78 protein-coding genes and 1 pseudogene (1 of these 79 running past the window's edge) are annotated in these 100,801 nt (G+C 65.2%); 39 read left to right on the forward strand and 40 right to left on the reverse strand.

Annotated elements, in window-relative coordinates; translation table 11 throughout:
- The 3 genes from NFR41_RS05480 to NFR41_RS05490 all read right to left on the reverse strand — a co-directional run.
- Positions 1-60, reverse strand: partial view of a type IV toxin-antitoxin system AbiEi family antitoxin domain-containing protein gene (locus tag NFR41_RS05480; protein WP_251231019.1) — the start only. 540 nt of this gene lie to the left of the window's left edge; 60 of the gene's 600 nt are visible here — the first part of the coding sequence; the start codon lies at positions 58-60; the stop codon falls past the left edge of the window.
- Positions 61-110: 50 nt separating this feature from the next.
- The gene (guaA, locus tag NFR41_RS05485) at positions 111-1,091 is read right to left on the reverse strand and encodes a glutamine-hydrolyzing GMP synthase (RefSeq protein ID WP_251231020.1); all 981 of its coding nucleotides are present in this window, start codon (positions 1,089-1,091) and stop codon (positions 111-113) included.
- A gap of 124 nt (positions 1,092-1,215) precedes the next feature.
- Positions 1,216-2,112, reverse strand: coding sequence for a LysR family transcriptional regulator (locus NFR41_RS05490; RefSeq protein ID WP_160214109.1), 897 nt, complete (start codon positions 2,110-2,112; stop codon positions 1,216-1,218).
- 215 nt (positions 2,113-2,327) lie between these two features.
- On the opposite strand from NFR41_RS05490, the gene NFR41_RS05495 reads away from it, so the two are divergent.
- Complete coding sequence (locus NFR41_RS05495) at positions 2,328-3,305, forward strand: TDT family transporter (protein ID WP_251231021.1); 978 nt, start codon at positions 2,328-2,330, stop codon at positions 3,303-3,305.
- 238 nt (positions 3,306-3,543) lie between these two features.
- Here NFR41_RS05495 and NFR41_RS05500 read toward each other — a convergent pair whose 3' ends face one another.
- From NFR41_RS05500 to NFR41_RS05520, 5 genes are all read right to left on the reverse strand, one after another.
- Entirely contained in the window at positions 3,544-4,503 is a 960-nt protein-coding gene (locus tag NFR41_RS05500) for a DMT family transporter (protein WP_251231022.1), read from the reverse strand.
- Between the two features lie 112 nt (positions 4,504-4,615).
- Complete coding sequence (locus NFR41_RS05505) at positions 4,616-4,954, reverse strand: hypothetical protein (RefSeq protein ID WP_251231023.1); 339 nt, start codon at positions 4,952-4,954, stop codon at positions 4,616-4,618.
- Positions 4,955-5,111: 157 nt separating this feature from the next.
- Positions 5,112-5,879, reverse strand: coding sequence for an energy-coupling factor transporter transmembrane component T family protein (locus NFR41_RS05510; RefSeq protein ID WP_160214105.1), 768 nt, complete (start codon positions 5,877-5,879; stop codon positions 5,112-5,114).
- Positions 5,872-6,645, reverse strand: a complete 774-nt coding sequence (locus NFR41_RS05515; RefSeq protein WP_251231024.1) for an energy-coupling factor ABC transporter ATP-binding protein — start codon at positions 6,643-6,645, stop codon at positions 5,872-5,874. The genes NFR41_RS05510 and NFR41_RS05515 overlap by 8 nt, the downstream gene beginning before the upstream one ends.
- A complete protein-coding gene (locus NFR41_RS05520) occupies positions 6,623-7,222 on the reverse strand; it encodes a biotin transporter BioY (protein ID WP_251231025.1) in 600 nt (199 codons plus the stop codon). The genes NFR41_RS05515 and NFR41_RS05520 overlap by 23 nt, the downstream gene beginning before the upstream one ends.
- A gap of 256 nt (positions 7,223-7,478) precedes the next feature.
- On the opposite strand from NFR41_RS05520, the gene NFR41_RS05525 reads away from it, so the two are divergent.
- Together NFR41_RS05525 and NFR41_RS05530 are read left to right on the forward strand one after the other, a co-directional pair.
- Positions 7,479-8,462: a helix-turn-helix transcriptional regulator gene (locus tag NFR41_RS05525; protein ID WP_251231026.1), complete on the forward strand. Its 984-nt coding sequence runs from the start codon at positions 7,479-7,481 to the stop codon at positions 8,460-8,462.
- Positions 8,463-8,593: 131 nt separating this feature from the next.
- Positions 8,594-10,147 (forward strand): putative ABC transporter permease, encoded by a 1,554-nt coding sequence (locus tag NFR41_RS05530; RefSeq protein WP_251231027.1) that lies wholly within the window; start codon positions 8,594-8,596, stop codon positions 10,145-10,147.
- Here NFR41_RS05530 and NFR41_RS05535 read toward each other — a convergent pair.
- Both NFR41_RS05535 and NFR41_RS05540 read right to left on the reverse strand, forming a co-directional pair.
- The gene (locus NFR41_RS05535; RefSeq protein WP_251231028.1) at positions 10,144-11,214 is read right to left on the reverse strand and encodes a helix-turn-helix transcriptional regulator; all 1,071 of its coding nucleotides are present in this window, start codon (positions 11,212-11,214) and stop codon (positions 10,144-10,146) included. The genes NFR41_RS05530 and NFR41_RS05535 overlap by 4 nt on opposite strands.
- A 253-nt stretch (positions 11,215-11,467) precedes the next feature.
- Positions 11,468-12,607, reverse strand: coding sequence for a DUF5692 family protein (locus tag NFR41_RS05540; protein WP_251231029.1), 1,140 nt, complete (start codon positions 12,605-12,607; stop codon positions 11,468-11,470).
- Positions 12,608-13,029: 422 nt separating this feature from the next.
- Here NFR41_RS05540 and NFR41_RS05545 point away from each other — a divergent pair, with 422 nt between their 5' ends.
- From NFR41_RS05545 to NFR41_RS05560, 4 genes are read left to right on the forward strand one after another with little or no spacing between them, the layout of a single operon-like run.
- Positions 13,030-13,623: a cytochrome c3 family protein gene (locus NFR41_RS05545; RefSeq protein ID WP_251231030.1), complete on the forward strand. Its 594-nt coding sequence runs from the start codon at positions 13,030-13,032 to the stop codon at positions 13,621-13,623.
- Positions 13,624-13,632: 9 nt separating this feature from the next.
- Entirely contained in the window at positions 13,633-14,139 is a 507-nt protein-coding gene (locus NFR41_RS05550) for an FMN-binding protein (protein ID WP_251231031.1), read from the forward strand.
- Positions 14,132-15,976 carry an FAD-binding protein gene (locus NFR41_RS05555; RefSeq protein WP_251231032.1) on the forward strand — a complete coding sequence of 615 codons (1,845 nt, stop codon included), beginning with the start codon at positions 14,132-14,134 and terminating at the stop codon, positions 15,974-15,976. The genes NFR41_RS05550 and NFR41_RS05555 overlap by 8 nt, the downstream gene beginning before the upstream one ends.
- On the forward strand, positions 15,973-16,740 hold the full coding sequence (locus NFR41_RS05560; RefSeq protein WP_251231033.1) for a hypothetical protein: 768 nt from the start codon (positions 15,973-15,975) through the stop codon (positions 16,738-16,740). Before NFR41_RS05555 ends, NFR41_RS05560 begins: the two co-directional genes overlap by 4 nt.
- 92 nt (positions 16,741-16,832) lie before the next feature.
- On the opposite strand, the gene NFR41_RS05565 is transcribed toward NFR41_RS05560, so the two are convergent.
- The 5 genes from NFR41_RS05565 to NFR41_RS05585 form a co-directional block, all read right to left on the reverse strand.
- Entirely contained in the window at positions 16,833-17,777 is a 945-nt protein-coding gene (locus NFR41_RS05565) for a MarR family transcriptional regulator (RefSeq protein ID WP_251231034.1), read from the reverse strand.
- Between the two features lie 180 nt (positions 17,778-17,957).
- Positions 17,958-19,016, reverse strand: a complete 1,059-nt coding sequence (locus tag NFR41_RS05570; protein ID WP_251231035.1) for an FAD:protein FMN transferase — start codon at positions 19,014-19,016, stop codon at positions 17,958-17,960.
- A 273-nt stretch (positions 19,017-19,289) separates the two neighbouring features.
- Positions 19,290-20,144, reverse strand: coding sequence for a deoxyribonuclease IV (locus tag NFR41_RS05575; RefSeq protein ID WP_251231036.1), 855 nt, complete (start codon positions 20,142-20,144; stop codon positions 19,290-19,292).
- Between the two features lie 129 nt (positions 20,145-20,273).
- Positions 20,274-21,074, reverse strand: coding sequence for an SDR family NAD(P)-dependent oxidoreductase (locus tag NFR41_RS05580; protein ID WP_251231037.1), 801 nt, complete (start codon positions 21,072-21,074; stop codon positions 20,274-20,276).
- Positions 21,075-21,259: 185 nt separating this feature from the next.
- On the reverse strand, positions 21,260-23,182 hold the full coding sequence (locus NFR41_RS05585) for an oleate hydratase (RefSeq protein WP_251231038.1): 1,923 nt from the start codon (positions 23,180-23,182) through the stop codon (positions 21,260-21,262).
- Between the two features lie 517 nt (positions 23,183-23,699).
- Between NFR41_RS05585 and NFR41_RS05590 the strand changes: the two genes are divergently transcribed.
- Positions 23,700-24,530, forward strand: a complete 831-nt coding sequence (locus tag NFR41_RS05590) for a putative ABC transporter permease (protein ID WP_160305489.1) — start codon at positions 23,700-23,702, stop codon at positions 24,528-24,530.
- 99 nt (positions 24,531-24,629) lie between these two features.
- Positions 24,630-25,865, forward strand: coding sequence for an ornithine cyclodeaminase, nickel-pincer nucleotide-dependent (locus NFR41_RS05595; protein WP_251231039.1), 1,236 nt, complete (start codon positions 24,630-24,632; stop codon positions 25,863-25,865).
- Here NFR41_RS05595 and NFR41_RS05600 read toward each other — a convergent pair.
- The 5 genes from NFR41_RS05600 to NFR41_RS05620 all read right to left on the reverse strand — a co-directional run bounded on the left by NFR41_RS05600 (position 25,862) and on the right by NFR41_RS05620 (position 32,781).
- Positions 25,862-26,467 carry a carbonic anhydrase gene (locus NFR41_RS05600; RefSeq protein WP_251231040.1) on the reverse strand — a complete coding sequence of 202 codons (606 nt, stop codon included), beginning with the start codon at positions 26,465-26,467 and terminating at the stop codon, positions 25,862-25,864. The two genes, NFR41_RS05595 and NFR41_RS05600, sit on opposite strands and share 4 nt — an antisense overlap.
- 2 nt (positions 26,468-26,469) lie before the next feature.
- On the reverse strand, positions 26,470-27,663 hold the full coding sequence (locus tag NFR41_RS05605) for an aminotransferase-like domain-containing protein (protein WP_251231041.1): 1,194 nt from the start codon (positions 27,661-27,663) through the stop codon (positions 26,470-26,472).
- A gap of 332 nt (positions 27,664-27,995) precedes the next feature.
- Positions 27,996-29,879 carry an ABC transporter ATP-binding protein gene (locus NFR41_RS05610; protein ID WP_251231042.1) on the reverse strand — a complete coding sequence of 628 codons (1,884 nt, stop codon included), beginning with the start codon at positions 29,877-29,879 and terminating at the stop codon, positions 27,996-27,998.
- Positions 29,876-32,203, reverse strand: a complete 2,328-nt coding sequence (locus NFR41_RS05615) for an ABC transporter ATP-binding protein (protein ID WP_251231043.1) — start codon at positions 32,201-32,203, stop codon at positions 29,876-29,878. Before NFR41_RS05615 ends, NFR41_RS05610 begins: the two co-directional genes overlap by 4 nt.
- The gene (locus NFR41_RS05620; protein ID WP_251231044.1) at positions 32,200-32,781 is read right to left on the reverse strand and encodes a MarR family winged helix-turn-helix transcriptional regulator; all 582 of its coding nucleotides are present in this window, start codon (positions 32,779-32,781) and stop codon (positions 32,200-32,202) included. Before NFR41_RS05620 ends, NFR41_RS05615 begins: the two co-directional genes overlap by 4 nt.
- 237 nt (positions 32,782-33,018) lie before the next feature.
- On the opposite strand from NFR41_RS05620, the gene NFR41_RS05625 reads away from it, so the two are divergent.
- The gene (locus NFR41_RS05625; RefSeq protein ID WP_251231045.1) at positions 33,019-33,819 is read left to right on the forward strand and encodes a MerR family transcriptional regulator; all 801 of its coding nucleotides are present in this window, start codon (positions 33,019-33,021) and stop codon (positions 33,817-33,819) included.
- An 80-nt stretch (positions 33,820-33,899) separates the two neighbouring features.
- A complete protein-coding gene (locus NFR41_RS05630; RefSeq protein WP_251231046.1) occupies positions 33,900-35,225 on the forward strand; it encodes an MFS transporter in 1,326 nt (441 codons plus the stop codon).
- Here the strand turns inward: NFR41_RS05630 and NFR41_RS05635 are convergent.
- A complete protein-coding gene (locus NFR41_RS05635; protein ID WP_251231047.1) occupies positions 35,222-37,006 on the reverse strand; it encodes a DUF6320 domain-containing protein in 1,785 nt (594 codons plus the stop codon). The genes NFR41_RS05630 and NFR41_RS05635 overlap by 4 nt on opposite strands.
- On the reverse strand, positions 36,979-37,989 hold the full coding sequence (locus NFR41_RS05640; RefSeq protein WP_251231048.1) for an alpha/beta hydrolase: 1,011 nt from the start codon (positions 37,987-37,989) through the stop codon (positions 36,979-36,981). Before NFR41_RS05640 ends, NFR41_RS05635 begins: the two co-directional genes overlap by 28 nt.
- A gap of 287 nt (positions 37,990-38,276) precedes the next feature.
- Between NFR41_RS05640 and NFR41_RS05645 the strand changes: the two genes are divergently transcribed.
- From NFR41_RS05645 to NFR41_RS05680, 8 genes are all read left to right on the forward strand, one after another.
- Positions 38,277-40,109, forward strand: a complete 1,833-nt coding sequence (locus NFR41_RS05645) for an NAD(P)-binding protein (protein ID WP_251231049.1) — start codon at positions 38,277-38,279, stop codon at positions 40,107-40,109.
- Positions 40,103-41,881, forward strand: a complete 1,779-nt coding sequence (locus NFR41_RS05650) for a [FeFe] hydrogenase, group A (RefSeq protein WP_251231050.1) — start codon at positions 40,103-40,105, stop codon at positions 41,879-41,881. Before NFR41_RS05645 ends, NFR41_RS05650 begins: the two co-directional genes overlap by 7 nt.
- A gap of 36 nt (positions 41,882-41,917) precedes the next feature.
- Positions 41,918-42,949 carry an ABC transporter substrate-binding protein gene (locus NFR41_RS05655; RefSeq protein ID WP_251231051.1) on the forward strand — a complete coding sequence of 344 codons (1,032 nt, stop codon included), beginning with the start codon at positions 41,918-41,920 and terminating at the stop codon, positions 42,947-42,949.
- A gap of 30 nt (positions 42,950-42,979) precedes the next feature.
- A complete protein-coding gene (locus NFR41_RS05660; RefSeq protein ID WP_251231052.1) occupies positions 42,980-44,422 on the forward strand; it encodes an ATP-binding cassette domain-containing protein in 1,443 nt (480 codons plus the stop codon).
- A gap of 100 nt (positions 44,423-44,522) precedes the next feature.
- Positions 44,523-44,957 carry a potassium channel family protein gene (locus tag NFR41_RS05665; protein WP_251231053.1) on the forward strand — a complete coding sequence of 145 codons (435 nt, stop codon included), beginning with the start codon at positions 44,523-44,525 and terminating at the stop codon, positions 44,955-44,957.
- Entirely contained in the window at positions 44,954-45,472 is a 519-nt protein-coding gene (locus NFR41_RS05670) for an NAD-binding protein (protein ID WP_251231054.1), read from the forward strand. The genes NFR41_RS05665 and NFR41_RS05670 overlap by 4 nt, the downstream gene beginning before the upstream one ends.
- The gene (locus tag NFR41_RS05675) at positions 45,472-47,010 is read left to right on the forward strand and encodes a TrkH family potassium uptake protein (protein ID WP_251231087.1); all 1,539 of its coding nucleotides are present in this window, start codon (positions 45,472-45,474) and stop codon (positions 47,008-47,010) included. Before NFR41_RS05670 ends, NFR41_RS05675 begins: the two co-directional genes overlap by 1 nt.
- Positions 47,000-47,848: a DUF4118 domain-containing protein gene (locus NFR41_RS05680; protein ID WP_251231055.1), complete on the forward strand. Its 849-nt coding sequence runs from the start codon at positions 47,000-47,002 to the stop codon at positions 47,846-47,848. Before NFR41_RS05675 ends, NFR41_RS05680 begins: the two co-directional genes overlap by 11 nt.
- Positions 47,849-47,879: 31 nt before the next feature.
- Here NFR41_RS05680 and NFR41_RS05685 read toward each other — a convergent pair whose 3' ends face one another.
- Positions 47,880-49,580, reverse strand: a complete 1,701-nt coding sequence (locus tag NFR41_RS05685; RefSeq protein WP_251231056.1) for a SulP family inorganic anion transporter — start codon at positions 49,578-49,580, stop codon at positions 47,880-47,882.
- A 289-nt stretch (positions 49,581-49,869) separates the two neighbouring features.
- The gene (locus NFR41_RS05690; RefSeq protein ID WP_251231057.1) at positions 49,870-51,621 is read right to left on the reverse strand and encodes an FAD-dependent oxidoreductase; all 1,752 of its coding nucleotides are present in this window, start codon (positions 51,619-51,621) and stop codon (positions 49,870-49,872) included.
- A 272-nt stretch (positions 51,622-51,893) separates the two neighbouring features.
- Here NFR41_RS05690 and NFR41_RS05695 point away from each other — a divergent pair, with 272 nt between their 5' ends.
- Positions 51,894-53,384 (forward strand): helix-turn-helix transcriptional regulator, encoded by a 1,491-nt coding sequence (locus NFR41_RS05695; RefSeq protein WP_251231058.1) that lies wholly within the window; start codon positions 51,894-51,896, stop codon positions 53,382-53,384.
- A gap of 24 nt (positions 53,385-53,408) precedes the next feature.
- Here the strand turns inward: NFR41_RS05695 and NFR41_RS05700 are convergent, their stop codons facing one another.
- Positions 53,409-54,320, reverse strand: coding sequence for an alpha/beta fold hydrolase (locus NFR41_RS05700; protein ID WP_251231059.1), 912 nt, complete (start codon positions 54,318-54,320; stop codon positions 53,409-53,411).
- A 664-nt stretch (positions 54,321-54,984) separates the two neighbouring features.
- On the opposite strand from NFR41_RS05700, the gene NFR41_RS05705 reads away from it, so the two are divergent.
- Positions 54,985-55,344 (forward strand): hypothetical protein, encoded by a 360-nt coding sequence (locus NFR41_RS05705; protein ID WP_251231060.1) that lies wholly within the window; start codon positions 54,985-54,987, stop codon positions 55,342-55,344.
- Positions 55,345-55,364: 20 nt separating this feature from the next.
- Positions 55,365-55,787 (forward strand): hypothetical protein, encoded by a 423-nt coding sequence (locus NFR41_RS05710; RefSeq protein ID WP_251231061.1) that lies wholly within the window; start codon positions 55,365-55,367, stop codon positions 55,785-55,787.
- Positions 55,788-56,813: 1,026 nt separating this feature from the next.
- On the opposite strand, the pseudogene NFR41_RS05715 reads toward NFR41_RS05710, so the two are convergent.
- The 5 genes and pseudogenes from NFR41_RS05715 to guaA (NFR41_RS05735) form a co-directional block, all read right to left on the reverse strand.
- Positions 56,814-57,973: pseudogene (locus NFR41_RS05715) on the reverse strand (IS256 family transposase).
- A 165-nt stretch (positions 57,974-58,138) separates the two neighbouring features.
- On the reverse strand, positions 58,139-58,990 hold the full coding sequence (locus tag NFR41_RS05720) for a DNA adenine methylase (RefSeq protein WP_251231062.1): 852 nt from the start codon (positions 58,988-58,990) through the stop codon (positions 58,139-58,141).
- A 38-nt stretch (positions 58,991-59,028) separates the two neighbouring features.
- Positions 59,029-60,654, reverse strand: a complete 1,626-nt coding sequence (locus NFR41_RS05725; RefSeq protein ID WP_251231063.1) for an ATP-dependent nuclease — start codon at positions 60,652-60,654, stop codon at positions 59,029-59,031.
- A gap of 31 nt (positions 60,655-60,685) precedes the next feature.
- Positions 60,686-62,116 carry a hypothetical protein gene (locus NFR41_RS05730; protein ID WP_251231064.1) on the reverse strand — a complete coding sequence of 477 codons (1,431 nt, stop codon included), beginning with the start codon at positions 62,114-62,116 and terminating at the stop codon, positions 60,686-60,688.
- A 147-nt stretch (positions 62,117-62,263) separates the two neighbouring features.
- On the reverse strand, positions 62,264-63,922 hold the full coding sequence (gene guaA / locus NFR41_RS05735; RefSeq protein ID WP_251231065.1) for a glutamine-hydrolyzing GMP synthase: 1,659 nt from the start codon (positions 63,920-63,922) through the stop codon (positions 62,264-62,266).
- 322 nt (positions 63,923-64,244) lie between these two features.
- Here guaA (NFR41_RS05735) and NFR41_RS05740 point away from each other — a divergent pair, with 322 nt between their 5' ends.
- The 3 genes from NFR41_RS05740 (at position 64,245) to aroF (ending at position 66,258) form a co-directional block, all read left to right on the forward strand.
- Positions 64,245-65,033 (forward strand): HAD family hydrolase, encoded by a 789-nt coding sequence (locus tag NFR41_RS05740; RefSeq protein WP_251231066.1) that lies wholly within the window; start codon positions 64,245-64,247, stop codon positions 65,031-65,033.
- A 146-nt stretch (positions 65,034-65,179) separates the two neighbouring features.
- Entirely contained in the window at positions 65,180-65,461 is a 282-nt protein-coding gene (locus NFR41_RS05745) for a chorismate mutase (protein WP_160214324.1), read from the forward strand.
- Complete coding sequence (aroF, locus tag NFR41_RS05750; RefSeq protein WP_251231067.1) at positions 65,458-66,258, forward strand: 3-deoxy-7-phosphoheptulonate synthase; 801 nt, start codon at positions 65,458-65,460, stop codon at positions 66,256-66,258. Before NFR41_RS05745 ends, aroF begins: the two co-directional genes overlap by 4 nt.
- Positions 66,259-66,396: 138 nt before the next feature.
- On the opposite strand, the gene NFR41_RS05755 is transcribed toward aroF, so the two are convergent.
- A complete protein-coding gene (locus tag NFR41_RS05755; RefSeq protein WP_251231088.1) occupies positions 66,397-68,478 on the reverse strand; it encodes an elongation factor G in 2,082 nt (693 codons plus the stop codon).
- Positions 68,479-68,550: 72 nt separating this feature from the next.
- Positions 68,551-72,633, reverse strand: coding sequence for an InlB B-repeat-containing protein (locus NFR41_RS05760; RefSeq protein WP_251231068.1), 4,083 nt, complete (start codon positions 72,631-72,633; stop codon positions 68,551-68,553).
- Between the two features lie 393 nt (positions 72,634-73,026).
- Here NFR41_RS05760 and glmS point away from each other — a divergent pair, with 393 nt between their 5' ends.
- The 10 genes from glmS (at position 73,027) to moaC (ending at position 84,739) form a co-directional block, all read left to right on the forward strand.
- Positions 73,027-74,871 (forward strand): glutamine--fructose-6-phosphate transaminase (isomerizing), encoded by a 1,845-nt coding sequence (gene glmS, locus NFR41_RS05765; protein WP_251231069.1) that lies wholly within the window; start codon positions 73,027-73,029, stop codon positions 74,869-74,871.
- A gap of 49 nt (positions 74,872-74,920) precedes the next feature.
- Positions 74,921-75,454, forward strand: coding sequence for a holo-ACP synthase (gene acpS, locus NFR41_RS05770; RefSeq protein ID WP_251231070.1), 534 nt, complete (start codon positions 74,921-74,923; stop codon positions 75,452-75,454).
- 2 nt (positions 75,455-75,456) lie between these two features.
- Positions 75,457-76,323, forward strand: coding sequence for an NAD(P)H-hydrate dehydratase (locus tag NFR41_RS05775; RefSeq protein ID WP_160214320.1), 867 nt, complete (start codon positions 75,457-75,459; stop codon positions 76,321-76,323).
- A gap of 254 nt (positions 76,324-76,577) precedes the next feature.
- Positions 76,578-77,129 (forward strand): HdeD family acid-resistance protein, encoded by a 552-nt coding sequence (locus NFR41_RS05780; protein ID WP_160214319.1) that lies wholly within the window; start codon positions 76,578-76,580, stop codon positions 77,127-77,129.
- A 105-nt stretch (positions 77,130-77,234) separates the two neighbouring features.
- Complete coding sequence (ligA, locus tag NFR41_RS05785; RefSeq protein ID WP_251231071.1) at positions 77,235-79,349, forward strand: NAD-dependent DNA ligase LigA; 2,115 nt, start codon at positions 77,235-77,237, stop codon at positions 79,347-79,349.
- Between the two features lie 166 nt (positions 79,350-79,515).
- Complete coding sequence (locus tag NFR41_RS05790) at positions 79,516-80,418, forward strand: molybdate ABC transporter substrate-binding protein (RefSeq protein ID WP_251231072.1); 903 nt, start codon at positions 79,516-79,518, stop codon at positions 80,416-80,418.
- Positions 80,419-80,579: 161 nt separating this feature from the next.
- Positions 80,580-81,971 (forward strand): molybdate ABC transporter permease subunit, encoded by a 1,392-nt coding sequence (gene modB, locus NFR41_RS05795; RefSeq protein ID WP_432762694.1) that lies wholly within the window; start codon positions 80,580-80,582, stop codon positions 81,969-81,971.
- Entirely contained in the window at positions 81,968-83,092 is a 1,125-nt protein-coding gene (locus NFR41_RS05800) for a sulfate/molybdate ABC transporter ATP-binding protein (protein WP_251231074.1), read from the forward strand. Before modB ends, NFR41_RS05800 begins: the two co-directional genes overlap by 4 nt.
- A 98-nt stretch (positions 83,093-83,190) precedes the next feature.
- Positions 83,191-84,192 (forward strand): GTP 3',8-cyclase MoaA, encoded by a 1,002-nt coding sequence (gene moaA / locus NFR41_RS05805; protein ID WP_251231075.1) that lies wholly within the window; start codon positions 83,191-83,193, stop codon positions 84,190-84,192.
- A gap of 46 nt (positions 84,193-84,238) precedes the next feature.
- Positions 84,239-84,739 carry a cyclic pyranopterin monophosphate synthase MoaC gene (gene moaC / locus NFR41_RS05810; RefSeq protein WP_251231076.1) on the forward strand — a complete coding sequence of 167 codons (501 nt, stop codon included), beginning with the start codon at positions 84,239-84,241 and terminating at the stop codon, positions 84,737-84,739.
- A gap of 180 nt (positions 84,740-84,919) precedes the next feature.
- On the opposite strand, the gene NFR41_RS05815 is transcribed toward moaC, so the two are convergent.
- Positions 84,920-86,095 carry a 3-phosphoglycerate dehydrogenase family protein gene (locus NFR41_RS05815; protein ID WP_251231077.1) on the reverse strand — a complete coding sequence of 392 codons (1,176 nt, stop codon included), beginning with the start codon at positions 86,093-86,095 and terminating at the stop codon, positions 84,920-84,922.
- Positions 86,096-86,254: 159 nt separating this feature from the next.
- On the opposite strand from NFR41_RS05815, the gene NFR41_RS05820 reads away from it, so the two are divergent.
- Both NFR41_RS05820 and NFR41_RS05825 read left to right on the forward strand, forming a co-directional pair.
- Positions 86,255-87,733: a DUF1846 domain-containing protein gene (locus NFR41_RS05820; protein ID WP_160214312.1), complete on the forward strand. Its 1,479-nt coding sequence runs from the start codon at positions 86,255-86,257 to the stop codon at positions 87,731-87,733.
- Positions 87,734-87,748: 15 nt separating this feature from the next.
- Positions 87,749-88,972: an LL-diaminopimelate aminotransferase gene (locus NFR41_RS05825; protein ID WP_251231078.1), complete on the forward strand. Its 1,224-nt coding sequence runs from the start codon at positions 87,749-87,751 to the stop codon at positions 88,970-88,972.
- 16 nt (positions 88,973-88,988) lie between these two features.
- On the opposite strand, the gene NFR41_RS05830 is transcribed toward NFR41_RS05825, so the two are convergent.
- Complete coding sequence (locus tag NFR41_RS05830; protein ID WP_251231079.1) at positions 88,989-89,912, reverse strand: diacylglycerol/lipid kinase family protein; 924 nt, start codon at positions 89,910-89,912, stop codon at positions 88,989-88,991.
- A gap of 249 nt (positions 89,913-90,161) precedes the next feature.
- Here NFR41_RS05830 and pyrG point away from each other — a divergent pair, with 249 nt between their 5' ends.
- Both pyrG and xerD read left to right on the forward strand, forming a co-directional pair.
- Positions 90,162-91,847, forward strand: coding sequence for a CTP synthase (gene pyrG / locus NFR41_RS05835; protein WP_251231080.1), 1,686 nt, complete (start codon positions 90,162-90,164; stop codon positions 91,845-91,847).
- Between the two features lie 47 nt (positions 91,848-91,894).
- The gene (xerD, locus tag NFR41_RS05840; protein WP_285833855.1) at positions 91,895-92,821 is read left to right on the forward strand and encodes a site-specific tyrosine recombinase XerD; all 927 of its coding nucleotides are present in this window, start codon (positions 91,895-91,897) and stop codon (positions 92,819-92,821) included.
- 22 nt (positions 92,822-92,843) lie between these two features.
- Here xerD and NFR41_RS05845 read toward each other — a convergent pair whose 3' ends face one another.
- The 6 genes from NFR41_RS05845 to NFR41_RS05870 are packed head-to-tail and all read right to left on the reverse strand — an operon-like array spanning position 92,844 to position 100,674.
- On the reverse strand, positions 92,844-94,295 hold the full coding sequence (locus NFR41_RS05845) for an NDP-hexose 2,3-dehydratase family protein (RefSeq protein WP_251231082.1): 1,452 nt from the start codon (positions 94,293-94,295) through the stop codon (positions 92,844-92,846).
- A 10-nt stretch (positions 94,296-94,305) separates the two neighbouring features.
- Entirely contained in the window at positions 94,306-95,433 is a 1,128-nt protein-coding gene (gene rffA, locus NFR41_RS05850) for a dTDP-4-amino-4,6-dideoxygalactose transaminase (protein WP_251231083.1), read from the reverse strand.
- The gene (locus NFR41_RS05855) at positions 95,430-96,428 is read right to left on the reverse strand and encodes a glycosyltransferase (protein WP_160214307.1); all 999 of its coding nucleotides are present in this window, start codon (positions 96,426-96,428) and stop codon (positions 95,430-95,432) included. Before NFR41_RS05855 ends, rffA begins: the two co-directional genes overlap by 4 nt.
- Position 96,429: 1 nt before the next feature.
- The gene (locus NFR41_RS05860; RefSeq protein WP_160214306.1) at positions 96,430-97,572 is read right to left on the reverse strand and encodes an ATP-grasp domain-containing protein; all 1,143 of its coding nucleotides are present in this window, start codon (positions 97,570-97,572) and stop codon (positions 96,430-96,432) included.
- Positions 97,569-99,500, reverse strand: coding sequence for a hypothetical protein (locus NFR41_RS05865; RefSeq protein WP_251231084.1), 1,932 nt, complete (start codon positions 99,498-99,500; stop codon positions 97,569-97,571). Before NFR41_RS05865 ends, NFR41_RS05860 begins: the two co-directional genes overlap by 4 nt.
- A gap of 1 nt (position 99,501) precedes the next feature.
- Positions 99,502-100,674 (reverse strand): ATP-grasp domain-containing protein, encoded by a 1,173-nt coding sequence (locus tag NFR41_RS05870; RefSeq protein ID WP_251231085.1) that lies wholly within the window; start codon positions 100,672-100,674, stop codon positions 99,502-99,504.
- Positions 100,675-100,801: the final 127 nt, after the last annotated feature.

The following is a 100,801-nucleotide window of genomic DNA, read 5'->3' on the forward strand; positions in this document are numbered from 1 at the left end:
GATGATCCCCGCGTTGCTTTCGAGGATGGCGTCGAGTGTCTTGTCGCATCTGGTAATCATTTTACAATCACGCTGTTTTTTTTTTACAAGTAATTCAGCGTGATTGCACCCTATTCCCACTCCACGGTACCCACGGGCTTGGGGGTGAGGTCGTAGGCGACGCGGCAGATGCCGGGGACCTCGTGGGTGATGCGGTCGGTCATGCGCCTGAGCAGCGCCCAGTCCAGCTCGGGCACCTCGGCGGTCATGACGTCCACGGTGTTGATGGCGCGGATGATGGCCGGCCACTCGTAGGCGCGCACGCCGTCGCGCACGCCCGTGGCGCGCATGTCGGGAACCACGGCGAAGTACTGCCAAGCCCCCACGCCCGCCGCCTCCATCTCCTCGCGCACGATGGCGTCGGCCTCGCGCAGCGCCTCCAGGCGGTCGGCCGTGATGGCTCCCAGGCAGCGCACCCCCAGGCCCGGGCCGGGGAAGGGCTGGCGCTCGACCATGGACTCGGGCAGCCCGAGAGCGCGACCTACCTCGCGGACCTCGTCCTTGTACAGCAGCTTCACGGGCTCGACTAGCTTAAACTGCAGGTCGTCGGGCAGGCCTCCCACATTGTGGTGCGCCTTCACGCCGTCCTTGGACTCCAGGATGTCGGGGTAGATGGTGCCCTGGGCCAGGAAGTCCACCTCGTCGCCTACCTTGCGGGCCTCTTCCTCGAACACGCGGATGAACTCGCCGCCGATGATCTTGCGCTTGGCTTCGGGCTCGTCTACGCCGGCCAGCAGGTTCAGGAAGCGGTCGGTGGCGTCCACGTAGATCAGGTTCGCGTCCATCTGGTTTTCGAACACGTCGATGACTTGCTCGGACTCGCCCTTGCGCATGAGTCCGTGGTTCACGTGCACGCATACCAGGTTCTTGCCGATGGCCTTGATGAGCAGGGCCGCCACCACGCTGGAGTCCACGCCGCCGGAAAGCGCCAGCAGCACCTTGCCGTCGCCGACCTGCTCGCGGATGGCCGCAACCTGCTCTTCGATGAACGCGGTTGCCAGCTCGGGGGTGTTGATGCGCTGCATGTCGTCGGGACGGACGTTGGGATCCATGGGGCCTCCTCGGATGCGGGTTTGCTCTGCTTCGGCGATTATAGCGAAAGGGGAGTGGCCGTTCGCGAAGTCCACGGCATCGCCGCAGGCGGGCGGTGGCAGGGCAGGGCGGGCCCCCGGGCACTTAGGCGCTTAGTCGCTGCCTGCTCACGGCACGGAACAGCTCGTTCATCTCCTTCTCGTGAAGCGACCCCTTCAAGCGCACGAAGCACACGTCGTGACTCATGGGGGTGTCGGGCAGCTCGACGACGCGCAGCGAGCCGTCGATGCACTCCTGCTCCACGGCCGCCTCGTAGACGAAGGAGATGCCCAGGTCCTCGGCGACGAATATCTTGATGATGTCCAGGCTCTCCACGGTGCAGGTGCCGGCGAAGGCGTCGGTGGAGAGGTTGCGCGCGGCCAGGGCGTGGACGAGCACCTCCCGGCTGCCGCTTCCCGCCTCGCGCAGGATGAGCGTCTCGCCCAGCAGGTCTTCCAGCCGTCTTGGCTCCCGGGCGAAGCGGTGGTTGCCGGCGCAGACGGCCACGAAGCGCTCGGTGCAGAGGTTCTGCCACAGATATGACGATTTGTCGAAGAAGCCTTCGGTGAAGGCGCAGTCGATCTCGTTGGCGTCGAGCATGTCCAGCACGGCCCGGGTGCCCCCCGAGCGCACGGTGACGGAGATTTCCGGATGCTCGCGCAGGTAGCGTCCCAGCGGCGCGGCAACCAGGTACTCGCCGGCGGTGAGCGTCATGCCGATGCGCAGCGGGATGGCCGAGCCGCTAGTGGAGGCGCTCATCTTGTGGCGCAGCAGCTCCTCGTCGTGGGCGATGGCGGAAAGCCCCTGGTAGGCGATGCGTCCCGCAGCCGTGAGCGAGAGCTTGCGATGGCGGTAGCTGAACAGCTTGACGCCGTAGCTGCGCTCGAGGTTGGCGATCTGCTGGGTGACGGCGGGCTGGGTCAGCGACAGCTCCTCGGCCGCGCGCGTGTAGTTCAGCGTGCGGCATACGGTCAGAAACGTCTTCACGCGGAAGTCGAGCACGGGCGGTCCTCCTTACCATAACACGAGTCGGATAACCATAACACATGCTTATGCATTTCCAAGAAATGATAAGTTCACACTTCGCCAACCTTGCGGCATACTTTCGACCCGTTGCTCCTGCGGGACGCTGCGACCACTCCGGCGTCCCGCGGTCGAAGCAGCGAGAGGGACGTTGCGGGCAGCCGCAATCTGAGACGAGAGACGAGAGGAATCCCATGGACTCGATCATCAAGAAGCTTCCGATTCCCGCAGCCGGCGTGGCGTTGGGGCTTGCGGCGCTGGGCAACCTGCTGGCGCCCTACGGCGAGGTGGTGCGCATCCTGTGCGGCGCCCTGTCCTTGAGCCTGGTGGGGCTGCTTGCGGCCAAGCTGGTGCTGTACCCGTCGTTGATTCGCAAGGACATGGAGAACTCCATCTTCGCGAGCGTGTCGGCCACCTTCTTCATGGCTCTCATGCAGCTGGCCGGCTACCTGGCCCCTGCCGCGCAGGTTCCGGCCTTCGCGCTGTGGTGCGCCGCTGTGGTGGGCCATCTTGCGCTCATGACCTGGTTCAGCGTTCGCTTCATCGGGCGGTTCAAGCTGGCCGAGGTGTTCCCAACTTACTTCATCTGCTACGTGGGCATCATCGTGGCGTCGGTCACCTCGCCGGTCTTCGGCATGCAGGATTTGGGCCGCGTGCTGTTCTGGTTCGGGTTCGCCTGCTACGCAGTGCTCTTCGCCGTGATCACGCTGCGCTACGTCAAGCACAGCATCCCCGAGCCGGCGCGTCCGCTGTTCTGCATCTACGCGGCGCCCATGAGCCTGTCCATCGCCGGCTACCTGTCGGTCACGGCCGACCCCAACCTGGTGTTCCTGACGGTGTTGGCGGTGCTGGCCCAGGTGCTGTTCGCCGTGGTGCTCACCCAGCTGCCCAAGTTCGTCGCGGGCGGGTTCTACCCCAGCTTCGCCGCCATGACCTTCCCCTTCGTCATCACCGCGACGGCCTTGGGAATGGTACTGGACGCCATGGCCGCGGCCGGGGTGGCGCTTCCCTTGGTCGAGGCGCTGCGGGTGCTGGCGGGCGCGGAGACCCTGTTCGCCGCCGCCATGGTGTTCTTCGTGTTCGGGCATTACGTGCGCTTCCTGGCCTCGGCCCTGAAGCCCGCCCCGGCGCCTGCCGCCGAGCCCGCCATCGAGGTGCTTCCCGCCGAGTAGCACGCGAACGGCGCGCGGCAGCCGAGCCCCTCCCGAAGCGAAGTGACAGCATGCGGTCGCCTGCATCGGGCGGCCGCATTTCTTTTTAAGGGGCGGAGAAGTAGCGTGGGGGTGTTTCCCCGCCTGGTCTCGGCAGAAGCGGCCGCGATGCCTTCCGGAAGCAGGTGGCGCGGGGGCGCTTGCGCGCCTGGCCTTAACAGAAACGGCCGCATTGCTTTCCGGGGGGGCGGGGAGGGGCCTAGGCCGAAGCGGTGTCGGCCTCGTCGTCGAGGGCGGCCGCCGCGTCGGGGTTGCGGCGTCGGCTCAGCTTGGCGGCGATCTGCGGGCCGAGCTCGCTCAGCACCACGGCGCAGAAGATGAGCGCGAAGCCGAACACCATGCGCGCCGTCAGCAGCTCGCCCTGCAGCAGCACCGAGGCCACCACTCCGAACACCGACTCCAGGCACAGCAGAAGCGATCCCTGGGCCGGGGGCACGTGGGCCAGGCCGACGTTTTGGAGCACGTAGCACAAAGCCGAGGCGAACACCACCAGGTAGGCCAGGTTCAGCAGGAAGTCGGGGCTGGTCACGGCCGAGAGCGCGGGTGCGGGTTCGGTGGCGAAGCCCAGCGCCAGCCCCATGAGGCCGCCGAAGAGGAACTGGTAGACGGTGAGGGCCAGCACGTCGTGGCGCTTCGAATAGCGCGAGATGGCGATGATCTGCGCCGCGAAGAAGAAGGCGCACAGCAGCGTCATGGCGTCGCCGAAGCCAACGGAAAGCGTCTCGGCGGAAAGGGAGACGCAGCCGATGCCGACGACGCACAGCACGGCGGCGCCCAGGTTGGCCGCGGTGGGGCGGTTCTGCCCGAGCGCCCACATCATGAACGGCACGATGACGCAGTAGGTGGCGGTGAGGAAGGCGTTCTTGCCGGCCGAGGTGTCGGTAAGCCCGACGGTCTGCACCCAGAACGCCAGGAAGGTGACAAGCGCCAGCACGAAGCCGGCCTTCAGGCACTCCTTGTTGAAGGCGCCCTCGAGATGCTTGTGGAACACTGCGGCCATGAGCAGGGCGGTGAGCGTGAAGCGCACGCCGATGAGCTGGGCCGGTGCCAGCACGTCCACGGAATCCTTCATCACCACGAAGGCGAACCCCCAGATGATGGTGGCTGCCAGCAGCATGAGCTTGTAGACGAAAGGCGGTATGTTTCGGCCGGTTTTCATAAGCGCGTATTATAGGGCAGCCGCTCGGTCGCCTGTCAACCGACGCGAAGCGGCCCGGCTGCCAGTGGTAGCCGGGCCGCGGTTCACGCACCTGCCTGCAGGTGGGAGGGGCCTACTTGTCGGTCTTGCGCTCCACCTTCTCGGCCACATCGTGCACGGCGCCGAGGAATCCTTCCTTCAGATGCTCGAGGCCCTCCTTGGCCTTGCCGGCCACCTCGTCGACGGTCACCTTGCCGTCGCCGTCGGTATCGAGCGACTTCTTGGCGGCGTCGACGGCGCCCTGGGCCATGTCCTTGGCCTTGGCGGCTGCGTCGGTGGCGGCCTGCTTCACCTGCTCGGCAGCGTCCCCTGCGGCGTCCTTGGCGGAAGCGGCTGCGGACTGGGCTGCGGCTTTTGCGCTCTCTGCGGCCTTGGCGGCCTCGGCCTTCGCCTGATCGGTTTCGGTAGTCATAGTGTCCTCCTGAGTCCGGGTTGCAGGGGCGGCACACGCTTGCGCACCCATGCTGTTGGACCAATCATATCCGTGCCACGGGCTCGACGATGAGCGTCCCGCCATTGTTTTCCGAGTCGTTCGGGCCCCGTTGTCGTTCCGTTAGCGTTTTCGCGCCCTAGGGAAGGCAGCACGCGGCCAGCAGCGTCGCCGCAGTTAGAAGCGCTATCTTGTCGAAGGCGGCCGTAGCGAACGCCGGAGCTGTCCGCACGTCGGAATAGCAGCGCGACTCCATGGCGTAGACGATGTCGTCGGCCCGGCGCAGGGTGGTCTCGAGCAGCGTCCGCAGCAGCCCGAGCATGCGGGGCAGCGGGTTTCGCCGCACCTGGGCGCAGCGGGCGGCTTGGGCATCGGCGATCTCGCGGTAGCTGTCGAACAGCAGCGGCAGCATGGTGAAGGTCAGCTCAACGGCGGTGGCCACGCGGGCTTCGGCGACGAAGGGCACCGGGCGCAGCAGCCATTCTATGGCCTGCTTGAGGGAGAGCAGGGTGGTGGTGGCCATCATGAGCGTGCACAGCGCCAGCACGAGCAGCATCCTCAGCGCGAAGGCACCGCCGTCCAAGGCCCCCTCCACCGTGGCCCCCAGCGCTCCCGCGACGGGAAGAGGGGTGCCCGGCGTGACGAAGAGCTTCGTGGCGAAAACCACGGCGACGAGCACGGCGAAGGGCGCCGACCGCGCCAGCAGCGCGCCTGACGGGATGCTGGCAAGGGCGAAGGCCCCTGCCGTTGCGGCCAGAAGCAGCGCGAACTGCCACCAGGTGCTTGCCAGGGCTGCGGCGACGCCGAGGCAGGCAAGGCATCCCACCTTGAGGCGCGGATCCATGGCGTGCACCGGGGAGTCGCTCGGAAGGTAGTGGAAGAGGGCGGGGGCCGCCGTTCTAGCCATGGCGGCTGTCCTCCCCGCAGCAGAGCCAGCTGAGCTGCTCGAGCCGCAGCCCGCCGGACAGGGGGTTGCGCACGTCGTAGCGCTCCAGGCACGGTGCGACGTCCTGCGGGCTCCCGTCGGCTACCACGGCGCCCCGGTGGAACAGGACGAGCCTGTCGGCGTGGGCGAGCAGCTTGTCCAGCTGATGGGATATGACGATGACCGTAGTGCCGCGTTCCCGCATCCGCACCAGCTGCTCGAGCACCTGGCGAACGCCGCTGTAGTCGAGCCCCGAGAACGGCTCGTCGAACAGGACGACCCGCGGGTTCATGGCCAGCACCCCCGCTATGGCCGCCCGGCGGCGCTGGCCTCCGGAGAGGGAGTGGGGCGGCGTGTCGCGGCGCTCCCACAGGCCCACCGTGCGCAGCGACTCCTCGACCCGTCGGGCCACCTCGGCGGCGGGAAGGTTCAGGTTCTCGGGCCCGAAGGCCGTGTCCTGGGCCACGGTCTGGCCGACGAACTGGCTCTCGGCGTTCTGGAACACCAGCCCCACGGCTTGGCGCGCCGCGGAAAGGTCGTCGAAGATGGACCGGCCGTCCAGCAGCACCTCGCCCTCCGTGGGACGGTAGAGCCCGTTGAGATGCCGGGCGAACACCGTCTTGCCCGACCCGTTGGCGCCCGCCAGCACCGTGAAGCTGCCGGGCTCGAAGGCAATGGTGACCCCGCGCAGCGCCTCGGTGCCGTCGGGGAACCGGTGGCGCAGGTTACGCGTTTCCAGCCGGCACATCGGCGTCATCCTTCCGGAGTGCGGGGGCAACGCGGGAGACAAGGGGGGCGGCCAGCGCGGTCGCCAGCGCTATCTTCACCACGATTCCGGGGACGAAGGGGGTGAGCCCGCCCGCCAGGGCGGCGGTCCAGTCGATGCCCATCTGGAACTTCAGCCAGGGCACCCCGAAGGCGTAGAGGGCCGCGTTGCCGACGACCAGGGCGAGCAGCATGGCCAGTGGCCTGCGCCCTGCCTTGACCGCGATGGCTCCGGCGATCAGGGCCATGAGCAGGTAGCCCACCAGGAAGCCGCCCGTGGGGCCCGCTAGCACCGCCAGCCCTGCTTTTCCGCCGGCGAACACCGGAAGCCCCAGGGCGCCCAGGGCGATGTAGAGCGCCACGGAGGCCAGGGCGCGCTTCGGGCCCAGGAACAGGGCGGCCATCATGACGAAGAAGTCGGCGAAGGCGATGGGTACGGGCCCGATGGGTATGCTGATGTAGCCGCCCACGATGATGAGGGCGGTGAACAGGGCGCAGTATACCGTGCCCTTCAAGCTCTCGTGGGTGGGCGCGGAGGTGCGTGCGGGGGTTTCGTTCATGGGGCGCTCCTTGTCTTCGTGCTGGCTTGCGGGGCGTCTGCGGACGGCTCGAGCCGCGTTGTGTGCGGCGTCGGGCTGCAAACCTTAAAGGAGTCCCCGGATAATGTAAACCAAATTCATCATTGAAGGTTGACAATCCCTGAGCCGTCTTTACCAAGCGCCGAGCGCGGGTACAATTCGTACCCATGGGGAAGCTGTCCGCCGGGGTTTCGGCGGGCGCCTTCGACGTTGGGAGCGCATGCGGACGAGGAGGGTCATGGCCTACAACAACAAGGCGAAGCTGAAGACGCTGTACCTGCAGCGCATCCTGGAGGAGGAGACCGACGCCGAGCACGGGCTTTCCATGCGCCAGCTCATCGAGCGGCTGGACGGCTACGGCATCAAGGCCGAGCGCAAGAGCGTGTACCGCGACCTGGACGCCCTGCGCGAGGCCGGGGCCGACATTCGCACCTACCAGCGCAACCCGGTGGAGTACGCCCTGGTGAAACGCGCGCTCAACTTCGACGACATCATGCTTCTGGTGGACGCCGTGCAATCGTGCCGCTCGCTCACCGAGCGCCAGGCGCGACTTCTGACCACCAACCTGAAGCTGTTCGCGAGCGACCACCAGCGCGCGCTGCTGGACCGCAGCATCCACGTGAGCGGGCGGGCGCGCACGGCCAAGGAGAGCGTCTTCGGCAGCATCCATCTCGTCCACGAGGCGCTGCGCACGGGGCGGAAGCTGTCGTTTGTGTACTACCGGCGGGGGACCGACGGCGTGCGGCGCCCCACGCGCGATGGGGCGGCCCGCGTCGTCTCGCCGGTGCAGGTGTCCTTCTCCGAAGGCTTCTACTATCTAGCGGCCGTCGAGGAGGCGTCGGGGCCGGTCCGCCAGTACCGTATCGACCGCATGGGCAAGGTGGCGGTTGCCGACGAGGCTGCGGCGGTAGACCGCGAGGTGGTCCGCAGCTGGGAGCAGCTTGGCGACTACGAGCGGTTCGGCCAGTTCGCAGGCCCGGCGGCCGGGGTGACGCTGGCGGTGCGCTCGGACAAGGTTGAGCTTGTGACCGACCGGTTCGGGGAGGCGGCCGCCTTCTCGCCGCTGGACGACGGGCATGCGCGGGCGCTCGTGCACGTGCGCGTGAGCCCCCAGTTCTTCGGCTGGGTGGCCGGCATGGAGGGCCTGGTGCGGATCGTGGGCCCGGAAAGCGTCCTTCGCGAGTACAAGGACTACCTGCAGGGTCTGCTCGACCAGCTGTAGAAGGCCGGCCTAGTCAACCGCTTCGTGACGGCGCCTTTCCAGGTTGGTAGACGTTGTGCCTGATGGTCAACGAAAAGCCGCGGCTCTTCCTATACTCTTCCCAAAGGAAAGGCGACGGTGGAGGAGCAGCTATGGAAGGCGGGAAGCGCTCGGCGGAAAAGCTTGCCGAGGAAGCGGCAGCGAAGGCCGGTGAGATGTTGCACGAGGCGCAGGCCTTCGAGCGGGCGGACCTTCAGGAGACCGAGCGCGAATGGCATGACCAGCTGGCCAACGATGCGCGGGAGCTCAAAGTCGACGTCGCCCGCGACGCGGCCCGGGCCCGCCAGGCGGTAGAGGACGTTCGCCATCCCAGCCATCTGGCGAAAGCCGCGCAGGAGCATCTCCGCGAAGCAGGGGAGGGCCTGGAGCATGCCGCCAAGGTGGCAGCGGACCCCGCCGAGCTCGTGGCCGACGCCAAGGAAGCCGCCTTGCGTCGCAAGGAGCGCTTCGCCGAGACTTCGGCCGAGATAGCCTCTGAGCTTACGAGCCCCTCCGATGCGAAGCGGCTGCCCGTGGTGCTGAAGGTGCTCGGAGGCCTGCTCATCGCCGGCTGCGTGTACCTGCTGCCGTTCATCGGGCGCGCCATCTGGGACAGCGCCGCCATGCTGCGAAGCGGCGCCATGAGCCAGGACGGCATTTCCACCATCGTGGTGACGTTTCTGCACCTTGCCGCGATGCTCTTGCTGGCGGTCACCTTCATCGTGTTCGGCGCGCGCCTTATCCGCAACCAGAGGCGCTGGGCCGCGGTTCTGTCCTACGGGCTCTACGTGCTCATCGTGCTGGGCGCCCTGTGCTCCATCATGCTGCGCGGCATCGATCTGCACCTGGTGTTCTACCTGATGGCGCTCGTGGTGGTGATCGCGCTGCAGTCCTACTTGGACCCGACCCTTCTGGAAGAGCGGCGCCGATATCGCAAGCGGCGCCAGCTGGAGGAGCGCAAGGAGGGCGAGGAGGGCGTGCTCGGGCGCGACCTCACCGGCAAGGGGTATATCGCCCTGAACTTCTTCAACCTGTTCTGGATCTTCGTGGTGGCCTCCATGGTGGGGCTTCTGGTGGAGGAGCTGTTCCACTACTTCGTGGTGGTGCCGGGGCAGTGGCAGGACCGCGCGGGGCTGCTGTTCGGGCCGTTCTCGCCCATCTACGGCTGCGGCGCGGTGCTGATGACCGTGCTCCTGAACCGCTTCCACAAGAGCAACCCCATCGTCATCTTCTTCGTTGCGGCGGTCATCGGCGGGGCCTTCGAGTACTTCACCAGCCTGTTCATGCAGTATGCGTTCGGCGCCGTGGCCTGGAACTACACGGGCATGTGGCTTTCCATCGGAGGGCGCACCTGCGGGCTGTTCATGGCCATGTGGGGTCTTTTGGGGCTCGTGTGGATCAGGCTGCTGCTGCCCTTCGTGCTGCACGTGGTGAACCTGATCCCCTGGAATTGGCGCTACGGCATCACCACCGTGGCCGCGGCGCTCATGCTGGTGGACGCGGTGATGTCTCTGCAGGCCCTGGACTGCTGGTATATGCGCCTGTCCCACGACCCGGTGCAGACGCCCATCCAGCAGTTCTACGCCGAGCACTTCGACGATGCCTTCATGGCCGACCGCTTCCAGAGCATGACCATCGACCCGGGCAGCGCCGTGCGCAACGGCTAGAATCGGATTTGCGATGACCCAGCTTCCGGCACCGGGGCATGCTCGTCTAGGAGAACGCTCGTGAGCAGGCCGACAATGCCGCAGATTAGCCCTCCGATAGGCCAGGGGAGCCAGAAGTAGGGCAGCACGTGGTCAGAGACGTTCTTGAAGTCGGCTTGGGCCATGGGCACGAACAGCAGGCACAGCGCGATGGCGGTGGCCAGCAGCATGATGGCGCCGCAGAGCGAACCTGTGATGCGGCTCTTGCGCTGCAGCGCGCTGGCGCGGGCCCGCTGCTCGTCGGTGAGGTCGGCGCGGGCTAGCTCGGAGGGGGTGATCTCCTCGGCGGTGGCCTCGTTGTAGCCCTGGATGTTCACACGCCCCAGGCTCATGGAGCCGTGGATGATGAACCATACCCCTACGGCTACGGTTCCAAGGATGATGGTAGGGGCGAAGATCTCGACCGCGGGATAGGGATCGAGCGCGATGGCTGCACCTATACCCATGGCGAGAACGATGATGCCCACGAGCAGCTGCCAGGTGAACTCACTTCTAGCCTCCTGCTTGTCCTGCTCGGTGTAGAAGTCCTCCAGGTAGGGGTGTGCCCTGCAGAAGGCCGAATAGGTGAGGCCGGCCGGAACCAGGAAGGAAAGCCCGGCAGCGACGCCGAGTATGATGAGCAGAAAGCCCAGAGCGCACGCGATGTTCTCGGGGATGTAGAGGCTGTTCTCCCCGAGGGCGAACAGAAGGCAGCCGGCGCTGACGCCCGAGCAGATGGCGGCGACGCCCGTGGGGATCTTGCGGCCCAGGGAGCGCATGGTCTCGTCGTAGCCGAACAGGTCCACCGGGGCTTGTGCCGTTTCGAAGACGGTGCGCGGCGCCTGGTCGGTCATGTCGCCGGTCACCAGGTCGTCCAAGGTGCACTCGAACAGCTGGCAAAGCGCTATGAGCTTGTCCATCTCCGGATAGGTGGTGCCCGACTCCCATTTCGCCACCGATTGGCGGCTCACCCCTAGCCTCATGGCTAGCTGCTCCTGGGTGAGCTTGTGGGCGGCGCGAAGGTGCAGCAGGTTCTCTCTGAAGGCCATGGTCTCCTCGTTTCTTGCGAACGTCTTTTTACCGGTCGTCACAAACCATAGGCAAGGCAGCGGTTGCCCGCCACCAACCAGCAGGTGCTAAAAAGGGGATTCTAGCGCACCCGGCGGTTGCATCCCCTGGTCAAGCTGCAACAAGCGGACTATCTGCCGACTAGGTGACCGGGGCGGCGATGCGCAAAAAAAGAAGGGGCCCTCAAGCCCCTTCCCGATGGATCGATCGAAATCGCTCAGCGGTCTTCGCGCGCTATTCGCGCTTGTTGGTCTCAACTTCCACCACGGTGCCCTCGGCGTCCTTGGCCACGTACACGTAGCCCACGGTGCCTTCCACGGGGATGGCGTTGTAAGCAACCATCTCGGCGATCTCGGCGGGAGTGGCGCTCTTGGGCTCGGTCTCAAGCAGGTAGGCGGTGTCGGCGCGACGGGCCATGGCCTCCTTGAAGTCCTTGGTGCCAACGAACACCTCCTGCTTGTAGGGGTTCACGCCCAGCTTCTTGCTGCGGTAGACGATGTAGGCCAGCGCGGCGATGTTGGCCACAAGGGCCACCAGCGACACGGCCAGGTTCACGTTGGGGTTGTTCACGGAGTTCGCAGCGAAGATGGAGTCGTTGGCGAACATGGGGACCATCTGGCAGAACATGCACCACATGGCCAGGGTGAACGCGCGGTTCTGGATCCAGCCGCCCTTGTTCCACAGAAGACCGGCGATGGTGGGGGCGAGCAGCAGCGCGATGCCGCAGTACCAGGAGTGGGTGGGCAGGCAGTTGTAGGTGTAGCAGAAGTTCCACAGGTCGTAGGCGATGATGAACACCCAGGTCATATCGGCCCAGATCATGTCCTGGCGCTTCTTGGAGATGTAGATGCCGAACCAGCCGGTCATGCACAGGATGTTCAGGATGCCGGCGATGCCGTTGAACACGTTGTGCCAGCCGCCGTAGAGGGTGACGCCCTCGGAGGAGACCCAGGTGGTTCCGAAGGCGCGGAAGGCGCTCTCGAAGTCGCTGACCACGGCGATCAAGATGTTGATGGCCACGATGACGAAGGGGAAGGCCTTGAACCAGTGGGAGCGGCCGATCTTGCCCCAGGAGTACTTGAGAGCCATGAAGCCGATGCAGCCGGCAAGGGCCGCGTAGACCTTGGCGTAGTGGAACCAGCTGTTCATGTCGGTGTGGGTGGGGTTGGTAAGCGCCCATTCGGCGCCCATGCCCGCGCCCACGGCGATGGCGATGCAGTATACGGTCATGACGCCGGCCACGCCGAAGAACATGATCATGCCGCCGGCCTTGGTGCGGCGGGCGAACTCGTTGAGCAGGATGAGCGCGACGAGCACCATGGCCAAGCCAAGCCACTGGTACAGCGCGTTCGGGCCGTATACGTCGAATAACATGACTCCTCCTTTAACTGACCGGCTGCAAGCTCGCAACGATTGGACCACTGCCCCGTCCGCTTTCCGGCTCCGCATCCGATCGGTGCAGGCTCTTCGCGGCGCTGTTGGTCGGTGCCCCAAGCGCTCCGGCTCGCCTGATTGCCCTCTGCAATCAACATCGGCAACCATACAGGTAATTGAATTCACAGTCAATACATAATAATCAACAGATTGATAGCAAAGCATGAAAGCGAAACTCATAGAAAAAAGTCCTTGATATTCGGGATAAACGTTGATACGATGCGCAAATAGAAAGTTCACTGAAGTAAATAAAACTAAACATGGAAAAAGAAACGTAACGATGACAGGGGCGCAAGAATAGCCGAACGGGCGTGCCGAACATCGAAGCGAACGACGGAAACCGAAGCGAGCAAGGAGGGAAGATGGACGAGACGGGAAACGGAAAGGCGTCCAGCGAGAGGCGGCAGCGGCGCCGGTGGCCAGTGGTGGTGGCCGCGGTGGCCGTGGTGCTTGTGGCCGCGGGCGCGGGGTTCTGGGTGTGGCATGAGCAGCCGTCGTTCTGCAACGCGGTCTGCCACGAGCCCATGGACGCCTACGTGGAGGGCTACTACGGCGATGCTGGCCAGATGGCCTACGCCCACCAAGCGGCAGGCACCAGCTGCCTTCAGTGTCATGAGGCCAAGGTCGATGAGCAGATCCACGAGGCGGCGGTGTGGCTTGCCGGCGACTTCGACACCGACGAAGAGGGGCATCTGACCCGCGTGGGCGTGCGCTCCGACGCGGCCATGTGTGCCACAGCCGGTTGCCACGACATGGAGCAGGTGGCGGCGGCCACCGCGGACTGGGGCGGTCAGGCGGGCGCGAACCCCCACGACTCGCACCAGGGCTACGCGCTGGATTGCAGCAGCTGCCATACGGCCCACGGCCAGTCGGTTATGTACTGCAACACCTGCCACGATTTCGCGGTGCCGCAGGGGTGGGCCGAGCCACGCTCCAGCGAGCCGGCAACCAGATAGGGGGAGACCATGAGGAAGGAAAAGCGGGCGGCGGCTCTGAGCGTGCTCGCCGCGGCTGCCCTGGGCCTGACCGGATGCGGCGCATCCTTCGAGGGATCCGGATCGAAGGACGCGGCGTCGGCTGAGCAGCTGGCGCTGCATGCCGATGACCCCTGGGCCGTCGAGGTAGTTGCCGATTCGCAGGCCAAAGCCGAGGGCAACCTGCGCGACGGCGTGTACACCGGCACGGGCCGGGGCATGGAGGGGCTCATCACCGTGACGCTGCTGGTGGACGACGGGCGCATCACGTGCCTGGAGACCGCTCAGGAGGGCGAGAGCCAGAGCCGCGGCGGCTTCGAGGCCATCCGCGACGGAAAGTACGCGCAGATGATCGAGGCGGCCCAGGGCTCGGACTTCGACGCCATAGCGGGGGCCACCATCACTACGGCGGGCGTGCGCCAGGCGGTGGACGACGCCTTGGCCCAGGCCGAAGCGGCGTCGGGCAGCGCCGCGAAGGAGGGAGCGAGCCATGAGTAGCAAAACCGAGCGAACCGGCGGCCTGAGTCGCCGCGACTTCCTGGCGGGCGGCGTGCTGGCGGCAGCCGGCGCCGCCGCAGCCACGGTGCTGGGACCTGCGACGGCAACGGCTGCCGAGGGGCGGCTGGGCGACTGGTCAAGCGTCGGCGGCGAAGTGTCTGTGCCCGCAAGCGAGGCCACCAACGCCAGCGCTTCCGACGGTACCTACCGCGAACACAACGCCGAGGCGTTCCCCGCCGACGACGCAACGCCCATCCCTCCGCGCAAGGTACCGGCGAACTGGGACTACGAGTGCGACATCTGCGTGGTGGGCGCCGGCGGGGGCGGCCTTAACGCTGCGGCTCGCGCTGCCGAGCTAGGGGCGGACGTCATCTGCGTGGAGGCCCTGGGCCTGCATGGCGGCAATGCCCAGGAAGCGGGCATGTGCGGTATCCTGGGCGGGTACTCGGGGCAGAACGCCAAGCAGTTCGCGTTCCCCAGCTACCCCTTCGACCCGAAGGCCCTCACGGACTGGGCCATGGACGAGTACCACTACGCGGCCGACCCCAAGCTCATCTACAAGATTGCCTGCGAGGGCGGAAAATCCCTGGACTGGATGGCCGACTGCGGCGTGCAGTGGCGCCTGGGCGAGGTGCCGGTGTACGTGGCGCCGAAGAACTCCACCTTGGACCACCATGTGCTGAAGATGAAGGACGCCACCGACGCCATGTTCGCCTACGGGCAGCGCCACGGCGTGGACTACAAGTTCCAAAGCCCGGCCGTGGCCCTGGTGCAGGACGACGGCGGGCGCGTGGTGGGCGTGGTGGTCAACGAGGACTTCGCCGACGAGCGCTACATCCACGCGAAGAACGCGGTCATTCTCACGGCCGGCGGCTTCTGCAACAACAAGGCCCTGCTTGACAAGTACATCCCCACGGCGGCCATGGGCTGCGCGTCGAGCTACCTGACCGCCAGCGAGACCGGCGAGTGCTTCCGCATGGGGCTGGGCGTGGGTGCGGACGTATCCGGCTTCAACAGCTCGGCCTCCTTCGACGGGGGCGTCGACTGGCAGGCCGAAGGCGGCACCTGGGCGCGCTTCCTCTACGACGGCATGACCCAGCTCTCGCGCCAGCCGTGGCTGACCATCGACCGCTGCGGCAACCGCCTGCGCTACATGGACTCGCGCGTGGGCGAGGACGGGGCTAACGCCATCTACGCGCTGGGGGATCTGGCCACCATCCAGATGACGCCTCCGGGGCACCGCTCCTACATCGTCTTCGACGCGAACTACGAGGACCATCTGGCCGGGTTCGCCCAGGAGCACTGCCGCAAGCTCATCACGCCCGACCTGGAGCAGATCGACAAGGTGCCGCCCCATTACCGCGATTGGCACCACGGCGTGCAGGACGCCATAGACGCCGACGTGCTGAAGCGCCGCGACACCCTGGAGGAGCTCGAGGCCGACCTGGGCCTTGCCAAAGGCGTGCTCACCGAGGCCGTGGCGAAGTGGAACGAGGTCTGCGAGCGCGGCGAGGACGACTTTCTGTACCCCATGCCGCCGGAGTGGCTGCACGCCATCACCACGCCGCCCTTCTACGGCTGCCGCATAGGAGGCAACCTCTACGGCACCAAGGCCGGCCTGCTCATCAACGACCAGATGCAGGTGGTGGGCGTGAACGGGCGCGTCATCCCGGGCCTGTACGCCGGGTGGCACACGGCCGGCGGCGCGTGCGGCGAGAACAGCTACATCGGCGACCCCATCCTGGGCTCGCTCATGGGCGACGTGGGCCTGGCGTTCTGCGGAGGCTACCTCTGCGGAACGAGCGCGGTCGATAACGAGATGGGAGGCGTGGCATGAACGGCATAGAAAAGATTGCGCGGCCCTTCGGGTACCTGTTCGGCTTGGCGCTGGTGGTGGCCCTGCTCGGACGCATCGGCCTGGGGGTGGCGGCCGCCACGGGCGTGCTGGCCTTCGACTACATCTCCGCCTCCGGCGTGGCCATCTTGGACGTCGTCTGCTCCATCCTCACCGGCTCGGCTTTCGTGGCCTTCCTGTTTGCGGCAGGGCTGGCGCTGGTGGTTTCCACGGCGGGGCCTGTGCTCTACGGGGCGCTCTACGCCCGCGGCGACGCGCCTGCCAAGGCTTCGACGGCCTTCCTGTGGGGCTGGGCCACAGCGCTTGCGGCGCTGGCGTGCCTGGTGATCCTGGCGCTGGGCATCCTCTCGCCGGTGCAGGTGGGGTCCATGAGCTCCAAGCTGCCGGGGACGGCGGTCATCGTGCTGGGGGCCGTGGTCTTCGCGGCGTTTCTAGGGACCCTTCTGGGTGCTGCGTCCATGGTGCTGTGCGCCTGCATCGAGCGCTCTCGCGCCCGGGGCGGTTTGGGTAGGCGCCTGCTCGTCGCCTGCGCCGGCTGCGGTGCCGTGGTGATGGTACTCACGCTGGGAACGTTCTCCGCGCTGAACGGCGTCACCGTTGACGTGGCTGCGCTTGGCGGTTGGGCTGTGACCGACGTGGTGGCGAACCTGGCCATGCTTTTTTGCGCCCGCGCCCTTGCCACCAGGGCCCGCGATGCCGTGGGGGCCGAAGGCGCTTCCAACCGTGCGAAGGTCGCCTCTGCGTAGGGTTTCGCGCGGACACCCCGTGGAAGCGAGGCGCTCCGAAGCCGTTGCGGTTTCGGAGCGCCTCTTCGCGTGCGCGCAAGCGTTGGGGCCGCCTACGCTTCCTGCAGCAGGTCGAAGGTCTCCTGCTCCCGGGCCTGGCGCTGCGCCTCCAGGTCGGCCACCACTACATGGCCCACCTGCTCGATGGCGTCGCGCTGCTCGGGCGTGAGGTTGGCCCACAGCTTCGTGGCGGCTAGCTCGTTGATGGTGGCGCTGATGAGGAAGCTCTCGTATACGCCCTCCTCGGTAAGACCCACGTACACCGCTTTCTTGTCCTTGGGCGAGCGCAGGCGTCTTACCCAGCCTTTGGCGGCGAGCCTGTCCACCGCCCTGGCGGCGTTCACCGGCGAGAGGTGCAGCGATTCGGCCAGTGCCCCTATGCGCTCGGGGCGGTCGGTCTCGCCCAGGCGCTGGACGATGCGGCATTCGTTGAACGACGCCCCGGTGGCCTGCTTGAGCGTGCGCTCGGTCTCGGACCGCACCAGCTCGATGGCCACGAGCGAGCGCGTGGCGGGGAAGCGCTTCGCTGCGGCTGCGTTCAGGGGCGGCTCTATCTGGGCCGCCGCCGAAATGGATGCTTCCAGGATGGTGCGGTAGGCGGGGTTCTCGGTGGGAAATCCTGCGTAGAGGCTGCGCACGATGGACTCGTTCACGGAGGCCACGTGCGCTTCGCCGGCGTCCGTGACCGACAGCATGCGCGTGCGTCCGTCGCCTTCGCCCACTTGGCGCAGGATGTAGCCTTGGGCCTGCAGGGCGTCGGCTGCCTGGGTGACCACGTTGGGCTTGAGCCCCAGAACCTCGCCGAGCTTGCCTTGGCCTACGGGACGGCCCGCCTGCAGCAGCTTCGTGAGCATGCGGTACTGGGTGACGTTGAGCTCGCTCGCCTCGGTAAGCCCCTTCACCAGGGCTTCGTGGGCCATCTCGAAGGCGATGAAATAGGTGGAGTCAAGGTTGAACCGGTCTTTCGACGGTGCCTGGTTCGGGGGGACGGATGCCATGGGTGCCTCGTTCATCTGCGCTTCAGGCCGAGCACGGGGCGGCGGATCGCTTTGCTCGCACCCGATGCGCATCGGCTGAATGATAGTTCATTGCTGTAAGAAGCAGTATACGCCTGGTTTGCCGCGAAAGCCCGAGAAAGCGCCGACAACCCATGGTTTTCAGGTCAAGCTGCCGCCTCGTCAGGACCAGGCCGGGGTAATGAGCCCGTCGCGGTCGACGAAGAACGCCTGGTCGATTTCGGGATGGCGGCGCACGAGGGCGATGCCGCGCTCCGTGCCCAGGGCCAGCAGCGTGGTGGAGAACCCCTCGGCGTCGATGGAGCGCTCGGCCAGCAGGGTGACGCCGGCCACGTCGGTGTCGGCGGGCATGCCCGTGCGGGGGTTCAGGATGTGGTGGTAGGTTCGGCCGTCGCTGCCGGTGAAGGTGCGCTCGTAGATGCCGCTCGTCACCGCCGAGCCGTTGGCAAGGGGCACGGCGCCGATGAGCTGCTCGGGGTTGCGCGGGTCGCGCACGCCCACCCGCCACGGCTCGCCGGAGGGCTTGCTGCCGTGCACCGCCACGTTGCCGCCCAGGTTCACGATGAGCCCGCCGAAGCCGTAGGGCTCCAACGACTCCACCAGGGCGTCGGCGATCCAGCCCTTCGCGATGCCTCCCACGTCGAGCATGGCCTGCGGGTCCGCCATGCGCACAAGGCACGTCCCGCCGTCCGCCTTCTCGCCCTGCTCTGCGGCGGGTTCCTGCCACAGCTCAACGTTTCGCCAGTTCACATGCCTGGCCGCTTCGGCTAGGGCCGCCGTGTCGGCCACCTTGCCCGCGTGGAAGTCCCACAGGCGCACGAGCGGCCCCACGGTGATGTCGAAGGCGCCCTCGCTCTGCTCGCAGTAGCGCAGGGCCTTGGACACCAGGTCGTAGGTGAGCGGGTCGACGGCCACGGGCTGCCCGGCGGCGCCGTTGATGCGCGAGATGTCGGAATGGGGAAGCGTGCGGCTGAACAGGCGCTCGTAGGATCGGCAGAGGCGAATCGCTTCGAGGAAAGCGGCTTTGCAGGCTTCGGGTTCGCCGTAGGCCTCCACGTCCACCACGGTGTTGAACGCCAGGAAGCGAACGCTCGCCGGCTTGCCGTCGGCGGCCTCGCGGAACTGGGCGAAGCTCTCGTCGGGGATGGGGTCGAGCGGGCGGTTCCCTGCGAAGGCGACGCCTTTCGGCTCGCCGGAGTTTCTATTGGCTGCTGAGTTCATGGCGCCAAGTATACGCCAAGGGCCGTCCCGGCGCGCAGCGCGGCGTCTCGCGCCCAAGAACTGCCCATCTCCGCGTCCGAGCATCGCCGAATCGGCGGCTCGTGCAACGCAGCGGCTGCGCAAGGACTCATGGGCACGTGCCGCCGCAGCCCGCACAATCGGCACCTTGGGAAGAAAATCGTACGCAAGGTGCCGATTGTGCGGGCTGCGATGGTTCGGCTGCGGGTTTGCGGGCGCGCGTGACGCGCAAGCGCGAGCCGAACCTTGCAAGCCCTAGCGCGCGCCGGCCCGCGCCTGGTCGTAGGCCTTCCGGAAGCGGGCGATGTCGCGCTCGTAGGTAACCAAGGTCGAGCGGGGCTCCTCCAGGTAGAAGGCGGCATGGGCTAGACGCGGGTCCGCAGCGAGGGCGGCCAGGGCGTCGAAGCCGATCGACCCTTCGCCGATGGGGGCGTGCCGGTCCACTCGGCTGCCCAGCGCCTCCTTCGAGTCGTTCAGGTGCACGGCCAGCAAGCGCCCGAGGCCCACGGTGCGGTCGAAGTCGTCGAGCACCCCCTGCAGGTTGCCGACGATATCGTAGCCGGCGGCCCAAACGGCGCTTGCGTCCAGGCATACGCCCAGCTTATCCTTCAGCTTCACGCCGTCGATCATCGCGGCCAGCTGCTCGAAGCGCCAGCCTACCTGGTGTCCCTCGCCGGCCATGGTGTCAAGCAGCACGGTGGTTGTCTGCGTGGCCGCAAGGGTTTTGTTCAGCGCGTCGCTCACGTTGGCTACGGCCTCGTCAGCGCTGCATTCGGGGGCGCTGCCGGGACGCACCAGGTAGTACTGCCCGGGTATGTCCTCCAGGCGCGCCAGGTCCTCGGCCAGCACCATGAGGGTGAAGTCGCGCCGTTTCGCGGCGGCGCTCGCGGGCTCGACATCGTAGGGGGCGTAGCCGCAGATGCGACCTATGCCGTGCTGGGAGGCATAGGCTTTGTAGGCCTCGATGTCCTTCGGGTCGATGGCGCGCACGGCGCCACCCCGGGGGTTGCGGGTGAAGTACTGGAAGGTGTTGGCCCCAATAGAGACGGCCTCGCGGGCCATGAACAGGTAGCCTTCCCTTGTGGACAGATGGCATCCGATGGCAAGCATGGGCAACGCTCCTTCGAAATCGCGGGGACCGACCCGTCTACAGTAGGTCAGCCCCCAGGCGAAGAGAAGCGCCGCAGGTTCGCTGTCACCGTTCGGTTATCCCCCAAGCGCCCGCCTGTTGCCGCGGGCTTACGGGCGCTGGCCCATGCCGCCTTCCAAGGTGAGGGTCTCGCCGCTCATGAACTTGAAGTCGGGGTTGGCCAGCTGCACCACCACGCGCCCGATCTCCTTCTCCACGTCGCCGTAATGGCCCATAGGTGGCATGTGCACGTTGGCCTTGAAAGCGTCGGGGTAGGTCTCCTGGAAGTCTTCCAGGGCCTTGGTCCAGGCCAGAGGGCAGACGACGTTCACGTTGATGCCGTCGGGGCCCCACTCGGTGGCCGCCACGCGGGACAGGCCGCGGATGCCCTCCTTGGCGGCGGCGTAGGCGCACTGGCCGTAGTTGCCGAAGAGGCCGGCGCCGCTGGCGAAGTTGATGACGGAGCCCTTGGTCTTTTTCAGGTGCGGGTAGCAGGCCTGCATGTAGTAGAAGGTGGCGTAGAGCCCGGAGTAGACGGCCAGGTCGAACTGGTCGGTGCTGTGGTCGGCCAGGGTCACGCCGGACGCAGAGGCCTGGGCGTTGTTCACCAGCACGTCGATGCGGCCGAACTCCGCCATGGCCTGGTCGACCACGTTCTGCACCACGGTCTTGTTGTCGGCGCCGGCGTTCACGTCGGCCTGGACGGTGAGCACCTTGATGCCGTAGGCGGTCTCGAGCTCCTCCTTGGCCCCCTGCAGCTTGGCGACGTTGCGGCCGGTGATGACAAGGTTTGCGCCCTCCTTGGCGTAGGCGATGGCGATGCCGTAGCCGATGGCCCCGGGCGATCCGTCCTTGAGTTTGGCCGCGCCGGCCCCGGTAATGATGGCAGTCTTGCCTGTCAGAAAGCCCATGGATGCTCCTTCGGTCGGTTTTCGTTCGGACTGTCTCAGTGTAGCGCTGGTGGGCGCCCGCAGGCCGAGGCGCCCTCCCAGCGGCCGAATGCGCAGCGCGGGGGATCGGCCCGTGCGAGGGGGCGGGGCGCCCGCAAGGCTCATCCGCACTTGCGGGTGCCCTCCGCGCTCGATTACGGTCGCCCCTAGTGGATGCCGGGCCAGACGGCGCCGGTGGCGGGTTCGGGCACGTCGGCGTTGTCGGGGGTGGTCTCCACCACGCCGAAGGCCTTCAGCAGCCCGTAGATGTCGGTGTGCTCGATGGCCTTCAGCCCCTGGCTCATCAGCAGCTTCTCGATAAGGCTCATGTTCATGCTGGTGGCGGGCTTCCCGTCGCGCAGCAGCACCGTGGCGTTGAGCAGCGAGCGCAGGTCGAAGTAGCTGTTCCATACCTCGGGCACGCCGCGGTCGATGTCAAGCAGCGTGTAGACGGCCTCCATGCCCGTGCGCATGGAGTACTCGGTGGTGAAGATGGTGTCGCGGGGCGTTTCGGCGAACTGGCCGATGAAGGCGAAGTTCACAGCCCCCTGCGGCACCACGTCGGGGCGGTCGCCTGCGGCGCGCGGCATGAAGAAGGCGGTGATGTAGGGCATCATGCAGGGCACGGTGCTGGCGCTCGTCTCGGCCAGCTCGCCGATCTGCTCCTCGGGCACGCCCAGGTGGTAGAGCCATTCCTCGCAGATCTCGCGGCCGGTGCACTCGCGCATGGGCTTTCTCACGTAGTCGCCGGGCCTGTCGGTGAACAGGCTGTACACCCATACGCACACGGTGCCCGGCTTCTGGTCGCGGAACTGCGGCTGGCGGTTGATGGTCCAGGACAGAAGCCAGCTGGAGTCCTTCACCGACACGATGCCGCCGGTGACCACCTTGCCCGAGAGCGGGTCGCGGTGGCAGATGCGCTCGATGTAGGGCAGGATCTTGTCGTCTAGCGTGGTGATGGTGGCGCTTTCCCAGTTGCTCAGTTCGGGGGTGCTGCAGAACTTCTCGGGATGGCCGAAGGCGGGGCTTTGCGCGGCGATGCGCTTCCACAGGTCCCAGCCGTCGCCGTCGGTGAGCTCGGGTGCGAAGGCGGCAGGCGTGTCCTGGTCGCCGAAGGTTGAATGGGCAACGCAGCTGCCCGGCGTGATGAACACCAAGTCGTTCTCGGTGAGGTCTATGGTCTGGCTGGGCGCGCTCGCTTGTGAGGGCGCGTCGGCTGCGGCGGGCACGCCGGTGGCCCGGTCGCGGGATGCCTGGCCGTCCTCGCGGCGGAACACGATCTGGGTGGCAAGCTTGCGGTCGTTGTCGGCCGCTTCGCTGCACGAGAAGAAGACGTCGATCACGTGGGTGTCGAACTGGAAGTCGACCCCGTGCGCTTCCAGGTAGCGCTGCATGGGCAATATCATGGACTCGTACTGGTTGTAGCGGGTGAAGCGCAGGGCCGAGAAGTCGGGCAGGCCGCCGATATGGTGCACGAAGCGGTTGATGTAGCGCTTCATCTCAAGGGCGCTGTGCCAGTTCTCGAAGGCGAACATGGTGCGCCAGTACAGCCAGAAGTTGCTCATCAGCACCTCGTCGGAGAAGTACTCGGTGATCTTCTTGTCCTGCAGCTCCTCCTCGGGGGTGTAGAACAGGGTGAGTATCTCCTTGCAGCCGGCGTCCGACAGCCCGAAGGTGCCGTCGGTATGGGCGTCCTGCCCGCGGTCTTCCGTGGCGCGGCACAGGGAGTAGTTGGGGTCTTGCTTGTTCAGCCGATAGTAGTAGTCCAGCACGCTTAGGTTCTCATCCTCGATGGAGGGGATGTCGCGGAAGAGGTCCCACATCACCTCGAAGTGGTTGTCCATCTCGCGGCCGCCGCGCATCGTGTAGCCCAGGTTGGCGTAGTCCCAGCCGTCGCAGGCGCCGCCGGCTCGCGGGTCGCGCTCCAGGATATGGATGTGCTCGCCCGGCATCTGGCCGTCGCGCACCAGGTAGCAGGCGGCGGTGAGCCCCGCCAGGCCCGACCCTATGATGTAGGCGTGCTTGTCCTCCACGCCCTCCGGCTTCACCGGACGGGCGAAAGCCTCGTAGTTTCCGCTGGAATAGTACATAGCGCTTCCTTTCCGTCTTTCCTGCACGAGGGGGCTCCGAATCGTCCGGCCTACCCCGGAAAAGATGCTAGGCCAGCCGGCTGCAGGGTTCCACAGGGGGTACGAAGTCATTGACGAAGCGATGACGAGATGAAACGCGCCACGTGCGTCGGCGTCGCGCATAGAGCAGGCGGAGGATGGGTGCCGGGAGCGCGTGTCGGGGGGCGGGGATGCCAGGGGCGTGCGAGGGGAGGTGCATGGTGCAGACCTGGCACCTCCCTGCCTCTTAGCGACTGGCGTTTCTGCTGACCTTTCGCGGGGCACCTTAAGGTTCTTAAGGTGCATGGAGAAAAGCTTGCGGTTCGTTAAGCCTTCGGGGCTTCAAGGGGAAGTGCGATGACAAACAGAGGGCTGAACAGCGGATAAGCCCATAATGATGACGAAGCTCCCGATGGTTTAGCCAAGGCGGCCCCTCTTGGGCGAGCGCTTGGCCTGCCGGTTGGGAGACGGGTTGGTGCTTCGGGCCAGGAGGAAGACGATGCGGGAACGGGTGGGAACGGACGGCGGTGCTTCGGCGCTACGATGCGCCGCGGTGTCGCTCGCTTGTCCCGGCGGCCGTGCGCTGTGCATGCCTTCGGACGGCGCGCGGGAAGGTGGCGCCGACCTTGCCGCGGCGGCGGTTCCCGTTGCCTTGGCCGCGCACCTGTTTGCGCAGCGAGCGCTTCGCCGGGGTGCCTACGTCGTCTGGCAGCTGTCTCGCCTTCAGGAAGGGCTCGTGGCCGTGCTGGCGGCGGGCGGTATGGCCACCAGGGACTTCCGTCGGTCGCTTCTGATGTACTTCTGCCTGTTCAGCATCGTGGGGCACTGGATGGAAGTGGGGTTTTGCCTGCTGGTGAAGTGGGGCGTCCTGCTGGGGACCTACGACCCGGCCTCGGCGGTGTGGCGCAACTTGCTGAACCCGTTTCCCATCTACGGGGTGGGGATGGTGGCTTGCGCGCTGGTGCTGTTCCCAGCCCTGGCCAAGATTCGGCGAACCGTGGGCGGCTTCGGGCTCGCCCTGCTGCTGAGCTTCGCGCTGAACACGCTCGTGTGCTCGGGGCTTGAGCTTGGGCTGGGCCTGCTGCAGAACCAGCCGGACCCGAGCGGGGTGTACCCGCTGTGGGACTACACGTCCATGCCCTTCAACTTCATGGGGCAGATCTGCCTGCAGAACTCTCTGGCCTTCGGCGCGGTGTCCTCGCTCATGGCCTGGGTGGCGTTCCCGGTGCTGCACATGGCCTACCTGCGTTTGCCCGAGCATGTCAAGCGCATCTGCGCCACGGTGGTGGCGACGCTTTTCCTGCTGGCGGGGTGTCTGTACGCGGTATAAGGGCGCCTCGCGTCCCCAGCGGCCTGCGCGGCCGTGTGCTATAGTTCCACCGAGCGAAGCGCAGGGAAGGCTTCGACAGGTCGCGAACGGGAGGGCGCCATGGGCAACCAGGACAATCGCAAGGTCTACGAGGACATACGGGCCCATGGGCACCTCATCGATTCGGACATCCTGTCGCGCATCATGGGCGGCATCGTGGAGCTGGACGGCGAGTACGAGGTGCTCTCGCTGGACATAGGCCGCGGCAACGAGAACCCCTCCACCATGGTCATGCGCGTCTTCGGGCGCGATCATGCGCATCTGGCCTCCATGCTGGGGATGCTGCACGGCCTGGGCGTGGCGCCGGTGCATTCGTGCGACGCGACGACGCAGCCGGCCCCTGCCGACGGCGTGTTCCCCGAGGGCTTCTACGCCACCACCAACCTGCCTACCCAGGTGCGCCTGGGCGGCCAGTGGCGCGACGTGCCCAACGAGGAGATGGACCTGGGGCTGGTCGTTGCCCCCGACGGCGCGTCGGTCGCAGGCGTGCCCGTGGCCGAGGTGCGCGCAGGGGATGCGGTGGTGGTGGGCCAGGACGGCATCCGCGTGACGTTCCAGGAGCGCCCGCGCCAGAAGGAGGCCTTCGAGTTCATGAACTCCACGGCTTCAAGCGAGAAGCCGAAGTCCCAGATCATCCGCCAGGTCGCCTCGCTTCTGCGCGAGGTGCGCGACCAAGGGCGCGACGTGGTGGCCGTGGTGGGGCCGGCCATCGTGCACACCGGAGCCGCCGGCGACCTCATCCGCCTTGTGCGCGGCGGCTACGTGACCGTGCTCTTCGGGGGCAACGCCGTCGCCACCCACGACATCGAGTCGGCGCTTTTCGGCACGTCCCTGGGCATCGACCTGGCCACGGGGCTTTCGGTTCCCTCGGGACACGAGCACCACCTGCGGGCCATCAACCGCATCCGCGCCTGCGGCTCCATCGCCGGCGCCGTGGAGCAGGGCGTGCTGACCGAAGGGCTCATGCACGCGCTCGTGGAGACGGGCACCCCCTTCGTGCTGGCGGGCTCCATCCGCGACGACGGCCCGCTGCCCGACGTCATCACCGACACCGTGCGCGCCCAGGAGGCAATGCGCCCGTGGTGCCAGAAGGCCGGGGCGTGCCTGATGATGTCCACCATGCTGCACTCCATCGCCACGGGCAACATGCTGCCGGCCTCGGTCACCACCATCTGCGTCGACATCAACCCGGCCGTGGTCACGAAGCTGGCCGACCGCGGCAGCTTCCAGACCGTCGGCATCATAACCGACGTGGGGTTGTTCCTGAAATCGCTCGCCGACGAGCTGGGCTGCTAGGGCATCTGGAGGAAGTCCACCACGCCGCAGTGGGTATGGTAGATGGCGCCGGCCATGCGCAGGGCGCCAACGTCCTCAAGCTGGGCGAGGGCAGGGTATGCTCGCAGTTCGGCTATGGCTGCCCGCGTGTTCAGCACGCTGGCCTCGTAGGGGTCGCTCGCAGCCCCGATGGCCTCCGCGATGCGGCCCGTGACCGAGGCGACGTCGCCCGCCTCGCCGTCCAAGGCCGCCTTGATGGCGCCGCAGTGCGTATGCCCCAGCACCAGCAAAAGCGAGGTGTGCAGGTGCTCGCAGGCGTAGATGGCGCTGGCGGCCTCAACGGGCCCCACCACGTTGCCCGCTACCCGCACGACGAAGAGCTCGCCCAGGCCGGTCATGAAGATATGCTCGGGCACCACGCGCGAGTCCGAGCAGGCGATCACCGTGGCGAAGGGCCGCTGGCCGTTCTCGAACAGATCCCGGATGCGCTCAGGCGACAGGTCGCGCTCGTGGTCGAGGGCCTCCACGTAGATGCGGTTGCCCTCGCGCAGGCGCCGAAGGGCCGCATCGGGCGATACGTGGGCGTCGCCGTCGAAGTCATCGGCGGTGTAGTCCATGGCCATGGCTAGGCCCCCAGCTCCTCGCGGATGCACTCGGCCAGACGCCGGATGCCGTCGCGGATGGTGTCCTCGTCGGCGTTGGTGAAGTTCAGGCGCATGGTAGAGCGCGCGCCGGGCTCGGCGTAGAAGGGCGCTCCCGGCACGAAGGCCACGTTGCGCGCGAGCGCCTTGTCGAACAGCTCCATGGTGTCCACGGATCCGGGCAGCGTCACCCACAGGAACATGCCGCCTTCGGGAACGGTGTAGGAGACGTCGGCGGGGAAGTACTCGGCCATGGCCTCCACCATGGCGCGGGCCTGGGCGCCGTACAGGTCGCGGATCTTCACCAGGTGCTCGTCCAGGCTGTTGTGGGTGAGGTAGTCGTAGACCACGTACTGGGAGAACACGTTGGTGTGCAGGTCGGCGGCCTCCTTGGCGATGGAGACGTTGCGCAGAAGCTCGTGGTCCTTGGTGAGCAGGTAACCCATGCGGAAACCCGGGGTGACCGTCTTCGAGAACGATCCCATGACCACGCCGTGGGGCAGGTTCGTGCCGCCGATGTAGGGAAGCGACTCGCCCTCGAAGCGCAGCTCGCCGTAGGGGTCGTCCTCCACCACCACGATGTTGCGCCCGCGCAGCGCCTCGCGCACCTGGCGACGCCCTTCGGCGGTGTAGGTAAGGCCGGTGGGGTTCTGGAAGTTGGGGATGAGGTAGATCATCTTCGCCCCGGCGTCGAGGGCGGCGTTCAGCTCGTCGATGTCGAGTCCCTCGTCGGTGAGCTCCACTTCGTAGAACACCGGCTGGTTCAAGGCGAAGGCCTGGATGGCCGCAAGATAGGTGGGCTTCTCCACGATGACGCCGTCGCCCTTGTCCAGCAGCACCTTGCCCAGCAAATCCAAGATCTGCTGCGACCCGGTGGTGATGAGCACGTCGTCGGCTACGTAGTCGGTGCCGAAACGGTGGTTGTAACGGTCGGCCACCCACTGGCGCAGCTCGTCGATGCCGGCGGTGGCGGAGTACTGGAAGGCCTTGGCTCCCTGCTCGGCAACGACCCGCTCCATGGATTCCAGAAGCTTTTGCTGGGGGAACGAGATGGGGTTGGGAAGCCCTCCGGCGAAGGAGGTGACTTCCGGGTCGGAGGCGGCCTTCAGGATGCTGCGGACGAAGGAGGGGGGAGTGGCCTTGATGCCGTCGGAGAGCAGCTCGTCGATGTCGTTCATGGGAAATCCCTTCTCCTGTCGTGCGCGATGTCGTGCCGTGGTGCCTGCCATGAGGCGAATGGTCGGCGTTCCATTATCCGTCAACGAACGCCCAAGGGGCGCGGCTCCGAAGGATTTGCAGGATTTCTTGACGTGGGCGCTCGTTGCGCTTCGGGCAATGAGGGGCGAGGTGGCGCATCAGTTTGCGTCCGAATCGCACGGTTTTGGTACTGTTGTCTGCGGCTAACAGTACCAAAACCGTTCAATCCGGCCCGAAACAGCCGTTTTCGCCGAGTTGATGGTGCCAAAACCGTTCAATCCGGCCCGAAACTGTCGTGTTCGTCGGGCAAGCGTTACTCGCAGCCTTCGAACTGGGAGTTGTACAGCTGCGCGTAGAAGCCGTCTTGGGCCAGCAGCTGCTCGTGGGTGCCCTTCTCCACGATGTCGCCGTCGCGCAGCACCAGGATGACGTCGGCCTTCCTGATGGTCGAGAGCCGGTGGGCGATGACGAAGCTCGTGCGCTGGGCCATGAGGGTGTCCATGGCGTCCTGGATGAGCACCTCGGTGCGCGTGTCCACGTTGGAGGTGGCCTCGTCCAAGATGAGCACGGGCCGGTCGGCCAGCACGGCGCGGGCTATGGTGAGCAGCTGGCGCTGGCCTTGGCTTACGTTGGTGGCCTCCTCGTTGACGCGGAAGTCGTAGCCGCCGGGCAGCATCTCCACGAACTCGGCGCAGCGGGCGATGCGGGCGGCCTGCTCCACCTCCCCGTCGGTGGCGTCCAGGCGCCCGTAGCGGATGTTCTCGCGGATGGTCCCCTCGAACAGCCATGAATCCTGCAGCACCATGGCGAAGTCTTGCCGCAGCTCGGCGCGGTCCCAGTCGCGCACATCGATCCCCTCCACGCTGATGCTGCCCTGCTGTACGTCGTAGAAGCGAAGCAGCAGCTTCATGAGCGTGGTCTTGCCCGAGCCGGTGGGCCCGACGATGGCCACGGTGGAGCCCGGATCCACCTCGCAGGTGAAATCCTTGATGACCGGCGCGTCGGGCTGGTAGCCAAAGCGCACGTGGCTGAAGCTCACCCGGCCCGTGCGCGCGCCCGGCAGCTGGGGGTGCGCAGGCTCGCCCTCCTCCGGCGCCTCCAGGAACTCGAAGACGCGCTCTGCGGCGGCGGCCATGGCCTGCAGCGTGTTGGAGACGTTGGCCAGCTGGGTGATGGGCTGTGTGAAGTTCTGCACGTACTGCATGAACGCCGAGATGTCGCCGATGGTCACGCGGCCCGACACCGCCAGCATGGCGCCTACCACCACCACGCCCACGTAGCCCATGTTCGACACCAGCTTCATGAGCGGCATCATCATGCCCGAGAGGAACTGGCTTTTCCAAGCGCTCTCGTAAAGGCGCTCGTTCTCTTCCTGGAAGCGCGCCACCGCTTCGTCGGCCTTGTCGAAGAGCTGGATGACGTCGTGGCCGGAGAAGTCCTCCTCCACGATGCCGTTGACCACGCCCAGCTGCTTCTGCTGGCGGACGAACCACTTCTGCGAGAAGCGCACGATCACGCCCACCACCAGCAGCGATGCCGGCACCGTCAGCAGCGTGACCAGGGCGAGCTGCCAGGAGATGGAAAACATCATCACGGTGACGCCGATAATCTGGGTAACGGAGGTGATGAGCTGGGTGACGCTTTGGTTGAGGGACTGGGAGAGGGTGTCCACGTCGTTGGTGATGCGCGAGAGCACGTCCCCTTTGGCGTGGTCGTCGAAGTAGGAGAGCGGCACGCGGGAGATCTTCCGGGCGATCTGGTCGCGCATCCGCAGGCAGATCCTCTGCGTGATCCCGGTCATGATGAACCCTTGCGCCAGCTGGGCGCCCGCGCTTGCCAGGTACAGCCCCAGAAGGACGAGCATGATGCGGGCGATGCCGTCGAAGTCGATGCCGCCGCTGCCGTTCACCTTCGCCACCAGGCCCTCGAACACCTTGGTGATGACCTTGCCCAGGATATCGGGGCCCACCACGGAGAAGGCCACCGAGGCGACGGCCAGCATGATGGCCGTTGCCAGGCCGACCGCATGGGGCTTGAGGTAGCCTGCCAGCCGGGCCAGGGAGCCTTTGAGGTCCTTGGGCTTCTCGACAGGTCTGCCCGCCGGTCCGCGCCTGCCCATGGGACCGTGACCTCCCATGGGGCCGCGGGGCCTCGACTGCCCGCCGCCGGCGTTCGCTGCGCTGTCGGTGCGGCTCATCGGCAATCACCTCCTTCCGGTGCTGCTTCATCCTTCGCGCCGTCTATGCCCAGTTCGGCGGCGGAAAGCTGGGAGAGCGCGATCTCGCGGTAGATGGCGCAGGAGCCGAGCAGCTCTCGGTGGGTGCCCTGGCCGACCACCGTCCCGTTCTCCATCACCAAGATCTCGTCGGAGTGCATGATGGTGGCCACGCGCTGGGCCACCATCACCACCGCCGCCTCGCCCGATGCGTCCCTGAGCGCTTCCCGCAGCTTGGCGTCGGTAGCGTAGTCGAGGGCGGAGAACGCGTCGTCGAACACGAGGAACTCCGGCTCGGCCGCAAGGGCGCGGGCGATGGAGAGCCGCTGGCGCTGGCCGCCCGACACCGTGGTGCCTGCCTGGGAGACCGGCGTCCGGTAGCCCTGGGGCAGTCGCTCCACGAACTCGGAGGCTTGGGCGGTGGCGGCCGCCTGCTCCATCCGGGCGTCGTCCATGGACTCGTCAGCGAACTTGATGTTCGACTCTATGGTGCCCGAGAACAGGAATCCTTGCTGGGGCACGTAGCCGATGCGTCGCCGCACGTCGCCCACGTTCATGGAGCGCACGTCCACGCCGTCTATGAGCACGGTTCCCTCCGCGGCGTCGTACAGGCGCGGGATGAGCTTGACCAGGGTGGATTTTCCCGAGCCGGTGGAGCCGATGATGCCAAGGGTCTTGCCCGGGGCCGTTTTGAAGCTCACATGGCTGATGACGGGCCGTTCGGCGTCCGGGTAGCGGAAGGTCACGTCGCGAAACTCGACCACGCCCCGCGGCCCGTCGTCGGAGGGCCGCACGGGATGGGTCGGGCTGGTGATGGACTGCGAGCAGTCGATGACGGCGCCCACGCGCTCGGCGGCCACCTGGGCGCGGGGCAGCATCACGGCCACCATGCCCAGTATCATGAAGCTCATGACGATCTGCATGGCGTAGGTGATGAAGGCCATCATGGTGCCCACCTGCAGGGTGCCCATGTCGACACCGTGGGAGCCTACCCATACGATGAGCAGGGCCAAGACGTTCATGACGAACATGATGACGGGCATCATGAAGGCCATGGCGCGGTTGACGAACAGCTGCGTGCCCATGAGGGTGCGCGACGCGTCGTCGAAGCGGGCGAGCTCGGAATCCTCGCGGCCGAAGGCGCGGATGGGCATGAGGCCTTCGAGCATGTCGCGGGAGACCAGGTTCAAGCGGTCCACCAGCGACTGCATGCGCTTGAACTTCGGCATGGTGACGCCGAAGAGCACCCCTAGCACCGCTAGGATGACCAGAAGGCCCACGCCGACAATCCACTCCATGCCCGAGCGGGTAGCCGTCACCTGGATGAAGGCGACGATGCCCATGATGGGGGCGAGCATAATCATGCGCAGCAGCATGACGGCCACCATCTGTATCTGCTGGATGTCGTTGGTGGTGCGCGTGATCAGCGACGCCTGGCTGAACTGCCCGATCTCGGCGGGGGAGAAGCCCATTACGCGCCCGAACAGCGTCTTTCGGGTGTCGCGGGCGATGGAGGCGGCGGTTCGGGAGGCCACGAAGCCCACGGCCACGGTGGTGACGAGCGTGCCCAGGCACAGCCCGAACATGATAAGCGCGATGCGTCCCAGGTAGGCGAACTGCACGTCCTGAAGATCGATGCCCTGGGCCTCGTACTCCCGCTGGACGAAGGCGACGGCGCGTTGGGAGAGCATGGAGGCCGACACGCCGCCCATGGCGTCGCTCAGGGCGCCCGCCGCCCGCACCAGCTCGTCGCGTCCGACGATGCCGGCGTCGTAGAGCTCTCGCACGCCGTCCAAGGTGAGCTTGCCATCGCTGGTCTCTAGGGTTTGCTGGAAGGCCGCGAGGGCTTTCGCGGTCTCGGGCGCTGCCGCCGCCTTCTGGAGGTTGGCGGAGGAAAGCGTGCCTCCCAGGTCGGTCCCGCCGAGCCGGGAGGGGTCGACGCCCTCCTCCAGGGAAAGGGACACGCATTCGGGAAGCGTCATTATGCGCGCGATGGCGCCGGTATCCGGCGCCGCCTGGGCCTCGGTGCCCGTGTAGGCACGGACGCCGTCGCCGTTCGCAGGGCCGTAGGCGGCGTCCACCGCCTGCGCGTCGTCGGCGGTCATGAACATCTGCAGGTTGGAGAGCTCGCTTTCGCGGATGGTTTCCGGAACGGGGCTCGCTATACCTCCCTGCTGCAGGCCCACGTCGACGATGTCGCTCATGTAGGTGGGCAGGGACAGCTCCAGCGTGGCCTGCACCGCCAGCAACACGGCGCAGGCAAGCACGGCGAGGGTATGCCCCTTGAAGAAGCGCAGGAGCTTCATCGGCCCTCCTTCTGCGGTAGGTGCTGGTCCCGGGCAAGCTCGGCGAGATGCTTGAGCACCCGCACGCCGTCCCGGGCGTCTTCGGGGCCCAGCCGCTCGAGCATCCATGCGGTGCGCCGAAGCACGGCCTGCTCATGGGCGTCCGTTACCGAGCGCCCCTTCTCGGTGAGACTGACCACCACGCCCCGGGCATCGCTGTCCGAGGCGCGCTTCTCCACGTAGCCCTTCGTCTCCAGCGCGGTCACGATGTTCGAGATGCGCCCCTTGCTCAGGCCCGAGCACGCGGCGAGCGCCCCCGGGCTGGATTGCCCGCCTTGGCGCGCGAGCAGCCCGAGCACGATGGGCACGCCGCGCGTAGCGTCCATGAGGTCGCCGGGCAGCTTTGGATGGGGCGGGGGCGGAAAGGAGGATGCGTCCTGCGCATCGTCCGGGCGGGGGATGACGTGCGGGGGATGCGCCAGGGGCGGTCGGTGCCCGCCGGGGCCCGGATGGCGGTGCAGCAGGGGCACGAGCCCCATGACCTCGCGGGCGAGCTCTTCGTAATCGACGGTTTCGGACGGGTCGGCCTGTTTGCCCATAGCGGCTTGCTTTCTACTCGATACTATTTTCGGCGCTAGATAGTATCGCTTAGATACCAGTCATGCAACCCCTGTTTTCGAACCTTCACGAACCTGTAGGGAAGCCGGGGCCGCGGGAGGTCTCGCCCCGAAGCGGCGCGACGGAGCGTGAGCCGGGCCGGCGGCTCGTTCGCGCGAGGACGGAGCTGTAGTATCATTTTGGCTTCGAAAGCCGGCGAGTTCGGGAAAGGGGTGCCCATGCGCAGCAAGGAGATGGCGAAGTTGGCCGGCGTATCCGTGCGTACGCTTCGTCATTACCACAGCCTTGGCCTGATGCCGGAGCCCGAGCGCTCTGCCAACGGCTACCGGGACTACTCGCCGGCAGATCTGGCCAGGCTTCTGAGGATAAAGCGCCTCGCCTCCCTGGGCTTTTCGCTGTCGCAGGTGGGAAGCCTGCTCGAGGATATCGATGGCGAGTCGTCGCAGGTGGGTTGCGCATTGCGGGGGAGTACGGCGCAATCGGCCCTCGACGAGCTCGATCGCGAGCTCGAGCTGCAGATAAAGGCCCTTGAGCGGCAGCGGAAGATCGTAGCGCAGCTGAAGAGCGAGGGGCTGTCACCCGACGTTCCCGTTCGCTTCGGCCGGTTGCTGCAGCGCCTGCAGCGGTTCGAGAGCGTTTCCCTGGCGTCGGGGGACGAGCGGATGGCTCTGCTGCTGGCAGGGCACCTCTACACCGATTCCGAGATGAGCGAGCTGGAGCGCGTCGTCGACGCCTTGGAGGACGAGTCGGTGGCAAGCCGGCTTGCCGAGGTCGACCGCCGCTGCATGGCGCTGGCACCCGATGCCTCGAAGGAGGAGCGGGACGCCGTCGTGGAGGATGCCCTGTCCGTGCTGCGCCCCTTGCTGGAGCGCTTCGACGCAGCCAACTGGTCCGGGGAGCAGACCGAGCGCGACAGGCTTCTCGACGAGGCGGCGAACGAGGGCCTCAACGCCGCCCAGCGGGATGTCACGGGGCGCATCGAGGAGGCTATAGCCGCACTGCTCTTGACGGCTCCATGATTCGTTCACAGCGTGCTTGACCCCGACGCTGCGTCATAGTTTTTACTGACTTCCCGCGAAATCGAAGGGAAGGAAGCCCTATGAATGCGAATGTCTCGAACCGCGCCCGCGCCGTTTGCCCGCGCTATCTGCTCTCGTGCGCGTTCTCGCTGTTGGGAAACTCCGTGGCCGGCGTGATTCTGCCGCTGGTTCTGCTCGCCACCACAGGCGATGCCCTGGCTGCGGGAACCCTGGCGCTCATCTGCGCCGCGCCCCAATTCCTCATAGGGCTCGCGGGCGGGGCCCTGATAGACCGTTTCAACCGCAGGGACGTCTCCGTGGTCTCCGACGTTCTGTCAGCGGCGAGCGTGGCGATGCTTCCCGTGGTCGATATGGTATGGGGTCTGTCCTTCGGCTGGTTCGTGGTTCTCGGCTTGGTGGGCGCTGTGGGCGACATCCCCGGCATGACGGCTCGGGACGCGCTTCTGCCCGCCGTATGCGAACGGGACGGCAGGAGCCTGCAGCGGTTCATGGGGCTTACCCAGTCCCTCGATTCGCTCACGGTCATCGTGGGGCCGGCGCTGGCAGCACTGCTTCTGGGTGCTTTCGGCGGTCCGAACGCTCTGTGGTTCACGGCCGCGATGTCCCTGGCTGCTGCCGCCATCACGCTTACGATCCCGCGGTCCGTGGGCAACGTGGGGCCCGCGATCGCCGAGGGGCGGGAAGGGAAGACAGGCTGCAGCCGGACGAATCTGGTCCGGGCCGCGCTTGCGTCCCTTTCCGACGGCGTGCGCATCCTGTTCAAGGGGGATGCCCTGCTGCGCGCCTCTATGATGCTCACGTTCGGCATCGTCATGGTCATGGGCTCGTTTCAGGGGCTCGTCCTGCCGGTGCACTTCACCGCTCTGGGCTCCCCCGAGCTGCTGGGCTTCGTGCTGTCGGCCATGTCTGCCGGGATGCTGGTCAGCTCGCTTGCCTACTCGGCCCTGGCCCACAGGCTGCGCCGCCGGACCTGGTTCGCGCTCTCGCTTGCAGGCATGGCCGCAGGCATCGTCGCCTTGGGGCTGCTTCCGGACTTCCCCCTGCTCGTGGGCGCTGCGATTCTGGTCGGGCTTTCCGCCGGTCCCGCCTCGGCGCTGCTGGGATTCTTCGTGTTCGACCGCATTCCCGCGCAGAACCGCGGGGCGGCTCTCGGAACCCAGAACTCGCTCATGCTGGTGGCTGCGCCCTTGGCCGTGTTCGCGACATCCGCGGTGGTCGAGGGGATGGGCCGGGGGGTTGCTGGCGTGGTCCTGGGAGTCGCTTGGCTGGCCGTCACGCTGTGGGCGCTTTGCACGCCCAGCCTGCGGGACCTTGGGGATGTTACCGAGACGGACGGACGCAGCGCTGCCGCGCCTCGCGGGGGCATCGAAGGCGAGGCAGCCTAGGCGCTGAAGAGCTTTCGCAGCTCGCCGCCGAGCTGCTTGCGGGCGAGCAGGCAGATCAGCAGAAGCAGAAGGAGCGTGCAGAGGACGCTTGCGACGGCGAAGGCTGGCTGCTCGACCAGTCCCGTGGCCAGGGCGGCAAGCGGAACGAGTCCGAGCGCCAGGTCGTAAAGAAGGTACTTGGCGTAGGCCTTGACGAAATCGCTGCGGAACCGGACGACCATCGCCGCGTTGACCAAAAGCGCCACCATGTTCAGGAGCGGGACCGCGTAGGTTGCGGCGAAGGGGCTGCCTGTGGCGGCAAGGAAGGCGAGGGACACGGCCGCGAGCACCAGGTAGGATCGCTCGAAGGTGCGGGGCAGGTCGGGGGAGTGCACCACGATGTTGCGGGCGAACAGACAGCCCAGGACCACAGCTGCACAGGAAACGGCAGTGACCAGGGGATCGGCGCCGCATCCGACGCAAAGGGCCAGAACCGCCGCAAGTGCGACGAGGGCCGCTGCCGCAAGCGCGCGCCTGGCGAGCCTCTTCGGGCGCACGGCGGTGCCCTCCCCGTCGCCCACGATGCTCAGCCGTCCCTCCACCCCCATCTGCTCGAAGGTCGCGAGGAGGGCCTCGACCACATCGTGGCGTGCGAAGACGCTCGATATGCCGATGCTCAGGACGTCGTCGAAGGTGCAGACGATGAAGTTGAGGCCGCGGGTGGAGGTGAGGATGTTCACCTCGCGGACGTAAGGGTCGGTGGCACCCCCCAGCTCGATGCGTCCCAGGCTCGACATCGTGGTGGTCACCTCGCGGGCGGCCATACGCTCGGCGAACGAGAGAGCGGCGTCCTTGACGAACAGGGGCGCGATGCGGATGAGCGGGTTCTTCTCGATCTTCACCATTCGGTTCATGCGGCGCTTCAGTGCGTCGGGCTGGGTCTCGCTCGTCATCTGGGCCTGCACGTGGCGGGCTATCTCCTCGAGCGGCTCGTCGTCGCTTCCGGGCGCGTAGTCCACGAAGGCAAGGCCGAAGAAGTTGCGGGTGGTTTGCGATCCGAAGAGGGCGCGCAGGTCGACGGGGACGTCCATGCGGATGGAGCGGGCGCGCTCGGATTCGGGCATGGTCGAGCGGATGGCGACGATGACGGCGGCTATGAGCAGGGCCGTCACGCGCACGCCCATGGCTTTGGCGATACCGTGGACCTGGCCGGCCGAAAGATGGTACTCGAAGAACGCAGGGTCGGACTCGTCGCGCCATCCTCGCAGATGGTAGACTTTCCTGCTGGGGCTTTTGCCGGCTTTCTCCGGCTCGAAGTGCCTGGTGAAGCTGTCCTCGTTTCTCCGTTCCCGGGACACGGCGGGAGAGGGGCTCGCATCCTCGACGCCGTAGCGCACCCGGACGTAGGCGCCCAGGAGTTCGCGGAAGAACTCCAAGGTGCCGCGGCCGTCCGAGATCATGTGCGAGACCTCAAGGTTGATGCGGTCCTGGAGAAAGGTTACCCGAAACAGCGTGCTGGAGCTTCCCGTATGAAGCCCTGCGCAGATGGAAGGCGATTCCGGCTGCACCGCCGGGGTGCTTTGCGCGGATTCCAGGTAATGCCAGAACATGCCGCTGCGCAGCCGCACGTTGAAGCCGGGATGGTTCTCGACGGCAAGGTCGAGGGCCCTCTGCAGCGCGTTGGGGTCTACGGGATCGACCATGACGGCACAGAAGCGGAACACCGTCTGCTGCGCGCGGCCTGCTTGGGAGGAGTAGAACTTCCCGACGTTGTCTAGTCTGTACCAAGCAGCGTCAGCCATGCGTCGTCCTTGTCCTCGGGAATGGACTCGTCGTTCAGGAAGCCCTCGATGATCTTGTAGGTGTCGCGGACGAAGCCGAGCACGGTGGGGTAGAGGAAGTAGCCGTGCACTGCATCGAGCATGCGCACGCATGTCACCTGGTTGCCGTCCATTTCCAACCGGGCGGCGTAGGCTTCCCCCTCGTCGCGCAGCGGGCAGTACTCCGCGGTGACGACCAGGGTGCGTGGCTGGTTCGAGAGATCGGGTGCCAGAAGCGGTGCGAAGTAGGGGCTCTCGTAGTCCGCCGGCTTGGCCAGGTACATGCCGATGTAGCCCTCCACGTCCTTGCGGGTCAGCAGGTAATCCTCGCCGTTTTCCCGCAGCGACTCGAAGATCGACGTCTCGCTGTGATCGTCGTAGGTAAGCGGGTAGAGCAGCACTTGGGTGCGGCAGGCGAAGTCGCCACGGTCCCGGGCCAGCAGCGACACCACCGCGGCTAGGTTGCCGCCGGCCGAGTCGCCGAACAGCACGATGTGCTCGGGTTCGACGTCGGGCAGGATCTCCTTTGCGAACAGCTGGCACGCCGCAGCGTAGCAGTCCTCCACGGCCGTGGGGAAGCGGTGTTCCGGCGAGCGACGGTAGTCTACGGCCACGACGCGGCGCTGCAGCTTCACGGCCATGCGCATGCAGGTGTCGGCGTAGAAGTCGACGGTGCCGTTGGCCCAGCCTCCGCCGTGGAAGAGCAGGATCGTGCCCTTGTGGTCCTCGCTTACGTGCAGCCCCGACTTAAGGGAGAAGCCTATGTCGAGCGGCGTGAACACCTTCAGGGGGATGGCGTAGCCGTCGCGGGCGGTCGCGACGGCCTCGTCGATGCGGCATCGGGGGTCCGCGATGGTGAGCAGGCCGCTTACCTCCTCGGCCACGCGTTGGGCCCGGTAGTCCTCCGTTATGTCTCCGCGCATCTTCGTGATTGCCTTCACGGCCGCCAATGCTACCTTGTTCATAGGTTCCTGCGCTTTCCTGGCACGGTCGGTCCCAAGGCCCTCGGTCTTCTACGGGCCATGATACCCCATCGGGCAGGCGCCATCCGGTTCGGTCGGCATCCTGTAACGCGGGCGAACCTTCTCACTCGACCTCCGCACTGCGGATGTCCGGAGGCACCTTTGGCCGATTGGGAGCCGTGGCCCAGGCGCGGCCGTGATACTCTTCGCACGATTTTGCCTTGGCGCCGACGCGTCCGACATGGGCTCGCAGCGCCGCGTTTCTCCGAATCGCCCAGAGAGGAAGTCCTATGTCCCGCCTTGTTGTAGAGGCCCCGGAAGCGGCGCGGGTTCGGCAGGATGCCATCGCCGAGTTCACGGCCCGTCGGCTCACCTCGCTGCCGCCCGAGCAGTGCCCGGTGGATTTCACCGCCTCGCTCGTGCGCCTGTTCCTGTCGGATTCGTGCGGGAAGTGCACGCCGTGCCGCACGGGGCTCGCAACCGCCTCGTCGCTTCTGGACGGTATTCTGCGGGGGGAGGGCTCGCCCGAGGATATCCGGGCACTTGGCCAGGTTGCCCGCACCATGTACGCGGCCTCCGACTGCGCCATAGGGTTCACGGCCGGCAAGGCGCTGCTGGACGCCCTCGACGGTTTCGCCGGCGACTTCGCGTGCCATGTGGAGCACGACCGCTGCTCCTGCAAGGCCAAGCCCGCGGCTCCTTGCACCCAGACCTGCCCGGCCCATGTGGACGTCCCCGGCTACATCGCCTGCATTCGGGCGGGGCGCCTCGACGACGCCCTGCGCGTGATCCGCAACGACAACCCGCTGCCCACGGTGTGCGGCTACGTGTGCGAGCATCCCTGCGAGCTTACCTGCCGCCGGTCGTTCCAGGACGACGCCGTGAACATCTGCGGATTGAAGCGCTACGCGGCCGACCATGCGCAGTGGAGCCCGGCGCCGGCGTGCCTGCCCTCCACGGGCAGGGCCGTGGCCGTGGTGGGCGGCGGACCTGCGGGCCTTACCGCTGCCTACTACCTGCGGCTGATGGGCCACGCGGTCACCGTCTTCGACCAGCGCGAGAAGCTGGGCGGCATGGTGCGCTACGGCATTCCCGACTACCGGCTTCCCCAAGAGCGGCTCGACGCCGATATCGACTTCATCCTGAGCACCGGGGTTTCGGCGCGCACCGGCTGCATCGTTGGGCAGGACGTTTCCTTCGACGAGTTGGCCGGCGGCTTTGACGCGGTCTACATCGCCATCGGCGCCCACAGCGACAAGAGCCTGGGGCTTGAGGGCGAGGAAGCTCCCGGCGTGGTGTCGGCCGTGGAGTTCCTGCGTGGCGCCGGCAGCGGAAGCCCCATGGATTTAGCCGGCAAGCGCGTGTGCGTGGTGGGCGGCGGCAACGTGGCCATGGACTGCGTCCGCACGGCCAAGCGCCTGGGCGCGTCATGGGTGGAGTGCGTCTACCGCCGCCGTATCGCCGACATGACTGCCCTTGCAGAGGAGATAGAGGAGGCCCAGGCGGAAGGCTGCCAGATCACCCAGCTGGCGGCGCCGGTGGGCATACAGCTGAACGCCGCTGGCGAGGTGGCCGGACTTATAGTGCAGCCCCAGGTCATCGGGGCCATGGGCCGCGGCGACCGGCCGGCTCCCTATGCGGCCGACGTTTCGGCGCGCACCATTTCCTGCGACGTGATCGTAGTGGCCGTCGGCCAGGCCATCGACAGCTCCGCCTTCGCCCACGTAGTCAAGACCGACCGCGGATGCATCATCGCGCGGGAGGACGCCTCCGTCGCCGACGCCCCCATGCCGCTGTACGCGGGAGGAGACGCGGTGAGCGGGCCGGCGACCGTCATCAAGGCCATCGCCGCCGGCAAGGTGGCGGCGGCCAACATCGACGAGGCGCTCGGCTTCGCCCACGATGTGTTCGACGAGGTGGACATCCCGCCGGCCCGCCCGGCCATCGGAGCGTGCGGTCGCGTCAACCTGAAGGACGTGGCCTTCGCCGAGGCGGCCTGCACCTTCGACCTTGCCAAGATCGGCATGTCCGCCCAGGAAGCGGCCCAGGAGGCCAGCCGCTGCTTGCGCTGCGACCATTACGGCTTCGCCGCAACGCGCACCGAGGAGGTATCCGCATGGTAAACGTGACCGTTGACGGCAAGGCCCTGGCCGTTGCCGAGGGGAGCACCATCCTGCAGGCGGCCGCCCAGGCCGGCATCGCCATCCCCACCCTGTGCTACTTCGCCGACCTCAACGACATCGGCGCCTGCCGCGTGTGCGTGGTGGAGGTGAGGGGCGAGGAGCGCCTGGCCGCCGCCTGCAACACCGCGGTGCGCGAGGGCATGGAGGTGGTCACCGAATCGGAGGCCATCGCCGAAGCGCGCGCCACGGCGCTGCGCCTGCTGCTCTCCCAGCACGACCTCAACTGCGCCTACTGCCACCGAAACGGCACCTGCAAGCTGCAGGGGCTGCTTCTGGAGTACGGCGTGGCCGAGCGTGACGGGTGGGGCAACGTGGTGGAGACGGGCCAGCCCCGCTTCGCCAAGCAGCTTCTGCGGGGGCGACGGGCGAAATGGCCGGCCGATGCCATCGTGCAGCGCGACACCAACAAGTGCGTGAAGTGCGGGCGCTGCATCGCGGCCTGCGATAAGCTGGAGAACATCGGCGTGTGGAGCTTCGTCGGCACCGGCGCCTTCTCCAACGTGGGCGTGGCCGACGGCCTGTCCATGCGCGAGGCGGGCTGCGTGGCCTGTGGCCAGTGCATTACCCATTGCCCCACCGGGGCGCTCACCGAGCGCGACGACGTGGAGCTCCTGAAGGCCGCCATCACCGACCCGCATATCACCACCGTGGTGCAGATCGCCCCGGCCACCCGCACCTCCTGGGGCGTGGGGCTGGGAGCCGACGACGGTGCGCTGGACGTCGAGGTCATGGTGGCCGCCCTGAAGCAGCTGGGGGTTGACTACGTGTTCGACACCTCCTTCGCGGCCGACCTGACCATCATGGAGGAGGGCACCGAGCTTCTGCACGGCTTGGGGGCCGGCGAGCCCGACGAGAACGGCATCACCTGGCCCTTGTTCACCAGCTGCTGCCCCGCCTGGGTGCGCCGCGCCAAGGACCGCCATCCCGACGCCTTGGCGCACCTGTCGTCGGCGAAGAGCCCCATGATGATGCTGGGCGCGGTGATCAAGACCTGGTTCGCCCGGAAGCAGAACCTGGACCCGGCGAAGATCTACTCCGTGGCGCTCATGCCCTGCACGGCGAAGAAGCACGAGGTGAAGCTGCCCATGGAGTCGAACCCCGGCATCCCGGACATGGACGGCTCGCTTACCACGCGCGAGCTCGTCCGCTGGGTGCGCTCGTCGGGTATCGACGTGGGGGCCCTGGAGCCGCAGCCGCTGGACAACCCCCTGGGAGCCTACACCGGCGCCGGCGTGATCTTCGGCACCACCGGCGGCGTCATGGAAGCGGCCCTGCGCACCGCCTACTTCGTGGCCACCGGCCAGCTACCGCCCCCCGACGGCTTCGAGTTCGCCGCATCGCCCCACGGCGGCTGGGTGGAGGCGACGTTTACCATGGGGGAGTCGTCGGTGTGCTGCGCCGTGGCCCACGGCCTCTCCAACGCCGAGGCTCTGCTGGACGCCGTGCGCGCCGGCAAGGCGGAGTACGACTTCGTCGAGGTCATGGCGTGCCCGAACGGCTGCGCGGGCGGCGGCGGACAGCCCATCGACGGCACGGAAAGCGAGCGCGGATTGGAGCGCGGGCAGACCTTGCGCAAGCTGGACAAGACCAAGCTGCCGCTTCGCTACTCCCATGAGAACCCCCAGGTTCAGGCGCTCTACAGCGAGTACTTCGGCGAGCCGTGCTCGGAGCTGGCGCATCATCTGCTGCACACCGTGCACGTCGCCGACTAGGCGCGGGCGCATCCGAAGAGCGAGGAAGAGAGCGCGATGAAGAGATTGACGAGGGCCTTGCTGGCCGCGATGCTGCTGGCGGCGCTGGGGCTGTGCGGCTGTTCTGCGGGTTCTGCCGGCTTGCAGCGGCCAGCCGAGATGGACGGGGCGGGCAGCGCCTCCGAGGCCGATGCCGACGCCGCAGCGCAGGCCGACGAGCTGCGCATCGGGTCCATGAAAGGCCCCACCTCCGTGGGCCTGGCATCCATGATGCAGCAGGGCCAAGGGCAGTTCACCGTGGTTGCCGCCGCCGACGAGCTGACGGCGCTGCTGCTCCAAGACGAGCTGGACATCGCGCTCGTGCCCGCCAACGTGGCCGCCCTGCTGTTCCAGCGCACGGAAGGCCAGGTGCAGGCCATCGACGTCAACACCCTGGGCGTGCTCTACGGCGTGTCGCTGGACGGCTCCGTGGCCTCGGTGGGGGACCTGCGCGGCCGCACCGTGTACATGACGGGCAAGGGCACCGTGCCCGAGTACACCTTCCTCGCCCTGCTGGAGGCGGCGGGCATGGGCGCCGGCGACGTGACGGTGCAGTTCTGCGCCGAGCCGGCCGAGGTGGCGGCGCAGGTGGCCCAGCACGACGACGCCGTGGGCATCCTGCCGCAGCCCTATGCGACGGCCGTCACGGTCCAGAATCCCGACGTGAGGGAAGTGCTCGACCTCACCAAGCAGTGGGCCGAGCTTACCGGCGGCGAGCGGGGGGACTTGGTCACCGGCGTGACCGTGGCGAAGACCTCAACCGTACAGGATCACCGCGACGCGATCAATACGTTCCTGGCCCGCCACGGCGAGTCGGCGGCGGCAGCCAACGCCGACCCCGCCTCCATCGCCGCCACCGTGGCCGAGCTGGGGATCATCGACAGCGAGACGTTGGCCGAGAAGGCCATCCCGCGCTGCAACATCGTGTGTCTGGTGGGCGAGCCCATGCGCCAGGCGCTTTCGGGCTACCTGGAAAGCCTCTACCGGCAGAGTCCCGAAGCGGTGGACGGCGTCCTTCCCGACGCCAGCTTCTACTACGCCGCGCAGTAGCCGTCAGGCCGAGGCGGGCGATTCAGGGCGATGAGGCGTGCAACTCACAAGGACAATCAGAGGGCGGGCGAGGGCTCGAAGGCGGCTTTTGCCCTGTCGGCCCTTGCCTGGGTGGCGCTGTGGGCTGCGGCGGCCGCGGTCGTGGGAAACTCGCTGCTGCTGGCGGGGCCTGGCGAGGTGCTGCGGGCTTTCGCCGAAACCGCCCTTGCGGGCGATTTCTGGCGGGCCGTGGGCCGGACGAGCGTCCGCATCCTGTCCACGATGGCCGCAAGCGCGGCGGCCGGGACCGTCCTTGGCCTGGCTTCCGCCCGCTTCCGCCTGCTGGGCACCTTCCTGGCCCCGCCCTTGCTGGTGATGAAGAGCGCCCCGGTGGGCTGCGTCGTGGTCGTCGTGCTGGTGATGTCGGGGTCGGCCGGGGCCCTTGCGGCCATCGTGGCCTTCGTGGCGCTGCCTCCCTTCTACGTTGCTGCCCTGGACGGCTGCGCTGCCCGCCCCCTCCTTGCCGAACAGGTGCTTCGCCGTGCGGGAGCGGGCCGGCTGCGCGTTTTTCTCAGCTGCACGTGGCCGGCTATGTTGCCCTTCTTCCGCGCCGCGGCCAAAACCGCCGTGGGGCTTTCCTGGAAGGCGGGCATCACGGCGGAGCTGCTCTGCGTGCCCCTGGGGTCGGTGGGGGCTGCAGTGTACGCCTCGAAGCTTACCCTGGACATGCCGTCGCTGCTCATGTGGACCGTCGTGGTCATGGCCTTGGGGTGGGCGAGCGAGAAGGCGCTGCTTTGGCTGCTTGGGCTTACGGGCGCAAGCCCGCGGTGGGCGGTGCGCCTGGCACGGCGTCGCGTTGCGGCGGGCGGGCAGCCCCCAGCGTCCCTGGAGGTCGATCGCGCGACGTTCGGCTACGGGGATGCGCCGGTGCTGAGCGATGTTAGGCTGACGGTCGGCCCCGGTGAGCGGCTGTGCCTCATGGCGCCCACCGGCGCGGGCAAGACCACGCTCGTCTCGCTGCTTGCGGGCATGGGGAGGCCGCAGAGTGGCAATGTGAGCGCCCCGGCGCTGTTGGGCGTCGTGGCCCAGCGCGACACGCTGGTGGAAACGCTGACCTCTTTCGAGAACGTGCAGCTGGTCTGCGGCGAATCGGTGCCGCCAAAGCGGCTTGCGGAGGAGCTGTCCTGCTTGCTTCCCGGCGGTGCGCTCCATCGGCCGGCATGCGAGCTTTCGGGCGGCACGCGCCGGTTGGTCCAGATCGCCCGTGCGGTGTACGGCCCCGGCTGTGCGCTGGTGATGGACGAGCCCTTCGCGGGGCTCGACGAGCAGGCCAACGAGCGGGCGTGCGCCTTCATCCTGGCCCATCAGGGCGGCAGGGTCCTGCTTGTCGCCACGCACCATGCCGCCGACGCCGAGCGGCTGGACGCTTCGGTGGCGACCTTGGACGGCGCGTTGACGCGGTCGTGTGCGGGCCGTGTAACGCTTTGCGGATAGGTCACCCATAGGCAACAGTCCCGTATCCTTTTCAACCCAACCCGCAGGAAACCACTAGGCTTCTCCCTGACGTGGAACAAGTTTGAAGGAGACGCAGGTCATGGGACGAAACGTCCGAGTCATAGTGGTGGGGTGCGGCGCCTTCGGGTCCGCCGTGGCCCGGTCGCTGTCCTCAGGCGGCAACGAGGTGATCGCGGTGGATATGTGCGAGGAGGCCTTCGATCAGCTGGGTGACGACTTCGACGGCGAAACCGTCACCGGCGACGGCAGCAGCGCGCTGCTTCTGCAGGAGTGCGGGGTTGAGCGCGCGACGCATCTGGTGGCCGCCACGGGCCATGACGCCACCAACCTTCTGATAGCCGAGCTCGCAAGCGAGGTGTTCGGCGTGCGCCACGTGCTGCCGGTGGTGGACGACGAGTCCCTTGTGGAGATCTTGGAGGACCGAGGCATCGAGCCTCTGTGCCCCCATCGCATCTGCGAGGAGGAGTTTTTCCGCCTGTCCAGGCTTGCGCGGGGGACGGGGGGCCTGCGATGAAGGTGGTTATCGTGGGAGGGCGCTCCCGGGCCGACTACCTGATGGGGGCGCTTGCCGATGTGGCGGACAAGATCGTGGCGGTGAACAACGACCGGGCCTTCTGCGAGTACCTGTCCAGCCGCCATGACGAGGACGTGGTCTGGGGCGACGGCACGAAGCGGGTCGTGCTGGAGGATGCCGGCGTGTCCGGGTTCGACGTGGTGGTGGCCCTTACGGCCTGCGACGCCGACAACCTTGCCATCTGCCAGGTGGCGAAGCGCTTCCTGGGCATCCGCTACCAGCTGTGCATCGTGGCGAACCCCGAGAACGTGAGGGCGTTTCGGCGCCTGGGGGTGACTGCGGCCATCAGCGGCACGGCCGCGCTTGCCCAGGCCATCCGCGACGCCATGGCCGAAGCCCGCGAGAGCGTCCCCGGGGCGGGCGAGGGCGCTGCGTTCGAGCGGAGCCTTGCCGACGCCGGCTCGACCGGCTCGTTGCGGGGCTCATGGCATCTGCTGAGGAAGGGGCGGGCGTGATGTCCGGCGCATCCCGCGCTGCGGCCGAGCTGCTCTCCCCGGGAATCTTCGACGTCTTTCCCGGCCGCGGGTCGGGCTCGTTCTCCCCGGTGGCCCGCTACGTCGGCACCGCCACCATGTTCATCGGCATGGCGGCCTTCGTGCCCCTGGCAGTGCTGTGGATTCGCCCCGACGAGGTGTCCTTCGCCCCGTGCTTCATCTTCCCCGGCCTGTGCGCCATGGCCTTGGGCTACCTGCTGCGTTTCGCCACGGAGAAGGCGGTCCGCGGGTTTCGCCTGTCCAGGCGGCAGGCGGCCGTGTGCACCTTCCTGGTGTGGCTGCTGGCTACCGTTGTCTACGGCGCTCCCTTCGTGATGGGGGGCCTGCTCACCCCCGACCAGGCGTTCTTCGAGGCGGCAAGCGGGCTTACCACCACGGGTTTGAGCGTGGTCGACGTGGGCTCGTGCCCCGACATCTTCCTGTTTCACCGCAGCCTCACCTGCTATCTGGGCGGCGTGGGGCTGGTGCTCATCCTCACCTGCGTTGTCACGCAGACGGGGGGTCTTGGGGTGTACAACGCCGAGGGGCACACCGACCATCTGCTGCCGAGCACCGCGAAGACCGCCCGGCTGATCCTGCTCATCTACACGGGTATCATAGCCGCGGGCGCTGCGGCCTACGTCGCCGCCGGCATGACTCCTTTCGACGCGATCAACATCTCCATGTGCGCGGTGTCCACGGCCGGCTTCGCCACCCACCCCGAAAGCCTCGCCTTCTGGCAGAGCCCGCTCATAGAGTTCATAACCATCGTGCTCATGATAGCCGGCGGCATGAACTTCCTTCTGCTGTTCCTGCTGTTGGAGCGCAAGTTCAAAGCGTTTCTCACCCACATAGAGACCCCGCTGTACTTCGGCATCATAGCCATGGCCACCGTGGCGGTGTCGACCTTCTTCCTGGTCCAGGGCGTCAGCGCCGATGCGGGCCAGGCGTTTCGCGACGGGGTGTTCCAGGTGGTGTCCGTGCTCACGTCTACGGGGTTCCAGACCATCCCCTCCTTCGTCGACCTGGGCCCGGCGCTTCTGTTCGTGTTCATGCTGCTGATGTTTTGCGGTGCCGAGGCGCGCTCCACGTCGGGCGGCATCAAGGTCTACCGCGTGGCGGTGGCCTCCCTGGGGCTTAGCCAGTCGCTTCGGCGCCAGTACGGCAGCAATCGCATCACCAGCATCAAGATCAACCGCTTCGGCAAGAGGTCGGTGCTCACCGATGCCGAGGTGTCCGAGGCGCAGACGTTCGTGGCGCTCTACCTGCTCGTGTTCGCGGCGGGCACGTTCCTGTTCATCCTGTGCGGGGCCACGCTTCAGGAGGCTGCCTTCGACTTCGCCTCCTGTCTGGGGAATGCCGGCGTGGGAACGGGCTTTCTAAACTCCGCGTCGGGCCCGGCACCGCTGATCATAGGGGCCTTGGGCATGCTGTTGGGGCGTTTGGAGATCATCCCCATGTTCGTGGGCGCCTCTGCGTTGCTCTCGTTTGCGGTAGGAGGGGTTCGTCATGGAAGGTAGGATGCTTGTGCAGGGTTCCCGACAGGCAAGGCTCAGGCGCATAGGGCGCAACCTGGGCATCGTCGCACTGCTCTACGGCGCCGGCATGGCGGCCGTGTGGGGGTTCTCCCTCATGGACATCAGCCCGCTCGTGGTGTTTCCCGTGTTCGTGCTGGGCATCCTTATCGCCAGCCTGGAGTCCGATTCGGGGCTGTGGGGGGCGCTTCTGGGGCTGGGGTACCTGCTGTCCTACGACTTCCTGTTCACGGCGCCGATCTACCAGTTGAAGGTGCTCGGGCGAAACGACATGGTGGCGCTGGCCATATTCCTGGTGGTGGCGTTCATCATGGGGGTCGTCACCCACCGCATGCGCCGGCAGGTGGCTGCGGCCGAGCGCACCACGGCGGCGCTGCGCAGGCTCAACCGATTCGGGGCCGAGCTGATCGACAGCGCCAGCGCCGAGGAGGCCGTCGCGGCAGCCGAGGGCTATCTGACGGCGACGCTGGGATGTCCTGTGGCGCTCACGCTGGGCCGTCCGGCGCTCGAGCAGGGCCAGGCGGCGTTGGAGTGCTACGAGCAGCACTGCGCCACCGGCTGCGGCGAGCTTGGGTATCGGGGATGCCGCGAGAAGTACCTGCCCTTCGGCATAAGGGGCCGCATCCTGGGCGTGGCGGCCATCGACTGCTCCCAGGCCGACCTCGACCAGGCGGACCTGTCCCTTGTCACGTTCGTGCTGGCCCAGACCCAGCTGGCCGTGGAGCGAAACCGGGCGGAAGCGGGGGAGGATGCTGCCGTCGGCGGCGCAGGGGATGCGCCCGATGGCGCGGGGGATGCAGCCGCGCGCGCTTCCGTCCGGTAGCGCAGGGGGGAGGGCGTCCTTCGCGCGCCTTCTAGGACTTGGGCTTCTCGGCTTCTCGCTTCGCGGGCTCCTCGCCGAGCAGCAAGCGGGCGTGAGCGATGGCCTCGTCGATGCAGCTGCAGAAGTGCTCCTCGCCTACGAGCTCCACGAACCCGGCGCGTCTCATGGTCTTCAGGGGCTGCTCGTTCACGTGGGAGAAGATCAGGCTCACGCCGTGGGCCTTGCAGTACTCGTAGAGGTTCTCCAGCGCGTTCATACCCGTGGCGTCCAGGGAGGGCACGCCGCGCATGCGGATGATCAGGTACTTTGTGAACTCCTTCACCGAGATGTCTGCGATGCGCTCGGTCATGCCGAAGAACATGGGCCCGTTGATCTCGTAGACGCGTACGCTCTTCGGAAGCTCTCGCAGATGCGTCACCTCGGAGTTCTCGTCGCAGTAGTACTTCCAGCCCTTGACCTCGGTCTCCTCGCTCACCATCTTCATGAACAGCACCACCGTGATGAGCATGCCTACGCCGATGGCCACCACCAAATCGAAGACGATAGTCAGCGCGAAGGTGAGCAGCAGCGTTGCCACGGCGCCCTTCGACGCGGTCTGGCACAGGTGCACGAAGTTTCGCCAGCCGGACATACCGTAGGCCACGTAGAGCAGGATGGCGGCGATGGTGGGCATGGGGATGAGCGCCGCGTAGGGCATGAGGAACACCAGCACCAGCGCCAGCACCAGCGCGTGCACCATGCCCGAGATGGGCGTTCGCCCGCCGGCCTTTACGTTGGCGGCGGTGCGCGCGATGGCGCCGGTGGCCGGGATGCCCCCGAACAGGACCGAGGCGATGTTACCGATGCCCTGGGCGCACAGCTCGGTGTTGGCGCGGTGGTGGGAGCTGATCATGGAGTCGGCCACCACGCAGGACAGCAGCGACTCGATGGCGGCCAGGATGGCTATGGTGACCCCGTTGGCGAACTGGTTGCGGAACAGCCCGATGTCGAGCTGGGGCAGCTGGAATTCGGGGAGGCCGGCGTTGATGACGTACAGATCCCCGATGGTGCACACGTCCAGCCCAAGGCCGTGAACCAGGCCGATGCCGACGAACAGCGCCACGGGCGAGCTGGGGATGCGGCTGCTTAGGCGGGGGAAGAGGAACAGCACGACCAGGCAGATGGCGCCCACGAGGCAGGCCTGCATGTTCACGGTGGAGATGTTGGCGGCCAGGGCGGTCAGCTTCTCGGTGGTCTCCACGGTGGCAGTGCCGGCGGGGTAGGTAAGGCCCAGCAGGTCCTTCAGCTGCCCGATGGTGAGCGTGACGGCGATGCCCGCGGTGAAGCCGGTGGTGATGGTGTAGGGGACGTAGCGGATGACGGCGCCCATTTTGAACAGGCCCATTAGGATGAGGATGATGCCGGCGATGATGGTGGCGGCCACCAGTCCTTCCATGCCGTCGGTGGCCACGATGCCGGCTACGATGGTGGCGAAGGCGGCGGTAGGACCGGATATCTGCACGCGGCTGCCGCCCAGAAACGCGATGAGGAAGCCGGCGATGATGGCGGTGTAGAGGCCCTGCTCGGGGGAGACACCCGACGCGATGCCCAAAGCGATGGACAGCGGCAGCGCCACTACAGCCACCACGACGCCCGCCACGATGTCCTTCGGGATCTGCTCCTTGAGCTCCTGGGGGCTGGAATGCTTGATGATGCTGAAGAGGATCGGCTTGATCTTGTCGCGCTGCTGCATGGTGTGGGCTCTCCGGTCGTCTTGTACGGGGCGTCCTCGCAGGCTTGCACGGATGGGGCCTGCGGCAGACGCGAAGGCGGATTCTACCGCTGTTGGTCGGCGGGGTGGCGCGAGACGGCGAAACGTCTAGGGGAGCGGTCGCGCGCGGCTCCTGCGGCGGTGCGGGCCGGGCTTGCGGGCGGGGTGGCACAGCGCGGCAGGTGGTGCGCCGCCGGTCTGCGCTGCGCAACGGGAAAAGCCCGCTCGGGGCGGGCTTTTCCAGGGAGGGAGAGAAGGCGGCTATCCTGGGCTAGGCCTGGATGTCGCCGGTCAGGAAGCGGACGGCATGGCGGCCGAAGGTTATCTGGCGGCCCAGGCAGTTGCCCACCAGGTACACCGGGTAGTTGCCCGAGTAGTAGCTGCCGGAGCAGGTTCCCACGGCGCACAGGCCCTCGATGGGGTTGGCGTCGGCGTCGAGCACCTGGGTGTCTTTGTTGATACGCAGGCCGTCAAGGGTGGTCAGCAGCGCGCCGCCGAACCAGGCGCCGTAGAAGGGAGCGGTGCGGATGGCGGACAGGCGGTAGGCCTCCTTGCCCATGTCCACGTCCTCGCCGGCGTCGTAGAGCTCGTTGTAGCGCTCGATGGTGGCCAGGAACTGCTCCTTGGCCTTCCCCTCGAAGCCCAGCTTGTCGGCCAGCTCCTCAAGGGTGTCGGCCTTCATCATGAGCCCCGTGTCGATGTACTTCTCGGTGTAGGCCTCGTCGACGGTCTTGTCCTTCAGCGTGCGCTTCCAGGTGCCGGCCGAGCAGCCCTGGCTCTTGAAGCGCTGCACGTCCTCGGGGGCGTTGGCGTCCATGATGAGCGCCCACACGCCGCCGGGATGGTTGCTGGCCGCATGGCAGATGGAGTCGTAGTTGCAGCTCTCGTTGGCGATGCGCACGCCGTTGCGGCTCACCTTCAGGAACGGCTGGCTGCCCAGGTTGAACTGCCCGCCGGTGGCGAACATCGCGTCGGGGCCGTCGCTGGTGTAGCCCGCGTCCACGCCCGGCTCCACGATGCCGCGGTCGAAGATCATAGCTGCCGGGGTCTTGTCCATGTCGGCGCCGGCCCACAGTGCGGCCTTAATGCCCATGCCGGTGTTGTTCTGGTTGTAGTTGGTGCTGGTCACGCAGGCCGGGACGATGGGGTTCAGGGCGCGCACCATGTCGGCGTTGGCCGGGTAGCCGCCCGTAGCCAGGACTACGCCCTTGCTGGCGTTCACGCGCACGTAGCCATCGGCGGTGTCGAAGATGGCGCCTTCCACGCGCCCGCCGTCCTGACGGATAAGCTTGACCAGGTCGTAGCCGTAGTCCACCTCGTGGCCCATTTGGCCCAGAATCTCGGTCATGGCTTCCACGTGGGCGATGTTGCGGCCTTCGCCGTTCAGGAACGTGTGGCACTCGGGAGGCATGTAGTAGATGGTGCCGCCCGCATCGCCCTCGCCGCCGTTCTCCACAGCGACGGTCACCTCGCAGGCACCCAGCTTATCCTCGTAGAACGCCTGGAGCCACTCTACCGTGGGACCGCTCTCCTCGACCCAGGTCTTGGCCACGGAGGCGTCGTTCTTGAAGGAGGCGTAGCGGTTGAGCTCGTTCAGGATGCGGCCCTTGTCGATGGTCTGGCCCGTGAGCTCGCTGGTGAAGCGGGAGTTCACCGCGCCCACGTCGAAGTGGCTGGCCGCAGGCTCGGTTCCCTTCTCAGCCAGGATGAAGTCCACGCCCAGGTCGGCTGCGGTGGCGGCGGCCATGATGCCGGACATGCCTGCGCCCACGATGAGCACCTCGCAGTCGCGGGTGCTTGCGATCTGGTCGTCGGAGATCTCCGGCGCGGTGCCCAGCCAGTCGTTGGCCGGCGTCGCTGCGGGAGCGGCTGCGGCGCCGGCTGCGGGGGCGTCGGGCTCGGCCACGGCGTCGGTCTGCGCCTTGGGGGCGCATCCGGCCAGCCCCAGCGTGGCGATGGCCCCCGCGGCGGCGGCCCCGGTCAGAAACCCGCGGCGCGAGATGCCGGAAGTGCTGTTCTTCATCGTTTCCCTCCTCGTTGCGGCCCGTTTCCGGGCGCTGGTTTCAAGGCATCGTTTCCGTCGGTGCGAGCGCATCGGCGCGGTCGCTGCAAGTCGCGATGCCCACGGTTCGGCTTGCGGAAGGCATTCTGCCAGCGCGACGGATCGCCCGTCGCCCCCCACCGAGGGGCATTTGAGCTGAAAAACCCATACCCCACCGTGGGGCATTCTGGGGTTTCGCGAATGATTTGCGTTGGAGATGGCGGTAGAATGCCCTATGAGAAGAGAGGAGCCTCATGGCCACACCTACTTCATCCGACGGCGTCGAGCCGGCCGGTCCCGGTCCTGCTGTAGCGCCTGCCTTGGTCGCCCTGCGCTGCTTGGTCGCCCTGGTGCTGCTCATGGCGTCGGGCGGCGTTATCAATGGGACGATCTACGCCAGCATGGCGTCGTTCTTCGCTGTAGGGCGAGAAATCGCCACCTGTGCCAATGCTCTTGCGTTCGTCCTTCTGGCCGTGGTCGCCCTGCGGCGTCCCTCGCTGCTCGACGGGCGGGCGGTCACGGCGGCGGTTGCCGTGGCGGTTGTTGCGGGGGCTCTGTGCATGGCTGCCGGCGTCTCCTTGCGCAATCCGCCTCTTCTGCTCGCCGGGCTTTTGTGCCGCTCTGTCAGCTCGGCATGGGTCACCGGTATGTTCACTGTGGCTCTCAGCACCCTTCCCACGGGTCGCGGCGTGCTGCTGGTCACCGCCGGGGGCGCTGTGCTCTCCGGTGCCGCGGGCCTTCTCATCCCCGCTGGCTGCTCCGTTGCGGTGGCCTGCGCGATTCTGGTGGCTTGCACGCTCGTGCCCTTGGCGCTGGTGCAGGGTATCGCTGATCCTTCGCTTGCCTGCATCCGCCGGGGCGGGGGCATCGCCATGCGCGACCTCAAGGGGTTCGCCCCCTTCGCGCCCCTTGTGCTCTGCATGTTCCTCATGGCCGTGGCATCCGGTTACGCCATCGCCTTCAACCAGCAAAACGACGCTCCCGTGGTCAACCTTGCAGGCGATGCCATCGTGGCCGTCGTGTTCGTCGGGCTGCTGGCGGCCAGTCCGCGCAAGAGCGAGGACTTGCTGTTCACCCTCTCCGTTCTGCTCGTGGTGGCCGGATACCTCGTCGCCCCCTACGAGCTTGTTTCCGCCGGCGGGTTCGCCAATGCTTTGCTGGGCGCCGGAAGGGATTGCTTTCATCTGCTTCTATGGATCTTGCTCGCCTTCGTCGGGCGGCGCAACCTCTTCATGCTGCTGCCCGTCGTGGGGTTCGTGCGTGCGGCGAGCAGCCTGGGAACCGACGTGGGGGCCATCGTCGGCCATGCGACGAACCGGCTGATCGCAAGCGATCCCCAGATTGCGAGCATCATTGCCAGCGTCATGCTCTTCGGCTTCGTGGCCGTGCTTTGGGTGTGCTTCCGGCGGTTCAGCTTCACCGACGCCGTGAACGAGGTGAGGCTGGTCACCTCGCCTGAGATCGAGGGAATCGGCAGCCGCATCGATGATGCCTGCCGCATCCTGGGCAAGCGGTGCGGGCTCACTCCGCGCGAGACCGAGATACTCGTCTTGTTGGCCAAGGGACGCGACGGCAAGTTCGTCGCCGAGAAGTACGTGCTGTCCTACCAGACCGTAAAGACCCACATCAAGCACCTCTACGCGAAGCTGGACGTCCACTCGCGTCAGGAACTCATCAACCTGGTCGACCAAACCCAGGCCGCCATGGCCGCCGACGCAGCTAAGGACGAGCGGGCGGAGGGGTAGGGAGGCGGGCGCGGGGCAGGTTTTCTAGGCGAGGCCCTCTAGGAGCTGGTCGATGGCGGCGTTCACGGCCTCGGGGTTGTCGCAGTTGGAGTTGTGGCCAGCGTTCGGAATCCAACGGACCGGGTTTCCCGTGTTCTTCTCCCATGCGCGGTTGTAACGTTTGGCCGAGCCGGCGTGGTCCTCCTGGCCGCAAAGTATGACAAACGGGCAGTCGATGCGGCAGGGACGGTCCGCGGCGACGGCGTCGGCCAGCACGCGGTATCCGTGTGCGGCGAGTTCGCAGTACTCGCGCTTGGTGTAGTCCTGCATCATCTCGCCCATGAGGGCTTGCCCGTACTCCGTGGTGGAGTTGTTGTTGGCCCCCAAGCTCACCAGGCTCTTCCAGGGGAACGAGAGGAACATGAGCTTGACGTGCCGAAGGGCGGCGAGCTCCCAGCCCGTGTAGTAGCTGCGCTGCAGGGGGCACGAGTCGACGGAGACGAAGCCGCGGGCCTGGCCGGGGAAGAGGTCCATGAACGCCTGGGCCGTGTAGCCGCCCATGGACTGTCCCACGAGCACGAGACGGCCGGCGCCTTCCTGGGCGAGTATCCCATGCAGGTAGCGGGCCAAATCGTCCATGGTCCAGGTCAGCGCGAAGGGCCGCGAGCGCCCGTGCGAGGGGGCGTCCCAGGTAAGCACGTTCGCACGGCCGGCGAAGTGCTCAACCTGCTTGTCGAAGAGCCGATGGTCCGCCGTGAGCCCCGGCAGGAATACGAGCCAGGGCAGGGAGGGGTCTGCGGTCTGGCTGACCCAGTAACGGATTGCGCCAAGCGGCGTCTCGTAGGTGCGCTCAGCGAGCAGGGTGGGGGACGTATCCTGTTCGTTTTTGAGGAGGCTGTCCTTTGCATCCGGCAGCCCTTGCGTGTGCTTGCTCGCGTTCGAGGATGCGATTTCCATATGCCGCCCCCTTTGCAACGTAAGCTGACCTCTTGGGCTTCAGTTTATCAGGAGTTTTGTGGCGCTTCAAGCTATCGCGAGCGGGTCCGCATCGATGACCCTCAAGCAGCATGAGTCGACATCATGGGTAAGCCACAAACGCCGATTTTCACAACAGTGGATAAGCGTTCGAAATCAACGGTGTCAAATTGACATCGTTGCTCTGAACTGGGAAGATTCCCGAAAAAAGGATATCGTCCATCACGAGTAAGCCGTCTGCGACTACTCTGCTTTAGTTAAATCCCACCGCCTCGGGCGCTTCCTGGTAGGTTAGTCGGGCGGCCTGCCGGCGACGGTGACCGACCCGACGCAGTCGTAAGCGTCGAGTGCACGCCCCCCTCTCCTCCGGAGGGGATATATAGTCCTCCCAATCCTCAGGATTTCCCTCGCACCCCCGTACCCGTGTTTTCTGCTAAGCAGGATTGACGATTTCGTCGATGAGAGCGCTCTCAACTGCATAAGAAGAGTCCTGCATGGAGATTCATCTGGAATATTGCGCAACATTCTTCTCGATTTATGACCGATAATAGTTAGAATTGAAGATGTTTTCTGGTGAGCATAGAGCATTAGTATTTGATTAGCGTTATCCAACGTGCGGGTTATAGGAAAGGAGCGTTGTGTAACAATGACGAACGAAGAGATCATGCAGGTTGTTAAGCCTGCAATATGTTCCCAGCTCAAAAGCCCCGCCTCGGCACAATTTCCGATCGAGATGATATCCATCGTCGGAGATGACCAGAGGGGGTACCGCATCGAAGGCTTTGTAGACTCTCAAAACAGTTACGGCGCGATGATAAGAAATGATTTCACAGCAGACGTTGAAATCAAGAACGGATTCCCAACAGTCAAATCTTCGTCCGTTGGCGTACAAAAGAGCATTCAGGATGCGAAGAGTTTCGGCGCAAATTATCTTGCTATTACTATTTTTACGATTGTGGTCGGTGCACTTCTGTACTTTGCGATTTCAGCGTCGGTTAGACTTTGATGAGTTTTTAGGAGGGCTTTATGGCATTCAAAAGAATGGAAGGATTTGCAGGGAGCATTCCGCAAGCTTTTATTGACGGACATTTGAAGGCATGTCCTATGTGCGGAACAAACCATCCTCATTGGAGCATCGATATGAAGATGCAAATGAAGCTAGAGGGCAATCTGTATTTATTCAAATGCGAACAATGCGACGGGGTCATAAGTTCGCCGGTACCCGATGTCACGGGATTCAACAATACCGCGCTCACCACCACGGGGCTCATCAAAAGACTCTCTGGAAAAAAGAACGGTGTCATATATATGACGATTCGCGATACCGGAAATAACGAGGACTGGAAGTCTCGAGTAGGGGAAGAATATACGCTTGAGGACCTTGCTAGAATGGCAGCGGAAAAGGCGGAGAACGAAAACAGTGGCGCGGACGGCTTAACCTATTACTAAGCACCAATAGAAGGTCGTCAGAATCCGCGCAATTATATTGAGGGCGGCCTTGAATTGCCATCTCGAAATGGCATTTAGCGTTACCCCAGGCAGTCTTGGATTTAGTTAAGATCCATGTCCTCGTATTTGCCATGTCCGTTTAAAAGAGGGGATACGTGGAACGGGATGTTCGGCAGTCCTTTGACTTGAAGGGACTACTCACATAATACGATATCCGGGAGAATGTCACTGTCTTGGTCGTGCGCGACCAGCGTGAGCAGGTAGTACCTGCCCCTTATGTCATCGCTGCCTGATTCATCTAAGAAGATGCTCGCCTTGCGCAGTTACCCCCCCCAGCCGGGGAAAACGTCCCGCCGCTTGGAAGAAACTCCTATTCGGAATCTCCATGCTCTATTATGCGGCCTTCACCCTGCCAGGGGCACCCTGCCAGGGGGACGGGGATGATGGCATGAAAGCGTGTCCACCCTGTCAGGAGGACGGGGCGCTATTATGAATGAGGGGATACTTCACTGCTTCCGTTGCTATGCGAAGGTATCCCACGGATATACCCCCGCAACGTTGCAAAGGAAGATCAGGAGACGGAAGAGGAAGCGATTCGCCTTGCCAATAAGCTCATTTCGAGCGAAAACAGAGATCTGAATTATCAAAAATTCGAAGAAGACTTCGATGCTTTAATATCATCGACTAGTGGATATATCAGCTATCGTCTCGAGAACTTGAAATATTCCCTAATCGACGACGCAGAAGCTCGTAAAGGTCTTCTGATATACGGTGAAGGAGGCATAGGGAAACTTGCTTCCTATACGAGCTCACGCAAAAGCTTAAAGCAAAGCATATGCCCTTCTTGGTCGCTTTTAATTAAGAAGGAATAATCAAGCTTAGCGCATAAACTGGAACTCTCTTATCGCAGCATATCCAGATGGCTTCACCTTGATAATTGATGCATGTGACGAACTTGATGATGATGCCGGTACTGTCAAATTTCATGCGCGAATTGAGGCAGCCGCCAGCTTGCCGTCGGCATGATCACTCGTCCAGCAGCGACACGTCCAGATACCTCCTCGACCCCCAATCGCTGTCCGTCACGTACTTCAGCCTGGCGGCGACCAGCATCATCGCGCTCTTGCCGTCGGGAACGTGCCCACCACGCGCGTGCGACGGTGGATCTCGCGGTTCAGGCACTCTATGGCATTCTTGGTGTGGATGCGTCACCAGTGCCGCATGGGGAACCTGGTGTAGGTCAGCGTCTCGGCCACGCCGTCGCGCACGCACTTAGCTGCAGCCACGAGCCTCATCCCGTCCAGCGAATCAGCTACCGAGCCGGCCTTCTCCAGGCTGGCGTCAAGGGATTCCTGCGCGTGGATCGCCTTGAGCATCGCCACCACGCCGGCTCTTTTGGACTCAGGCACCTTGGCCAGCGCGTTGCGGTAGAAGTGCACCGTGCAGCGCTGGTAGGCGGCTTCCGGGAATGCTTCGGCGACGGCGCCGGTCATGGCTGCGGCCTTGTCACCGGCGAACATCCTCACGCCCGAGAGCCCGCGACCCTTGAGCCAGGAGAGGAACTCCCGCCAGCACTCGGCCGACTCCGTGAAGCCCTCGGCGGCGCCGATGACCTAGCGGTAGCCGTCGTCGTCCACGCCGATGGCTATCATCACGGCCACGTTCTCGAAGGATGCGCCTCAGGCGCGCTTGAGGTAGATCCTGTCGACGAACACGTAGGGGTAATCGCAGGTCAGCGGCCTGCTCCTTCACTCTTCGACGGCCTCGAGGGCGCGGTCGTTCAGATTGGAGACGGTGGCGGCGGACACAGATGACCCCCACAGGACCTCGCCCACGTCCTCTGTCCTCCTGGTCGAGACCCCCGACAGGTACATCTCGATCATGGCCTCCTCGGCGGGGGTCTCGCGGCGCCTGTACCGCTCGATGATGGCGGTTGCGAACCGCATTCCCTTGAGCTTAGACATCTTGAGCGTCACCTGGCAGGAAGTCGTGGTGAGCCCCCGCTCGTAGTGGCCGGCGCGGTACGCCTCGCGGTCCGCCGTTCGCTCGTAGCGGTCGGCGCCGATCAGGTCGTCTGCCTCTTCCTCGGGAAGGGCGTTCAAGGTGCCCTCCACCGTCTAGTGCACGAGCTCTTTGAGCTCGCCGCGCATGGCGGCCTCGTCGAATGTTACGATGGGACCAAACATGGTTCTGCCTCCTGGTTGATCGAATCTAGACAACTCAGTCATACCAACGGCGGATGCCATGTCCTTTGGTATCTTGACTATGCTGCTGTCAAAGTGCGCAAGAGATTGTACGTTACCCAGAAGCGAGTTCTGGCTCCTACGTGGGCGCTGCTCGGTATGATGCCTTTAAGCCGAAGGAAGACTCATCTTCGGACTCAAAACCAGTCGTTCGGGCGCCATATTTCGTGTGTTGGCGGCGCTATAGCCAATTCTGATTTCGCTGGTAGTGATTTTCCAGTCACCAGAAGGGGCATAGAGTTTATCTACCAAAGCGTCCACGTCGTAAGTCACTATCCATCGGCCTTCGTAAGATTTAATACATTTGGCCAATTCTTTGTGGTCGCAATCAGTGAAACTATTTTCATAAAGCTCAGGACCTTTTTGCACGTAAGGCGGATCGAGATAGAGCAAAGAAGAGGGGCCTAGATTCGGTGCAATGTCTTTCATAAAGTCGAATATATTAAGGTTGTGAAGTTCAATATCTTCTGCGCGTTCGGAAATCATGCGGATCTTTTTACAAAGTGCATCTCGGTTAAACCGAGCATCTATTTTGTAGGTCCCTGTCTGGTCCTGCCCGCCAATTACGCCACCAGGAAGTATGCCGGAACGATTTGTGCGGTTAAGATAGAAAGCGGCCAGTCCTAAATCTAATGAAGGGCTAGTGGAGTTGTGGTATATGGCGCGGCAGACGCGCCATTGGTCCACGTTCAATTGGACTGTCATAATATATTCGCAAAGTTCGTCAGGATGATTTACTACGGCGTTCCAAATACTGTACACAGCCGGATCGTAGTCGTTCAGCACTATTTTCGACACATCGCCTTTTATAAGGAGTTTTAATGCTAGCCCTGCACCTCCGCAAAAGCCCTCCGCATAAGTGCACCCACGAAGACTGTTTTCGTCGATTAACGAAACAACGAGAGGATATATTTTCGATTTACCTCCTGGGAACCGAAGCGGTGTGTAAGTAATCGGCATGAGCGCACCTCCCTCTGACCTGTTTATCGACGGGCTTGTTATTTCTTAGTGTGTTCTTTGGGCATTGGCATGATGTCCGCAGATGTTCTTTTTGCTACTCGATTGTATGCGGCAGTGAAGGCTTCAATGAAGTTCCACGCAAGATCGGGGTTGACTTCTGTCCACATCTTTACAACATCTGCATCACTGAAAATAGACTGGTTGCCTCTAAGCCATGCCTTGAACTTGTTTCTTTCGGTGCTCTGGTTAGAATACACTGAAGAGAAGGGGCCATTTTCTACTATAGCTTTGTGCGTGTAATCGTATGGGGCTAGATTTCCCCATATTGGATCAGCAATCTCCGTATTTTCCAGGTAGCTCCAAATAGTCTGTTCGGGGCGAACGTTTCCAGGAAGTCGTACTATGTTGCCTGCATCTCGAACATACATACTTGGGATTTTTTCTTCAAGCTCCTGTTCGGGGACATCTCCGTCAAACACTACGATTCGGTCTTTCATATATGGATAATCGTGTCTGTAGAGCTGCATTAGCGTATCTTTGCCAAAGGGCGCATCAATAAGATGAATTCGTGGGCTTAAAACTGGATACAGAGCTTCTATAAGTTTTTTTGTAAACCATCGTGCTTCTGCATCTTCGCAGAAAACGCCAACCTTTGGCGATGAGACACCAGGTGTCCTAATGAACAAATCGTTAATCATTGTGTGCCAAGATGGATTTCGTTTGATTTCGAGTAGTCTGTTGGCATCGGTTAAGTAGGCAATCTCGATATCGTTGGGTTCTTTCGTAGGTGCAGGGCCTATTTTATTGGCTAAGTAATCGAGTATTACTGTGCTGTGCGTGGTAAAGACAACCTGGAAATTGTCTTTTCCTGACTCTTTTAGCAAGAGGTCAATCAGTCTACGTTGCGCTGCAGGATGTAAAGTGGCATCAATTTCGTCTACAAGAAGCAACCCTCCATCCCAGTCGCCGCCCAGAGTTCTCGCAAGTTTTTTGAAGGAGAGAACGGCCATTAGTATTTGTCCGAGATTGTCCTGTCCTGATGAGTTGGCAGAAGGTCCGTAGTTTTCGGTCTCGATGCCAGTTCCACGTTTCCTGGACTGTGCTATATCAAAGTTGCTCACAGACTTTATCTCGGCTGAGGGGATACTGAGTATCTCGGCATATTTCTCGATGAACCAATTGCGATCTTCTGTTGATGCCCACCGTTGCGCATGACGCTTCAGTGTTTTGGTGTCGGCCTCCCCAAGCGGGTACAGTCGCGAAAGGCCAAGATAGATTACCGGCGATTCAAGTTTTGCCTCTGTTGTCTTGCCGCTCGGAAGCGTTCGCCTGGGAATTACCCTAAAGCGAGTCCCCTTGTTTTGCCAAGCCGTTCTAAAAACTACAGACTCTTTGCTTCCACGTTCGACGTATTCCAGGTTTATTTTGCAGCCAGTGGGATCGTGTTGGGGAGAGCCCGAAAATAATTCAGAAAACTCGCCACGAAACGATTTGTCCATATATGTTTTGTGGCCGCGCAGCTCAGAAGAATTGGCAAGTAGTCCTATAATTGTCGACTTTCCAGTTCCGTTGTTGCCTGCAATTGCGGTCAGTTTTTTGCCAATAATAATCTCGCAGTTTTGAAACTGCCGAAAATCCTCGATATAGAGACGAACGGCTTTCATTTTTCAAGCTCCTAGCGCGAATCTCCAAACACTATGTCCACACCTCGTTAATGATAAGGGCTACTAACTTCGATTGTCTCACAAGTGAAGGGCGGTCGACTGAGATGATCCCGTGTGCCCATTTGTGGAACAGGGCTTCAAAACTAAATTTTCCGTCTATCCATTCTGAGGCGAGTGCCATGTCATTCTGTTCAACTGCATCAATTTTGACCTTAATGGCGGGTTTTGCCACGTCTTTCATAAAGCTTTTAAACGCGCTCTCGCCCTGATCCGTGCCAATTGATTCGTAGTATTCACGGGCTGTTGTTTCCATGAGCAAACGAAGAGAAAAGCCTAGTATTGGAAGGAGGTGCGAAAGATCTTCTGGATTGCGTAAATACTGCTGGTCGATCCACTCAATCGCTCTATAGACATCATTAGACATACGCCCCTTTGGTCGCAGGATTTGGCCAAACATTGCATCATGGTTGATTCTGCTGACTGGTTTTCTGCGTGGAGCAATTATCTCACCATGACTGTCCGACTGATGAAAGTCGTTCTCCAATTCGACCAAACTAGCTGTGCCAGCACGGGATGCGCGTGAAGATTCGTCTCCCCGTGACTCGTTTTCCGTCTCATCGACAACCTCGATGCTTTTGTCTGGCAGAAATAGGGGTTGTTCGGGGTTGCCAGAGCCAACTCGCCTCGCTGTTTCTTCAATGAGGCGGATTCGGTCTGTCTTGCTGTATATTGGGGCCACGCCTTCGCGTTTTACCTTCTCAAGCACAGCGAGGAGCAGGCCGTCGCGTCCTCCCAAGTAGTGTGCGCTGCTCCCAGATACTTCTATATTGAGCGCCTGTCTCACTTCGGGAGTGGATATCAATCTGCCAAGGTTTGTCGCAGGGATATTTGCTGCAATGGCGAGTATGTTGTCGAGGCCGCGCAGTTTATGTAGGTTCTCAACCAGAGAAATTGCACGCGCGGATTGCTGATTGCCTTTTTGAGAAAAGCGTGCTCTCTGGGCCGAGTTCCATTTGACTGTGCCTACGCCTTCGCTTTCACCACCATGGCGCAGAACAAGAAGCCTGCCTATCTCTTCTTCGTTGTCGCTGACGTAACACTCAACAAGGCGGTGCTGTTCCATTGCAGTCTTCAAATTGCTAAATTGTTCAGTCAGATTTTTGAAAGGGCTTGGAACTAAGCTACTCTGCAGAGCAAGCTTAATAGCGGTAACGCGACGATTGCCCTCGCGGACGCGATATGTATTTGTGCCTTCGATTGGGCTGACAACTAGAAGCTCAGAGGCATTGAGTCCGTTGCTGGCAATGTCCTGCGCGAGATTTAGAATCTTGTTTCCAGAAGCCAACGATTGATCTTCAAGAATCGAGAAAAGAGCATCGTCTTCGGTTGACACCGCTTCGAACCGCGGGTTCTCTTCATCTACAACGAGGAAATTGATGTCAATCAGTTTTCGTTCGCCCATAGTTTAACTACCTGTCAATCAACCAGATACTTCTTTCGAGATAATGAATTAAGACTACCACCAAACAAGCTAGACCTTCCTTGTCCAACTCTCTTGAAGAAGGCAAAAGCTCCGAGGCTCGTCTGCTAATTTCTTGTCAAATGTTGCCTACTCCCACTCGATCGTTGCGGGCGGTTTGCTGGTGATGTCGTATGCGACTCGGTTTACGCCGGGGACTTCTGCTACTATACGGCTGCTGATCTTGGCCAGCACGTCGTAGGGGAGGCGGGCCCAGTCGGCGGTCATGGCGTCGCTGCTTTCCACGGCTCGCAGGATGATGGGGCGAGCGTAGGTGCGCTCGTCGCCCATGACGCCCACGCTGCGTACGTCGGGGAGCACCGCGAAGTACTGCCATACCGGGCGCTCCACCTCGGCGCCGCCGGCGCTGCATCGGACCAGCCCGTCGGACTCGCCGTACGCTGCCTGCTCGGCTATCTTCGCTTTCAGCTGCTCGTTGTAGGCGTCAAGCTCCTCGCGCACTATGGCGTCGGCGTTCTTCAGGATCTCCAGCTTCTCGCGCGTCACGGTGCCGATGATGCGGATGGCCAGGCCCGGCCCCGGGAAGGGCTGGCGGTGCACGATGTGGTCGGGCAGCCCCAGCGCCGTGCCCAGCGCGCGCACCTCGTCCTTGAAGAAGTGGTCCAGCGGCTCGATCAGGTCGAAGTGCACCCCTTCGGGGAAGGGGATGAGGTTGTGGTGGCTCTTGATGGTGGAGGCCTTGCCGCCGGTCTTGCGGGCGCCGCTCTCGATGATGTCGGGGTAGATGGTGCCCTGGGCCAGGTACTTCACCGGGCGCCCGTCGCAGGCAAGCTCCTCGGCCACGGCGAAGAACTCCTTCCAGAACTGGGTGCCGATGATGCGCCGCTTCTCCTCGGGCTCGCTCACGTCGGCCAGCAGCGCGGCGTAGCGGTCCTCGGCGTGCACGTGGATGAAGTCCACGTCGAACTGCTTGGTGAAGACCTCCTCCACCTCTTCCGGCTCGTTCTTGCGCAAAAGCCCGTGGTTCACGAATACGCAGGTCAGCTGCTTGCCGATAGCCTTCGCGCACAAAGCCGCCACCACGGAGGAGTCCACGCCGCCGGAAAGTCCCAAGATCACGCGGTCGCCGCCCACCTGGCCTTTGATAGTCGCCACCGCGTCTTCCACGATGGAGTCCATGGTCCAGTTGGGCTCAAGGCCGCAGATGCCGAACAGGAAGTTGCGCAGCAGCGTGTCGCCGTAGGGCGTGTGGCGCACCTCAGGGTGGAACTGCGTGGCGAAGAGCCTGCGCTCGGCGCATTCCATGGAAGCCACGGGGCACACGTCGGTGGACGAGGTCACGACGAAGCCCTCGGGCACCTGGCTCACGGCGTCGCGATGGCTCATCCACACCGTCTGCTCGCACGGGGTGCCGGCGAACAGCGAGGAAGGGGAGCCGTCCGCCAGAGTAAGGGGCGCCGGGCCGTACTCGCCCTTCTCGGTGTGGCCCACGGTGCCCCCCAGGGTCACGGCCATGATCTGCTGGCCGTAGCAGAACCCGAGCACCGGGATGCCCAGCTCGAAGATGGCCGGGTCGATGCTGGGGGCATCCTCGGCGTAGACGCTCGCCGGGCCGCCGGAAAGGATGATGGCCGCGGGGTTTAAGGCGCGCACTTCATCGGCAGTGATGTCGCAAGGGACTATCTCGGAGTAAACGTGCAGGTCGCGCACGCGTCGGGCGATAAGCTGCCCGTACTGCGCTCCGAAGTCGACGACGAGGACCGGCGAGCCGGCGGCCGATGTTGCCATGGATGCTCCAATCGTAAGGGTGTTTCGCAAGCTGCGCCTGAATGGCGCAATGCTATATGATAGCAGTTTGGCGCGGGTTTCCCGCTTGTTACAACGACCGTCCACGGTTTACCGGCGGTGCGCGGCAGCCGCACTGAGGTGAGCAACCGCATGTGGGGTGCGGGCGGTCTCCCTTGGGGCGAATCGGCGAAGGCGTGGGCGGTCTCGCCGATTGCAGCCTTTGCCAGGCAGGCATTGCTGGTATCATCGGGGGTTGGAAAACGCCGGCGCTACGCAGCAACGCGCGGCGCCGAAAGCGCAACGCTACGAGAGGGGACCTACCGTGACCGAGTTGTCCAAGCCCAACCGCGCCTACCGCGCCATCTGCTTCGATCTGGACGGGACGCTGCTTCCCATGGAGCTTGAGGAGTTCCTGGGCGGCTACTTCGGGCGCCTGGGCGAGTACGCCGCCGAGCACGGCGAAGACCCCAAGCAGCTGCTCAATGCGGTGAACATCGGCGTGAAGGCCATGACGGCCAACCCGGGTGATACCACCAACGCCGAGGTGTTCTGGAGCCGCTTCGCCGAGGTCATGGGGCCTGCATGGGAGGGCCGCGACTGGGAGGCGTTCTTCTCGACGTTCTACGAGGGGCCTTTCGGCGAGATCGGCAAGACCTTGACGGCGAACCCCGCCGCTGCCCGGGCCGTGCGCGCCCTCAAGGACAAGGGCTACCCGCTGGTGCTCACCACCATGCCGCTGTTCCCGCGCGAGGCCGTGGAGTGGCGCCTTCGCTGGGCGGGCGTGGACCCGGCGGACTTCGAGCGCATCACGGTGTTCGACAACTCCACAAGCGCCAAGCCGCACCTGGGGTACTACCGGGAGAACGTCTGCGCCCTGGGTGTTTCGGCCGACGAGGTGCTCATGGTGGGGAACAACACGGTGGAGGATCTCGCCTTCTGCAAGCTGGGGGCCGACGCGTTCCTGGTCACCGACTGTTTGCTCGACCCTGTGGGCTTCGACCTGTCCATGGTTCGTCACGGCAGCCTGGAGGAGTTCGCCGACTGGGCCGAGGGGCTTCCCGCCTGCGAGAGGCCTGCGACCGGCATCGAGCCGGGAATCGCAGGGCGCTAGGCTGCCGATTGTGGTCGCCCCTTGGCGGTTCGTGGGAACCCGGGGGCGGTGGCCCTCGCTTTTGCTATCATGGGCGCACACGAGTGGCCGGGCGCACGCGCGCGGCAGGTTCTCGTTAAAGCTTGCGGTACATGAAAGGAAAAGCGATGTCTGATCAGAACAGCAATCTTGCCGAGATCCAGAAGCATCGCGAGCAGATCGACCTGATCGATCGCGAGCTTGTGGCGCTTCTGAACAAGCGCGCAGGTCATTCGCTGGTCATCCGCGGCCTGAAGCCTGGTGCCCACATGGGCCTTTACGACGCCAAGCGCGAGGAGGAGATTTTCGCGAAGCTGGACGGCATGAACGCCGGCCCGCTCTACAACGAGCATCTGCGCGAGATTTACGCCACCATCCTCAAGGTCATGAAGGAGACGCCGTCGGTATGAGCGAAGCGAACATTCCCCCCATCCCCAACCTGGGCACCCGGGGCGATACCATAACCATCTATGCGGGGCCGTGCTCCGTGGAGTCGGCGGAGCAATTCGACGAGGTGGCCGCCTGCGTGAAGGACCTGGGGCTCACCTGGATCCGCGGCGGTGCCTTCAAGCCGCGCACGAACCCGCACTCCTTCCAGGGCCTGGGCGAGGAAGCCCTGGTCATCATGAAGGAGGCCGGCGACAAGTACGGACTGAAGACCCTTACCGAGGTCATGGACTCGGCCCATTGTGAGCTGGTGCATTCCTACGTGGACGGCCTGCAGGTGGGCGCGCGCAACTTCCAGAACTTCAGCCTGCTGAAGAAGATCGGCCAGGTGACCGCCGAGTCGAAGAAGATGGTGCTGTACAAGCGCGGTTTCGCGGGCACCATAGCCGAGTGGCTGGCGGCTACCGACTACCTCACGGCCGAGGGCAACGACAACGTGGTGTTGTGCGAGCGCGGCATCCGCACCTTCGAGACGGCTACCCGCTTTACGCTTGACATCGCTGCCATCCCGGTCATCCATAAGCAGTCGCTCTATCCGGTGTGCATCGACGTGTCTCATCCCGCCGGCCAACGCGACCTGGTGCCGGCTCTGGCCTACGCGGCCGTGGCGGCGGGCGCCGACTCGCTTATGATTGAGGTGCACCCCAACCCGCCCTGCGCCCTGTCCGACGGTCCGCAGCAGCTTACCCCCGCCCAGTTCGAGAAGCTGGTGGGCGAGCTGCGCGAGCTGGCCGCCGTGTTCGGCAAGACCATCGTTTAGCCCTGGGCGGCGCTCCCGCGTCTGCGGCGGACCCTTCTGTGGCAGACGGCGAAAAACGCACGGAACGAGAAACGAGGCCCCGGTTGCGGGGCCTCGCTGCGTTAGCGGGATGGCTGTGCGAAATGCTTGCCGCCTATCCTAGTTGCCGGCGCTGCGCGCTTCCTGGTAGGCTTGGGCGAGCTTCTTTTGCACGTCGGCAGGCGCCTGCTCGTAGCCTTCCAGCTGGATGAGGTAGCTGCCAGACCCGCGGGTGATCGAACGCAGGTCCTTCGTGTAGCTGACCACCTCGGCGTAGGGCACGCGCACCTTGATGACGGTCTCGCCCGCGTCGTTGGAGTCGGTGCCTACGATGCGCCCGCGGCGGGTGGAGATATCGCTCATCACGGCACCGGCGTACTCCTCGCCCACGGTCACGTCCATGTTGGCCATGGGCTCGAGCACCACTACGTCGGCCTTCTCGCACGCGGCGCGGAACCCTATGCGGGCGGCCGTCTTGAAGGCCATCTCGTTGGAGTCCACCGCGTGGTAGGAGCCGTCGTACACGGCGCACTTCAAATCCACCATGGGGTACCCGGCCAGGTGGCCCTCCAGCATGGCGTCCTGCACACCCTTGTCGATGGCAGGGATGAAGCCGCGGGGGATCTTTCCGCCCACGATCTCGTCTATGAACTCGTAGCCCTCGCCGGGGTTGGGGGAGATGCGCAGCCAGCAGTCGCCGAACTGGCCCGAGCCGCCGGTCTGCTTCTTGTGCCGTCCCTGGGCCTCGGCCGTTTTGCGGATGGTCTCGCGGTAGGGGATGCGGATGGGCACCAGCACCGCCTGCACCCCGGTCTGCTCCTTGCAGCGGGAGATGAGCATCTCCACCTGGGTCTCGCCCATGGCGGTGAGCACGGTCTGATGGGTTTCCTCGCTGCGGGAGACGCGGATGGTAGGATCGGTCTCGACGACGCGGGCCAAAAACGTCCCCAGCTTGTCCTCTTCCTTCTTGTTCGCCGCTTCGATGGCCACGGGGTACTGGGGCACGGGCAGCGGCAGCGGGTCGATAGCTACGGTGCCCGATTGCGATAGCGTATCGCTGGTCTTGGTCTCGGTGAGCTTGGGGATCACCACGATGTCGCCGGCCTTGGCGCTCTTCACGTCGTTGTTCTCCTTGCCCATCATCACGTAGATGTGGCCCAGGCGCTCCTTCTTGCCGGTGCGCGAGTTGACAAGCTCCATGCCTGGGGTGAGCACGCCGGAGATGACTTTGACGAAGCTCAGGCGCCCCACGTAGGGGTCGGCCACGGTCTTGAACACGAAGGCCGCTGGCTCGCCGGTCTCGTCCACGTAGGTGATCTCGCCGTTGGCCAGACGGAACCGTCCGTGATGGCGCGGGTGGGGGAAGTAGGTGGCGATGTCTTCCATGAGCCCCTGGATACCCTGCTTGATGATGGTGGAGCCCACGAACACGGGGATGAAAAGCTCCTGGGCGATGGCCTTGTCCAGGAGCGTCTCCAGCTCCTGCTGCGTGAGGGACTCCTCGCCGTCCAAGTACTTCATCATGAGGTCGTCGTCGGCTTCGGCCACCAGGTCGCACAGCTTGTCGCGGGCGGTCTGGGCGGCGTCCAGGTACTCGGGCGGGATGTCCTCGATGCGCTCGGAGGTGCCGTCCTTGTCGAAGTAGCGCGCCTTCATGCGGATGATGTCGATGACGCCGCGGAAGTCCTCCGCCACGCCGATGGGGATGGTGACCGGCCCCAGGCGGCTGCCGAAGCGGGCGTGCAGCGTGGCCATGATGATCTCGAAGTCGGCGTGCTCGCGGTCGATGTGGTTGATGAACACCGCGCGCGACAGGCGCATGCCCTCAGCTTCGCGCCACAGCTTCGTGGTCATCACCTGGGGGCCGGCCACGGCGTCGATGACGAACAGCGCCATCTCGGCTGCTTGCATGGTGGCCAGCGTGTCGCCTATGAAGTCGGGATGCCCCGAGGTGTCCAGCAGGTTGATCTTGTAGTCCTTGTAGGGGATGGGCGCAACCGACGTGCTGATGGTGAACTTGCGGCGGATCTCCTCGTCGTCGTAGTCGAGGTAGGACTTTCCGTCGTGGGTTGTTCCCATGCGGGGCGTGCGGCCGCTCACGTGAAGCATCGCTTCCGCGAGTGAGGTCTTACCAGCGCCGTCCTGTCCTACCAAAACGATGTTCCGTACATGCTCGGTCTCTGGTGCTGCCAAGGTGACCACCAACCTTTCGGTAAGCGCGGAAACGATGGGAACAGTGTATCGCAATGTTGGGGGCTAACCGTTTACTGATTGTCAACGAGTTTGAGGGCCGAGCACCTCGTTGGCGCGCTTGAGCGCGTAGAGGGCCCGTTGCCTGCGAAGCCGCTGGCTGCGGTGCCTCTTCGCGGCGCCGACGGCTACGGCAAGCGACAGAGCGGCGGCAACGGCGGCGGCCGCCAGGCCGGCAAGCTTGTCGTCCTGCGTCTTCGCAAGCGGTGCGGCGGGCGGATTCGGTGCGGGGGGCTCGGGCTCGGGGTTCGTCGTCGGCGGAGCTGCGTCGCTTGGCTGCTGCGGTTCGGCTGGCTCTGCGGGCTTGGGCGGCTGCGGCTCCTGGGTTGGCGGCTGCGCCGGTTCCTCGGGCTCCTCGGGACCGACTGGCGCGGGCGCGGCAGGCTCGTCGGGCGCGGCAGGTTCGTTCGGTTCGTCCGGCGTTACTGGCTCGTCTGGCTCGGCGGGGGGCTCGGGCTCGTCCGGCGGCTCCTCCTCCCAAAGGGCATAGAGGTCTACGATGCCCCCGTCCTCGTCGGTCAGGTTGAGCACCGCCTCCTCGTCGGCGTAGACGGTGCCCTCCTCGTCGGTCCAGCCGACCATGCGCCATCCCGGGCGCGAGAAGCGGTTGGGGGCGAGGGTCGACTCCTCGTCGTAGCGAAGCCAGCTGTCCTCCATGGCCCCTGAGCCGCCGTCTGGATGGTAGGCCACGCGGTAGGCGTTGGGCTCGATGATGGCAACGTAGCGGCTTGCCTGCCATAGCTCGTCGGGCTCGCGCGTGGGGCAGAACCGATCGTCGGACCCCACCACGACGCCAGACCTGTCGCGCCATTCCTTCACATGGTAGCCTGTCAGCGCGAAGGCGCACGACCCTTCGGCGCTTCCCGTGGCCGGCGCCAGCATCTCCATGGCGGTGTCCACAGAACCATGGTCGGGGTCGCCGCAGTTGTACTGGATGGGGACGGCCTCCTTCTCGACCCATTGGGCGTAGAGCGTGACCACCGCATCCTTCGTCGAAGCAAGGTTCACCACTTCCTGCTCGTCGTCGAAGCCGAGGGCCCCTCCGGGGGCGGCGGTGTTCCATCCGGCGAAATCGTAGCCTGGCCGCGAGAAGGCGCATGAGCGCAGCCGCGCCTTCTTATCGAAGGTCATCGATTGGTCCTCCATAGCGCCCTGGCCTCCGTTCGCGTCGAAAGCCACGCGGTAGCCTATAGGCGCGAAGAGGGCCTCTATGACATGGTCGGCCTGCACGTTTTCGAAGGTGTAGGTGGGCCTGGGGCCGACGGAGGCCCCGTCCACCTTCAGATCCGCCAGCTCGTAGCCTGGCTTCGCCTCGGCCTCGTAGGTCTTGGAGTGCTTCCAGCCCACGACGGTCTCGCCCGGGGAGGTGATGGTGCCCCCGGCTCCGGCTTTCGCGGTGATGACGGCCGAGCCGTAGAGCGCGAGCATCCCCGTGCCGCAGTTGCGTCCCTTCCAGTGCAGCGTGAACCCGCGGCCGTCCAGAATGGCCACGAACCCGGACTTGAGCGTGTTCTCGTCGACGGCCGTGGCCCTGAAGGTGGCAGTTGCGTTATCGATGTCCAAGGTGCAGTCCCGGGACAGGTGCACCGTCTCGTCGTAGCCCGACAGCAGCTGCACCTGCTCGGTGAACGGCCCGCTGTAGTCCGTTACGGGCTCTCCGTCCACGAGCTTGAGGTCGGATATGTCCAGGTCGACGAACTGGCTGACGAAACGCCCGTTAGCGGGGTTGTTCGTCCCCTTCTTGAACGCTCGAACCGTCATGTTCCTCGAGCCGGCGGCGTAGTACTGTTCGTCGTCCGAGAGGCAGTAGCCGGTCAGGTAGAAGTCCCAGGCGCCCGTCTTCTCGTTCACCCACAGCTCCGAGATGCAGAACGTATGGCTGAGCGTTCCCGCGCGTCGGTGCGACACAGTGATGTTCGACACGTCGATGCGCAGGTCGATGCGGTCGCCGTCCAGGTCGAACCCCACGTCGCGAAGCTGATAGGACACGGTGCCTGGGACGTTGACCGTTCCGTCCACCGATCCGCTCCAGCAGGCGCGGTACACCTTCCAGTTGGGGGACACCAGGTCTATCCTGGTGCTGATGGCCGATCCGGCGGAAACCGTGAGGGAGGGGCTGAGGGAGGAAAGCGTCCTGTCGTAGTCGAAGACGATCTCGCTCGGCGGGACTCCCTGAGGCGCGTCGCGCACGGTGGTTACTGCAGCGAACGCCTGCGTCGGGCTCGCAAGGAGCAGTGCCGCGCAGACGGCCGCGACGGCTGCGGCGGCGAGTCCTTGGGCAATGCGCGGCAACCTGGGCCCCGCTGCGATGGCTCCGGCTCGCCGGCGCCGGGACGAGGCGATGGCCATGATGCTGCCCGACGCGGCCAAGAGCAGCGGCGCCGATGCGGGCAGCGCGCCGTCCGATGTCTTCGCAAGCTTTTGAGGTCCGCTTGCGCTCTTTTGGGCGTCGGCCTGCTCGGGTTCGGCGTCCCGTTCGCTAACGGAAGCTGTTCTGTAGCTCAGCACGGCATCGCCGCCGAGCGCCTCGCGGTCCAGTGCTTCTCGAGCGTCCGCTCCTCCCTCGCTCGCGGCAGGGCTGCCTTGAGAGTCGCCGGCTGCAACGTTGGGAATCTCTTCGTTTTCGGGCCGCTCCTGTTCGTTGTCACCGGCGCCGTTTCCGGTGCCGGATGCCTGGTCGTCGGCGCCTTGCAGGGCGGACGGGGTGCGTTCTGTCCCGACGTGGGCATCACCGGCGGACTCCGAGCTCGGAAGCGCCCTTGCGGTCGCGGGCAAGGCGGCGTTGTCCTGCATGCCGTTCGCGTCGGCAGGGGCGACGGCGAGGGTTCGGTCTGGGCCTTGAAGCGTCCCCAGGCTGACCAGGGCACCATGGCGCGCGATGGCGATTCCCTCCATCCGGATCAGACCTTCTTGCCCTGAGCCGGCAGTCGGCAGCTCCTGCAGGGTGTAGCGGTCGTAGGGCAGGGCGCCCTTTTCCTCGTCCGCTTCAGCGACGAGCCCCGAGGGCAGCTTTCCGAACCAGCAGCCTGCCTTCGCCCACATACGATCGACCTGCGCCTCGACGACGCCAAGGCTGTCCCGGCCGTCCAGCAGCACGTCTGCGGCGTTCGTGTCGCGCCCATGGGGGTTCCAGGACGCCTGGGTCGATGCGAAGCCGTTCTCGTCGGTGACCAGGATGTGCACCTCGCCGGTGGTCTCGCTGACCAGGGCGAAGGGGACGAACGCCTTTCTTGACGAGGGGCTTGCGGCGGCCGTGAAGCACAGGTCGCCGCGGATGGGCGTGAACGGGAAGGCGCAGTCGCCCCCAAGCCCCGCAGCCTCCCCGTCCGCGGCAACGGCGAACTCGTACGCTGTGCCGTCGGGCGGCAGGCAGCCGGTGCCCGCATCGGCCTGAACGATGGCGTAGCGTCCCACCGGGAGCACGTCTCCCTCCGTCGCCACCTCGCCCGACGATGCGGTCAGGTAGCAGGCGATGTCCCCGGGGGCCACTCGCGCGCCCGACACCACCACGTCGCCCTCGGAGCGGTTCTCCACGGCGAACCGTGCGCCGTCGGCGGAGGAGAGCCCGGGGAACGCCGCCGTGCCGCCCTCGGTGCAGGCGACCTTCGCCGCGAAGGAGCCGCGGGCTACCTGCGTGCGAAACGACGCTCCGCCCGACAGGGCCACCATCTGGCCTTGGAGGCGGATGCGGGCTACTTGCTCGGGCGCGTTCACGGTCATGGTGGGGTTGGCGTCCACCAGGCGAACGCGGTAGTCGCCAGCGGGCAGCAGATCGTCCTCGGTGGAGGCGCGCCCGTGCTCGTCGGTGGTAAGGCGGCATACCTCCTGGCCGGGCCCGTAGCTTCGGCCCTGAACCATCACGGGCAGGGCCGAATCGTTTTCGACGGAGAAGGTCATGGACGAGAAGCGCGCGTCCCCCTGGGCGACGGGCCCGGTCTGGGCGTCTCTGCACTCCACCACGATGCCCCCGTAGGCGACGCCGCGCTCCGCCGGCAACGGAGGCTCCTGGGCGATGGCGACGGCGGGCGCAAAGGCGGCGAGCGCAGTCAGCGCAAGGCCGAGCAGCACGGATCGTACGTGTCGGGTTCGGCGGTCTGTGGAAGTCATGGGAGCTCCTCGGTTCGCGGGTTGCATCGGTTGCGCGGGCCCTGCGGGGATGGAGTCGTCGGCAGGGTCCGCACCTTTACGGTACCAATGCGGGCTGGCAGGAAGATGACAGGCGGCTCTGCGCCGAAGGGGCCTTCCGGTTGCGGAAACTGCACCTTGCGGCGAGTTCGTCCAAACGGCGGCTGCGTCGCCGCCGACGCCGCCTCCAACACCGGTCGTCGCGGGGAGGGGGCCGCATCTATCGGGTTTTTTCATCCCGTTGGCGCGCGGGCGATTCCAAGGGCGAAGCGGTTCTGGCAAGATTCATGCAGAAACCTGGCAGAGAGATACGCGACGGCTGCCGGCGGGCGGCGCAGGCGCTCGTCCCGGCTGTCGGCGGGGAAGGGCGCATCTATGTGCGGTATCGTTGGCTACACCGGATCCAATCAGGCTAAAGACATACTGCTGAGCGGTTTGGGCCGCCTGGAGTACCGGGGCTACGATTCGGCGGGCGTGGCTATCCAGGAAGGCGGCGCCTTGGAGGTGGTCCATCGCAAGGGCAAGGTATCCAGCCTTGCGCACACCCTCGGGCACTTCGATCTTGCGGGTACGTGCGGCATCGGGCACACCCGCTGGGCGACCCACGGCAAGCCCTCGGAAGCCAATGCTCATCCCCATACCTCCTGCGACGGGCGCGTTGCCGTGGTACACAACGGCATCATCGAGAATTTCGCCGAGCTTCGCGAGGAGCTCGCCTCACGCGGCCACGTCTTCACCAGTCAGACCGATACCGAGGTGGTGGCGCACCTGGTAGAGGAGGCGCTCGCCGAAGGCCAAGGGCTGCTGGAAGCGGTGCGCACGGCGACGGAGCATCTGGTGGGGGCCTATGCGCTGGCGGTGGTGAGCGCCGATTCCCCGGGCACTATAGTGGCGGCCCGCAAGGACTCTCCGCTGGTGGTGGGCCTTGCCGAGGACGGGCTCTACCTGGCCAGCGACATCATCGCCATGATCGATGCCACCCGAAACGTCGTGGTGCTGCGCGACGGCGATACGGCCAAGCTCACCTTCTCCGAAGCGGAGGGCCCGCGCGCCACCTTCTTCGACGCCTCGGGCGAGGCCTTCCAGCCCGAACCGACCTACATCGACTGGGACCTGGACGTGGCGGAGAAGGGGGGCTACCCCGACTTCATGCTGAAGGAGATCCACGAGCAGCCGCGCGTCATCCGCGACACCCTGGCCGGACGGCTCGTGGGCGGCTCGCTGGCCATCGACGAGCTGGACATGTCCGTGGAGGAACTCAACCTGGTGGACCGCGTTTACGTCATCGCCTGCGGCACCTCCTACCATGCGGGGCTCATCGCCAAGAACCTCATCGAGGGCTGGGCGCGCATCCCCTGCGAGGTGGAGGTGGCAAGCGAGTTCCGCTACCGCAACCCCATCATCACCCCCACCACGCTGGTGGTGGCCGTGTCCCAGTCGGGCGAGACCGCGGACACTCTGGCTGCCATCCGCGACGCTAAGGTGAAGGGCGCCCGCGTGTTCGGCATCACCAACGTGGTGGGAAGCCCCGTGGCCCGCGAGTCCGACGGCGTCATCTACACGAAGGCCAACAAGGAGATCGCCGTGGCCTCTACCAAGTCCTTCCTGGGCCAGGTGGTCTCGCTCACGCTTCTGGCGCTGCTTCTTGCCCAGGTGAAAGGCAAGCTCAAGATGAACCAGGTGCGCCTGCTGTTCCGCGAGCTGGCGGATACGGCCGAGCAAGTGGAGACCATCCTGCAGGACACCTCCGCCATCGACGAGGCGGCCCTTGCCTGCAAGGATGCCGCGAGCGCGCTCTTCGTGGGGCGCGGCATGGGCGCGGCCGTCAGCTACGAGGGGGCGCTCAAGCTCAAGGAGATCAGCTACCTGCATGCGGAGGCCTACGCGGCCGGCGAGATGAAGCACGGGCCCATCGCGCTCATCGACGAGGGGTTCCCGGTCATCGCCGTGGCCACCAAAAGCCCGGTCTACGACAAGCTGGTGTCGAACCTGCAGGAGAGCAAGGCGCGCGGCGCCAAGATCGTGGCCATCGCCACCGAGGGCGACCAGGAGATCAAGCGCTACGCCGACCACGTCATCTACATCCCGAAGGTGCGCGACGCCTTCACGGCCATCACCGCGAGCGTGCCCCTGCAGCTGTTCGCGCGCTCCATCGCGCTTCTGCGCGGGTGCGACGTGGACCAGCCGCGCAACCTGGCGAAGTCGGTGACGGTGGAGTAGGGAGGCAGGCCTTTGCGCGCCTTCGCGCGCGGGCTGGAAAGGTGCGTTCGTGAGCAAGAAGTCTGAACAGGAGGCGCTCAAGCGCGCGGTGCTCGAGCAGACGCCGGCGGTGGAGGGCTGCGTGGGCCTGGGCGTCGACATCGTCGACATCGCCCGCATGGCGCGCATCTTGGAGCGCACGCCTTCCTTCGAGCGCAAGGTGTTCTCGGCCGAGGAGATCGCCTACTGCCGCAAAACGGGCAACCCGGAAGCCCATTTCGCCTGCCGCTTCGCCGCCAAGGAGGCGGTGCTCAAGGCCCTCGGCACCGGGTTCTCCGAAGGCATCGGCCCGCTTGACGTCTCGGTGACGCGCAGCGCCAAGGGCAAGCCCGCCGTTGTGCTGCAGGGCCGTGCGAGGGAGGTTGCGCAGGAGATGGGCGTGGTGGATCTGCCGCTGTCGCTCTCCCACACGCACAACGACGCGGTGGCCTGCGCCATGGCCATCACCGCCCGCTCGGTCCAGGCGGTCGAGGAGCGCATCGACCAGAAGGAGGAGCTGGCGAAGCGCTTCAAGCAGGCCCGTTCCTTCCTGGACGAGCTGTAGCCGTGGGACGCGTCGTCTACACCCGAGGCGAGCTTGCGGCGCTGGTGCCGCACCCGGCCGCCGACGCGAACAAGTACACGCGGGGCAAGCTTGTCTGCGTGGTGGGCAGCGCCCGCTACACGGGGTCCGCCTGCCTGTGCGCCTGCGCTTCGGAGCGCATGGGGGCGGGCTACACCCACGTGTTCACCCATCCCGAAGCCCTCGCCCTGGTCCGACGGGCAAGCTCATCCCTTGTGGCGCAGCCCTTCGGCGAGCTCGAGGACGCCCATCTCTCCCCGCGCAGCCCGTCCCATCCTCTTGCGGTACTGGCAGGATGCGGCTTTCAGGGGGGCGATTCTGACGAGGCGCTGCTGCTCGGGCGTGTGCTCGACGGGGCTTGCTGCCCCGTGTGCGTGGACGGCTCGGCATTGGGGCTGCTTGCCGAACGGCGGTTTCGCGAAGCCCTGGCCCGCCGCGCTGAACGGGGCTTCGCCACGGTGCTGACGCCCCACGGCGGAGAGGCGGCGCGTCTGGCCGAAGGCGCATCTGTGGCGGCCGATGCGGTAGCCCTTGCGCGGTCCTACCGGTCGGTGGTGGTGCTGAAAGGCCCCGTCACCTGCGTTTCAGACGGCGAGCGATTCGCCAACATGGACCAGGGCACGCCGGCGCTTGCCAAGGCGGGGACCGGGGATGTGCTCGCCGGAATGGTGGGCGCCCTTCTGGCCCAAGGCCTCGGCGCTTTCGAGGCCGGGGTGCTGGCTGCTACGCTGCATGCCCTAGCGGGGCAGGCGGCAGCTGCCGATCTTGGCGCCGTCTCGGTCACGGCCGACGATCTGCCCCTGCGCATACCGCAGGCTATCACCGCCCTCGGCACGGCTTTTCGGGCCTAGGTGCGCCGCCGTATTCGGGCCTGCGCTTAGGCGACCGCCTCCTTTCGCGACGGCTGCAGGAAGCGTGCGTTTTCCTTTCGGCAACGGCAATCTGACTTGTAGGCTACAGCGTCGTTTCCCGGTGTTTACGGGTCAACGTTGCCCGGCTGCTCTTGCAGCCGTTCTGATAGCATCGCATCCGGTAAGAAGCGCTCGCCGCCCTTCGGTAGGTTGTGCCCGAATCGGCGCGGCGGCAGGTTGCAAAGGAGTGCGCCATGGAAGCTATCAGGCATACGGGAACGCAGCAGCACAAGCACGATTGGGGGCTCATCGCCGCAGGTGCCCTGCTCATACTCTGCTCGTTCATCTTCTTGGTGGCTCCGGGAATCACGTTGGTGACCATCACCGCCATCGCTGGAGCGGCTTTCCTGGTGTCGGGCGTAATGGATCTGGTCAACTACTTCCGTTATCGCAAGGCGGCTGACCTGTCCGCATGGGCGGTGGTCTACGCAGTGTGCGACTTCGTCATAGGCGCTATGCTGCTCGTCCACCCGCTGCTGTACTCGGCGGTCATCCCCTGGGTTGTGGGCGTGTTCTTCGCGGCCTTCGGCGCCATGGAGATCTTCGGCGCCTTTCAGATGCGCAAAGGCGAAGCGCCCGCCTGGGGTTGGATGCTCGTGAGCGGCATCGTGTCCATCCTGTGCGGCGTCATGTTCTTCGTCGCGCCTGCATCGCTGAGCATCTTCCTGTCGGTGTTCGTGCTCATGCGCGGTATGAGCCTTATCTTCTACGGATGGAACATGGGCAAAGCCGGCAACCTGTTCTAAGGGGCGCCGCTTCCCAGTGGTAGAATCTACAGCGGAGCAGCCGAGGGCCCCGGGCTTTGGGGCCCTTCGCTTTGCCAGCACGCAACTGACGAAAGGGCTATCCCGATGACCCACGACCAGGAAGCTTCGCCTGCAGGCGCCGTCACGAACGCATCTTTCGACCCGCGGGAGCGCGTCGAGTCCCTGCGCCGGGAGATAGAGCACCACACCTACCTCTACTACGCCCTGGACGCCCCCGAGATCTCCGACGGGGCGTTCGACTCGCTCATGCGCGAGCTGCGCGAGCTCGAAGCGGCCCATCCTGAGCTTTCCGACCCGGCAAGCCCCACCCAGCGGGTGGGCGGCTACGTGGGCGAGCAGTTCGCGCCGGTGCGCCACGAGCGGCGGATGTACTCCCTGGACAACGCCATGGACCTAGGAGAGCTCGATGCGTGGATGGACCGCGTGGAAGAGGCGTTCGGGAAGTTCGTGCCAGTGGTCTGCGAGCTCAAGATCGACGGCTCCTCCATCGCGCTCACCTACGAGGGCGGCCGGCTGGTGCGTGCGGCCACGAGGGGGGACGGCACGACGGGCGAGGACGTCACCGCCAACATGCGCACCGTGAAGGACGTGCCGCTGCGCCTGCGAGAAGGGGCCGCCGAAGGGCTTGCAGGCGATGGTGCCGTGGAGCTTCGCGGCGAGGTGTACATGCCCAAGGCCAGCTTCGAGTCGCTGAATGCCCAGGCATTGTCCGCCGGCAAGCAGCCCTTCGCGAACCCGCGCAACGCAGCCGCCGGCAGCCTGCGCCAGAAGGACCCCTCCATCACGTCCATGCGCGACCTTTCCACCTTCGTCTACGCCGTGGCCGACGAAGCGGCACTTGCGGCGGAGAGCCAATGGGGCCTGCTCGAATGGCTGCGGAGCGCGGGCTTCCACGTGAACCCGGACGTCAGGCGCTGCGAGCGGCGGCAGGAGGTGCGCGACTTCTGCCTGGCGGCCATCCAGAACCGCGGCAGCCTGCCCTACGAGATCGACGGCGTGGTGGTGAAAGTGGACTCCTTCGCCCAGCAGCGCTCCATGGGCTTCACCGCCCGCGCCCCCCGGTGGGCCATCGCCTTCAAGTTCCCGCCCGAGGAGAAGACCACGCTTCTGCGCGACATCACCGTGCAGGTGGGGCGCACCGGCAAGCTCACGCCGGTAGCCGAGCTCGAACCGGTGCTGGTGGCGGGCTCCACCGTGGCCCGGGCCACGCTGCACAACGAAGACGAGGTGCTGCGCAAGGACGTGCGCGTGGGCGACACGGTCATCGTGCGCAAGGCCGGCGACGTCATCCCCGAGGTGCTGGGCCCGGTGCTCTCGCTGCGGCCCGAGGGAGCCCTTCCGTGGAAGATGCCCGAGACCTGCCCCAGCTGCGGCAGCCTGGTGCTTAGGGAGGCCGGCGAGGCGGATTTCCGCTGCATCTCCATCGATTGCCCGGCTCAGGCCGCCGAGCGGCTGCTCCACTGGGCCAGCCGCGGGGCGCTCGACATCGACGGCATGGGCGAGGAGCTGGTGGCGAGGCTGGTGGAGTCGGGCCGGCTGCACGACGTGGCCGACTACTACACGCTCGACGAGACGGAGCTTGCCTCGGTGGACACGGGCCGCGTGAACAAGGAGGGCGAACCCATCCGCGTGGGGCATACGGTGGGGGCGAAGCTTGCGGCGGCCATCCAGGAGTCTAAGGCGCGCCCCTTTGCCCGCGTCCTCTTCGGCCTGGGCATACGTCATGTGGGCAAGACGACCGCCGAGGCGCTGGCGTCGGCTTTCGGGTCCATGGAGGCGCTGCGCGAGGCAAGCGAGGAGCAGCTGGCGGCGGTGGAGGGCGTGGGTCCGAAGATCGCCCAGAGCATAGTCCGCTTCCTGCGCACGCCGGACAACCTGGCCGTCATCGATCGCCTGGCCGTCCGCGGGGTGTCCATGGCCGACGGCGCTGCCGATGCGGGGGAGGGGCTTCCCCAGACCCTCGCAGGGCTTACCTTCGTGCTGACGGGAAGCCTCGTGCAGTCCGGCATGACCCGCGACGAGGCCGGCAGCGCCCTGAAGGCCCGCGGCGCCAAGGTGTCCGGCAGCGTTTCGAAGAAGACGAGCTACGTGGTGGCCGGCGAGGCGGCGGGCAGCAAGTACGACAAGGCGATCTCTTTGGGGGTGCCGGTGCTCGACGAGTCCGACCTGCTGCGCATCCTGGAAACCGGAGAGGTGTAGGCGCTTTCTTCCTTCCAATCGAAGGAGAAGGGGCGCGCTGGATATTATTCTCAAATAGAAATATTCATGATTGACAATAATATAGGCAAAGGTATCATGGAACCCAGCTTCGCGGACGGCTCGAAGAGCGTCCCGGAGCAGATGCGTTCTTTACCAAGGAGGGAATATGAGGAAAGGTATGAAAGCCGCGCTCGCGGTCGCCTGCGCCTGTGCCGTAGCCGTCTCGGCTCTGCTGGCGGGGTGCTCGTCCAACGAGGGCGGAAGCCCCCAGGCGTCCCAGTCCCAGGAAGGCGCCGCGACGACCGTCGAAGAGGTGCAGCTGCAGATTTTCGCGGCCAACTCGCTTTCGAAGGCCATGGAGGAAGTGCAGGACCTCTACCATCAGCAGAACCCCAGCGTGTCCTTCGCCGACACCCAGTACGAAGGCTCCGGCACCCTGAACGAGATGCTGGGGGCCGGCAGCTACGCCGATATCCTCATCACCGCCTCGAAGGGCACCATGGACACGGCTGTCGAGAAGGGGTACGTCGACGAGGCCACGCGCTTCGACATGTTCACCAACGAGCTGGTGATCGTGGCGGGCGAGAGCAGCGACATCAAGGATGTCACCTTGGAGGACCTGGCTTCCGGCGGCTACACCCTGGCCGTGGGAGATGCCAACGTCCCCGCGGGCAACTACGCCAAGCAGTCCCTTTCCACCACCGATCCCCAATGCTGGATTAGCGCCGACGGTACCGCGGGCAAGGATTGCTCCGGTACCGACGGCACCTTTGACGGCACGCCTTTGCAGGGCAAGGTGACCGAAGGCTCCAGTGTGGGCAACGTGTGCTCCTACGCCAACTCCGGCGATGTGGACCTGGCCATGGTCTACAGCTCGGACGTGTACCGCTTCGGGGGTGTGAAGATCGTCTCGGTCGTGCCCGACGACACCCACAAGAGCATCCTGTACCCGGCGGCCGTATGCGCCGACTCCGAGCACGCCGATGCCGCCGAGCAGTTCCTGAACTGGGCTTTCACCAGCGAGGACGCCATCAAGATCTGGCAGGAATGGGGATTCGAGCTCGCCTAGGGGCGCCCAAACCGTTTGGCGATTGTGGCGGATGCCGCTTCGTTTCCGGACGGAGCGGCATCCTGGTTTAGAATAGGGTAAAGGCGTTGTCCGACGAGGGGAGAGCTGTGGGACGAGCGGTGCGAAGCGCGGCTTCGGTAGTGCTGCTGGCCGTGCTGGCCATGGCGGGGACGCTTCCGGCGTGGGCCGACGAGCCCGGTATCGCACCGGAGGTGCCTGCTGCACCTGCTGCTGCCGAGGCGGCTCAGGGGGAAGGCTACCTGGGCTCCGACGACGTGACGGTGTCCGAAGAGGGCAGGCAGGCCCTCGCCGAGGGCGCCCCGTTCGCTGCGAACAGCTTCTCCCGTGCCCAGAAGGGCTCGAACCGCGAGGTGAACGGCAGCTACATAGGCTATGCGTACTACGAGGGCTCCATGCCGGACTATGCCGTGGCCGTCTGCACCGAAAGCTACGTGGTGGCCTACGTTCCGCCCGCAGCCAAGCCGCTGTGCGACATCGAGAGCGCCGAGGACCTTGACTGGCTCAAGCGCTACTTCCTGGCGCTGGATGCCCATGCCCCCAACGCGGGGGTGGTGCTTTCCGAAGCCGTGCCCTGGTACTTCACCGACCAGCCCTCCTACGAAGTTGACGGCATCGTGTACGGCTTCGGCGTGGAGGCAGGGTCGGGGAAGTACTACGTGACCGTGCTCGGCGCCGACGGCTCCGACGTCACCGCGCAGGGCGCCCTTGCCGAAGAGGAGCAGGCTTCGGGCGGGGCGCGATCCGGCAGGCCCAGCTTCGTCGACTTCCTGGCCATCGTGCCTCCCGACGAGGTGGAGGTGGCGCCGCCGCCCACGGGCTTTGCGGCGCTCGGGCGATTCCTCGCCACCATGGACTACAGCCCGCTGTGGGTGACGCTCAAGACCACGGGCACCGCCATCGTGTTTATCTTCGTGCTGGGTTTGGCGGCCGCCTACTTCAGCCTGCGCATACCCAAGCGGGCCCAGGACATTGCCGACGCCGTCTTCACCATTCCCATGGTGCTGCCGCCCACCGTTTGCGGCTTCCTGCTGCTGCTGCTGCTCGGTCGCAACACGGCGCTCGGCCAATGGTTCATTGACGTGGGATTTCCGCTCATCTTCAGCTGGCCGGCCACGGTCATCGCCGCGGTGGTGGTGGCCTTCCCGCTCATGTACCGCAACGCCCGCGGCGCCTTCGAAGGGCTCGACCCCAACATGCTCGACGCCGCCCGCACCCTGGGCTGGTCGAACGCCCGCATCTTCTTCCGCTTGATGCTACCGCTGTCCTGGAGCTCCATCGCCGCCGGCACCGTGCTGTCCTTCGCCCGCGCCCTGGGCGAGTTCGGCGCTACGCTCTTTCTGGCCGGCAACTACGCGGGCATTACCCGCACCATTCCCATTGCCATCTACTTCGAATGGATGAGCGGCAACATCGACGTCGCCCTGTTCTGGACCGTCGTGATACTCATCTTCAGCTTCATCGTCATCCTATTCATCAACCTGTGGGGTCGCAGGACCACCCGGTACCGCCGACGCGAGGTGAGCGACCTATGAGCCTGTCCGTCGATATCCAGAGGAAGCTGGGCGCCTTCGATCTGCAGGTTTCCTTCGACGCGGGGGCGGAGACGCTGGGGCTTCTGGGCGCCTCCGGCTGCGGCAAGACGCTGACCATGCGCTCCATCGCGGGCATCGAGACGCCGGATGCGGGCAAGATCGTCGTCGACGGCACGGTGTTCTTCGACAAGGCGTCAGGTAGGCGCGCCCGGGTGAACCTCACCCCTCAGCAGCGCAAGACGGCGCTGTTGTTCCAGAACTACATGCTGTTCCCGAACCTCACCGTGGCCCAGAACGTCGCAGCCGGCATCGGGCGGGACGTGCCCGCAGCCGAGCGGGATGCCGCGGTGATGCGCGAACTGCACCGCTTCGGGCTCTCCGGCTTCGAGCGTCGCTACCCGGCCCAGCTCTCCGGCGGGCAGCAGCAACGGGTGGCCTTGGCCCGCATGCTGGCCGCCCGCCCGAGCATCCTCATGCTGGACGAGCCGTTCTCGGCACTGGACGCGCACTTGAAGGGCGTTCTGGAGCAGAACCTGGTGTCGCTGTTCGACGCGTTCTCGGGCACGGTGCTCTACGTGAGCCACGACATCGACGAGGCGGTGCGGTTCTGCGACCGCATAGCGGTGGTGGACGGCGGCCGCGTCGTGGAGGTGGACACGGCCCGCAGCCTGATAGACGACCCGCAATCGGAGGCGGGCATCAAGCTCTCGGGCTGCAAGAACTGCACCCCTGCCGTGCGCGCTGGCGAGCGCGAGGTGTTCCTGCCGAAGTGGGGCGTTGCCGTGCGCACGGGGAAGCCGGTACCCGAAAACGTACGCTACCTGGGGGTTCGCGCTCGCTACATCGTCCGTGCGGACGGGCCGGGCGAGAACTGCTTCCGCATGCGCGTCGACCGGGCGAGCGACTCCCGCTTCGAGCGATCCTTGCTGCTGGCGTTCCTCGACCGCTGCGACGACGAAACAGCTGAGGGGTCTGCCGCCGAGGACGAGATGCATTTCCTGCATCGGCACCTGTTCTGGCGCGTGGGCACCGTGGACGTTGCGGAATCGCAGCTGCCCCACGTGGGGGACGAGCTGTGGGTGCGCATCGATCCGCAGCGCCTGTATCTGGTGACGAAGTAGGTTTGCCCGAAGCTCTGGACGTTTTCCGCGCAATCGCCTACTATGGTGCTCGAACGAGAATAATACCTGAGGGGGCAGGTCGATTTTGAGGGGGAGCAGTGAAGGATTCTCACGGTAGGACCATAGACTACCTGCGCATATCGCTGACCGACCGGTGCAACTTCCGCTGCATCTACTGCATGCCGCCCGATGGCGTGCAGCTCATGGGGCACGACCAGATCCTCGCTTACGACGAGATCGTGGCCATCGTGCGCGAGGCGGCGAAGCTGGGCATCAAGCGGCTGCGTCTCACGGGCGGCGAACCTTTGGTTCGCAAGGGCGTTTCCGACCTGGTTTGCGAACTCATGGCCATCGAGGGCATCGAGAGCGTCGCCATGACCACCAACGGGGTGCTGCTGCCCCAGATGGCCGACGAGCTGAAGCGCGCGGGGCTTTCGCGGGTGAACATCTCGCTCGACACCTTGGACTCCGAGCAGTTCCGCCGCATCACCCGCTGCGGACAGCTGCAGCAGACCCTCGACGGCATCGAGGCGGCATTGGAGGCGGGTTTCGACCCGGTGAAGATCAACGCCGTGGCTGTGCGCAGCCTCGACCAGGATTTCCTGGCCTTCGCGAAGCTGTCCGTGGACCGTCCGCTGCACGTGCGGTTCATCGAGTACATGCCGGTGGGGGAGAGCACCGGCGCCGACGGCACCGGCTGGGGCAAGAAGGACGTCGTCACCTGCGACGAGCTGCTCGACATCATCAACGCCCGGGCGAAGGAGGAGGGCATGCCCGCCCTGCTGCCGGCCCAGAAGCACAAGCCCTCGGGCTGGGGCCCCGCCCGTTACTTCGAGTTCGAAGGGGCCCGGGGAACCGTCGGCTTCATCAGCCCGCTGTCGCGCCATTTCTGCAGCGAATGCAACCGCCTTCGCCTGTCCGCCGACGGCAAGATCAGGCCGTGTCTGTTCAGCGACACCGAGTACGACGTGCGCGAGGCGCTGCGGACGCAGGGCTGTGGCGGCGTGCGCGAGGCGCTACTCGAGGCCATCGGTGCCAAGCCCGACGATCATCACGACAAGGTGGGAACCGACCGCAAGATGTCCCAGATCGGCGGCTAGGCACGCCTCCGGCTTTCCGATGGTCCTTACAACGAAAGGAACGCTCATGACCGAACCGGCGCTGACGCATATCGACGAGAAGGGCGACGTGCGCATGGTGGACGTGTCCGCCAAGCCCGACACCGAGCGCGTGGCCGTGGCAGAGGGGTTCATCGCCATGAACCCGGCGACCTTGGCGCTGATCGTGGACGGCAAGGCCGCCAAGGGCGATGTGCTCGCCTGCGCCCGCGTGGCCGGCGTCATGGCCGCCAAGCGTACGAGCGACCTTATCCCCATGTGCCATCCGCTCAACATCACCAAGGCGAAGGTGGAGTGCACCCCCGTCTTCGAAGGCGAGCGCGAAGACGGGCGCATGGGCATCCATGTGCTCACCACCTGCGGCGTCACCGGCAAGACCGGCATCGAGATGGAGGCCCTTACCGCCGCCAGCGTGGCGTGCCTTACCGTCTACGACATGTGCAAGGCGGTGGATCGCGGCATGGAGATCATGGACGTGCGCCTGCTGCGCAAGGACGGCGGCAAGACCGGCCTGTGGGTGCGCGCGTAGCTTCGATGCTCGATGATGTGTGCCTGAGGGGCGATAAAGCCGCAGCGGCCGGGTTGCGGAAGGTTTCGCGCGCAGTTCCGCACGAGCCGAAACGTCCAGTGGACGTTTCGTGCGAGCTCAGGACTGTTTGAAGCACGGAGCCTTCCGCAACCCGGCCTCCGTGCGCTTTCGGACGGATTGCTACCTGACGATGCGGACGCGGCGCACGCCTTCGATGGCCTTGAGCTGGTCGATGGCGTCGTCGGGATGCCCCGGGTTGCCGGCGTCCACGTCGATGAGCGTGTAGGCGCTCTGCCCTTTGGCCTTGTTGGTGACGTTCTCGATGTTCACGCCGGCGTTGCCGAACACCTGGGTGATGCGCATGAGGGCGCCCGGGGTGTTGCCGTGCAGCACGGCGATGCGGCGCAGGCCCTCGGGCACCACGCCCATGTCGCAGTCGGGGTAGTTCACCGAATGGCGGATGTTGCCGTTGTCAAGGTAGTCCACCAGCTCTCGCACGGCCATGACGGCGCAGTTGTCCTCGGCCTCCTCGGTGGAGGCTCCCAGATGGGGAAGGACGATGGCGTTTTCCATGGCCATGACCTCGGGGGTGGCGAAGTCCGTCACGTAGCGGCGCACGCGCCCGTCGGCCAGGGCGGCGGCCATGGCCTCGTTGTCCACCAGGGTGTCGCGGGAGAAGTTGAGCACGATGCAGCCGGGCTTGACCTTGGCCAGCATCTCGGCGCCGACCATCTTCTTGGTCGACTCCATGGCGGGCACGTGGATGGTGATGTAGTCGCAGACGGCCATGAGGTCGCCGAGCTGCTCGGCGTAGTGCACGTCGCTGTTCAGGCGCCAGGCGGCCCCCACCGATACGTAGGGGTCGAACCCGTAGACCTCCATCCCCAAGCCGATGGCGGCGTTGGCCACCTCGGCGCCGATGGCCCCGAGGCCCACCACCCCCAGCTTCTTGCCCATGATCTCCTGGCCGGCGAAGGCCTTCTTCGCCTTCTCGGCGGATTTGGCGATGGCGGGATCCACAGCGTTGTCGCGGCACCACTGGGCGCCCTCCACGATGCCGCGGCTGCCCAGCAGCAGCGCGCAGAGGACGAGTTCCTTCACGGCGTTGGCGTTGGCGCCGGGGGTGTTGAAGACCACGATGCCCTCTTCGGCGGCGCGTTCGAGCGGGATGTTGTTCACGCCGGCGCCGGCACGGGCGATGGCCCGCAGCTCGGGGTCGAAGGTCGTCTCGTGCATGTCGGCGCTGCGGACCAGGATGCCTGCCGCCCCTTCGGCGGAATCGGCCAGGGCGTAGTCGGAGGGCAGCAGCTCGGTGCCCTTCTTCGAGATGTTGTTCAGGCAGTATACCGTGCGCATCGTGTCTCCTATCAGGCTGGCGCCAAGCGGCGGTGCCGGCGCGTCGTCGTCCCATAATGGAATGACTCGGCGATTCTGTCAATGCGAATCCGGGGGGCGGCGGGCCTGGGGTATACTCGCCTCGTTGCAGCAGGATTGGCCGGAAGGAGCCGGTGCCCCATGAAAGAGGGATTCGACAACCAGAAGTACATCGCCATGCAGGCCGAGCGCATCCGCGAGCGCATCGACCAGTTCGGCGGCAAGCTGTACCTGGAATTCGGCGGCAAGCTCTTCGACGACTACCATGCAAGCCGTGTCTTGCCCGGCTTCGAGCCCGATTCGAAGATTCGCATGCTCCAGCAGCTCTCCGACGAGGTGGAGATCATTGTGGCCATCAACGCGAGCCACATCGAGAAGTCGAAGGTGCGCGGCGATTTAGGCATCACCTATGACGACGACGTGCTGCGGCTCATGGACATCTTCCGCTCCATGGGCTTTCTGGTGGGCGGCGTGGTCATAACCCAGTACGAGAACCAGCCGGCGGCCGACGCGTTTCGCCGCCGCTTGGACGCCCTGGGCATCAAGCACTACCTGCACTATCCCATCGCCGGCTACCCCTACGACATCGACCGCATCGTCAGCGACGAGGGCTACGGGCGCAACGACTACATCGAGACCGAGCGCCCTCTGGTGGTGGTGACCGCCCCCGGCCCCGGCTCCGGCAAGATGGCCACGTGCCTCTCGCAGCTCTACCACGAGCACAAGCGGGGCATGCAGGCGGGCTACGCCAAGTACGAGACGTTCCCGGTGTGGAACCTGCCGTTGAAGCATCCGGTGAACATCGCCTACGAGGCGGCCACGGTTGACCTGGACGACTCCAACATCATCGACCCCTTCCATTTGGAGGCCTACGGGCAGACCACGGTCAACTACAACCGCGACGTCGAGATATTCCCCGTGCTCAAGACCATGTTCGAGCGCATCTCCGGGGCGAGCCCCTACCTGTCCCCGACGGACATGGGCGTGAACATGGCCGGATATGCCATCACCGATGACGAGGCGGTGCGCAACGCGGCGAAGATGGAGATCGTGCGCCGTTACTTCCAGACGGCGGTTGAGGCCAAGCGCAGCGGCTGCGGCAACGAGCTGGTGAAGAAACTGGAGATGCTCATGAGCCAGGCCGACGTCGCCACCTCGTTCTTCCCGGCCCGCTCGGCGGCGCTTTTGAAGGAGGAGACGACGGGCCTTCCGGCGGCCGCCATGGTGCTGCCGGACGGACGGGTGATCACGGGCAAGACCTCCACGCTTCTGGGGGCCGCCTCCACGCTGCTCATGAACGCGCTCAAGGCCCTTGCCGGCATCGAGGACGTCAACGTCATCACCGACGAGGTCATCGAGCCGATCTGCCATCTGAAGACCGAGCACTTCCACAGCAAGAACCCGCGCCTGCACTCCGACGAGACGCTCTTGGCGCTGTCCGTTTCCAGTGCGAAGAGCCCTCTTGCCGCCAAGCTCATGGAGCACGTGGACGACCTGCGGGGGTGCGACGCATACTTCAGCGTGATCATCTCCGCCACCGACGAGAAGCTCTACCGTACCCTTGGCATCAACGTCTGCTGCGAGCCGAAGTACGAGCAGCATCGCTACTACCACAAGTAAGAAAGGCTGGAACCGATGGTTCAGATCAACGAGAACTACCAGAAGCTGCCTGGCAGCTACCTGTTCGCCGACATCGCGCGCCGCACGGCCGCCTACCAGGAGGCCCATCCGGATGCGAAGCTCATCCGCATGGGCATCGGCGACGTCACGCGCCCGCTGGCGCCGGCCGTAGTGGAGGCCATGCACAAGGCCGTCGACGACCTGGCCGCCGCGGAGACCTTCCACGGCTACGGCCCCGAGCAGGGCTACGACTTCCTGCGCAACGCCATCGTCGAGCGCGACTTCAAGGCGCGCGGCATGGACATCGAGGAGGACGAGGTGTTCATCTCCGACGGCGCCAAGAGCGACTGCGGCAACATCGGCGATTTGTTCGGTGCGGACAACGTGGTGGCGGTGTGCGACCCGGTGTACCCGGTGTACGTGGACACCAACGCCATGGCCGGACGCGCCGGCGACTACGACGAGCAGGCCCAGGGGTGGACGAAGCTCGTCTACATGCCCACCACGGCCGACAACGGCTTCTGCCCGGCCCTGCCCCAGGTGCCCGTGGACATCATCTACCTGTGCTCGCCGAACAACCCCACCGGCACCGCCCTTACCTTCGACCAGCTGAAGGCGTGGGTGGATTACGCCAACAGCCAAGGGGCGGTCATCATGTTCGACGCCGCCTACGAGCGCTTCATCGCCGAGGACGACGTGCCCCACTCCATCTACGAGATCCCCGGCGCCAAGGAATGCGCCATCGAGTTCCGCTCGTTTTCGAAGACGGCCGGCTTCACCGGGGCCCGCTGCGGCTACACCGTGGTGCCCAAGGCGCTCGTGCGCGGCGGCCAGAGCCTGCACGATATGTGGAACCGCCGCCAGACCACGAAGTTCAACGGCGCCAGCTACGTGATCCAGCGGGGAGCGGCAGCCGTGTACACGCCCGAAGGCGAGCGCCAGGTAGAGGAGACCCTGGACTACTACCGCCGCAACGCCCGGGTGCTCAAGGAGGGGCTCTCCGAAGCGGGCCTCGAGGTCTACGGCGGTGTGAACAGCCCCTACGTGTGGTGCAAGACTCCCGAGGGGGTTGGTTCGTGGGAGTTCTTCCAGAGGCTTCTGGAAGAGGCCAACGTAATCACCACCCCCGGTGCCGGCTTCGGTCCGGCCGGGGAGGGCTACATCCGCTTCACTGCTTTCGGCGACGCCGAGGCGACCGAGGAGGCTGTGGAGCGCATCAAGGCGATGCTGCGCGGCTAGCGCAGATGCGCGGGCATCATTGCCCGAGGGGCGCTATCACGCGCAAGGAGGCCGGGTCGAGACGAACGTCGAAGACCCGGCCTTGCAGTTTCTCGCCGTCCACCTGGGCGGGCGGCTGCTGCTCGAACTCAATATGGGCCGTGGTGCAGCGCAGCATCTCGATGTTCCTGAATCCGACGTGCCCGCCGCCCTTCGCCCGCAGGAAAAGGTAGATCGCCTTCGCCACGCTGACCGGCGGATGGGCTATGCACAGGTCCAGCACGCCGTCGTCCAGGCGCGCCTCCGGGCAGATCTTGAAGCCCCCGCCGTAGTAGGGCCCGTTCTGCACGGCGAAGGTGATCGATTCGCCGGATACCGGCTCGCCGCCGTCGAAGGAGGCGGTGTAGCGGTAGCTATCGAGATGATGGAGCAGCTGGTCGAAGCCGCTTTCCATGTACAGGGCCGCACCGGATTTGCCGCTTTTCTTGCGTCGCTCCATGGTGTCGATGGCGATGGCGGCATCCAGCCCGAACGAGAGCGTCTCCATGAACCACTGCCCATTGGCGCACCCCATGTCGATGGCGCTCTGGCAGCCGCGCAGGATCTGGCCGCAGGCTATGTCAGGACGGCTCGAGATGCCCAGGCTGCGGGCGAAGTCGTTTCCCGACCCGACCGGTATCACCCCTAGGGCGGGCCGCTCGAAGCCGTCGCGCTGCATGAGCCCGTTGACGATTTCGTGGATAACGCCGTCGCCGCCCAAGGCGATGACCGTGTCGGCGCCTTGGGCCCGCTTCGCCAGATCGGTCGCATGGTGGGGGCCGACGGTTCTGGCCAGAACTACATTTTGCTCCCCCAGGGCCTCTCGCAACAGCGGAACGACCGCCTCGATGGCCTTCGCCCCGTTGCCGTTCTGGGCGGCGGGGTTTGCTATCAGAAGCACATGTCCCAGGTTCGCGTCCATTTCCGCCCCCGTCTTTGCCGGTTCTTTTCGTCGGCCTTTATTGTACGCCTTCTCGCGGCCGCGACTCGCCGCGTTAAAAGTTCGTAAATCCGAAGCTGTTGCCTCGCTGTGCCTTTTCGGCTGGGCGTAACATACGAATACGTTTGGAACACCGGGCGGCGGGCATGGCGCGTTCGGCGGGTCCAGGCGTGCGCTTCGCATTCGCCTCGGGCCTTCGCGCTCTGCCCGCAAGGACGAAAGGCGGCTTCAATGGCAAAGCACATCTTCGTGACCGGCGGCGTCGTGTCGTCGTTGGGGAAGGGCATCACGGCCGCATCGCTGGGTCATTTGCTGAAGGCTCGCGGCTACAAGGTGACCATGCAGAAGATGGACCCGTACCTCAACGTAGATCCCGGCACCATGAGCCCGTTCCAGCACGGCGAGGTGTTCGTGACCGAGGACGGCCACGAGGGCGACCTCGACCTAGGCCATTACGAACGCTTCATCGACGAGAACCTAGGGCGCGAATCGAACTTCACCCAGGGCAGCATCTACAAAAGCCTTATCGCACGCGAGCGCCGCGGAGACTACCTGGGAGGCACCGTGCAGGTGATTCCCCATGTGACCGACGCCATAAAGGAGCGGCTGCACCGTATCGCCGACCAGTCCGGCGCCCATATCGTCATCTCCGAGATCGGCGGCACCATAGGGGATATCGAGAGCCTTCCCTTCATCGAGGCGGCGCGGCAGTTCAAGAAGGAGCGGCCGGCGGAAGATGTGCTCTTCGTTCATGTGACGCTGGTGCCCTACATCGCTGCCGCCCACGAGGTGAAGACCAAGCCCACCCAGCATTCGGTGAAGGAGCTGCGGTCCCTGGGCGTGCAGCCGGACTTCATCGTGTGCCGCAGCGACCATGAGATCACGGACAAGACCCGTGAGAAGATCGCCCTGTTCTGCGACGTGGAGCCCGAAGCGGTTCTGGCCTGCACCGACGCACCGTCCATCTACCAGGTCCCCATCAGCTTGCACGACCAGCGCTTCGACACCATGGTGCTCGAACGGTTAGGGCTGCCAGTGCCTCCCATCAACCTGGTGCCGCTCCAGGATTTCCTCGACCGAAGCGAGCTGTGCGACAAGGCGGTCGACATTGCCATCGTGGGCAAGTACGTGAGCCTGCCGGACGCCTACCTCTCGGTCATCGAAGCGCTCAAGCACGGAGGCGTGTGGGATCGGGCGCAGGTGAGCATCCACCTGGTGGACGGCGAGGAGCTGGACGCCTCCAACGTGGAGTCGGTGCTCGGCGGCATGGACGGCATCCTGGTCCCGGGCGGATTCGGGAGACGCGCCTTCGAAGGCAAGATCGAGGCGGTGCGCTTCGCCCGCGAGAAGGGCGTTCCCTTCCTGGGCATCTGCTTGGGGCTGCAGGCGGCCGTGTGCGAGTTCGCGCGCCACGTGGCGGGGCTGGAAGGGGCCACCTCGGCCGAGTTTGCCGACGAGATAGCCGCTGGTGCGAGCGAGGCGGATGCCGCCGCCATCCGCAGCGCGGCCGAGCAGTCCCGGGTGCCCCTGGTCATCGACCTTATGCCCGAGCAGGAGGATGTGGAGGACAAGGGCGGCACCATGCGCCTGGGGTCGTTCGCCTGCAAGCTTCAGCCGGGCACTATGGCGGCGCAGGCCTACGGCCAGGAGCTTATCTTCGAGCGCCACCGCCACCGGTTCGAGGTGAACAACGCCTACCGTGACGCGCTTGTGCAGGCGGGGCTCGTGCTCTCGGGCCTCAGTCCCGACGGGCGTTTGGTGGAGATGATCGAGCTGCCCGGCCATCCGTGGTTCGTCGCCTCCCAGGGGCACCCCGAGTTCAAGAGCCGTCCTACCCGCCCGCACCCCCTTTTCCGCGATTTCGTGAAGGCGGCTCTGCTGCACCGCGAGGCTCAGGTAGAATTAAGCCAGCAGTAAGAGCGGGTTGCCGGTTGCTCCGATGCCGGCGGAAGGGGAAGGTCCGATTGCTGGCCGAGGACGAGCAAAGCCTCGAGGAGTATATGGCCCACCTGCGCATAGAGCGCGGCTCGTCGGTGCGCACGCTGGAGGCCTACGGGCGCGACCTGAAGGACTTCCGGGAGTTTCTGGAGCGCCACGACGGCAGCAGCCTGTCCACGGCCGACCGCAACGCCATCATCGCCTACGAGGCCGACCTGGCTGCCCGGGGGTTCGCGCCTGCAAGCATCGAGCGGCACGTGTCGTCGATCAAAGGCTTCTGCAAGTTCCTGGTGCGGGAAGGGCTTGCCAAGCACAACCCGGCCGATACGGTGCCCCTGCCCGGGAAGCCCGACCGGTTGCCCGACGTGCTGAGCGTGGAGCAGGTAAACGCCCTCATGGATGCGCTGCCCGAGAGCGACAAGCCCGCCGACCTGCGGAATCGCGCAATGTTGGAGATGCTCTACGGCTGCGGGTTGCGCGTAAGCGAGCTGTCGGGTTTGAACCTGGGCGACCTCGTGCTCGACGACGGCTATTTGCGGGTGTTCGGCAAGGGGAGCAAGGAGCGCATCACCCCCATATCGGGAGCGGCGCTGCGGGCGCTTTCGGCCTATCTGGAAAAGGGAAGGTCGCAGCTGCAGAAGCCCTACACGCCGGTGAACTCTGCGGTGTTCCTGAACGCGCGGGGCGGGCGGCTCAGCCGCCAGAGCGTCCATGCCGTGGTTGCGCGGGCGGGGCTTGCCATCGGCGTGGAGAACCTGCACCCGCACACGCTGCGCCACTCCTTCGCCACCCATCTGCTGGAAGGCGGCGCCGATCTGCGCGTCATCCAGGAGATACTGGGGCATTCGGACATCTCGACCACCCAGATCTACACCCACGTTTCCCGCGCCCACATCCGCGAGGAGTACCTGGCGGCCCACCCGCGGGCGAAGGTACGCCCGGAGTCTGCCTGAGCGGCCCGCCCGAGCCCGGCTCCTACAGAAGCATACGGTCTTCGGGACGTTCGAAGGGGTCGATCAGCGACAGCAGGTTTCGCAGCTGGATGTTCAGGTTGTTGTTCGAGGTGTTGAGCAGGCACAGCGTAGGGTAGTCGACCCAGAGGTAGTCCTTCGACCGCGCGACGTCCCCGAAGAGCTCTTCTGCGCGCTCGGCATCCAGTTCGATGAGCACGTTGCGATTCTCCTCGCAGTAGAAGCGCCCGCCCTCCTCGGAGAGCACCACGTCGCGTACCACGCCCTCGCCGCTCTCCAGCAACGCCAGCACGGCCGACTCCGCGCTATCGGGCTCGTCGCTGCAGCCAGCTTCCCGCTGCAGCGTAGGGGAGAGCTCGGCCGTATCGAAGCAGCCCGGTTCCCTCCTGACGCGCACCAGGTACCGAACGCCTTCCTCGCTTCTGCTGATGACCAGGGCGAAGGTCGCCATCCCCTGCGCCTCGAAGAGCGGCTGCCTCCAGCGGGCCACCTCGCGCCCCTCTATGGCGATGTCGAAGAAGCCCACGGAGAACGGGTAGCCCTCCCGATGGCGAAACGCCGTGGCGTCGTCGTCGAACTCCCAGTCCGCAAGCTCGCCGAGGCCTACGATGCGCCGCGTGGAGAAGTCGAACATCTTCGCGTTGCAGAGGCGTTCGGTGACGCGGGCGACCTTGAAGGCGTCCGGCTGTCCGGCGAGCGAGTCGACAAGCTGCCGGTCGGCCCCGCCGCCCTCGAGCACGCCCGCGGAGGGAGGCCCCCACAGCGACCAGGGGATGCAGGAGAGCACGGTTCGGGTGTCCATGTTCACCAGGTTCGGGTAGCGCATGAGCCGCTTGACCTGGCCGACGGTCATCCACCTATGGCTGGGCAGCGCCTCCACCTCCCCCTCGGCGAGCACCACCACGTTGCGGTTTCGCTTGCCCAGGAAGCGCGAGGACTGCTCGGACTGCACCTGGTCCACCAGCGTGCGCGTGCGCGGCCCGCCCGAGCCGTCGCGCAGGAAGTACTCCAGGTAGGCCGGGCGCCCGCCGCCGTGCAGGCGCAGGAAGTTCGAGCGGGTGGCCTGGATGGTGGGCGAGACCTGCACCCTGTTGACGTTGCCGGGCTCGATTTTGGCCTGCATGAGGAAGTGGGCGGTCCCGTCGAACACCTTCGCCACGACGCCCAGGTAGCCGATCTCGCCCTGCAGCAGCACCGGCTGGGCCAGCTCGCGCTCCCCCTCGGCCACCTCGAGGCCCGCCACCTGGAAGAACGACCCGGCGGGGTTGCCGATGCGCCCGGTGGCCCCGTCGAGCCGCCACGGGTCGCACCGCTCGAGCGGAACGCGGGATATGCTCACCTCTGTGGCCTCGTTGCGCTCGCGCACCCACCCGAGCAGCGCCTCGAAGGGCTCCAGCCCCTCGTCGGCGGCCCAGGAGCGCCAGAACGCGTCGACGGTCTGCTTGTCGGGGGCCACAGCGCGTTCCCTAGGAGAGGATGTCGAAGACGCCGGAGAGCACGCGGTCCACGTCGGCCGCCGTCATGTCCGCGTGCAGCGGCAGGCGCAGGGTGCGCGAGCCCAGATCCTCGGTCACCGGGCAGTCCCGCGGGTCGTTGCCCAGCCTGCGGCCCATGGGGGCGGAGTGCAGCGGCACGTAGCAGATGTAGGCCATGACGCCGCGCTCCTTCAGGCCCTCCACCAGGCGGGTGCGCGTGTCCTCGTCGGGCAGCACGACGTTGTACATGTGGGCGTTGTGCTCGACGTGGCCGGGCACAACAAGCCGGCGCAGGCGCCCGTCCGCCTCCAGCGGCGCCAGCTCGCGCTCGTAGGCCTGCCATACCGCCATGCGCTTGCCCATGATCTCGTCGTAGCGCTCCATCTGCGCGTGCAGCACGGCCGCCAGCACGTCCGAGGGCAGGAAGGAAGATCCCAGGTCGTGCCAGGTGTACTTGTCGGTCCAGCCGCGCAGCACCTGGCGGCGGTTGGTGCCCTTCTCGCGTATGATCTCGGCGCGCTCCAGGAACCGCCCCTCGTTGAGCACGATGGCGCCGCCCTCGCCCATGACGTAGTTCTTCGTCTCGTGGAAGCTGTAGCAGCCGAACTCCGAGAGCGTGCCGGCAGGGCGCCCCTTGTAGGTCGACCCCACCGCCTGGGCGGCGTCCTCGATGACGAACAGGCCGCGCTCGGCGGCCACGGCGTCGATGGCGTCCATCTCGGCGGGGACGCCGGCGTAGTCGATGGCGTAGACGGCGCGGGTTCGGTCGGTGATAAGCCCCTCCACCAGCGACTCGTCCATGTTGAGCGTGTCGGGCCGCACGTCGCAGAACACGGGCCTGGCGCCCCGCAGCAGGAAGGCGTTGACCGTGGAGGAGAACGTGAAGGACGGCACGATCACCTCGTCGCCGGGCTGCAGGTCGATCAGTATCGAGGCCATCTCCAGCGCCGCGGTGCCCGAGGTGGTCAGCAGCATGCGCTCGATGCCGAAGCGCTCGCGGAACTGCTCGTAGACCTTGAAGGTGTACGAGCCGTCGCCGGAGGTCTTGCCGTTGCGCAGCGCGTCGAGGGCGTAGCGCTCCTCAAGCTCGGTGATGGATGCCTTGTTGAAGGGGATCATAGGGGCCTTTCGTTCGGTGTCGGGTGCGGGTCCGCATCGCCTTTCGGCGCGTTGACGACGGTCCGCACGACGTACTGGGGCATGCGGTTCAACGTCATGAAGACGCGTCCTACGTATTCGCCAACCATGCCCGCGACCGCGCACAGGGCGCCTGTCGATGCCGCCACGAGGGCGGCCAGGAGCAGCAGCCCGGAGCCGAGGGCAACGCCGGCAATCAGGAACGCCGCGAAGAGGAGGGCGAACAGCCCTCCGGCTGCGAACGCGATCCGCAACGGGGCGATGGAGAAGTTCGTGAACCCGTTCATCCACACCCGCAGCAGCTTCTTCAGCGTGTAGCCGGTGGTCCCTTCCATGCGGGGCCGGTCGCTCATGGGGACCAACGCCACTCGGTCGGTCGCCTGGAAGAGAAGGCCCGAGAGGTAGGGGTAGGGGCCTTCGTAGGAGACGACGTGCCGAAGCACCATACGGTCGAACGCGAAGAAGTTCGACATGGTGAAGTCCTCGGGCAGGCCTATGACCTTGCGTGCCATCCAGGTGTTCACGGCGCTTCCGAGGTTCTTGAAGCCGCTCTGGTGCTTGCGTCCGTACTCCGCCACGGCCAGATCGGCGCCTTCGTTGAGGGCGGCAAGCAGCTTCGGGGTTTGGTCAACGGGACACTGCCCGTCGTCGTCGAGCGTGACGATCAGGCGCCCTTGCGCCATGCGGTAGCCTGCCATGCGCGCGTTGGTCTGGCCGAAGTTGCGCCCGAACTCAACCACCCGCAGCCAGGGGCGCAGGCGTGCGGCCTCGGCGAGCACGGCGAACACGTTGTCGGGGGAGCCGTCCACGACGCAGACGACCTCGAAGGCCCCAAGGCCCGCCTCCTGCGCGGTGCGCTCTATCTCGGCCACGACGCTCATCACGGTGCGCTCGCTGCGGTAGCAGGGGATGACGAAGGAGACTTCGGGCCGGTTCCGGGAAACGGGCGCTTGGTCGATGCTGGCGGTTGCGTTCACGCTAGGCCACCCCATCCCGCGTCGAATCGCCGCGGCTGCCGGCGTAGATGGCGTAGCCGAACCGGGTGGAGCTGTCCTGCACCCGGGCGTCCGGGTCGTGGTCCTTCAGTTCGCGCCGCAGGCAGGCAAGCCCGCGTCCGTCGATGAGCTGCCGGTCGAATCGCTCCAGCTCGCCGTCCTCGAAGGCGAACCGCACGCACGCCTCGTCGAAATGAGCCCCCCGCGCCAGGTCCGGCTCGCGCCCGCAGGCGACGTCGATCACCATGCGTAGGAAGTCGTAGCCGGTGGACAGCTGCACGAGATCCGATCCTATGAAGTCCCCGCCCATGCGGGCACCGATCTCCACGATGCGCACCTCGCCCGCGGGGGTGAGGAAGAACTCGGTGTGCGACGCCCCGTAGCGGATGCCGAGGGCGTCGAGCCCCGCGAAGACGGCGGCCTCCACGGACGGGACGAGCTTTGCGGGGATGCCCGAGGGCTCGTCGTGGCCGTGCTCGATGAAGTGAGGCGCGCCGCTCGTGTGCTTCCGCGTGAGGGCCAGCAGACGGTGGCGGCCCTCGAAGGAGATGCACTCGCAGCTGTACTCGTCGCCGACTATGAACTCCTCGACGACCGCCTGGCCGGCAAAGGAAGCCTCGCAGGCCTGCCTCACGGCGTCGGCGAGCTCGTCTGCGGAGTCGACCCGGTTGACCGCGCGGCTGCCGGACCTGTCGACCGGCTTCACGATCAGGGGGTAGGGCAGCGACGCAGGCTCGGCCGGAAGGTTGTCGGGCGAGGCGAGCAGGTGCGAGGGCACGGGCACGCCGGCGGCCTCGAAGGCCTCGCGCATGAGGAACTTGTTCGTGGACACCTCGTCGCAACGCTCGTCGTTGGCGGGGTTGCCCAGGGCCCGCTGCACATGGTTCACCGTGAGCACGGCCAGGTCAGATCCGATCGAGACGGCCGCGTCCGCCCCGATGCGCCGGCATTCCTCAAGAATCGCGTCGCGCTCCACGATGCTCACCGGGTGGAACGCATCCGCCGTCCGCTCGCCCACGTCCCCTGCCGCCCAGGCGAACACGTGGGTCTCGTAGCCCATCTCCCGGGCTTTGAGTATCAGCGGGTTCTGGAACTCGTTGGCGCCTATGATCGCAAGCTTTCTCATAGCACTCCTGTATCGTCGCTGCGAAGGGGGAGGGTCTGCTCCCAGTCGAGGATCGGCGAGGGTTCCGGGGGAAGCGAGAACTTGTAGACGCCGGCAGTTTCGTTAAGGACGTCCACCAACTCGACGTTTACCGGCCCGTACTCCGACTCGAGGTAATCGCTGACAACTTCGACGTAGTCGCCTCGCTCGAGATTGCTGATGTAGTAAACGTTGTCGGACAGCAAAGTCCTTCCATCCAGAAACCCGTCAATTCCGTTTGCTTCCAGCTGCTTGTTGTAAGCTCCGGTTCTCGTATAGCTTCCGCCCGATATGATGAGGTTCGTCAGGTCGCCGTCGTACGTTCTGAACGGGTCGTAGGAGTCGTAGGAGTTGGAGACCGAATAATCGTGGACGAAGACGTCGTCGGGATGTTGCAGTGCGTAGTTCTCGATCGCCGCCATTTGAGGAATCGAGTAAGAGTCTCTTTTCCTGAGTTTCTCTATGTCGCTAGCGGCGGAGACGGAGCCGAACAGCACGGAGACGGCGAGTACTGCGGCCATGGAGCCTTTTGCCGCGAGAGGCAGTTGTGGCAGTCGGTGGGAAGACCCGTGCTTGCCGATTTTTCGGTTGGGGATACACGCTGCTGCGTTCAGACCGCCGACTAGCTGAAACAAAAAACAAGAAGCAGCTGGCAGCGCGACGGTTAAGAAAAGGCGCAGGAGCCAGCGTCCCGACAGACACAAGTACAGGCAGAGGCAAAAGGAGACAAGCGCCACGACGACAGTCCACGAGCAAAAGGCAATGGATGAACGACGGTTTCGTCTCCACAGAAGAGCCCCCGCCAGAAAGCTTGTCAGACCCAGGCCGGCAACGACGACCAGGTCGCCCCGAGCCGTTTCGTTTTCTTTGAACAGGCTATATCCTAGGCTGATGGCGTCCCTTATCGATGGCTGGATCGTTGCCGTTTCAGGAGACTGGACAATATGCTCCAGGGCGGGTGTGTCGATTGCTTCGTCTACGTAGATCAGCGATCTGGCTAGATTGAAGACCTCTTCAGACCACCCTGCTGCCAGGTACATGTCCGGAGCTTCTTCGTACGAGGGCCGAACATGATCTTGGAACTCTATGCGCCATTGGTTGTAGGCGCCGTAGGATGAGTTGTCCCCTATGCGCTGCAACAGCGTGTCGAATCCGTAGAAGCATGCGACGACAAGCAGCGCGGCGAGAAGCGGACGAGCGGCCCATTTCAGCGTATCCGCTTTGATGCGATTGCGAAATCCGCTTTTTGAATAAAGGAGAATTCTTCCCACGCAGAGCAACCAGAAAACGGAGCAGCAAATACCCGCTGATTTCCGCTCGATGAAGGCAAGGGCGAGAAGCAGCAGGGAAAGGCAGAAGTAGCGCCGGTTTTGCTGCGTGCTGAGTCCTGTATCGCCTATGCAAAGGCAGAGCGCACACGACGCCGCGCCGAGCGTTGCGGCGGTGGTGGTGAACTGCATTCTCTGGACGGGATACAGGTAAACCGTGGCAAGGAGCGCCGCCAAGATGAGCGTGGGCCACAGCACAGAGCGATTCGGCGGTGTTATGCGAACCAAGCAGCCGCCGATGACGGACAGCCCGGCAAGCAGGAAAGACAGCTCTACGATCGAGTACCACTGAACACTATCCGTTATACGGTAGAGCAGAGACATGAGAAAGCCGAATGCCGAGTTGAAAAAGGTGAGCTGGAAGTACGGATCTCCGGTTTTCTCGCCCGAAATCGTCATCATCATGTTGTAATCATCTACGGTGTCGAAGACGATTCCCCTGCTCATCGCAATGACGATGAATGCAACTAGGCACAGAGCGGAGGAGTAGGCGAAGGGGTGGTTCCGAACTGCTTTCACCCAGTGCGCGGCTGGCATGCTGCTGGCATGCGCCGGGTTTCTGTCGTCGATGGCGAAGGGCATGCTACAGGGACGACAATCGCTCTATAAGGCGCTCTCGCTCCGCTGCTAGCGCCGATGTGCAGTCTGAGAGTGCGTTGCCTGCGGCCACGATCTGCCCGATGCATTGGCCTGCATCCTCGGTTCGAGCCGATGCGAAAAGGATGGTGCTGCGGATATTGGGATCGATGCAGCGTATCGGGGAATAGCCGTTGCACCGATATCCGTCGGCATAGACCATCTCCGATGCGAGGGCTTTGCGGCGGCTGGGAGCGATGTCGCCTATGGCCTCCCCTAAAGCTATCCTGACGATCAGCTCGTAGTAATCGACCCCCAGCAGCTCGCCGGTGAGCTCCGGCAAACCGTTCGCGCCGGCTCGGCCCGTAAGCTCAAGGATGCAGAGTCCTTCGGCTCCCCCGCGGTAGTCGATGTTGACCGCGCAGTTGTCGAAGCCGCATGCGGCAATTGCTTTTCGTCCAAGGCAAACGGCTTCGTTTACAAGCTCCTGGTGTTCGAACGGGTAGTAATGGATATAGGGCTTGGGATTGGCGCCCCCCGTCATCAGGTCGCCGTGGGCCTGGATGAAGACCACATCTCCGTTGCTGACGATTGCTTGCGCACCAAACTCTATGCCGCCGAGGTACTCCTCGACCAGACAGAATCCCTCCTCAGCGAGGATTTCCTCCGCTTTTTCGCAGGCGTTGCACAGCGTTTCGCATATGAATACGCCCGCGCTTCCTTGCGAGCGCGACAGTTTGAGAACGAGCGGTAGACCGAATTCGTCGGCGATACCGATCAGCTCGCTAGGGGAGCCAATGACGCGGTATCGCGCAGAAGGCACGTCGTGGTCCGAGAGCGTTTCTTTGAGAGCTCTCTTGTCGAAGCACAGGCGCGAGGATGCTTCGGAGGGCCCGGGAAGACCCAGAGTGTCGACAACTCGTCCGAGCGATTGCATCGCGGTATCCATGCAACTGGTAACGACGGCGTCCGCATGCTGCTCCTTCGCGGCTGCGAGCACCGCTTCTGGGTCGGATATGTCAACGATGGCAATTTCGTCGGCGTACTGAAACCCTGGATATTCTCCTGCGATGCTTGCCGCTACGGATCGGTGCCCGAGGTTCCTGATGGCTTTGTAGAGCCCGACTTGCCCGCGTCCGGCTCCAAGCACCATTACTGTTTTGGCGGTATTGATTGGCATGGTGTCAGCCCGGTTTCTAGATGCCTGCGTCCTGCTCCTGGTTGGACACGAGGAACAGGTGCTGGCCGTACTTGGTCTTGTTGGAGCGCGTCGAGGCGATGCGCTTGAGCTGCTCGCGGTCGATGAA

The sequence above is a fragment of the Adlercreutzia aquisgranensis genome, from assembly GCF_943193145.1.
Lineage (GTDB): Bacteria > Actinomycetota > Coriobacteriia > Coriobacteriales > Eggerthellaceae > Xiamenia > Xiamenia aquisgranensis.

Bases quoted from the DNA above. Each gene is read 5' to 3' on its own strand.
- NFR41_RS05815 (WP_251231077.1), bottom strand. From the start codon at position 86,095: ATGCGCACGGTATACTGCCTGAACAACATCTCGAAGAAGGGCACCGAG.
- NFR41_RS05645 (WP_251231049.1), top strand. From the start codon at position 38,277: ATGTCCCGCCTTGTTGTAGAGGCCCCGGAAGCGGCGCGGGTTCGGCAG.
- NFR41_RS05495 (WP_251231021.1), top strand. From the start codon at position 2,328: ATGGACTCGATCATCAAGAAGCTTCCGATTCCCGCAGCCGGCGTGGCG.
- guaA (WP_251231020.1), bottom strand. From the start codon at position 1,091: ATGGATCCCAACGTCCGTCCCGACGACATGCAGCGCATCAACACCCCC.
- NFR41_RS05685 (WP_251231056.1), bottom strand. From the start codon at position 49,580: ATGCAGCAGCGCGACAAGATCAAGCCGATCCTCTTCAGCATCATCAAG.
- NFR41_RS05610 (WP_251231042.1), bottom strand. From the start codon at position 29,879: ATGAGCCGCACCGACAGCGCAGCGAACGCCGGCGGCGGGCAGTCGAGG.
- NFR41_RS05700 (WP_251231059.1), bottom strand. From the start codon at position 54,320: ATGGAAATCGCATCCTCGAACGCGAGCAAGCACACGCAAGGGCTGCCG.
- NFR41_RS05790 (WP_251231072.1), top strand. From the start codon at position 79,516: ATGAGGAAAGGTATGAAAGCCGCGCTCGCGGTCGCCTGCGCCTGTGCC.
- ligA (WP_251231071.1), top strand. From the start codon at position 77,235: ATGACCCACGACCAGGAAGCTTCGCCTGCAGGCGCCGTCACGAACGCA.
- NFR41_RS05605 (WP_251231041.1), bottom strand. From the start codon at position 27,663: ATGAACGACATCGACGAGCTGCTCTCCGACGGCATCAAGGCCACTCCC.
- NFR41_RS05620 (WP_251231044.1), bottom strand. From the start codon at position 32,781: ATGGGCAAACAGGCCGACCCGTCCGAAACCGTCGATTACGAAGAGCTC.
- NFR41_RS05640 (WP_251231048.1), bottom strand. From the start codon at position 37,989: ATGAACAAGGTAGCATTGGCGGCCGTGAAGGCAATCACGAAGATGCGC.
- NFR41_RS05515 (WP_251231024.1), bottom strand. From the start codon at position 6,645: ATGTGCCGGCTGGAAACGCGTAACCTGCGCCACCGGTTCCCCGACGGC.
- NFR41_RS05635 (WP_251231047.1), bottom strand. From the start codon at position 37,006: ATGGCTGACGCTGCTTGGTACAGACTAGACAACGTCGGGAAGTTCTAC.
- NFR41_RS05655 (WP_251231051.1), top strand. From the start codon at position 41,918: ATGAAGAGATTGACGAGGGCCTTGCTGGCCGCGATGCTGCTGGCGGCG.
- NFR41_RS05650 (WP_251231050.1), top strand. From the start codon at position 40,103: ATGGTAAACGTGACCGTTGACGGCAAGGCCCTGGCCGTTGCCGAGGGG.
- NFR41_RS05725 (WP_251231063.1), bottom strand. From the start codon at position 60,654: ATGAAAGCCGTTCGTCTCTATATCGAGGATTTTCGGCAGTTTCAAAAC.
- NFR41_RS05825 (WP_251231078.1), top strand. From the start codon at position 87,749: ATGGTTCAGATCAACGAGAACTACCAGAAGCTGCCTGGCAGCTACCTG.
- NFR41_RS05710 (WP_251231061.1), top strand. From the start codon at position 55,365: ATGGCATTCAAAAGAATGGAAGGATTTGCAGGGAGCATTCCGCAAGCT.
- NFR41_RS05695 (WP_251231058.1), top strand. From the start codon at position 51,894: ATGGCCACACCTACTTCATCCGACGGCGTCGAGCCGGCCGGTCCCGGT.
- NFR41_RS05720 (WP_251231062.1), bottom strand. From the start codon at position 58,990: ATGCCGATTACTTACACACCGCTTCGGTTCCCAGGAGGTAAATCGAAA.
- NFR41_RS05760 (WP_251231068.1), bottom strand. From the start codon at position 72,633: ATGACTTCCACAGACCGCCGAACCCGACACGTACGATCCGTGCTGCTC.
- NFR41_RS05690 (WP_251231057.1), bottom strand. From the start codon at position 51,621: ATGAAGAACAGCACTTCCGGCATCTCGCGCCGCGGGTTTCTGACCGGG.
- NFR41_RS05575 (WP_251231036.1), bottom strand. From the start codon at position 20,144: ATGCTTGCCATCGGATGCCATCTGTCCACAAGGGAAGGCTACCTGTTC.
- moaC (WP_251231076.1), top strand. From the start codon at position 84,239: ATGACCGAACCGGCGCTGACGCATATCGACGAGAAGGGCGACGTGCGC.
- NFR41_RS05500 (WP_251231022.1), bottom strand. From the start codon at position 4,503: ATGAAAACCGGCCGAAACATACCGCCTTTCGTCTACAAGCTCATGCTG.
- NFR41_RS05565 (WP_251231034.1), bottom strand. From the start codon at position 17,777: ATGGCATCCGTCCCCCCGAACCAGGCACCGTCGAAAGACCGGTTCAAC.
- NFR41_RS05630 (WP_251231046.1), top strand. From the start codon at position 33,900: ATGAATGCGAATGTCTCGAACCGCGCCCGCGCCGTTTGCCCGCGCTAT.
- NFR41_RS05585 (WP_251231038.1), bottom strand. From the start codon at position 23,182: ATGTACTATTCCAGCGGAAACTACGAGGCTTTCGCCCGTCCGGTGAAG.
- NFR41_RS05705 (WP_251231060.1), top strand. From the start codon at position 54,985: ATGACGAACGAAGAGATCATGCAGGTTGTTAAGCCTGCAATATGTTCC.
- NFR41_RS05660 (WP_251231052.1), top strand. From the start codon at position 42,980: ATGAGGCGTGCAACTCACAAGGACAATCAGAGGGCGGGCGAGGGCTCG.
- NFR41_RS05615 (WP_251231043.1), bottom strand. From the start codon at position 32,203: ATGAAGCTCCTGCGCTTCTTCAAGGGGCATACCCTCGCCGTGCTTGCC.
- NFR41_RS05530 (WP_251231027.1), top strand. From the start codon at position 8,594: ATGGAAGGCGGGAAGCGCTCGGCGGAAAAGCTTGCCGAGGAAGCGGCA.
- NFR41_RS05535 (WP_251231028.1), bottom strand. From the start codon at position 11,214: ATGGCCTTCAGAGAGAACCTGCTGCACCTTCGCGCCGCCCACAAGCTC.
- NFR41_RS05800 (WP_251231074.1), top strand. From the start codon at position 81,968: ATGAGCCTGTCCGTCGATATCCAGAGGAAGCTGGGCGCCTTCGATCTG.
- NFR41_RS05510 (WP_160214105.1), bottom strand. From the start codon at position 5,879: ATGGCTAGAACGGCGGCCCCCGCCCTCTTCCACTACCTTCCGAGCGAC.
- NFR41_RS05580 (WP_251231037.1), bottom strand. From the start codon at position 21,074: ATGGGCTTTCTGACAGGCAAGACTGCCATCATTACCGGGGCCGGCGCG.
- NFR41_RS05665 (WP_251231053.1), top strand. From the start codon at position 44,523: ATGGGACGAAACGTCCGAGTCATAGTGGTGGGGTGCGGCGCCTTCGGG.
- NFR41_RS05560 (WP_251231033.1), top strand. From the start codon at position 15,973: ATGAACGGCATAGAAAAGATTGCGCGGCCCTTCGGGTACCTGTTCGGC.
- glmS (WP_251231069.1), top strand. From the start codon at position 73,027: ATGTGCGGTATCGTTGGCTACACCGGATCCAATCAGGCTAAAGACATA.
- NFR41_RS05505 (WP_251231023.1), bottom strand. From the start codon at position 4,954: ATGACTACCGAAACCGATCAGGCGAAGGCCGAGGCCGCCAAGGCCGCA.
- NFR41_RS05595 (WP_251231039.1), top strand. From the start codon at position 24,630: ATGGGCAACCAGGACAATCGCAAGGTCTACGAGGACATACGGGCCCAT.
- NFR41_RS05830 (WP_251231079.1), bottom strand. From the start codon at position 89,912: ATGGACGCGAACCTGGGACATGTGCTTCTGATAGCAAACCCCGCCGCC.
- NFR41_RS05860 (WP_160214306.1), bottom strand. From the start codon at position 97,572: ATGAGAAAGCTTGCGATCATAGGCGCCAACGAGTTCCAGAACCCGCTG.
- NFR41_RS05590 (WP_160305489.1), top strand. From the start codon at position 23,700: ATGCGGGAACGGGTGGGAACGGACGGCGGTGCTTCGGCGCTACGATGC.
- NFR41_RS05675 (WP_251231087.1), top strand. From the start codon at position 45,472: ATGTCCGGCGCATCCCGCGCTGCGGCCGAGCTGCTCTCCCCGGGAATC.
- NFR41_RS05865 (WP_251231084.1), bottom strand. From the start codon at position 99,500: ATGCCCTTCGCCATCGACGACAGAAACCCGGCGCATGCCAGCAGCATG.
- NFR41_RS05600 (WP_251231040.1), bottom strand. From the start codon at position 26,467: ATGGCCATGGACTACACCGCCGATGACTTCGACGGCGACGCCCACGTA.
- rffA (WP_251231083.1), bottom strand. From the start codon at position 95,433: ATGATCCCCTTCAACAAGGCATCCATCACCGAGCTTGAGGAGCGCTAC.
- NFR41_RS05520 (WP_251231025.1), bottom strand. From the start codon at position 7,222: ATGAACGAAACCCCCGCACGCACCTCCGCGCCCACCCACGAGAGCTTG.
- NFR41_RS05780 (WP_160214319.1), top strand. From the start codon at position 76,578: ATGGAAGCTATCAGGCATACGGGAACGCAGCAGCACAAGCACGATTGG.
- NFR41_RS05550 (WP_251231031.1), top strand. From the start codon at position 13,633: ATGAGGAAGGAAAAGCGGGCGGCGGCTCTGAGCGTGCTCGCCGCGGCT.
- NFR41_RS05680 (WP_251231055.1), top strand. From the start codon at position 47,000: ATGGAAGGTAGGATGCTTGTGCAGGGTTCCCGACAGGCAAGGCTCAGG.
- guaA (WP_251231065.1), bottom strand. From the start codon at position 63,922: ATGGCAACATCGGCCGCCGGCTCGCCGGTCCTCGTCGTCGACTTCGGA.
- NFR41_RS05730 (WP_251231064.1), bottom strand. From the start codon at position 62,116: ATGGGCGAACGAAAACTGATTGACATCAATTTCCTCGTTGTAGATGAA.
- NFR41_RS05670 (WP_251231054.1), top strand. From the start codon at position 44,954: ATGAAGGTGGTTATCGTGGGAGGGCGCTCCCGGGCCGACTACCTGATG.
- NFR41_RS05570 (WP_251231035.1), bottom strand. From the start codon at position 19,016: ATGAACTCAGCAGCCAATAGAAACTCCGGCGAGCCGAAAGGCGTCGCC.
- NFR41_RS05745 (WP_160214324.1), top strand. From the start codon at position 65,180: ATGTCTGATCAGAACAGCAATCTTGCCGAGATCCAGAAGCATCGCGAG.
- pyrG (WP_251231080.1), top strand. From the start codon at position 90,162: ATGGCAAAGCACATCTTCGTGACCGGCGGCGTCGTGTCGTCGTTGGGG.
- NFR41_RS05555 (WP_251231032.1), top strand. From the start codon at position 14,132: ATGAGTAGCAAAACCGAGCGAACCGGCGGCCTGAGTCGCCGCGACTTC.
- aroF (WP_251231067.1), top strand. From the start codon at position 65,458: ATGAGCGAAGCGAACATTCCCCCCATCCCCAACCTGGGCACCCGGGGC.
- NFR41_RS05820 (WP_160214312.1), top strand. From the start codon at position 86,255: ATGAAAGAGGGATTCGACAACCAGAAGTACATCGCCATGCAGGCCGAG.
- NFR41_RS05540 (WP_251231029.1), bottom strand. From the start codon at position 12,607: ATGTTATTCGACGTATACGGCCCGAACGCGCTGTACCAGTGGCTTGGC.
- NFR41_RS05525 (WP_251231026.1), top strand. From the start codon at position 7,479: ATGGCCTACAACAACAAGGCGAAGCTGAAGACGCTGTACCTGCAGCGC.
- NFR41_RS05545 (WP_251231030.1), top strand. From the start codon at position 13,030: ATGGACGAGACGGGAAACGGAAAGGCGTCCAGCGAGAGGCGGCAGCGG.
- NFR41_RS05625 (WP_251231045.1), top strand. From the start codon at position 33,019: ATGCGCAGCAAGGAGATGGCGAAGTTGGCCGGCGTATCCGTGCGTACG.
- NFR41_RS05870 (WP_251231085.1), bottom strand. From the start codon at position 100,674: ATGCCAATCAATACCGCCAAAACAGTAATGGTGCTTGGAGCCGGACGC.
- modB (WP_432762694.1), top strand. From the start codon at position 80,580: ATGGCGGGGACGCTTCCGGCGTGGGCCGACGAGCCCGGTATCGCACCG.